A 111,765-nucleotide genomic window follows, 5' to 3' on the forward strand; every position below is an offset into this window, starting at 1 on the left:
TCGGGTGTAAAAGCTCGTACTTCCCGGCTAATATGGCGTTTTTGGCGAAACGCTCATATATTTTCTGTATCATGTTTAAAACGTCTTTGTGTCCTTGGTTCTCCAGGCTCTCATCGTATACACCCAAAATAATAAGGACTGTTACGTTCTGGGCTCCGTCTATGGTTTCGATCTTGCCGTCCTGGATGCGTACAATCGCATAGGGGTAAGGATCTTCAACCTTTACCGGATCCGTATCGGCCAGGCCCTCCTCTATAATCTCCGGATCCGTGTCCTCTGGCGGGGCTACGGGTGCCGGTATCGGCAGGGCCTGGGGAAATACATTTATTTCACTCCACTCCCCCTGGGGGTTCTTAAGGCAGAAGCCGTCGAAAATCTCTTTAAGCTCCGCCACCAGGTCGTCCTGTAAAAATGTCGCCACCATCTCTTACGCCTCCAAAATCTTTCTTACTTGCTTATCTACGTTTTCCTGCAGGTTCTGCTCAATCGTCGGCCGGACGATGCCGTATACCCGTTTTTCGTTCCCCAACATTTTAGGAATACTGTTAGAAAACAAAACCTTGAGCGGAAGCCTGGCGCTCCCTCGCCGCTGTGCCACCGAAGCATGGCCGCTGGAAAACTTGGCTACGAAGGCTTTTATATTTCCTTTCTGCAAGCCTTTCATGGATCCGGCTTTCAGTACCTTCGCTTTCGTAAGGTCTGGCCGGTTTGCTCCGGTTCTGGCGGTCGCCGGACTAACCTTATAATCTTTCAGTTCCATCGGTGCACCGGTGGCCTTTATGATAGCCTCCAGTGAGCCCTGGGTCGCATTCTTTATTGTCATGGCCTTATTAAACCGACCGGATTTTACAACATAAGTTTTCTGTGCCTCTGTCGCCAGATCCTTCCTAGCCTGCTTGGCCGTTTGGTTGATGGCGTTCTTAAGCGCCTTCGGGGCCTCGGATTTAAGGCTCCCCAGTTTCTTCTCAACCCTCGCCAGTGTGTTCCGATCGTATTCATAAGTTATCAACTCCGATTCGCCTCCAGATGGATACTGTAAAGCCCGTCCTCGTTGGATGCGTCCGTAACCTTAAATATTTTCCCGTCAAGGTTTAAGGCACCGCCCACCTGCGGAAGGGCTCCAAAGTCCTTAGCTTTTACATAGATAAGCGTTGTTTTAACGTATATCCCGTCCATGTTACTTTTAATGCTCTTTGCCCGCTCTATCAATTCGTTATTGTCGATAATAATCGGCATCTTTTTCCCGTTGACCGTATGGCCGGCCGCGAACTCGTCCGGATTTATAAATACGTTATCAATGTCGGCGCGAATAATTTCCTTAAAGGTCAAGCCGGTAATTTCGGGAGCCTCTTGGATTTCTCCTTTACGGCTCCGCGAGCCCTCCTGCCTGGTACTTTCCCGGCCAGATTCTCCTCCGCTCCGGTGGCGGGCTGAGCAAGACCGGTTGCTCCGGCCGGGGCTGTCAGAAGCTGCGCTTTAGCAGAACTCTTTGCTTCTGTGCTCTTCTTGATACCGTCGCTCTCATTCTCCCAAACAGCCGCCCCCGCTTCAAACCACGCGGAAACGTAGGCCGGGTCGGTGGTCGGCAGTGCCTCTCCCGGCTGGTATTGCTCATTACTGTAAAGAATGGGAACAGTGGCAATTAAGCGTTTTTTCATCAACCTAAAAGCTTGACCTTAATCGTGAGATCAGATGCAGCGGCTGCCTCCGTCGCATATCCAGCGCAAATATATGTTTCCTTTGCATCGCCGGTTCCTCCATCGTCTGCTGCTTCGGTGATGCCAGTTCCGTCAAAATATACGGTCACGCCTTCGCTGATGGCGTTAGCGCTGGTCTTGGGCATCTCAAAAACTCCGAAAACGTGAAGGGTACCGGTTTCCCCGACCTCGATGGGGGTTCCTGCTACTCCGATTCGCGCTCCAAATGTTACGATCTCATTGGCGTCAATCTTGGCGGTGGTATTGTTTACGAAGTCAATAGCTTCCCCGCGCTGCCAGTATTCTGCTTTACTCATAGTCCTCTAACCTCCTCTTTTCTTTATTCCTCACTCGGAAGGACAACGCCCGGATTCATGGCAATTCCTCTAAAGTCTCTTACGGAAATACCCCAGTCAAGGTAAATATCCCATACGAAGCCGAGCGTACCCGGAACCTCCATACGTCTTACGGTCGGGGTTTCCTGTCCGTTCAAATAATCCACCTGGATGCCTCTCGCACTGGCCGCGTCTGCGAACATAAACCAGGGGCAAGCTCCCGTTCCTGCCAGGCCGTTAAGCACCGGGCTCTGTACAATCTGCAGCGGGTAGTTGTAAAGCGGGTTAATGTCGTTATTGGCGCTTCCGGTGATCTGCGTGGAATGAAGAATAACGGCCAGATCGAACTCGTAGCCAATCGGTACGACAATCGTACGCGGCGTTACATAGATAGCTTCTCCGAACTGGTCTGTCTGCTTCTGAATCTTGGTGATGATCGCCTGGATAGACGCCTGGGAAGGCCTGGAACCGGTTTTCATAAGGTTTTTGTGCTTTTCCGCAAAAAGCGCTACGCCGTCGAAAATTTTCGCATTGTTGAACAAAATCTTATAGACCTGCTTATCAATGGTTTTCTTCGCAGCGGTGGCGTATAAGCCCGGCACCTCGGTCAAAAAGCCTATATCATCGTTGATAAAAGCCTGGCGCGTCATGCTGAACTGCTTCCCGTAGGTATCAAGCTTACGGGTCGGCAGCATTTCAGTGCGCGGCTTATCCGGCTTGATTTCTCCGTTCTCCGGCACCAAAAGGAAGTCACCAACGCCTCCGATCACGTACTCATGATCTGCGGTTTCCTTAAAGTCCTTCAGCGTTCCTTTGCTGGTGAAAGCCTGGAAGGTGGTCGGAACCGTATTATACAGATGGACGATGCTCTTTCGGATCGTACTGTCTAAAATAGCCGGGAAAGATGCACTAGGGTTGTAAAACTGGCGGCTTAATTCTCCGTAAATCTGATCGGGACTCATTCTCAAAAGGGCACCGGTATTCTGCCCTTCTCTGCTTAGGCACTCAATAGCCAGATCTCTAAGACTCATCGCTCTGAACTCATTGCAGCCCTCGGCCGGGTGCTCCAGCCGGATGCCGGAACGAAGCACCAGCGCGTCCGTCGCTCTCTGGCGGAAAGTGTCGCCTTCGTCTCTGGTGACCTGTACACTGGCCGGTACTCCAGTCTGCCTCATGCCTTCCAGGATAGCAGCTCTTACCTGGTCTACAGTGTGCCCGTCGCGGATATGGTCCGCAGGGTCAACGTTAAAATCACGGCACATGACGGTGATGTCCTGTACCCTCTGGCGCTCTGCTGCCACCGCTCTGTTCGCCGCATCCTGGTCTTCCAGATTTCTCTGGTTCCGGGGTGCCGCTGCAGGCTGTCCGTCTCCGGTTCCGTTGCTTTCTCCTGCTATCCGGGATGATGCCATTCCCTGGTCCTGCTGCCTCTCCTCTGCCTCAATCTCAAGGGTCAAGGCATTGATTTCTTTCTGCAGGTTTTCAAACTGCGCGCTTTCCTCGGCGGTCATCTCTCTGCCTGCAGCGCCATTCACAAGCGCCTGCTGTGCGGCGATCTTCATGGCTCTCTGCTGTCTCTTGTTCATGGTGTGTCTACCTCCTATAAAGTTTTATTGATATTTATTTGAAGCTGCCGCTCATAAAGGGACGGCGCGCGCTTCTCTTTTGGTTCGTCTGTTTCAAATTCCCGATCAACACCGACCGTAGGGTCTGCCGGAACGGAAACAATAGAAATTTCATACGGGATCCATTTTCTTGCGACGTCGCAAGGGCCAGAAAAACGTCCGTCTGCGCTGGTGCCTCCCGGTCGTACTTCCTCGATACTCTCAATAAGGTAGCCAACAGAAACACCCTTAAGTGTTCCGGACTTAACTTTCTGGTAAATGACTTCGGCAGCATCGTCGGTATCAAATTCTATTTCTGCATAGCCTCTGCTGCCTTCAATCCATGCCCGGTTAATCTTTCCCAGAACGTTGTCCCGCTTATGATTGAAAAGAAGGACGCCAATTTCATTTAAACGGGTAAGGTTTACGGCTCCGGGGCTGTGGTCTAATATTTCAATACACCAGCCTCTGTTGTATGGCTCCTCGCTTGAAAAGCTTAAAATGAATTTGCGCTCATTTCCTTCGCCCTCCATAGCCCGGATCGCGCATCCGGAAAGCTCCCGCGTAAAAGACTTACTTCCCTTTTTCGTCACCGGCTTCTCCTGCTGATTTTCCGATTTCTTGCCCTCCTGCGGCTTTTCCTTGGGCGTTTTGGGCTGCTCCTGGGGTGGTTTCTCCGCTTTCTCCGGTTTGTGGGGTTCCTGGGGCTCCTGCACCGCCCTGCGGCGGTATTGGCTCCGGGTCACTGTTCGGATCCAGTTCCTTCGCTGCTCTGTCATAAATTACACCTCCTAACTCAATGCCTTTTTTGCGGCCATACTCTAAAACCTCGACCATATCGTCTACCATGTCTTTCCAGTCCTTTCCGTTTTCGGCTGCTGCCTGCTGGAAGGTCTTTTGACCGGTCTGTACGGCGGTTTTCATGGCCTGTACTTCTTTAAGCGGATCAATCCAACGTTTAGGCGCTGCGATCCATTCATGGTCCAGGTACTTCTTCTTTTTCTCCGGATCCCAGAAGTCTGGTATATCGAACAAACCGGAAAGAACGCCGGATATGATAAAAGTTTCATATACCTCGTCCCGGAACTCATCGAAAAGCTCCCGGTCTTCTATATAGGTCTGTTCGTCCTCAATGATGCCCTGGCGGGCGCTGCTATAATTGCTCTGGCTCATGTCACGGCTGGTCGCCTCGTAACTTAAGCCCTGCCCTGCTCCTATAAGCCGCTGCTGCAGCTTAACATAGCTTGCCGCGTCCGTTGCCTGGCCGGTGGGGTTTACTACCTGGATTTCGTCGCCAGCGTTCAATTCCTTAATCATGCCAGGGCTTATGGTTTTCCCCTCGTAAGTCAACTGCGGACCGCGCTGCTGTGGTACGTTTCCGCGTCCGAGGCCCGTCGTCGGTATGGTTTTCTTAATGAATACCGATAGGCAGGCCGCGATTCGTTCCTTTACGCTTACGGCCGTCATAAACTCGTTCGTGTCCCGGACTCTGGAAATGGTCGGGCTTAAGTCGCTCATCTCCCGGATCTGGGATGGCCTGCGCTTGGAAAAAACGAAAATCATATCTTTTGCCGGAACGTAAACCGGCTCAATATTAGAAAATCCGTCTATGCTGTACTGCTTGATCCAGTAGCCCATCGGCTTGTTGTAACTGTTATACTCAATGCCGCCGATCACCCGGTTTCCTTTGGTATGCGGTACGGTGGCCGTAGCGTCCAACTCGTCAACCTCCAGGGCCTGTAATCGGAACGGAACAACGCCGCCCCCGCGAAGATAGCACTTCTTAAAAAGGATTCCTCCGTCTACCTTCTTGCGCTCGACGGCCATCCTGGTCATCTGGGAGAAACTCTGCGTTTCTGTAACGTCACAATTTTGCTTTTTGCACCATTCCTTCCAGGCGTCCTCTATGGCATCGTTCAATCTCTCGCTTGGCGTGTTCGCCTGCAGGGTAACGCCCAGGCCTACGATATTACGCTTATAGGCTCCGATCACGCTGTTCGCCATATCGCTGTTGCGCTCAAGGTCCCGCGCTCTGGCCCTTACGGTGTCCCTGTTATGGCGGTCTGTCTGTTCTGCCGATTGATTGTAGGCAATCCACCCGGCGTTAAGCCGGTCATGATTTCCGGCATCGTAGTGCCGCATTTCCTCCAAATTACGCCGCCATGCCTCCCGCCTGGCTCCGGCTTCCGGAGATATAAAACCAATTACTTTGTCTAAAAAATTGCCCATCAGCTTCTACCTTCCTTCAAATATCGCGACGTAGCAATCATCCAGAAGCCCAGGAACCCCACTGGCCACCTGGGCCTGTAAATCCCGCTGCATCTCATAAAGTTTGGCAAGATCCGCCCGGTTAAGCTGCCGGGAGCCAATCTTGTAAGACTGTCCGCCTGCCAGTACGTTTGTTATGGCCGCGTTTACCTGGTTTAACATTTCCTGTGGTGTTGGTGTATCCGCCATCCTGTTTCCTCCTTATACCCATTCTTCGTTGCTTCGGATCCAGTTTTCTTCCGCCGATGGCGGCTCCGGCTTCTTTGGCGGCTCTTGATTCTGCTCTTGTATCGTGGTCAGATGAAGCATCCGGACGCCCAGGGTGTCGGCCGCCGCCAGCGCGTAAACTTCCGCGTCTAAATAATGATTGTCTGAATGGCTGCTTTTCGGCACCCATTCCTGCCGGATCTTGGTGCCGTTCTTTACGTTGATTTTGTGCTCCGCCGTTACCTGCTGCGCGTATTCCTCGTCACAGCCCTGGTAAACCATCCAGCTCCCTCGGCCGTTTGGTTTCCGAAGCCGTCCGGCGATCATGTCCTTGTACTTTCCGCCGTCGACGATTACAAGGTTCATACCGTAAGCCTTGGAACTATCTTTATTGACTGTGCTCAATTTAAAATGGTTCTGCATGGGGTTGCTGGAACCTTTGCAAGGCAGCGCCCAGTCGGCGTTAAGCGCACAAAAATCGTATACGTTGTCGGTGTCGTTGCCGGAGTCAACCAGGCAAAGGTTTACTACCATCGGAACGCCGGAAGGCGTCTTATATTCCATGTTCATTACGGCCTCAACCTCCGCGAAGCCGTAGGCCTGGCCATGCGCTATGTTCTGGCTTGTGATATAGTCGCCCCAGGCTCTTATGGTCCAGTAAACGCTGTTTTCCTGTACGTCTACGCCTCCCGTAAGAAGTTTCGCCCATTCCGGTACAACGTAGGCGGCCAGCTCCGTCTGGCGCTCAAGCACAAGCTCTGCGCTGGTCTTAAGTTTGGTATCTTCCCAGGGCTCTGCAAGCCAGGAATTTACGAAGTTTTGTAGCTGCTCCGGATCGTCCTTCGCATCCATAAATTTCTTCGCGATCTCTGCGAAACGAACAAAAGGGCTGTAAAGCGTATTAATCCAAAAACAAACCTTTTTCACAAACTGGGTGCGGGATTTTACGGTTTCCCAGTGACCGCGCTTTACGGCCTGCTGCTTCTGCTGGTCGGTAATAATGCAGCCGCATTCCTGGCAAACATAAAAGGCAAATTCCGCCCGGTCTGCGTCGCTCAATCCCTCGCTGTCCTGATCCGCCTCCAACGCTTCCAACTGCTCCCGGATGTTCTCCGCCCCGTAGGCCTCTACCAGATCCTTATCCTTGCCCGGCCACTTAAGGTTTGAAAAGGAAAGCTCTATAAATTCGCCGCAATGCGGGCAGGGGATGAAATAATGCTTTTCCGCGTCGGCGTTCTCTTTGGCTCTCCAGATGTGGCCGGTCCTTATGGTCGGCGTGGAAGTCTTAAAAATCTTCCGGCCTCTGAATGTCTTTGTACGTTCTTCGGCCAGGCTTATTGGATCCGCCTCTTTTTTGCTGGCCCCTGGGAACTTGTCGATCTCGTCAATGAAAAGATATTTCATGGCGAAGGAAGCAACGCCCACCGGGCTGTTGGAACCGACCAGCTTTACGAACATATCCGAAAAGTTAAGCTCAAGCATGGGGCTGTTCTGGTCGTATTTCTTCCGCAGCGGTTCGCTGGCCAGCATCATAGGCTGCAAACGCTTGCTTGAAACGGATTCCGCCAGCGTTTCGGTCGGGTATACGATCTCGGTGGGGCTTGGGTCCTGCTGGATAACATATCCCAACATATTAAGCAGGGCCTCCGTCCCGCCTACCTGCGTCGGCTTTACAAATATGATTTCTTCCGTCTCATAATTTGTAAATTCGTCCATAATGCCCTTAAGGTACGGGGTGCGCTCGTTGCTCCAGGGGCCGGGCTCTGCCGACGTCTTGCTGTCAAGGATTCTGTACTTTTCGGCCCACTCTGATACTGTCATACTTTCCGGGGGCTTTAAGTATTCAAGCGCGCCCTTTATGTACTCCTTGCAGGTGTATTTCCGCATCCGTAAGCGTTTAGGCTTAACCACCGGCGTTTCCCTTTTCCGCCTCCGGTTTCTCTATGGCTCCGGCCACAACGAAGGAATTAAGCATCCGCTTGACCTCCTCGGTCATTTCCTTCTCAATCCTTCGGGCCTCTACGGGCGATACCTGGTCGCTTACCATGCTTACAAGCCGCGCCGGTATACTCAAAGCAAAGCGTTTAAATACTACAAAAAACTTTTGATAATCCAGCGCGACCTCCTCAATGTCAATATATTTCCCGGCCGCAATCTCCCGGCGCATCCGGTGCAGCTCGCCCTGGGATTCTTTTAAGGCGATCTCCGCCTGCAGCTTCTGCTCTTTAAGCTCCGCCTCTTTTTCGGATCGGCCCTTGCCGTAGGCTTTGTCGCTCAAATACTGGATATATGTCTTTATCGTCGGCACAAGCTCATAGCGCCGCCCCTGGCCCGGCAGCTCGGTAGTCCTTATGATGCCCTCCTGTGTAAGCTGCTGAACTCTGCGGACGGATACTCCGAAAAGCTGCGCGATCACTTCTACCTTTACAAACTGGCCGCCGTTCGCCGTAACCTCTCTCTTTTCCTCATCCGCCATAAGCGTCGCCTCCTCTCACCCGGATCGCCTTCCGGCCGGTGTACTCCTCCCAACGCTTTATAATGACGTCGCAATACTTCGGGCTTATCTCCATAAGGTAGGCAACGCGCCCTAACTGCTCCGCCGCGATCAGCGTCGTTCCGGATCCTCCGAAGAAGTCCGCTACAATCTCGCCGCGCCTGCTGCTGTTGGCCATAAGGCGGCCAACCAGGGCCACCGGCTTCATCGTCGGGTGCATATCGCTGCGGGCCGGTTTCTTCTCAAACTGGACGGAAGTGCGGGCCATGAACGCTTCCCGGATCCGTTCAATGTACGCCACCAGGTCGTCCTTTTTCATGGCCTTAAAGTCGATGTCATCTTCAATGAAAATATTATCCTGTGACCGGTCGTCAATGAAGTAATGCGCGGTGCCCTCCTTCCAGCCGTATAAAATGGGCTCATGGCGCCAGTGGTAGTCCTGGCGGCCTATGACGAACTGGTTCTTTTCCCAAATAAGGACCTCTGCTAACTTGAATCCGGCAGCAGCGAAGGCCTGGCGGAACGCCAGACCTTCGCTGTCTGCGTGGAACACGTAGACAGCGGCTCCAGCTTTTGCGACGTCGCAATAATTTGAAAAAATGCGGTAAAGGAAATTGTAAAAATCGTCCTCGGCCATCTTGTCATTTAAGATTTCGTTTGTGGTTCTGGTAGTGTTCCGCTTATAGCTGCGCTCCAGGGACTTGTCCTTGGCCTCGTAGTCTACGTTATAGGGTGGGTCTGTCAGAATAAGGTCCGCCTCGGAACCGGCCATAAGGATGCCAATGTCCGAGAAGTCCGTAGCGTCTCCGCACATCAGCCGGTGCTCTCCTAGCTGCCATATATCACCGTACTTTGTGATCGGCTCTGTTTCCTCTGCCTCCTCCAGGGCCTTATCGACGTCGTAGTGGTCGTCGTTGGCCTCCTGGGTAAAATCAACCTCCGCGAAAAGCTCCGCCAGGTCGTTGGTGTCAAAGCCCGCCGCCAGGGTGTCGTAACCGGCGCTTTCAAGCTGTATAAGAAGGCCCATAAGGGCGTCCTTCTCAAACTCGCCGCTTATCTGATTCAGCGCAATGTTCGCTGCGATTTCGTCGTTCTTATCGGGGAGGCTTACTATAATGACTTCGGCCTCCTCGTATCCTAAGTCCATCATAACAGTGCGGCGCTGGTGGCCGCCTATGATTGTTCCGTCCTCGTTGATAACAATCGGATCTATGTAACCATGCCGCTCAATGCTGGCGGCCAGCTTCTCATATTCCGCGTCGCCGGGCTTGAGCGCCTTGCGCGGATTATATGCTGCGGGCTTCAGCTCTGAAAGTTTCCGTTTCTCAAGCCGCATCAAATCACCTCCTAACGTATCAAAAACCGCTAAAACCATATCGCTCCGGGCAGTTTTTTGTATTAAAAAAGCCGCTTCGCGTAACGAAACGGCAAAATTTTTTTTGATTTTATAGAAAAAAATGTCGGCCCTTCCCCGCCCCGCAAGGCAGATTATTGCCAGGAAGTACCTTTTTAAATTTTCTTTGGGTGTGTCCTTATATTTTACGCTCGCACCCTGGCTGCCTTGCTGTCCTGCCTCCCCGTTACAACGTCACATCGCTCAATGGCCGCCGCGCTTCCCTCTTGACAATGTAAGCGTCTTCTCTCTGCGCGTTGTCTCTGTGTATAAGAGTGCGCGGCCGCTTCTCTTTGTGTGCTGCGTTTGCCCCGCTTCCTCTGCCTTCTTCCCCTGCTATGTCTCGTACACTCTCCTGTTCTCTTTGTTCTCTATATAATAAGTGTATAGAAATAGGACCGTTCTATATGCAATGGTACATACAAAGCAATCCTATCTAAGGAGAATTATTATGGCTCAGTGTGTGGGCTGTTTTTTTACCTCTGTTTCAGCACTACTATCTTACCACGTTGAATAGTCCAAAACAGTACAAAAAATAAAAAAGTTTTATTTTTCTTCTGCTTATGCCTGTATACAGCACTCCTGCCTTATATCCTGCCATTATTCCCGCTGCCCTGGTGCATATCCATTGCAGTTAAGCCGCGTAAATACTATCTAAAAAATCTTAAAATACCAGGGGGTATTATAGGGGGTGTCTTTATTTATCAGCTTCCCCTTCCTCAAAATTTTTTACAATCTCCTTTACCCGCTTAAAAGTGAGCAGCTTTTCAAGGCCTGCGCGGCGAAGGTTGTAAGCCTGGCTCCGGCTTATTTCCATTTTTTCGGCTACAAATTCCCATGTATGGCCGTCTATGTAGTAAATCTCCAGGGCCTCGCGCTCGTCGCTGCTCTTGTCCAAATAATCCATAATATCCATGATTTTTAAAAGATCCTTCGTGGCCTGGTCTGCCTGCTCATAAATTTTGAGCTCACAATCCGTCGTCCGAAAAGTAAAACTTGCGCTCCCTGCGCTGATTGTGTTCGTTGGCGCATTAATCGGAGAATACCCGACCGCGCTGATCGGGTGCTTCATATCCTCCCTTATTTCCATAAGCCGTTTTTCCAGGCTGGCTTTTCTTCGCTTCGCCTTCCTGTACTGGCTTAAATAGTTGCTCAAGGCTTCTATTTCCTCGTTGTGCCGGGCCTCATCCGGACTGATCTTCGGTTTACGCTGCTTCACTGTAAATTCCCTCCTTATGTCATTCTTTCTCCGGATTTTCCTCCTCCGGTTCTAAGGCCTCTGTCGCTGCAAGGTAAAAAACCTTTCCCCTGCGCATCTGCAGCCGGTAAAGTGTCCGGTCGCTGTCGTCCCAGTCATAAATCGGGATGCCCCGCTGTTCTAACTGTTTCAAAAGATTGTTTATTCCGGCCACAAGCTGCGGGATCGGTAAATTGTCTATGATGCCCTGGGCGTTCTGAGCCGTGATGCCGGTATGCGCGTTACTGGCCGCCGCGCTGGCAGTGTTATGCTTCGGTTTTCCCTTCGGCATCTGAATAAGTTTTCTTTTTTGTGCCCGATTCATGGCTCTCCTCCTTTTTCCGGCGTTTTTCGCTCCGCCTTACGCTTGCTATGGCCTGGGCAGCAGTGGGGTCCGGATATCCCTCTTTATTCTTCAATGCTGCCCGCCTCCATCTCCACAATTTTTATTTTGCCGTATCTTATGCCGGTAACTACCTTTTCCAACAACTCAATATCTCTAAGTAAGCGCTTGTCTCCGTTCTCAATTTTAAGCTGCAACTCATCAAGTCCGTGTTCCTGGCCGTCGTCCCTTGCCAGGACAAAATCGCATTCAAACGCTTCTAACATCCGGGCGTATTCCTGCGTAACGTCTTTCCTGGAAGCTACGCGCAAAGCATCCCGAATAATTGTTAAGTCTGATTCTGGTAGTGAAAAAGTACAAAAACCTTCAATCTCTTTCAGCCGTTCCTCCAAATTTTCTATAAGCTCCTGCTCTCTACTCATGCTTTGATCTCCTCTCTTAAAAGCTCCGTAACCTCTGCCGGATATGTCACAACGTAGGCCCGACCGCCTGCCGCTCTGATTCTCTTTATGGTCTGTTCCTGGATTTTGCTTAAAACTCCAACGAAAGGGCGCTTTACCTCAAAGCCGTAGTAACGGCCGTTTATTACAGCCGTTACGTCCGGGATGCCCTGGCGGCTGTATGCGCCAGCCGCCTCCTTCCAAACAACGGACAAGGGAAAAATCTTTCTTATGTGCTTTATGATCTTATCCTGGTAATAGCTCTCTTTCGGCAGATTCCTCTGCAGGTACTTCCTGGCATCCGTTGCGTTTATGCCCTTCTCTGCCATAATGTACGCCAGGGCCTCCTCCTCTGTCTTAAACTGCTCCCAGTTTATCATCGGTGCCTCGCCTCCTTGGGTCCGTTCTTCCCCTGGTATTTATCGTAAATCGGCTCCAGCTTCTCCAGCATCTCCATCGTGGCTCCTGCTATGGCCAGCTTGTCCTGTACCTCAAGGGAATTTTTATTTACTCTCTGCACCCAGGCGTTAATTGCTTTCATTTTCTGGTCTGTCATGTCTTATCCTCCTCAATATATAAATTTCCGTCTTTGCTCCAGATGGTTCCGTTCCAATTCCACAAGCCCTGCCTTCCGGATACCGGCAGCGGATTCTTAAAAAGCTCCGGTTCCTCAAATACCCAGGCGTAACGGCCCGGCGTGAAGTCTCCGTAAAGAAATTCCTCCGGACAAAGATCCCTTGTAAACTGAAAATAGGCATCATCAATCAATTTGCAGTCTGTAAGTTTCGCTTTGCCAATGATGGCGCCGGTGGGAAATTTCTGGAAACGATTAAAGGTTTCCTCAAGTCCGAAGGAACGCAGGGCACGTTCCCATGCTCCCTCTGGCATCTGTGAAATTCCGAAAAGCGGATCCTTCTGGGTGGCGTGGATCAATATCTCGCCCCGGTAATTTGTCCGCCAGCTTCTGGTTTCGTTGTGCTTATGCCCTGCGGCCAGAAGCTGTGCCCAGGGCTGCCATACGCTCAATACCTTCATTTCCTTACCTCCGATCCCAGTATAATGTAAAGCCGCCTGTTCCCGGTTCCGGCCGGGGCCGATTTCCTTCAAACATGGCTGTAAACAAAGACGCTGTAAGCTTAAGCGCTTCCTCTGAATTTCCGGTAAGCTGCAGCAGCCGGTTGTAGACTGTGAAGTATTGAAGAGCCAGCGTGTTGGCTGCGTCTATGGTTTCTTTGTCGCTCATTCCTTCTGTGCCCCCTTCTCGGTAAAGGCTGCCTCAATGCTCCGCTTAATCTCTTCCAGCTTCTTTGGCCCGATGCCCTTCGTGGCTCCGATCGCCTCGTAAATAGCTGTAAGGTCGATTCCCGGAACGCTGGCCCGGCCATCCTCGAAGCCGTAGCTGTAAAGGTCCCTGCAGAAACTCTGGAACTGCTGGCGATCAAACTTCTTTACGCTCTTATAGATTTCCCTGGTTATCTCCGGCATAACGCCTTTCCTGTTTCTGTTCATTCTGACCTCCCCGTTCTCCAATCGTTCACAAAATGATTTACTATGGCCCTTTCAAGCTCCGCCCGGTCGCTCCTGGCGATCCTTAATTCTTCCTCAAGGTTATCAATGATCTTGGCCTGTCTGCTTATCATCGCTTTCTGGTTCTCTATGATGTCCTCCGGTTCCAATTTCTCAGTAACCTCACTCATGGTCTGCCTCCTCTCTGACCGGCTTATCGCCTGTTATGAATATCAATAAAGCGTTTCCGGGCGGCTTCTCTGCGGTTATCCACTCACCTTTTTCCTCGTCCCAGAACTTATCCACAAGAGCGTTGTATATTCTGGGAGTAACTGGGTTTTCCGGATCCCAATTTTCGGCCGTGGTATAAAGGCAGGTCTTTTGGTGGAAAATCTTAAGCAGCGCCTCCTGGTATTTACTGTTTACCTCTCCGGCAAGCTGCAAGGCCTCCGTGATGCTGTAATGCTTATAAAGCGCCTGCCCTATTTTCTTTGCATAACAGTCCGCCTCATAAAGCTGGTTAAATGCTCCCGCCATTTCTTCGGCGTATTCCTGCTTTATAAGCTGCCCCTCTAACCAGGGCGGCACCTTCGTTGCCACCGGTCTTATAAGCGTCTGTGCCTCCGTCTTAATTTCCGCTTTCAGCTTTTCGTAGGCGTCTTTATACTTGGTTTTCAATACCTCAAGCGGCACGTTTTCCCTGTTCTTTCGGTATTTCTCAAGTAAAACCGTTAATTTCTCCGCTTGTTCCATTTCCTTGTCCCTCCTTCCGTCTGTTTCGTTCATTACGCCTGCTAAAAATCTTAGGCGTAATGAAAAAATGTAGGTTTTATGCGGCTTTGCGGGCATTTCTTACGCCTTACGCCTATTTTGGGAACATACACCATGTTTCTGAAAGAAAAGGTAAGAATTTTCTCGCCAATTTCCAAAATACATATAGCCTATAAATAGGCGTAAGGACGTAAGAATATATATAAAAGTGCTGGAAAGCCGCGTAAATACTGGATTTTTCGCCTTACGCCTAACCTTACGCCTAGCATTACGCCTATTTTTTAGGCGGAAGAAAAAGCGCACAAAATCAGAACGGTAATTCCTCTTGAACGCCATCGAATGGCGTCGGCGTGTCCTCTGGAAGATGCATAAAACCATCTTCGTCCGTCTGCGGTGGAATCTGCATAGCTTCCGCTGCCTCGTCCTCGTTTAGAGCGTCCACCTTCTTTGCAAAGCGACCTATATCAAATTCAATAAAGCGGCTTGTCCGGTTATCAAACCATTTTCTTATGCAGTATTCCTTCCCGCCGTTTGCCTTCGGTGTGCTCGTTATGATTTCCTGGTCTGCCAGGTACTTAATTGTTTTCCGTGGGCTATACCCTGCTTTCGTTAGTGCCTGGTTTAAAAGCGAAGGGAATATATAGGCTTTCTGCCCGTCCGCGCTGGTCGTTCCCAGACAGGTACCGATTGCCTTCTCTCCGAACTGGCTTTTGTTGCTCAATATCCAATCAACTATAAATTGTGTCGCGTGCTCGTTTACGTCGCCGGATCCGGCCGCTAACTGCTCCCGTATAATGGATTCTGCCATCTTAAGCGCCCGCTCCCAGGCGGCCGGTGCAATCTCAAGCGGAACTTTTGCCCCTGACATCTCGTCGGCATCTGGATCCGGGTGGAAGATCCAGCCCTCCACCATCGCGTCAGCCAACGCTACCGCGCTGATTCCAGCAATGTGGGCGCCGCTGGTCCCGTCTGCGATCTTGTAGACCTCCTCCGTCATCCTGGCGTACTGATCCCGGATGCTTTGCTCGTCCGTTTGAAGGATCCGGCGTATGAACTCCGGTCCGGCCCATCCGCAGTGCTGCGGTGCCTGCTGGTGCATAAGGCTGGCCGATTTCTCATCGTCAAATGGCCCGCCATATATCTCAAGCACACGGGTACTTACGCCCGTCTGCGTCGTGTCCGTAGAAAGCGGCTCCTCGCCGGTGGCGAGGGCTACGGTCCGCCAGGTATTAAGTGCCTGCAGGCCGCCTCCCTTGCTGCCCCTGGCGCGTCCTGTGCCGCTGGCAATCATGTAAACAATCTTTTCCAGGTTCTCCTGCTTCTGTCCTGCAAGCTGCCGCTCGTCAATGCCCATCGGTAAATCGTTATAAAAGCCCGCCATCCTCTCCAGGGCAACCTGGGTGGCGTTGAAATTTACCATTAAACGCTCCGGATCGCCCCAGGCGGAAAGTGCCGCCTTAAGTGCTGCCGTCTTGCCGCCTTTACTGCCGCCCCAGTTATAAACAAAAAATATACGTTGCTGTAATATGCGAAGCAGCGGCGCCGTGAAGCTGGCGGCCAGGATAAAGCGGAACTTGTCGCGCTCCCGGTGCGGCTCCATAAGGGCCTTCCATTCCTCGAAGGTGCCGTTATAATGGTAAGCCGCCGCCCATCCCCGGAGGGATGGTTCAATGTCTAAAATAATGTCGTCGCCATGCCCCGGAAGGAACCGGCCGCGCGTCTGCCAGCCCATTGTTCCGGTGCTGTCTGCTCTCTTTATAATGTCTATGTTCTCGGCCTCCAGGGCCTCCAAAAAGCGCACCACCTGCTTTGCGTTCTCGCTGGTGATCGTGCATCCTAAGTCGGAAAGTACGGTTATACTCCGCGCCGTAAAAATCGTAGAACGGGGGAAAATGGCCTTATGCCACGCTCCGTCGCGCTTAAAGGCGATTTCCATCTTCTCCTCGCCTGTCTCCATGCTCTTTAGGCGCTGCGTTAATATGATCGGCGTCCGGCAAACCATAACCGGCAGGCTGGTCTTTTCGTCGATTCTCCGGATCCCGCCTTCTGAATACATCCAGCCTTCTGGCTGCCTTAAGTTTACCGGTGCGCCCTTTACGACCTCCGGTATGGTATCGCTCAGATCGTCAAGATCCAGGCGCTTGGCTGCCTTCAAGGCGCCGTTTATCAGATTCTTGACCTGCTCCTCGCCGCCTTCTCCGCCGCCCTTATCTATGAATAACTGGGAAGGATCCTTAACTCCGAAACTCTGGCAGCTCCAGGTATATACCTCGCCTATAAATTCGCCTTCCCTTAACGTCTGCGTGACCTTCTGCAGGAATGTCTCGCCGCCCTTATCCGGCTCAACGTGAACATAAAGCCGCAGGTCTTGAAGTTTCGGGACCATCTTTGCCTTAAAGTTGCTCGCGCCCGGTACGCCCAGGGCGGGATACTTCAGCCACCAGAGCGTCTGTGTATCGCTCTCGCCTTCTACCAAAATCACCCACCCGGCCTTGCGTATTTCTGGCAGCCTCCAGTCTCCGTATAAAATCAGCTTCCCGGAACTGCCCCAACTCCATCTAAATTCCTTATGCGCGTAACGTTTCCGAAAAATAGGATCCGTCTTTTCTTCGTTGAAGTAAGGCAGCTTAAGGAAAGATTTCTTGTCTTTATCCTTTCCGGTACTTGCCCCGCATACTTCCTTCAAAAACTCGACCGGAAGCCGCTTATTAAAAGCGTATTCCTCCAGGGAATAAGACTCCGGGCCTGGTGTTTTCTCCTTCTTCTGCGGTGGCTCTGGTGCTCTCAGCGCTCCATATTTGTCCAGTATCTGCTTGTATGCCTCGTCGGTGCTGATCCCGTTAAGCTCCGCGTAAAAGGTCGTGAAGTTTCCCCCACGCCCTTCCGCAAAGCAGTACCACTGGCCGGTCTTTAAGTCGGCCGAAAAGCTGTTGTTTTTATCGTCGTGGAACGGACAAAGACCGGTCAGCCGGTCGCCGGTTATTTTATGCTTTTTTATGTAGCTTGAATATTCCGTTTGATAGTCGACAAGCTGATCTATGTTTACTTCTGGCTGCATCATCCGTCTCACTTCCTTCAATCAGTTTTTCCGCCTCTTTTCGGCTCATGGCTACTAAGTAGCCGCGCCGGTTCTCCGTCCTGGATACGCGCTCAATTTCTCCGCGCATTCCCTCGCTGATTATGCCGTCAATTATGACAAGAAGAAAGCTGTCGCACTCGTCAAGATCTCTTAAGGCAAGCTCAAGCCCTGCTTTCCGTTCCTCCGGGTTGCTGTCATCGCTGAACTGCGGGTAAAACAAATGCGGGGCGACCGGCCGGTTTCCTTCCCTCATAATCTGCCTGCAGAAGTATCTGGCCACTTGCTCATTAAAGCAGCGCTCCTTCTTTGTCGCGGCTGCGTACCGGGAAATAATGTATACTTTTTCCATCTGCCTACCTCCGAAAATTATTACGGGGCGGGAAGAGGCCGGAGCCCCCCCCCGCAGGTTTTTGCGGCTTAATTAAACGGCAGCTCCTCGTTGATCCCGTCCGGTACGCTCATAAAGCCTGCCTCGTCCGTTTTCGGCGCTGCGGCCTCGCCTGCCGATGCCTGGCCGTAATCCTTCGCGTTGATGTCTATTGTCCGGTAAATGCTCTTTACCATGTCCCGCATGGCTTCCGCCTGCTGCGCCTGCTCCGGCGTCAATGCGTCAAGGAAAGTAAAGGCAGCGCGGCTGTATGTGATGCCGTCCTTGCTTTTTTCCTTTTTAAGCGTGATCTTTGTAAGTACCTGCCAGCAGCGGTAGCCCTTAAGAAGTACCCGCTTCGCGATGTAATTCCGCATATATCTAAGGCTTGTCGGCGGCAGGGAAAGAATAAGCGGCACCGGGCTGCCTTCCCTTAACATGAATACCCTGTGAATGTTCTTACAAGCCTTCCCGGCGTTATCGGATCTGAACTTGTTATAAGGGCAGGTTTCACAACTGCGAACTTCTCCGGTTTCTCTTACAACTCCCTGTTTGCCGTCAAAGCTGGAACAGTCCGGCTGCTCGTTCCCTCCCGTGAATTTGTTCGCCCAGTAGGAATTGACCGGGTTATGGTCTAAAATAACGCCGATCAGCTCCGTCGCGCTCTCTGCGTCCTCCTCATCCTCTCCCGGAACCTCAAAAGCCAGGCCGCCCCCGGAAGGGATCTTGACACGGTCGAAGGGAATAGAGCCGAGCCCGTCCATCTCCTCCGCTACTGCCTCAGCTAGGTCGCCGGTAAGTGTGATCAGTTTAAAAGTATCTGCCGTTACTGCTACTTCGTTCTTTGCCATCGTGTTTGTCCTCCTCTAAAGTTTTATTATGCGCCCGGCTGCAGTACGTCCTGCGCCGCGTCCTGGTCTGCTTCCTCGGCTGCCTCCTGCTGCATCTCCCGGTCATCCCAGGTAAATTGTGTAACCTTATAGCAGGCCGCAATCGAATTAAGCCGGTATTTTACCATTACGGGCTCCCCTCTGTTTAAGATCGGCTCCGTTACAAAATAGCCGCCCTTGTCAAGCTCAATAAAGCGGCACAGAATGTCCTCACCTTTAATGCAAAGCACCAGCGCGTCGCCTGCCTTGATTTTCTGCCCGTCCGTGGTCGTGATGTTTACGGTCTTTACTTCCTCTACTCCAATTCCTGCCATTACTCAGCACCCTCCTGTTCTCCTGTTTCGTCGTCAAGCTCTCCGGGCTCCAGAAATTCTTCCATAGGTGTCCTCGGCTCCGTATAATAAAGGTCTGAAAGAATCCGGGAAGCCTGGACCGCTATAAGGATTGCCTCCTGGGACAGCTCCATTGATGCGTTATAAATCGTTCCGGCCACCTGGGTGGCTTCTCCATCCGCGTCCAGAAGCTTTAAAAAATCGTCCATTTCGCTCTTAAGCATCTTCGCCTTGCTTGCGACCTTAACATACTGCTGCGCGGCGATTCCATAGGCCTCCTGCTTGCTCTCTACGGTTTTAAGGGGACGCCCTTCCTCCTCCATGTTCTGGCGCATCTGCTCCCCAGCAAACCGGGCAACGGTGTTCAAATTGTCCTTTAAGTTGCGCTCGTAATCTAAGCGCAGATCAAGCTCCATCTGGTACATTGTTACTCCTCCTTCTGCTTGGCTCTTTTTGCCGTCTTATTAGTTTCCTTGCGCTTGGCGATGTCGTAGAACTGGTAAACGCTTATATAATCCTCATATTCCTCCGGCAGGACTCCGTCGTTTTCCTCCGCTGCTGCCGCCATAGCGCTTGATAATGTGCGGGCGTCTACGGTCCGCTTAATAAGGTCGCCGAGGCCGTTTTCCTCCAGAACGCTGAAAAACTCCTCATCGTCGCAGGCCTTTTTGTTGTACTTGGTCTTGTCCTGCAAGCTATACAAAAAGCCATTCCGGCTAACCTTCGGCATCTCGGCGTCGATCATGGCCTGCGCCAGGGCGTCCCTGGCCTCCTGGATCGCCTTATTGTTTTCCTTAGTCTGGTCGGCCAGCGCGTCCTTCCGATCCAGAAGCTCCTTATACTGGTCTATCATGGTTACAATGTCCATACTGCTATTCCTCCATTTCCTGTTTGTGTTGTGCTATCCGGGCTCTGTACTCCTTAAGCTCGCCCGGTTCAAGATAAGGGCTGAAAGCGTCAACCAGCTTTTCCTCAAGCCGGATAAGGAAGCGCAGCACCTTATCAATAATTCTTAACTTCGTATCTGTTTTCACTGATTCTCCTCCTTAAATGCTGCCGTAATTAAAAAGCCCGTCCGGCCGCCTACGCTTACCAGCTCAACCTCCACCGGCTCGTCCGGTGTGAAGCCTGCGGCCTCCCGGAAGTCGCCCGGAAGAATAAGCCGCCCCTTTCCGTCAAGGTTTCGGATCAGTTTTGCGTTTCCCGGCTCAATCGTCGCTATTCTCGCTTTCATCAGAAATACTGCCTCCAATCATCAACGACCGTTTTGGCCAGGTCCTCTTTCCTTGCCAGGGCCTTTAAGATCGTTTCGTCTATGCTGTGTTCAACTACTAAATGAATGTATGTGCAGCGGTTCTTCTGGCCGATCCTGTGAATACGGGCCAGGCTCTGGCTGTATGCTGCGTAGTTGAAATTCTCGCTATAATAGACGCAGGTGTCGGCTGCCGTTAAGGTAATGCCCAGACCGGCCGTGTCGATCTGGGCCAGAAATACCTTTGTTTCCGGATTCTTCTGGAAGTCCTCTACAATCGGCCCCCGGTCCTCGATCTTGATGTCGCCGTAAATGCTGGCGAACCGGATCTTCTTCTTTTTAAGACTGTCGCTTATTAAGTCAATCTCCGGCCGGAACCGGCAGAAGATAACAAGTTTCTTACCGGCGCTTATAACGTAATCGTCCAGAATATCCTCCAGGGCGTTTATTTTTCCCTTAAATACAAACTCCGGCTTGATGCCCTCGTCCGCCTGGATAAATCCGCCTGTGAACTGCTGCAGCCTTAATAGCTTTGTAAGAACGGTCGGCGCGGTTATCTGTCCGCCGTCCTCCAACTCTGCGAAGCTGTCCCGCTTAATCTGGTTGTAAAGCTGCTTGTCCTTCCCCTCCAGGGTGATGTACTGTGTTAAAAATGTTTGCTCTGGAAGGTCTAAGGCCTCCTCCTTCGTTACCCTGTAAGCGACGCTGTGCTCCTTCTGGATCAGCTTGTCTAAATCCTTATAGCCAACAATCTGGCGCCGGTCGAAGCCGCCCATAATGGCGTAGCGGTTACGGAACGCGAAAAAGTTTGTACCGAAGACCGTAGGGTCTAAAAAACGGTATTGGCTGTAAAGGTCTATCGCGTTATTTTGGATCGGCGTACCAGAAAGAATAAGTTTATACTTTGCGGCGTCTCCTAATTCGTGCATTGCCCGGCTTTGTTTCGCCTTCGGTTCCTTGATCCGCTGGCTCTCGTCGCAGATTATCATGTCCGGATGCCAATCAAGAAGGGCCTCAAAAATACCCTCGCGCCAGGTGCTTTCATAGTTTATGACCGCCACCCGCAAGGCCTCAAAGGGGAAGGCGGCAAGGCTCCGAAGGGCCGCCAGCCGTTTCTGCTTATCTCCCAAAAGGACAGCTACGTTGTATTTGAAGTCTGCGTACTCGTCAAACTCTTTCGGCCATACGCTGCATACCGAAGTAGGCGCTATTATAAGTACGGTCTTAATGGCTCCCATCTCGTAGGCTGCGCCCATCGTAGCTATGGCCGTCAAGGTCTTTCCGCAGCCCATCTCGAAAAGAAAACCGAAGCCCCGCCCTTCGGCGGTCTTTTTCCCTGCTGCCATGTCCTACCTCCGCAACGTTTCAAACAAGCTCTTAAGCGCCTCCTGCAGGCTGTCCTCTACCTCTTCCGGCGTTACCTGCTTTCTCAATTCTTCCGATTTCTTCTCCAAAAGCTCCGCTACGGTATGAAGGTTATAGGATGTCGTAACCTTTCCGCCGCTGTTTGGACTCATTTCCAGGTAATTCCCTACAAGGGCGCCAATCGTCGGCGCAAAAATAGGTTCCGGGATATCCTGGCCCATGCTTACGGCCTTCGCCTCTACAAGCTTCGCCCGGCCGCTCATAAACTCTTTTGCCTGCTCTACTGTAAAACAAATTACCGTGTCGTCGGTAAGCTCCTTCTTTACTCCTCCCGGCATTTCAAGTGTTACTTTTACTTTTTCGCTCATCGTGCTAATACCTCCATTTTGTTTTTTATATATATCAAGGCGCGCCAACGCCTCAATAGCGTATATAGCCCCATCCAGGGCGTCTCTATCCTTTTGAAAAGCCATATATTAAGTACCCCCCCCGCCAGAAAAGACCGGTAATACTTCGGCTGCTGCCGCCTGTATAGCCTTTCTGTCCTTTTGGTAGTGTTGTACGGATATATGTTCTTTTTGCATAATCTCGCAGGGTTTATAGCCCTCAAGTGCTGCTATAATGTGATCTTTCTGGTTCTCGGTAAGCACCGGCATAATCTTGCTTAAAAGCTCCTCCAGGTTCTCCTGCTGCTCCAATTCCCAGAATGCGTCTTTTGCGTTTCGGATAAACTCTCCGTACTCGGTTCCTTCTTCTGTCAATTCGTTTATGCTGAAAGCGATCACGGCGTTTCGGATCTGGTCGGATCTCCGTTTGTTGCCAACGTAACAACGCATAGCATTCCAGGCAATCGTCGAAAAGCTATATTTCTTAAGCTGCGGCTCCCGGTGGTATCTCTGGACGGCCCTCAAATATCCCCATGCCACTACATCGTAAAACTCGCTTTCCTGCAGGTGGTTCTGGTTCAAAAAAGCATAGACGAGGTCATGGTTCTGTTCCGCAAAGGTTCGTTCCTGCTCCGTCAGTCTTTCACTTCTTCTCACGGCCTGCCTCCTCTCCCGGTGGCTCAATCAATCCGAAAACCATAAGCGCCATATTTGCCCCGCGTATCTGGTGCTTGTATAGCGGAAGTTTGACCGGGTACTTATAGACCGGCACCGGCTCCTCCTTCATCCGCTCCCGGTCTACGGCCTCGGCTACTTTGTTCAAATGCTGTCGTCGCTCCTCAATCGGTGCCGGAAGCCGTACAAGCCCGGCCAGTTTATTAAGTAATTCCATGTCGGCCGGTCCGTAAAGCATCTGTTCCGCCTTGCTCCACTTCATCTTGTTCCAACTCTTAATGATTAAAAACTGGTTGTTGTCGGCCTCCTTAATAAGGATCTGCCCGTCTTTTAACGCCATCTTCATTCCCCGCTCACCTCCTTCTCCCTGTAAAAAGTATGGTTTCCGTGTGTGAATAGCTTTTCAAGGTTCCTGCTGTGCCAGGTACTTTCTCCTGGAGCCGGAGTCCGTTCAAAGTAAAGGGCCCCCTGGCTCTCATTCCAGTGGTTCTCAACCAGACGCAGTGCTGCCAGGCAGTCATCATCCGGCTCCACCCAGTCGTAACGTCCGTCGCTGTAAGAAGTAAAGGCGTTCTCCTGGGTAACAACTTCGCGGATCGTGTCCGGGAACTGTTCGGACCATACCCGGTTAAGGATAACCAGAATAACAAGTGCCTTTCCTTCCGTATCTTCTCCCTCTGCTTCCGCCATAGCCATCTTCGTCAATATATAGGCATCTTCTGTATCGTAATCCAGGCTTCCAATAATCGGCGTTTCCGTCACGACTTCCGCTTCTGATTCCGTTTCTGGTTCCGTTACAATCTGAACGGCGGCCGGTACGGTCTTAACGGTTGGCGCCGCTGGCTCTGCCGATCTTCTCGCTGCTGCCAGGGAAACAAAAGTAGACGCTGCGGTTATTGTTACGGTTATAATTCCTACGTATAGGATCCGGCGCTTAATTTGCTGCTGCCGCCTTCTGCGCCGCCGTATGGCGCGTTTTCTCTGCTCTGTTTTCAACTCCTCCACCTCCTTCCAAAATCTCCGCCAGAAGGCGGTAGACCGTCGCTGTAGCCTCTGTGTACGGAATACAGAAGCCCTCTATACTGTCAAGAACGCGGCCGTCTGATAAGATATGTTTAATCATCCTCGTCCGCCTCCTTTACGCTGTTATAAAGAAGCTGCAGGGCGTCTGTCAAAATCCGCTGCTTTTGCATAAGGTTGTCCGGCATCCCGGCGTCCCTGTATGCCTGCAAGTCCTTTTCGTGGTCCTTAAGAAGCATCCAAACGTCGAACGGTTCATAGTGCTCTGGATCCTGCTCTACGATCTCGCCCTCCTGGTTCTCGCTTTTGGTTTCTTCCTCCGGCTCCCCGGTCTCCCCGCGTTCATCCCCGGTCACTGCTGCCTCCTGGGCCGGATCATTCTTCGGCTCGTCCTGTACTTCTACGGCCTCCGGATCTGTTTCGATCTCCGAGTGCTCTTCAAGTATCTGCAGCAGCTTTGTGGTGTATTTTCCCCAGGTAATCTGCAAAGCCGCGCCCAGTCCGCTCAAAGAAAAGCATATTTTATCCGGATAACAATTCCATAAAAGCCCGTTCCCATCGTTTCCGCTGTCATAGGATTCTCCATGCTCCTTTTTAAGCATCTTTGTAATGTCGGCTGGTTTCTTCGTTTTAATGGTTTCTTTCTCTCCCGAATACAAGTTCTTATAGAAAGCCGTTATAAACTCCGGCTCTTTCTCCTTTAAAAGCTCCTTCTTTTCCCGATCCGACTTCGGCTCCTCAACTTCCCGAAAATCGGCGTCTATAATTTCCGGCGCTTTTTCTTCCGGCGTGAACCTTGCGGCTGCTGCTTCCTCTGCCTGCCGCTCCTTTTCCTGGTACTCCGTAAGGCGTTTTACAATCTGCACCCAGGTAAGCTCCTTTTTATGATTGATCCGGATTCCCCTGGCGCTCCCCTGGTAGTCCTTAAGCTCCCGACCGCCGCCTCCACCAGCGTTGCGGTATCTCCGTTTCAAGGCCTCGGCCTTGATCTGGTCGCTGGTTTTAAAACCGGCCCATTTATAAAATGCCACTATGTCCTTTTCGGTCGGCTCCGGCCGCTCTGCCTCGCGTTCGCGTTCTTCCTGGCGCCGCGCTGCCTCCTGCGCCTTGCGCTCCCCATCGTCCTTTTTCTTTGCGACGTCGCAACGGTTAAAACAGGTTTTATGTTCGCAATAAAGGCAACAGGGATCCGGTTCTCCGTCGCCTGCTCTTACCGGCGCCAGCTCCTGATGCAATAACTGGCACTCGTCTTTATACATGCTGAACCGTATTCTTCTTTTCCATTCTTCGCTGTTAAGCTGCGAACAAGGAAACGGGTTTCCCAGGGTGGCCGTCCGGCAGTATCTCTCCTCCTGCCTTATGCCGCATTCCCTGCTACAAGAAAAGCAATCATACTTGCCGCCACCACATCCGGGCGTGGTAAGCAGCGAACCTTCCGGCCGGACTGTCTTTGGAAGTCCGAAGAAGGAAAGCGGCTCCTCCTGCTTCTTTTTCATGGCCCGTATTTCCCGGACCGTCGTTTCTTTCGTTATCTTCTCCAGCTCCTCATCCGGAAGCCCTAACATTTCCTGTAATTTACTTACGCCCATTCCGATGTACTTCTCGGCCATGTGCTCGCCGCCGTCTATGGAAAAGCGGGCGTTGATCGCCATAAACCGGCTCGCACTGGAAGTGCTTAAGCCGTACTCGCCTTTTGCAAATTCCCAGATGCTTTTATATCCGTCCTCAACAAAAAGCGCGTTCTCGCTGATCTGCCGCAAGAAATAGCCAACCATAAAGAAGTCCTCAGCGGCGTTGTTTAAGTGGGTAGTAATTCCGCTTTTCAGCTCCTCATATTCCATTCTGCTCCTCCTTTACTGTGTGACCTTGTCCTTTATGCGCTCCTGCCAGTCCGAATAAATGCAGACGCATCGGTATGTACTGTTACTTGTTCCGGGAACTGCAACGGCTGGGGTATACTCTACTTTTCCGCTGAGTAGCTTCGCGGTCCGGATGGCCTCAATTCCGGCCAGGTACTTCCTGGTGCAGCGGGCGTTTAATTTCTGCCTGCTGCAGAATGTATTGAACTCCTCCACCGGGATCCGGTATTCTCCGTTTACGGTCTCCCGGCCTTTTGTGATCTCCGTCAAAAACTGCGCCGTATCAATCAGAAACGCCTGCTTTGTAAGCGCCTTCCACTCTGCCATCTCGTCAAGACCTCCAATGTCAAGCCCGGCCTTGCTGAAAATGTCCCAGATTATCGGCATCCGGTCCTCCGGAACTGTTGAAACAATCTTAGCGATCTGTATCGCCGTCTTTAAATCAAGGTTTTCTTTCTCCATAATGTTTCCTTCTGCCCGCCTTACGCGGGACTTTGCTCAAAGTGTTTATAGCTGGCTCCAGCCGCCCCGTCCGCCAAAACTGAACTGACCGGTCTTCCTCATATGTCCGCTCCTTCCGTCATCTCGGCAGAAGGTTCCTCGCTGCTTAACCTTTCCTGCGCTTCCATGCCTGCCATATAGGCAATCACAATCTCCTTTTTTTCCTTTGGAAGCTTGGAGTACAGTTCTGCAAATTTGCGGGTATCATTTAACATCGAACTTTTAAAACCCACTTTTTCCGTTGTCCTGCAAGTCATGTTGAAGTCCCCTTTCTTTTTGTTGAATTTACGACTATTATATGTCCTTAAATATATATTGTCAATGTTTTTTTGTTGATTTAAGAACTTTTTGTTGACATGAGGACTTTATTCATGCTATCCTATTGCATAGGAAGGAGGTCATAACGTGAATGTAAACGAACGCATAAAAAAAGTGCGAAAAACCCTCGAACTTACGCAGCAGGAATTTGGCGAGCGTATAGGAATTAAAAGAAATAGTGTTGCTTTAATTGAAAATGGACGCAATACTTCTGATCAAACTATATTTGCCATCTGCCGTGAGTTTAACGTCCGGGAAGAATGGTTAAGGGAAGGTACCGGGGAAATGTTTAAAGCTGCCCCCAACACCGCGTTGGATGCTCTGGCCGAAGAATACGGTTACTCTCGTCGCGACTATGTTGTCGTTGAAAAATTTTCAAACCTCAGCCGCCGCGAGCGTGATGTGATTTTAGACTTCCTTGCGGATGTCGCCGCAGGATGTGCTGATATCGATAGCCCAGAATTTCCTGCAGAGAATCCCGGTAAAATTGATATAGAAGCCGAAGTTGCAGCCTACCGGCGTAGTCTAGAACTTCAAGAAAAAGCAAGTGGAAAATCATCTGCTTTACCTGGTATAAACGCCGCTACCAGCAAAAGCATTGTTTATCACGAAAATGAAAAGGAGGCCTAACATATGTTAAAAAGAAAAAAACTTATTGCCCTTATAATCGTTACAGCACTTATGTGTGAAAATATGGTTCCTGCATATGCTTCTTTGACCGAAGAAGAAAGCGAAACGGAGGCGGCTATTTTTACGTATGCGAAACCGAAAGATGAAGGATTCTATGATCTGAAGCTCAGTTTAACCAAAAGTAGTGAAGTTCCTTCCGAAGAAACGGAATCAGAATTGAAAGATGAGACAATCCAAGTCGATTATAGAGGAGCAATCAGTGATGATGTTACTGGGAACTGGCGCCTTTCCTTTGTTTCCACAGAAAAGGAAATAGGAGATTACGCCCTAAATTTTGCTGAAGAATTTCTCACCTCAAGTGATGAAATCCACGCTATCATTAATACAACTCGTATGGAAACATATCGAATTAAAGAAGTGCTGTCAAATACGATTAGCATATCGGTGTTTGAATATGTGGACGGTGAAGAGCATAGTGCCAAGACACTCTTTGGTGGAAATCTGCTTAAAGATTATTGGCTTTATACTGACACCGGAGAAATCGAAGATATAATGAATGAAGAATAAAAATCCCTGGGTACTTAATACAAAGGAGCCCCTACTAATGTAGCAAAAAACGAAACCCCGCCCGGTCGTTGGCGCGACCATGTGGGCGGGGCGGCTGGCAATGCTGTAAGGCATTTTCAGCCATGCTATAAAGCACTCCGAGCAAGTGTTATTATAGCATGGCCCGGCCGAAAACACAAGAAGGCAAGGGCTATTTTTATGCCCTTTTTTAAAGGTGGTGCTATAATATGAAAACAGAAAAAAACGGGATTCCTCTATCTGTGGCTGTGAAATCCTTTGAAAATGTAGCTGACCTCTATATCCGGGTATCAACAACCGAACAGGCAGAAGAAGGGTACAGCGTGGAAGCCCAGGAAGCGAAACTCCAGGCATATTGTAAAGCCATGAGCTATACAATAAACCGGGTCTGCATAGATCCTGGTTACTCCGGCACGTCAATGGACCGGCCCGGTCTCCAGGAACTTATAACGGACGTCCGTTCCAATCGTTGTAAAAAAATACTTGTCTGGAAGCTGGACCGGCTTTCCCGCTCTCAGAAGGATACACTTATTCTTTTAGAAGATGTGTTCCTGGCTAATAGTTGTGACTTCATTTCTGTTATGGAAAGCTTCGATACATCCACGCCATTCGGTCGGTGTATTGTTGGAATCCTGGCAGCTTTCGCTCAAATGGAACGAGAAAACATCCGCATCCGGACTACTCTTGGTCGCGTTGAGAAAATTCGTAAAGGATACTTTTCCGGATCCCATGCTCCACTCGGCTATAAATTCAAAGATGGATGCAATGAATTGCTCGTAAATCCTTACACTTCTATTATGGTTCGCGAAGTATTCCGCTTATTTCTGAGCGGCACCGGGCTTAGTGCAATCGGTCGCTATATGCTGGACAAATATGGACCTGGCCAGTACGACTGGGCAAAAAATACGGCAATCCGGCGCATACTATCAAATCCCGTTTATATGGGTAAAGTCCGCTTAAACGGGGAACTGTTTGACGGAATCCATGAAGCAATTATAAGCGAAACTGACTGGTATATGGCTGCTGCTCTTCTTGAACATAACAAAGCCATTGATAAACGCTCCTACCGATATGCTCTGGGAACGCCTGGCCGTGGGGATAATCTGTTGACAGGTCTGTTATTTTGCGGTGATTGCGGAGCCCGCATGTATGCCAGAAAGGTGTCAAAAACGAAGAAAAAATATATATGTCATTCTGTGGCCCGCACCTCTGCAGCTATGATAAAATCGAATCATTGTTCCAACCGATTACATCCGTATACCGTGGAAGAACTGGATGCCGTGATTATTAATGAAATTAAAAAGCTTTCCATTGACCGGTCTTATTTTGATTCGATGGTGGAACGCTGCCGTGATGAAAAGCCATTGGATTTTTCTGCTATACAGGAACGCATAGCAGAAATAGATAAGCAGACCGGAAGGCTGCTAAATATTTATCAGACCGGTCTTGTCTGTCTGGAAGAGATAAGCGCGCGCCTGGGTACTCTTAAAGAAGAAAAAGAAAAGCTCCAGCAGAACCTTCTTTCTTCAGATTCTGCCACAGCTTCCTGTTCTCTGGACGCAACCTGGAAAAGCTTGCAGGGTTTCTCTGCCATCATAGCTTCCGGCGATCTGGAAGCTATGCAACGGCTTATTCATTCCCTTATAGACAAAGTTGTTGTGCTAAATAACGATATTACTATTTACTGGTCGTTCTGCTGATTCTCTTTCAAGGCCAGCTCGCAGACAGTTTCTACGTGAACGCTGCCGGGGAACATATCAACGCAGCAGACCCGGTCAACCTGGTATCCGTATTTTTGAAGCTCTGCAAGATCACGTGCAAGGCTGGTCGGCTTGCAGGAAATGTATATCATTCTTTTTGCCCTAATATGCGCACCTATTTTTTCCAGCGCCTTTGGGTGGATGCCATCGCGCGGCGGGTCGAGCACGATGATATCCGGCTTTTCCTCCACGGAATCAATAACCTTCAGCACATCGCCTGCCAGAAATTCGCAGTTATCCAGTCCGTTCGCCGCCGCATTTTCTTTTGCCGCCGCTACCGCCTCCTCCACGATTTCTACACCGACTACCTTCCGGGCGACCGGGGCAAGAATCTGCGCGATGGTTCCGGTACCGGAATACAGGTCGAAAATTGTTTTGTCTTTCGTCTCTCCTACATAGGAACGCGCCCTGTCGTAGAGCACCTCCGCTCCCAGGGAATTCGTCTGAAAAAAGGAAAACGGCGATATTTTAAAGCGCAGTCCCAGAAGCTCCTCATAAAAGAAGTCTTTGCCGTACAGAATATCCGTCCTGTCACTTTTTATCACATCGGCAAGACTGTCGTTCACGGTGTGAAGAATTCCGGCAATCGTCCCGTCCAGCTGCAGCGCACGGAGGCGTTCCGCAAGCCCCTGCAGGAGCGCCGCCCCTGTCTGTCCGCCATTCTCCTGCGCATTTTCACTTTCGCCGATTCTCGGAACCGTCTCGTCCTCCTGCGCCGCACACCCCTGCGTATTTTCACTTTCGCCGGTTCGCTGAACCGTCTCGTCCTCCTGCGCCGCACACCCCTGCGCATTTTCACTTTCGCCGATTCTCGGAACCGCCTCTTTCTCCTGCGCCGCGTCATCCTCCGCGCCCGGCAGCTCCAGCCGGGAGGTTGTCACCAGATCAATCAGAATTTCCCCGGTTTTTTTGGCTTTGCGCACCAGCAGGTGGCGCAGGTAGCCGGTGTGTCTCAGCTTATGATAAAACGGCGTTTGTGTTTCCCGGAAATAATCCAGCACGCACGCCAGTATCCTGCGAAAATCCTCATCTACAATCCGGCAGCCGGAAACCGTCACAATATCGTAAAAGCTTCCGCGTTTGTGCATACCGAGCGCCAGCGGTCCGCCAAAATACTCATCCCCAAAAGAAAATTCCATTTTATTGCGGTAGCCGGACTGCTCCGGACTGCCAAGGATGCCCTCAAAAACATATTCCGGGCATACCTCATCCAGCAGCTTTTTTACCTGCTGCTCCTTCAGGGCAAGCTGCGCTTCATATGGAAGGTTCTGATACGTACAGCCGCCGCAGTCTGCAAAATGCGGACACGGGGAGGCGATTTCCAGCGGTGATTTTTCCAGGACCTCCAGGATACGCCCCTCTGCCCGTCCCTTACGGATTTTATTGACAGAAAGCCGCACCCGCTGTCCGGCAATCCCGTTTTTTACGATGACCGGCTTTTCTTCTCCCTCAACAATCGTTACACACTTATTCGGAAATAAAACCTCAGCAATTTTTCCTTCCAGAACCTGTCCCTTTTTCATATGCTCTCCTCCAAAAACTCTCCATTAAGATAAAACAGCCGCCGCAATATATGCGGCGGCTCATTCTTGCCGGCAGTTATGTGTAACAGCGCAGACCTGCTGTCCTGTTACCTGCAAAAACCCATTTAAAATCGCTCTGCGATGGGATTATTTTTCTTCTGCAGCCGGTTTTTCTTCTTCATCTACAAAGATTTCTTCTTCCTCTTCTGCCTCTTTTTCCTTTTCCGGCGCCTCTTCTTTTTCTTCCTCTTCAAGCTCATCCTCGAAGTAGTCGTCGAAATCGTCATCGAAGTCATCATCAAAGTCTTCCAGATAATCCGGGGTGAGATACTTGTAAACCGCAACCGCGATACCCGCAACTGCCGCTACCGCACCGATGATTGCCAGAATCCACAATACCGTATTTTTTGCCTTCTCATCCTCTTTTTTCTGGATTGCTGCTAATAAATCTTCGAATTTGTTCATGTCGTGCACATCCTTTCTTAGATTTCATTTCGTATGTTTTTCATAGTATAACACAAAACCTCTGTCTTTACCATACCAAATTTACAATTTCTGCAGCTTTGCAAACGCCGCAAACAGCTTTTTCACCCCGCAGCGTTCAAAATCGACCGTCACCTCGTAGTCCTTGCCGCCGTCCGCGATTGCCTGCACCACGCCGGTGCCGAATTTTATATGCTTCACCGTGTCGCCCACACCGTAATCCAGATGGTCCGCCTTCGTCACCTTAAACGCATTGGCGTCGAACGCCTTGCTGCGGAACGCCCGTTTTGCCTGCATATAGGGCGAATCTGCCGGCGGCTCCGGCTTTTTCCACGCGCTCTTTGTCCCGTTCGTCCCGCCTGCCGTCTCTTCCGCCGCCGTTTTCTTTTTCGTCTCCAGCAGCTCCTGCGGAATCTCCCGCAGGAAGCGCGACATCGCGCTCATGTGCGTCTCGCCGCGCGTCATGCGCATACGGGCGCAGGTCAGCGTAAGATGCTTCATCGCCCGCGTGATTCCCACATAACAGAGCCGCCGCTCCTCCTCCAGGGCGTCGGGGTCCTCATCAAAGCCCACATGGCTTGGGAAAAGTCCCTCCTCCATCCCGGTCAGATACACATTGGGAAATTCCAGTCCCTTGGCGCTGTGCAGCGTCATCAGAACCACCCGGCTCTCATTTTCGTCAAGGCTGTCGATATCCGCAACCAGCGCGACCTCCTCCAGAAAACCGCTAAGGCTCGGTTCCCCGGTACTTTCCTCGTAAGTAACGACCTTCGATATCAATTCATCAATATTTTCGATTCTTGCGCGCGCCTCGTCCGTATCCTCCGCCTCCAGCTCCTTTACGTAGCCAGTCGACTCGATAATCTGTCCGAGCAGCTCATTGACGCCAAGAAATTCCGCCTGGCTGCGCAGCGTCCGTATAAAGGTGACAAAATCCTGCAGCTTTGAAACGCTGCGTCCCAGTCCCGGTATCTCTGCCGCCTGCTCCAGCGCCTGGTAAAAGCTGATTTCATGGTCCATCGCATAGCTCTGCACCTTCGTCAGCGTTGCCGCCCCGATGCCTCTGCGCGGAACATTGATGATGCGGCGCACAGCAAGGTCATCGCGCGCATTGTCCACCGTTTTCAGATAGCAGAGCAAATCCTTGATTTCCTTTCTGGCATAGAAATTTACACCGCCGACAATCTTATACGGGATATTCGCCATCAGAAATTTTTCCTCAAACAGACGCGACTGCGCGTTTGTGCGGTACAGCACGGCAAAATCCCCGTACTGCGCCTCGCCCCGGCGCACCTGTCCGGCAATATTTTCCGCGACGAATTCCGCCTCATCGAACGCGCTCGGAAACTGCTTCGCCTTAATCAGACTGCCCTCTTCATTTTCCGTCCAGAGCGTTTTTTCCTTTCTGCCGACATTGTTCTTAATGACGTTGTTCGCCGCCTCCAGGATGTGCTTTGTTGAGCGGTAATTCTGCTCCAGCCGGATGACCTTCGCGTCGTCAAAAACCGTCTCAAAATCCAGAATATTGCGGATGTTGGCGCCGCGGAACTTATAGATTGACTGGTCATCGTCGCCGACCACGCACAGATTGCGGTACTTTGCCGCCAGGAGGCTGATAAGCCGGAACTGCGCGGTGTTGGTGTCCTGGTACTCATCCACCATGATATAGCGGAAGCGATCCTGATAGTACGCCAGCACGTCCTCGCAGCTCTGGAACAGCTCCACCGTTTTCATCAGCAAATCATCAAAATCCAGCGCGTTATTGCGCTTTAACTGCTCCTGGTACTCCGTATATGCCGCGGCGATCCTGCGCCTGTTAAAGTCCCCGAAATTCTGCTTTTCAAACGCTTCCACGGAAATCAGCTCATTTTTCGCGGAGGAAATGGCGGCAAGAATCGTGCGTTCCTTCAACATCTTTGTATCGATATTCAGCTTTTTGCAGATATCCTTCATCAGCGATTTCTGATCATCTGTATCGTAAATCGTAAAATTATTTTCATAGCCGAGACGGTCAATAAAACGCCGCAGGATGCGCACACACAGAGAATGGAAGGTGGATACCCACACGCTTCCCGCCTCCGGTCCCGCAAGGTTATCCACGCGCTCACGCATCTCGCCCGCCGCTTTGTTGGTGAAGGTAATCGCCAGAATATTCCACGGCTTTACCCCCTTTTCTTCTATTAAATATGCCACGCGGTGCGTCAGGACCCTCGTTTTTCCGGAACCTGCGCCTGCCAGTATCAAAAGCGGACCTTCGGTGTGAAGGACCGCCTCCCGCTGCATCTCATTTAAATTGTCGTATGTACTCATTTTTCCTCCGAAAATTTATTTTATACTTGTCATGTAGTTTTAAAAACTGTATAATGTAGTCCATAAGGAGGGACACGTGAATTATGACAATTAATCCAGACGATATACTCCAGAGCATTCTGGAGAGCCTTTCCCATATGGACTACATCAAGCCGGATGATATTCCCAACATTGACTTATACATGGACCAGGTGACGACCTTTATGGACGCGCAGCTTTCCACTGCAAAACGCTACCCGGAAGATAAAGTACTCACCAAAACCATGATCAACAATTATGCCAAAAACCGCCTGCTGCCTGCCCCGGACAAGAAGAAATACTCCAAGGAGCATGTTCTGATTCTGATTTTTATTTATTATTTTAAAGGCTTTCTCTCAATCACCGATATCCAGGCGCTGCTCGGTCCGCTGGCGAAAAAATATTTTAAAAACCAGGAGGGCTTAAATATCGAAGCCCTTTACCGCGAAGTGTTCAGCATGGAGAAGGAGCAGATTGAGCTGCTGAAGGATGAGCTGCTGGCAGATTACCAGACAGCGCAGCAAACCTTCGCAGATGCTCCCGAAGAGGAACAGGAGAATCTGCGTCTTTTCTCCTTCCTGTGTCTGCTGAGTTTTGATGTCTATGTAAAAAAACAGATTATCGAAAAAATTATTGATTCTTTTCCATCCGTTTAAATACCATCTGGTATCCGTCACTTCCATAATTCAGAGAGCGGTTGACACGGCTGATCGTAGCCGTGGAAGCCCCTGTCTGTTCCGCAATCTCCAGATAGGTCTTATTCTGCGTCAGCATCCGCGCCACCTCAAAGCGCTGCGAGAGCGACAGCAGTTCATTGACCGTGCACACGTCCTGAAAAAACAGATAGCATTCTTCTTTATTCTTTAACTGTAAAACTGCCTCAAACAGATGGTCTACCGCTTCCGTCCTGATTGTTTTGCTCATCTTTTTTCCTCCATTGAAATTGTGTCGCGTTTTCCGTAATTAATATGCTGCATCAGAGCCTCCACACTGCGGTTTGCCACCAGCTCCTCCGGAAAATCCAGCTCCTCCAGCAGCCTCACCGCCCGCTCGTGCCGTCCGATATCGGAAGCCACATGCGCATCGCTTCCCAGAATCACCGGAACCTGCTGCTCCTTGCACAGCTTCAGCATCAGCCGGTCGTTCGGCGCCGTATTCTGGCGAAGCCCCGCCGGATTCAGAGAGCTGTTGTTGATTTCCAGAAGCACGCCCGTCTCCTTCGCCGCCGCCACCAGACGCTCATAATCGATTTCGTAGCGGCCGTCGTCGGGATGTCCGATAATATTAATGTAGGGATTTTTCATGGCTGCAATATAAGCGCCGGTGTTTTCCTCCCTTGTTCCGGGCGTGATGCACGGCGTATGCAGGCTTGCAATCACCACATCCAGCTCCCGCAGGATCTGCTGCGGCAAATCCACGCTTCCGCTGTAATCCATAATATTCAGCTCCGCCCCCTGCAGCACTGTTATCCCCTCCAGCATGCGCGGCACCGACTTCAGATTGGAGAAATAAAATTCGTGGCTGCTCCCCGGCATTTCGGGCGCATGGTCCGTGATGCCAAGAAGCGCAAGCCCCTTTTCCTTCGCGCTGCGCGCCATTTCCCAGATGGTATTGTAAGCATGTCCGCTCGCAAGCGTATGTGTATGTACGTCTAAAACGTCCCGCATCTTTTCACTTCTTTCTTAAATTCGTTCCCGGTGACGCCGCATGGCGCCGGTATCCAGAGCTGCCAGTTTCACGCTTCACCTTGTCAGTGTGAACATTATACCACGAATCCGCCCCGGTCCGCAACATGCAAAATAAACAGTTTCGCCATGCATATCACAGTGGCTTTTTTTGCAGAAATATGATATGATGAGCCAGGAAGCAGACAGACACAGGAACAAAAAAAGATTAAGAATACTTTATTAGAAAGGATGGAATACTGACAATGGGAAAACTGACAAAAAATAATAACACTTATGTTCACAAAAACAGCGGCGTATGCTCCTCCGCGGTGGAATTTGAGGTGGAGGACAACCATCTGAAAAACGTACATTTTATCGGCGGCTGCAATGGAAATACGACCGGTATCGGCAGGCTTGTGGAGGGCATGGAAATCCATGATGTCATCCGCCGTCTGGAAGGTGTCCGCTGCGGAATGCGTCCTACATCATGTCCCGACCAGCTTGCCACTGCTTTGAAGGCATATCTGGCGGAGTAAAACGGAACAGGCCGCTGCTGTCCCCGCCATTTCCGGATGGCGCTGCCAATAACTGACATATTTCCGTTGCTTTTTTAAATCCGCTATATTATAATTATCACAGCAGTGATATCTGCTGGCACGCAAAATCTACACTACAAAATAAAATGGAGGATTTGTTATGAAAATCACGAACGACATCCGTTATGTTGGCGTAAACGACCACAAAGTCGATTTATTCGAGGGTCAGTACGTCGTACCAAATGGCATGGCATATAATTCCTATGTTATTCTGGATGAAAAGGTTGCCGTTATGGACACCGTAGATATTCATTTTACTCACGAATGGCTGGATAACATTTCCGCTGTTCTGAATGGCAGACAGCCGGATTACCTGGTCGTCCAGCATATGGAGCCGGACCACTCCGCAAATATTGCCAATTTTCTGAAGGTATACCCGGACACGACCGTGGTAGCAAATGTAAAAACCTTTGCCATGATGGACCAGTTCTTTAACCTGGACGAGTCTGTTAAGAGACTGACTGTGGAAAACGGCGGCACACTTTCGCTCGGTAAACATCTGCTTACCTTCGTATTCGCGCCGATGGTTCACTGGCCGGAGGTTATGGTAACCTACGACAGCACGGATAAGGTTCTGTTTTCCGCAGACGGCTTCGGAAAATTCGGTGCAAACGATGTGGAGGAGCCGTGGGATGACGAGGCGCGCCGTTATTATATCGGTATCGTCGGCAAATACGGCGCACAGGTGCAGAACCTGCTGAAGGTTGCAGCAACGCTGGATATCCAGATTATCTGCCCGCTGCACGGACCGGTTCTGACGGAAGACCTCGGACATTACATCGGTCTGTATGACACCTGGTCCTCTTATAAGGTGGAGAGCGAGGGAATCGTCATCGCTTACACCTCCGTTTACGGCAATACGAAGCAGGCGGTGGAGCATCTTGCTGCAAAAATGGCGGACGAGGGCTGCCCGAAGGTTATCGTACACGACCTTGCGCGCACGGATATGGCGAAGGCTGTGGAGGACGCTTTCCGCTACGGCAAGCTGGTACTTGCCACCACTACTTATAATGCGGAAATTTTCCCGTTCATGCGCGAATTTATCAATCATCTGACAGAGCGCAACTTCCAGAACCGCACGGTTGCCTTCATCCAGAACGGAACCTGGGCGCCGCTTGCCACCAAGGTAATGAAGGGTATGCTGGAAAAATGCAAAAAGCTGACATATGCAGAAACCGAGGTTACTATCAAGTCCTCCGTAAAGGCGGAAACAAAGGAAGCGCTGGATGCGCTGGCGGCGGAGCTCTGCAAGGATTACATTGCGCAGTCTCCGGATAAGGCGAACAAAAACGATATGACCGCGCTCTTCAAAATCGGCTACGGTCTCTACGTTGTCACCAGCAACGACGGCAAAAAGGACAACGGTCTGATTGTAAATACGGTAACTCAGCTTACCGATACACCGAACCGCGTGGCTGTCAATATCAATAAGCAGAATTATTCGCATCATGTTATCAAGCAGACCGGCAAGATGAATGTAAACTGCCTGTCTGTGGAAGCGCCGTTTGAAATCTTCCAGCGTTTTGGTTTCCAGAGCGGAAGAACCGCCGACAAATTTGATGGCTTCACCCCGCTCTACTCCGACAACGGACTGGCTTTCCTTCCGCGTTATATCAATGCGTTTATGTCGCTTGAAGTGGAATCCTACGTAGACCTTGACACGCATGGCATGTTCATCTGCCGCGTTACCGAGGCGCGCGTGATGTCCGACAAGGAAACGATGTCCTACACCTACTACCAGAAAAATGTAAAGCCGAAGCCCCAGACAGAGGGTAAGAAGGGCTTTGTGTGCAAGGTGTGCGGCTATATCTATGAGGGCGATACTCTTCCGGATGATTTCATCTGCCCGCTCTGCAAGCACGGCGTTGCCGACTTCGAGCCGATTGAATAATCCTGTTTTTAAGAGAATTTCTGCAGGACTGTTGCTTTTGCGGCAGTCCTGTTTTTTTGCGCAAAGCATCTGCCGGGCAGACTGAAGCTTTGCCGGACAATCCGAACCTGCGGTTATGCCGGGCGCTCCCGTATCGCTTATGCCGGGCAGACCGGACTTCTGCCGGCTTCGCACCGCTTTCCCGCTTCTGCATATATTAAATCTGACGAGTAAATTCACGGAGTTGTTTTATGAAAAGAAAACTGACTGCGCTTCTTTGCGCCACACTTCTGACAGCCGCCCTGCCGGCTGCGGCATTCGCTGCCGAAACAGAGGAATCCCTGCAGAAGGTCACCTTAAACGAGGTGGCACACTCTATCTTTTACGCCCCGCAGTACGCTGCCATCGAGCTTGGCTATTTTGCCGAAGAAGGCATTGACCTGGAGCTGGTATGCGGCTTCGGCGCCGATAAGGTCATGACCGCCGTCCTCTCCGGCGACGCCGAAATCGGCTTCATGGGCAGCGAATCCACCATCTACGCCTACAACCAGGGCGCCTCCGACTACGTCGTAAACTTCGCGCAGCTCACGCAGCGCGCCGGCAACTTTCTGGTCGCGCGCGAAGAAATGCCGGATTTTGAGTGGGCAGACTTAAAAGGCAGGAAAGTGCTCGGCGGAAGAAAAGGCGGGATGCCGGAAATGGTTTTTGAGTATATTTTAAAACAGCACGACATCGACCCTGCCGCCGATTTGGAAATCGACCAGAGCATCGACTTTGGCTCCACCGCCGCCGCTTTCTCCGGCGGGCAGGGAGACTTTACTATTGAGTTTGAGCCGTCGGCGACAGCGCTTGAGAAGGAAGGCGCCGGATATGTAGTTGCCTCCCTCGGCGTAGACTCCGGCTATGTCCCGTATACCTCCTATAGTGCAAAATCCAGCTACATGGAGGAGCATCCGGAAATCATCCAGGGCTTCACCAACGCGCTGCAGAAGGGTATGGACTATGTAAACAGCCACACGCCGGAGGAAATCGCAGAGGTGATTGCCCCGCAGTTCCCGGACAGTGATCTGGAAACTATCACCGCCATTGTCACACGTTATGCCGGTCAGGATACCTGGAAGGAAAATTTAATCTTTGAGGAAGAGAGCTTTACGCTTCTGCAGGATATTCTGGAAAGCGCCGGAGAGCTCTCCCAGCGCGCTCCCTACGACGCCCTTGTCACCACAGAATTTGCCGCAGCAGCCGCAAAATAACTCTCCCGGAGCACGAAGCATAATCCGCACTTCAGAAAACAGGCGCCCTTAGGGGTGCCTGTTTTCCTGCAGCTCACTTTTCATTATCTCTGAATTTAATCTGTCTGGATACGCTTAGCGCAAGCGTCATTTCCGCCATCAAAAATACGATAGACGTGCCTCCGTAGCTGACAAACGGCAGCGTGATACCTGTTGTCGGAATCGCATTTGTGACAACAGCGATATTCAGCACCACCTGCAGGGCAATGTGAATAAAAATTCCCGACACGATCAGCGACCCAAGCAGATCCGGCGCATTCTGCGCAATAAACAGAAGACGGTACAGCATAAAGACAAACAGCATGGACAATACCACCACGCCAAAAATCCCCAGTTCCTCACAGATGATGGTAAGAATCATATCGTTCTGCGCCTCCGGCACAAAATCCAGCTTCTGGAGACTGTTTCCAAGTCCTTTTCCAAAGATGCCGCCGGAGCCGATCGCATACAGTCCCTGCATTATCTGATAGCCGCCAAGGCTGGAATTCGCCTCCGGGTCCAGCCATGCAATAACACGGCGCAGACGGAAATTTTCACTGCCGCTCAACGTCTGCGCATATATGATTACACCGACCACCACAACCGCAACGATCCCCGCTCCGATAACAAACGGCCGTTTTCTCGGATATACAATAAACAGCATCCCGACGGTAATTCCGGCGATAATAATGGCAGTGCTCAGATTATCCGTAAAGAACAGCGTGAGCGCGGAGCTCAGCGCGCCGCAGCCCAGCACCATCCAGAATGCTTTCGGCGTTCTCATTTTTTTCCCCATCCGGACAATCAACACCGATAAAAACAAAATAACCGCCAGCTTCGCAATCTCGGCAGGCTGTATGGAAAGAGAGCCGATGTAGATCCAGCGCTTTGCACCATATATTTCCGTTCCTATAAACTTTGTGGCAAACAGAAGAATATTTGCCACCACGTAAAGCAATCCGGCAAATTTTGCATAAATATGATAATCAATCTGTGAAAAAATCAATACCATCACAAAACAGACCGCACTGATGGCGCCCTGTCTCTTAAAATAATACATGCCGTCCCCAAAATCAATCTGCGCCGAATACGCGCTGGTACTGTATAACATAACCAGACCAAAGCAGGTCAGCAGAATAATGCTGGCAAGCAGGTTATAATCATAATAATGGAATACCTGCCTTGCAGCAGTTCCGGCTGATTTTGCTATGCTCCGTACTTTTTTCTTACTTACTGCCGTCATGGCTCACTCCTTAATCTCTGGAAGCCGTTTTCCTCTTCTTCCGTAAATTTTAGCACAATTAAGCGGCAGATACAACGAAAAATTTTCCGCCGTATACATGCTCCTATCGCTGATGCAGACAGAGCGCCCGGTATTTCATACTTTTTTTCCAGGCTTCCAGCAGCTTTCTCTGAAACGTCGGCGTATCCGTCCCCAGCACCTCCATCAGCGTCTCCGCCCTTGCTATCAGACGCAGAAATTCGTCCCCCTCCAGATTTTCATTTATTGCATGCATCGTCTCATCCAGCATCCAAACCACTTCCGCTCTGACCTTCATCATAAAATACACGCTCCCATTATTGTTTTTTCTTCCTGCTGTTTTCATTGCTGTTATTTTTCGGCTGTTTCTTATCATCATTTTTCATGACGCTTAATGCTGTCATTATATATTGCTTTTTCCGGGATTGCAACGTTTTTCCTTTTATTTTCCTTCTGTCACCTGCAGGTATTCTGACCGGTAGCTGCACAGAAGCGCATCCACCCGGTTGTTCTGCCGCAGCTTAAAACATCCATATTCGAAAACCACCTCATTCAGCGACCATTCCCGCTGGCTCAGCTCATATGCCCTGACAGTATCCTGCGTAAAAATCTCCTTTCCGTCTCTGTCGCGCATTCCGGAACACAACCGCTCTCTCTTCATATTCCCGCCTCCGTCTGCTGCACTGGCAGCGCCGCTTTTCACAGAATCTCCCATGCTATCACGAAATATCCGGATTTTTACTATGTAAGCGGGGGAGCTCCCGCAAAACCGCAGTGTTCCCCCGCTCTCCTGTTTCGTTCTTTATGCACTCATAATTTTTCCGCACGCTATTTTCATTCCGGAATTCCCGGACGGCTGCGTTCTGAAATCATCCGCCATCGCGTGGATAATCACCGTCCGTCCGACTACCTCCTCCGGCGTAAAACGGTCTGTATAAAAGACGGATAACGCATATCCATGATTTTCCAGAAGCGGCGGGAAATCCCCGGCATGAAACGGGTGCTCACAGCCCGCCGGATTAAAATGCCCGTCGGCATCTGCAAACGCATCGTCCGCCGTTCCGCTGCAGGCTTCTCCCCCGTGAATATGAAATCCGAGGAAGCTTCCTCCGCATGCGCCCTCCTTTGCCGGAAGTCCGGCAATCTCCGCCGCCACCAGCGTACCTCCCCAGAGCGGATAAAGCAGCACATTTCCGCAGATACAATCCATCCGCGCTTTTCCATAGACCAGCGCATAAGCCTCCGGCTTTCCGTTCTGTATCATATGCAGGAGCATTTCCATATTTCCGGAAATACCGCTGAAGTTGTCACAGCTCAGTATTCCCGCCATCTTCCCGCTCATGCTCTTATTCCCCACAGTCCGGGCACGACGCCGGCTGGTCAAAGCTCAGATTGTACGCATAGAAATTCCGGCTGTCCAGCTTATCCTGCACAAGACGCAGCGCTTCACCGAAGCGTAGTTATGTAAGCATACTTTGGACAACGATAAACAAACGAATTATATGTGTAGACCGTTACTCTCTGCGCCGAAAGATTCAGCATCCGAAAGGGTGCTTTTTCTTTTGCGCATGAGCGGCGGACTATGGAGGTGAGAAATTGAACAAAAAATTTTTAAAGCATTACATGACTACAGAACCAAAAACAACAGAGCAAAAATACATCTTTCTGGTAGACAATGAAAATATCGCAATGAACATTGTTGCCAGTGGGTATCTGGCGGTCACGCTGATACCAGACAACGACGCATACTACTCCATTGATTCATTTTTAATGTATATGGATGAGATTGCCTTTATGGGGAAATGCCGCAGTGATTACTGTTATGTTCCGGCCTGCGCTTCAAAAAAAGCAAACGATATTTTAGAAGCATATTTTAAACAGGAATATCTACAGTTTCGGGTAGGCTGGACATTATTTAAAAATAAAGAATATCTTGAAAAAATGGAGAATCAAAAAGAATTGAAAGCCATCTTATCCGACTTTATTATGAGGTTTGAACGGAAACCGTCAGAGCAGCCGGATTTAAACCGTTTTCACAAATTTAATGAACAGGGAAAGCGAATCGGTGTATTGGATATGGAGATTGTCGATTATCTGATACAGACGATTCCTTTTTTTATTATCGGCAGTACACCATATATTTACTGTCATGGCTATTATCAGGAGGATTCCAACGGTATTCTGTTGAAATCCCATATACAAAAACTTTTGTTTCGTGATTGCATTAAAAGCAGCACAATACAAAGTATTTACAATTTACTGGTGAGCCAGCCGCAGATTCAGAAAAAATTTTCGGATTTGAACAACCAGCCAACCCATTGGATAAACTTCAAGAACGGTTATTTTGATGTAATAGAATGGAAAATGGTTGAGCATGATACAAAGTATCTGATGATTAACCAGATTCCCTATTCGTTCTATCCAGAACAGCACGAGGAAATTCAGAAACAAGAAAATATTACAAAGCATTATCTGGAATCATCACTGCCGGATGAAGCTGATCAGCAGACTTTCTGGCAGTATCTCGGTTATTGCATGACTACAGATACACGTTTTCAAAAATTTTTGATGATTAAAGGAAAAGGCGGCACAGGAAAATCAGTGGCAATAGCGTTGATTCAGCACATTGTTGGAATAGAAAATTGTTCCAGTATTTCCCTTCAAGATTTAAACAAACGATTTTATGCTACCGGTTTATTTGGAAAACAATTAAATGCCTGCGCAGATATTCCCTGTACAGCTATGCAAAGTGTAGATATTATCAAAAAAGCTGTTGGGGAGGATACCTTACTTTATGAAAAAAAGGGGCAAGACCCGACACAATTTCACAGCTATGCAAAGCTGCTGTTTTCCGCCAACGAAATGCCGCTGAATCTGGATGACAAAACAAATGCGTACTATCGCCGTTTACTTGTACTGGATATGAACCGTTTGGTTTCAACGTCAGAAAAAGATACCATGCTGAAAGAAAAAATATACAAAGAAGCAGACTATGCAATTCACATGGGAATTGCCGCATTGAAACAATTATATGCAGACAATCATTTTTGCGAATCTCTTCACAGCCGGGAATGTATTGAGGAGCTTTATCGTTCTGCTGACAGCGTAAAAGCATTTCTGGATGAAAAAATATGTCGGCAAAAAGGAGCAAAACTAAAGCGGAGCGAGCTGTATCAGCTTTATACAAAGTTTTGTGAGGAAAATGATCGGCAGGCACATGGTAAATCTGTATTTTTCCGCATGATGTCAGACAAAGGATACACTCTTAAACGGGACTGCAACGGTTTCTATTATGATAATCTATCGCTGAAGGATGAGGATTTTGTGAAAGTTGACAGTACGGAGGGGATTCCGTTTGAGCAAATGGAGTTGGTGACAAAATAAAAAAGCAGGTGCAATTTTTATGACAAAATTGATGATAAAAAGAAATGCTTAGAGTATTGAAAACACCGTACAGTGACAAAAATGATAAAATGAATCTCGTTCAGAGAGAAATAAAATGTTCTTATGGAAACTGATAAAATGTGTTGTCATTTTTAACATTCTGGCATAAAAAAATAGTGCGCCGGAACATCAGCAGCACTATTTCAGTTTCAATATGTCGTTTGGTGTGCAATCAAGGTACTCACACAATCTGGCAAGTATCGCCAGATCAATACGGGATACTTTGTTTTTGCAGTAATTATTGAGCTGTGTCCGCTGTAATTTACAAGCGGCACAGACTTTATTTTTACTCACATTTTTTACCTTCAACAGATTTTCTAAATCAATATAAATATCCATAAGTATGTCCATCCTCTTTTGTTTGAATTATAAATATATCTGTATCAGAAAATAAGCTGTATTACTGTACTCTGTATTAAAATACAGGTATTTAAAGATATGAGGTTGTTTAAGAGAATGGTTGATAAAACTATATAATAAATGCTGCCGGAGGATTCCAGCAGCATTATCGCAGTTTTAATATATCGTTGGGGGTACAGTCCAGAAACTCACACAATCTGGCGAGGATAGCAAAATCTATTCTGGAAACCTTATTCTTGCAGTAATTGTTTAACTGTGTTCTTTGTAGATGGCAGGCTTCACAGACTTTATTTTTACTGACCTGTTTTACTTTTATGAGATTCTCTAAATCAATAAAAATTTCCATATCAATCAACCCTTTTCTATGATTATACATACATCTGTATTGCAAAATAAGCTGTATTATAATAGACTGTATTAAAATACAGGTATAAGGAGAGAGTATAATGAGGAAAAAGTGGATTATTGGTATTGTAGTGACTATAATTATTGTGTGCGGAGCGTTATGGTATTATTACTCACAATATAGTGGAGAAATGGATGTGTATAATACTCATTCAACGGTATTTGGAGATTACCACGAAGAAAATATTACGGTTATAGTAAATAAACCACATATAGAGGACATTCAGGCGTGTGCGGAAGAAATCGTGGAAAGATGCAGAAATAATGATTTTGACAGTGTATTATTCAGCTATGACGAGTCGATCCCAAATGAATTACACGCTACCGCATATCTGAATGAAAGGGATTTGAAAAGAGGTAAGGCGATATTCTCACTTAGTTATGAGCAGGAAACTTTAAACAGTGAGTATAATATTGTGGAGCATCCGGAAAAATTTAAGCTGAAAATATCAGAAGAAAATTAAAAAGCACCGTATTTTGAGAAGAACTGTGTGAAAAAGCATGGTTCTTTTTTTATGCAATTTTATTTCGGAATATAACCGGACGTTGCCAAAAGGTATACCCGCAGGGCACGATGTCCCATACCTTTTAAGCGGCAACTGTTTTTTCACTGGAGCGACATATCATATGCGGCTTTTTTAGACAGACCGTTAGAGAAATGCTGACGGAAGTAAAAAGCCCGTTCGCTCTCCGAGGGCACCTCTCGAAATCATCCACCGGATAATTTCTGGCAGTGGGCCTTAAGGCATTCGCTGACGCTCACGCCATCCAGCAGCCGAGCGGTCAATTTGTTGCCCGCTCGGCTGCATGTAATATTTGCCGGATTTGTCCGCCAAATATTATCGCCGTTTGTGCTGTTAAATGTGCAAACGGCATTAAAAACATATCAACCGAAAGAAAGGAGATTTATTATGGGAATTGCAAAGGAAGTATGCAGAATTGAAAAAATCAAATCTGTAGGTGCGCTAGGTAGCGCATACGAGCATAATTTACGATTAAAAGACATTACTAATGCTGATGAAACAAGGACGGCGTATAATATTGAAATGACGAGCCGACCTTCCGGAAAATCATATGTGGATTGTTTCCATGAAAAAATAGATGAATCCACATGGTATCAAAATGATCGCCATAAAATTGCCAAAAACGCTATTTACGCCGTTGAATTTATGCTGACATTTGGTCATGAAGCGAAAGGAAAGGTAGATATTGAAACATGGTGTAAAGATAATATGGATTGGCTGGAAAAGCATTTTGGTGGAGCTGACAATGTTGTTTCTGCCATTTTGCACCTTGATGAACGTACTCCACATATACACACCATCGTGATTCCTCTGGACGAAAAAGGCAAATTAAATTATACAAAGTATTTAGGTGGTTCTAAATATCGTCTGTCTGAATTGCAGGATTGCTACCATGAAGAGGTTGGATCAAAACACAATCTTGACCGGGGTGATAAAGGAAGTAAAGCACGTCATCAAGACGTTGACAATTTTTATTCTATGGTTAATGAAGCAGTTGCCGTACAGGAACTACCGGAGCCAGTACAGAAGGAAGGATTTTTCAAAAAGGGTGAAACAGCGAAAGAATATCAAGAGCGTATTACGCCGCTTGTTCAAAAAGCTCAATCTGTTGCACTGGCAAAGCAGGCAGAAAATAAGCTGCTGAAACAGCGAATTGCAAATATTGAACATTTGCAGGAAGGCGTGGTTCCTGTCGAAGAATATCAAAAGTTGGAAGAGGATTTATCAGAGATTAAGCAAGAATTAAAAAATGAAAAAAGAGATTCTCAATTTCATAGAAGCTGGGCGCTTGAAACGCAGCAAAAGTTGGATGAACAAGAGCGATCATTTCCTCAAAAAATTGCCGAAGCCGTCAAAGCCGCAACGGAATCATTACAGGAATTATATGATAATCTGCTGGATAAATACCGTTGTCTGAAAAGAAAATTTGATAGATTATCGGCTGATTATGACATTCTATCGGATTCCTATGATGAAATTCGGGATAAATACAATCGTCTGAAAGAAAGCTCATCCAATATAGAGCAGATAAAATATGATTGGGAACTGATGTATGTGATGTTGGACAACAGGGGACTTTCAGACAAATTTAAAAAGTGCCGGGATGCACATATCAATGGATATACCAGTATGGAGGAACGGTTGGAGTTTGGAAAACAAAAAAGCGAACAGCATAATCGACAACGACAGATTTCAAGAGCGGAAACTGGAAAGAATATGCGTTATTGTGATACGAGATAGATAAAAATTAATAGTGTGTTTTTTTACAGTATGTTAAAATGATTTGAGAATGAAAAAAGATGAGGAGCTTCTTGTATAATTCAAATATAAGGAATTCCGCGAAAGAAGGTTGAGAAAAAAATACCTCAGTGTAAAATAAGATTACTGACTTTGCACGGTTAGTAAAAAATCTTATTGAACAGAGAGGTATCTGAAATGAATTATAACACACAGAACGCAAAAATTGCATCTATTACGGAAAAAACTTTAATTGTTGGGATCGATGTTGGAAGTGAAACTCATTATGCAAGGGCTTTTGATTGGCGAAATTACGAGTACTCAAAAAAGCCGTTTGCTTTCAACAATGATGAAGCCGGGTTTGCTTCATTTAAGGCATGGATGGAAGATATAGCAGAGAAGCATGGGAAAGAGGCGGTGATTCCAGGGATGGAACCTACCGGTCATTACTGGCTGAACCTTGGAGCGTACCTGCAGGAACAGGGAATGAAGCCGGTGCATGTGAATCCGCATCATGTAAAGAAGTCCAAAGAACTGGATGATAACAACCCGAACAAGAATGACCGTAAGGATCCAAAACAATTGCGGGACTGGTAAATGAAGGAAGATTTTCGTATCCGTATATCCCTACAGGAATATACGCAGAGATTAGAAATCTGTCAAATCTTCGTATTCAGACGCAGGAAGAACTTACAAGGATCAAAAACCGGATTGTCCGATGGTTCTGCATTTATTTTCCGGAAATAAAAGACGTTTATAAAAGTCCGGACGCGGTAAGCGGGATGATGGTGATTAAAAATGGCACCGCTGCCATGTGATATCAAAGAACTAGGCGTAGATGGTGTGAATCGTGTATGGAGGGATGCAAAGCTGAAGGGCGCTGGCTTAAAGAGGGCAAGGACCCTGGTATCAGCTGCGGAGCACAGCATCGGAAGTACGGAAGCACCGGGAAGTGCCAGAATAGAGATCCGAAACCTGTTGAACGATTACGAAGTATATAAAAACAGAATGGATGATCTGATGCAGAGATAGAAGAAAACTTTCAGAGATCCCATACATTGATAAACTGATGGAGATCAAGGGAATCGGTTTAAAAACCGTAAGTTGTTTTATTGCAGAGGTGGGTGACATTTGTCGTTTTGATAACTCCAAAGCAGCTGCAGAAACTGGCAGGTTATGCCATTGTTGCAGACAGTTCCGGCAAACACAACGGAGAAAGCCGCATCAGCCACAGGGGAAGAAAGCGCCTGAGGTATGCATTGTATGAAGCTGCGATATCTGGTGTGATAGCAAAGAACAAAGAGTTTAAAGAAATTTAAGAGACTATTACAGGAGAAGAGCCAGAATCCTTTGAAGAAGATGCAGTCTGTCATAGCGATTGCGTGTAAGCTGATCAAGATCTTCACACGATATTAACAAAAGGTGTAGATTATGATGGTCAGAAGATGCTGAGTGATATCGTAAGACCGGAAACTATAATGGCAGCATAAAAATATCGTGAAACAGTATATCGTGGTTGGCCTGAAAGCATTTGAGTAAAGAATGCCCGAATGCTGAGACTGGCCACGGTAGCTGGAAGTATAAAAATCGGAATGCAACAGGAAAACGTCCACTGAAAAGTGCTGCTGCGGAAGAAGAGTCAGAATAAAACATACAAAGAATGAGCCAGTAGTCGGCAGGAATATTTTCCAGAGGGCATGACCCTGATGAGGAGCTGAGCTGACACCCTGGTTATGGACAGGCGGGACGAGAGAAGTTAGGACTCAGCAATTGTCTGATGATCCTGGTAGACACGGGAGGTTCGCTGCCGTAGATGGATGGGTATACACAAGGCCATGTAAAACAGAAAACCAAGACGTTTTACTTCGTGTACCCAAAACCAGCTATTTTCGTACCAGATACAGAGAAATGTCCATTCCTATGGCTCCTTCTTCTGAGATATTTATTGATGATATATTGAAAAAATCCTTGATTTTTAAGGAAAAAAGACTTGACTTAATAGGGAGGAATATAATGTCCGAAATGTTGAAAAAATGGTACTCCGGAAAAGTTTGTTTACTTAACGATACTGAAGTAGATTTTGATGCAGAAATACAATTTAATGAATATCATCAAGGAATTATTACAATTTATGGAGTAACTAGAGAAATTCTTTTGAATGCGGAGCATGGAGTATACAATTCAGCAATAATGTTATTGAAAAATAAAAAATATATTTCGATTTTTGATCTGTATGTCAAAAAGGGTTCAGCTAATTCTAAAATTATTGATGGAGAAACAGTCTTTGATTGTGGAACGATTACTGCGGTATCTTCCATTATTCTTAAAGGAAATAGACCCTATTCTACAAAAGATACATTTCAAGAATTATTTATGGAGATAACTGATGGATGTGAATTGATTGGATTATGTCCGTATGATTTGAGTAAGAATTATTTGGATATTATGATGTACAAGAACATCGAAATTCCTATTCAGAGATCCATGATTTATGTGAATACAGTGGAAGGGGAATTTCGGTTTTCTGTTTACCCAGAATATAAATGTAGTAAAGATTCGTTTTCTTTAGGATTTGCACATAAGATTCAATTTAAGCCTCAAAAAGCTTTGAGGGTTACGGAAATTCGTGAAACATTAATTAAGCTTACTTCTTTTTTTACAATACTATGTGGAGAAACTGTAACTATTAATAAGTTATCGGGCATGGAGCAAGTTAATCCTAAGCCAGAAATAGCAGATTTTATAGGAATATGCAATTATGAAAAAGATAAATTAAATGCGCTTGATAATTCTGGAATAGATACGACTAGTTTTAAAAGGCTTTCTATTTTTAAAATATCAGATTTTTCAGATTTAGAAAAAGCTATGAACTTTTGGTTTGAGCATTACGAGAACCTTTATAATGCACAAAAAGCGTATAGCAGGATTTTGTTAGATGAAGAGTTAAAAGTCGTGTCAGTCAACAAATTTCTGGCGGCTATGCAACTCATCGAAGGATATTCACAGGCATATGCAGATGAAAAAAAAGAGATAGAAGATTTTGAAAAATGGAAAGCAGATTTTCTATTAAAGTTGGATAGAATGGAAAACATAAAAGAAGAAGACATAGAAATAATCAGAGACGGATTAGGATTTTCTGGAATCTCATTTAGAAAAGCAGTTAAGGAATTTTTTTATGCCGGAAGTAGCTGTATAGAAACTATGAGTAAGACAGCATTTTTCCAAAAACATAATACTTTAATAGATAATATTGTGAATGATAGAAATTTCTATACCCATTCCTCTAATAGAATAACAGTGCGGTTAGATTTTAATGAAATGATAAATGTAGCAACCATATGTAAAGAATTATTTCGAGTATTGGTTTTAAATGATATGGGAATTGCACAGTCTGTATTATTACAGCGATTTGGACATAGCCGTTTGAGCGTAGCAATATTTGAAAGAATATTAGGGATTAAATGGTGTGTGCCAGAAGATATTTGTGGATATGATAAAACAATGTGGAATTTTTTTGATTCTAGTATTTCTGACTAAATATAAATAATCCGTCTTATTTTGTAAAGATTAGTGGAAAAATATAGGGGTAGCGCAAATAGTGTACTGCCCCTATTTGAAGGTATATTTTATTTGTGTGGTAATCGAGGAATTATGTGAATTTTCCCTCCATTCAATCCCCGTACCAACATTTCTTCCCTTTGAATTTCTTGTTCTATCTGTTGGATTTCGGGATGATTTTTCGGGAGATAGCCGTCTATAAGAGCCTGTTTTGCTTTTTTATAATGATTCAAGCTATCTTCCGGCAGCTTCTTTGATTCAATTATGGCGAGAGTGGAATAAAGCTCTGCCAGAAACAGATGCATCCCGTCTGTTTTCTTCACGCAGCGGATCAGTGAGAACAGATGCTTTCGAGCTTCTCTCCATTTTCCGTTTACAGCAAGTAGCTGTGCATAAGAAAGGCCTTGTACAAGCGTGTCATGCGAAGCGACAGTACCATACGACTGCCGGATGAATATCGCTTCTTCAATAGCAGAAAGTGCAATTTGCGTATCGCCTAGTGCAAGGTATGTCTGACCAAGATTATTTTTCAAATTTGAAATCAAATCCGCGTTTATCGGATGAAACGGTTCCAGTAATTCCAAACCATGCAGATAATGCTGCTTTGCCTTTTGATAGCGACCGTTCATGTATTCGACATAGCCCGCATAGCAATCGCAAATAGCCGTATGCCGGTTATTTTGTCCATAATCCGGCATACTCATCATGAGTTTAAGCACTTGTTCCACTGATTCCATACGCCCATATTTCGCCAGATATGCCATTGTAGTATCCATGAACAAAGTTGCCGATACAGTATCATCCAGTTTTATATTCTGGTAAATGCTTTCTATGGTATTCAGTAATTCATTATAGTAGGGTACATCTATGCCGTATAGAATACAATTTTCAAAAATGCCCTTTAGCAGATTACCGCATTTGGTAATAGAAGGAGCTGTTTCTAACAGCAAAACCTCATGCAGATATGGATGAAGCATAATCTGGTTATGCACAGTATCTTCCTGTATCCATCCATATTCGATCAAGTCATTTGTGATATTCCAGTCAGATTTCCCTTGCCACGTATGAAAAAGTATCTTCGAGATACCGTTTTGCGGCATGAGAACCATATTTCTAAGGGTATCCAACGCATCCGGCGATAACCCTTGTATTTGGAATAAGGTCTGTATATGCTGATAAAGTCTCTGTTTTTGTGACAGATTATCCTTAGTGAGAATTACCTTATTGGGATTGGAGATACTTAATCCTTCTGTCCGCAATGCCTGCAGGAAATCTTTCCCACTCATACCGGAAGCCTTTAAGGTTTTTGCCGATAATTCCACAGTCAATGTATGACGATAAATTTCCTCTATAATTTTTTCTGTTATTTCCGGTTCCTGCTGTGCATCCGGCGCATAAGCAAAGAAGAGCTGTTTCAAATCTCCTATATTCTCGATTTCATTCACAGCATAGCAAGGCACTTCTTCAATATGGCTTCTGGTTGTAACCAATACTTGAAAGTGCATAGATAAAAAAGCATGGAAAAGAAAATCTTCCTCTGGCACAGAATTAAAATTATCAAGGATCACAAGGCTTTTGTTGTCCAGATACTTGAAAAAACGATAATGATTGCGGAAACGCTCATCGTCGGACATTTCCATTGAATCATCTATAAAATCCATCTCTAAAATAGTGCGGTACAGATTCTCATGATACCGCAAATACAGCACGTTAGAATAATATTTTCCATAGCGTTTTGCATAACATTTTGCCAGTTCAGATTTCCCGATGCCCCCGATGCCTTCCAGAAAAATGCTGTGTTCCTGCTGCAGTGCTTCGTGAATTTCCTGCAATTCTTTTTCCCGTCCGACAAAAGTACGGGTTACAGAAGGTAAACGGGTATCCAGCAGGTAATCTGATAAAATCAGCTCCGAACCGGCTGTTTTTTTATTTCTCGGAAGAAAATTCCGGGACAGTGCAAATAACAAAACATCTGAAAGAAATGCGGCAGCATGGTTATAGCGAGCCGATAGTTCCTGCTTTTTCGTCTGTGATATGCTGCTGTCATTCCATAAAATACGGTAAATCTGCTCTTTCACATAGTCAGAATCAGATACATCATTCAGTATTTTGCGGATTGCGTTTTCCAATTCTGTTACGCCGATAACTGTCTGGTACAAATAAATAATATCTTTCGATACATTTCTCTGACCGCTGATAATTTTGCTTACCTCGGACTCTTCCGGCACAGTTACCGCTAGATTCGTCTGCTCAAAAGCATACCGAAACAGGCAGAAATAGTATTCCACCTGTGACATTGCGTTGATCTTGCGGTTTTCCAGTATGGTTTTTGATATGGAAGAAAAATCCAATCTGTCTCTCAAATTCAATCCGTCCTTTTTTGCCAACTCTATGCCAAGTCGCTGCCATTCAGAAAAAGGCTCCGCTTTTGTATGATAAAACTGCGGCAGGACTTCCAGAAAATTATAGCTGATATAGTAGATTTTTTCAAGAAACCGCCGCATGAACTTTGACAATCAGAGCGAGCGTGATCGGCGGTAATCATATAATGACACTCACATCTAATGGGTGAAACTCCCTGGGGTGGCCCGGCATTCAACGGCGGGTTAAGCAATTTGTTTAAGAGGAATGTGTAAGAGCATTCACCTAAGAAAACGCAGACTCGGCAGACAAGGAAAACTGTCTTGAAAAAACAGGTATAGGACAAATTTTACCAGAAATAAGATGTTTAGGGGGATTTTATGAACCAGTTAATGGAAAGCAAGCAAATAAAAGAGATCCATGTTGACAAAATGCAATTTCGTGTAATCAGTAAACATCCACAGTATTCCAGTGACACAGCGGCAAAAATGAAACGGGATATGCGCAGGGAGCTTTACCAGATATTTAAAAAGTATCCGTAAAAGCATCCAATATTCTCTTTCCCATGTGCCGTGTTCGTGATATACTGAAAATAAGTGGAGAGTGACTGTCTACACATCGTAGGGAGGTATGTACGATGATGTATCCAATAGATGCGCTATACGCAAGACAGTCACTTGATAAGCAGGATAGTATCTCCATTGAGAACCAGCTTGAGTTTTGTAAGTATGAAACTCGCGGCGGTGATTATGAAACGTACATTGACAAAGGTTTTAGCGGAAAAAATACCAATCGTCCGGCATTTATGCAAATGATGCAGGATATCAGAGCCGGAAAGATAAAACGTGTAATCGTCTATAAGCTGGACAGAATCAGTCGGTCTATTCTTGACTTTTCAAACATGATGGAAATTTTTCAAGAACACCATGTAGAGTTTGTATCCTCTACGGAGAAGTTTGATACTTCCACACCAATTGGTAATGCAATGCTCAATATCAGTATTGTATTTGCGCAGCTTGAAAGGGAAACCATTCAGAAGCGTGTCGCAGATGCGTATTATACCAAGAGCCAGAAAGGATATTACATGGGCGGACGTGTTCCATATGGTTTTCAATTAGAAGATGCCATTATCAATGGAATCCATACTTCACGATTCGTACCGGAACCAATGGAAATGGAGCAGATCAAGCTAATTTACCGGCTTTATTCTGAACAGGATATGACGCTGGGAGCAGTCATGCGCGAGCTTTTAAACAGAGGATTTACGGAAAAACGTGGAGCAGCATGGTGTACGGCAAGAATCAGTGAAATTGTTCGTAATCCGGTGTATGTTAAGGCAGATATAGACGTTTACAACTTCTTTGAAAGTCAGGGTTCCAATTTGGTGAATCCGGTGTCTGACTATATTGGGACGAATGGTATTTTCCTCTACAAAGGCTGTAACGGGGATAAGAAAAAGAAGAAACAGTATGATCTGGTGGACAGAGATGTTGTTTTAGCACCTCATGAGGGCGTGATTGATTCAGCAACATGGTTAAAATGCAGATTGAAAATCATGAACAACCGCCAGTCAGCCAGAACAAATAAAGGCAAGCGCACATGGCTTTCGGGAAAAGTGAAATGTAAAAAATGCGGCTATGCCTATACCGTTACCAAATCAAATACAAAAGCAGGACGTTATTTCCAGTGTTCCGGCGCCCGGTATTCTATCAAATGCAAAGGTTCCGGTCATACCATTTATGCGGATGTATTTGAAGATTATATTTTTGGAGAGATTAGAAAGGAACTGGCAAAGTTTCAGTATCTTTCCGAAGAACTGACGGAAACTGTATCCCAGTCTGATAACCAGAATAAAATCCGTATTGCAGAAATTGACAAAGAAATTTCCTCTCTGTTATTGAAGGTATCTGATGCGAATAAAACGCTTATGAATTACATCAATAAACGCATAGAAGAATTGGATAAGGAAAAACAGTCATTGCAGGAAAAGCTGGTGGAACAGACCACCAATAAGCCGGAAGAAAAGATAGACAAAATTACGGATTATGTATCAAAATGGTCAGAATTAAGCCTTGAGGACAAGCAGAAAATTGCCGACATTCTCATTAAAGTCATTTACATTGATGAGGATGTGATTGAAATTGAATGGAAGATTTAACGCAGACCTTTGTGTACGGAAAATATATGGTGAGCCATCCTTGTATGTTTCTATACACATTTCTTTTTTCTATTTTGCTTGTATAACTACTCTTTGCTTCACCGAAACGCTGGTAATGCACCACCTCGCGCGCACGCAGGAAGCGGATTGGGTCTGCCACCTCCGGAATGTTCCGCACGACGCGCAGAATGTTGTCGTATGTCGACCGCGCTTTCTGTTCCGCAGCCATATTTTCATGCAAATCGGTAATCGGGTCGCCCTTTGCCTGGAATTCGCAGGCATTAAACGGCACTCCGCCCGCCGCCTGCGGCCAGATAGAAATCGTATGGTCAATATAATACGGCCCCAGCCCGGAGTTTTCAATTTCCTCCATCGACAGGTTTCTGGTGAGCTGATGAATAATCGTGGCAACCATTTCAAAATGCGCCAGCTCTTCTGTTCCGATATCCGTCAGCACACCCATTGTCTGACGGTCCGGCATGGCATACCGCTGGGAAAGGTAGCGCATGGAGGCTCCGATTTCTCCATCCGGTCCTCCTTATTGCAGAAACCTATAAAAGAGCACCTTCACTCATCAAATTCCAGCACTGCGATATTAAAGCGGTCGGTTTTCTTTACTTCTACCACCTTCCCGCGGTCCGTTTTCAGGCGTTCCCCGGCGCCGTATGGTCTGGACATCCCAATCGCATGTTCAATCATATAGCTGTACAGCCTCGTGGTCAGATATTCCTTCACTGTTACCACCTGCCCGACTGTCAGCATGTCACCGTTATCCTCTATGGTAAATTCCATCCGTCTCATAAGCCAACCTCCATTCCGGACGATGCCGTCTTTTCCCATATCTTTTCAGTATCTTTTTACAACGTCTTTATCTTACCACAATCCGCACAGATTTTCCACGGACATTTTGCACCCATACTGCAGCCCGCCCTTTCTCCTGCTCTTTTCTCCCGGTTTCCTCCTGCCGCCCTCTCTCTGGAAATATTTTTCCTCTTTACTTTTCGAACATATATTCTATAATAGATATAGAATACACAGGAAGGGGGCAAAAAATGCGCACACAATTAACTGATTCTTCTTACTTTCCGGAATCCATGACCGTTGTTCCGGTGATCGTCTCTTTTGATAAGTGCGGCAATATGCTTCCCCTGTACATTGGCATTCACGGAGAATCCTTCAAAATATTATCCAGCTATCAGAGCAGCAGTCCGCGTTTTCAGAAATATAAGCAGTTCCAGTGCCGTGTCGAAGACCACGGTATCATCCGGCAGGTGGAGCTTACCTATCATCCCGGCGAATGCTTCTGGACCATTCCAAAACTCCGGTGGTATCGTGACTGAGCAATTTACGGACAAACCGTTCCAAAACATTCGGGCAAACCGGCGAACAATTTGGGCGAACAGTGCGAACAGTTTTTCTAAATTTTATGAAAATTTTTATTGCATTTTTCTGATAACGTGCTATAATAAAATAGGTTTGGGGCATTAGCACAGCTGGGAGCGCGCCACGTTCGCAATGTGGAGGTCACGGGTTCGAATCCCGTATGCTCCAGGAATGTATAAAATCCGGAAGCAGGATACAGGCTTCCGGATTTTTTATACCCCATTTTTATATTTTGTCAAACTGCCTTTTCCCGGCAGAAAGCTTTTTCCCGCATCTTTTCCCAAAAGCTTTTCCTGCAATTTTTTCGCCTGTGCTTCAAAGCCTCCTGCTTCGGACCGCTATACAGATTTTACGTCAGCCTTTTTCCTCTCCGCTGCCGGAACAGCTCCTGTTCTTTCCACTCCTTCAGTTTTTTCCGGTAATATACCGGTGTGTCTGTCCCCAATATCTCTATCAGGGTTTCTATCCTTTCCATATGAAACCGGAAATCCTTCTGTGTCGGTCCTTTTTCCATGATTTTCCCGGATTCCTCTAACATACTGATTATTTCTTCGCGTGTCTTCATTGATTGTCCTCCGCTTTTTATTCTTCTGCTTTTTATTCTTCTGCTTTTTGTTCGTCTGCTTTCTTCCAACGTCATTATACAATAAAGGAATCGTTTTTTCCATCATAATCTGTCCGTCCCTCAAATCCGATGGCCGCTGCCGCCTTTTTCAGCACCTGTTCCGCCAGCCCTGCCGCCCTCTCCGGCTCCATTTCCTCCAGACGAATCCATGTTCCGTTCTCCTTCAGGTAACTGATTATCTCCGGCTTCTCCAACCGACCGCCTCCTCCCACCAGCATCCTATTCCGGCAGTCTCCCCGTTATGTTGACAACCGCCATAAAAAGCCATCAAAATTTCCCCTGTGGCTGCGCATTAAAGTTTTCCCTGTTGCTTTCTCTGTTGCTGCACGTCAAAGTTTTTCCTGTGGCTTTCTCTGTGGCTGCGCGTCGGAATTGACTTCCTGGTCATAAATCTGTGCGGCAGACCCATACACTTTAACAAAGCATAACGGGATAACAATTATATATCCAGTGGCTCTGACAGAGTGACAATTAGAAATCCAGGAACTATAAGGGGTGACGATTATGAATCCAGAAGCTACCGGCAACTTTACACCCGCCGCCTGTTACATCCGCGTCTCCACCGACAGGCAGGAGGAGCTTTCTCCGGCTGCACAGCAGCGTCTGCTGCTTGATTATGCCTGTTCAAATCATATGCGGGTATCTCCGGAGCATATTTTTATTGAAAATGGCATTTCCGGCAGAAAAGCAGAAAAACGCCCGCAGTTTCAGCGCATGGTTGGTATGGCAAAGACGGAACAGCCGCCATTTCGCGTAATTCTGGTCTGGAAGTTCAGCCGCTTTGCGCGCAACCAGGAGGAATCCATCGTCTATAAATCCATGCTGAAAAAACAGCACGGCATTGATGTCGTCAGCATCACAGAGCCGCTTGCCGAGGGCCCTTTCGGCAGTCTGATTGAACGTATTATCGAATGGATGGATGAATATTATTCCATCAACCTGTCCGGCGAGGTACTGCGCGGTATGACGGAAAAGGCGCTGCGCGGGGGCTGCCAGAGCGCGCCCTGTCTTGGCTACCGTGCTCCCGGAGGCGGACAGCCGTTTGAAATTGTGCCGGAGGAAGCAGAAATCGTGCAGTATATCTTCTTCCAGTTTGCCATCGTCCGCCTGAGTGCCGCCGCCATTGCGCGTTCGCTCAATGAGCGCGGCATTACTACCCGGCGCGGCAGAAAATTTGAGACGCGCTCGGTCGTCTATATTCTGCGCAATCGTTTTTATATCGGCAAAGTCTCCTGGAACGGCATCGAACGTGACGGCGCGCAGGAACGCTTTCTTTCCGAAGAGCTTTTTTCCCTGGCAAAGGAACGTCTGGATGCCGAATATGCACCCCGGCAGAGCCGCCGCCCGTCTTCCCGCCGTCACTGGCTGTCCGGTATGGTAAAATGCGCCGCCTGCGGGGCGTCCCTTGGCTATAACAAGAGCGCCTACCCCTTTTTCCAGTGCTGGAAATACGCCAAAGGTATGCATCCCGGCAGTTGCAGCATCCAGGAACGGCAACTGACAGAAGCCATTTTTTCTTTCTTCAGAGAACTGCTTGCCGGAGCCGACTTTCTGCTGTCTCCGGCAGATACTCCGCTCCCCGCCTCCCGCGTCTCTGCGGCGTCCTGCCAGCGCAGTCCGGATGGCCTCGCCAGCCCTGATGCGTCTCTCTGCCAAAACGGTCTGGAAAATGCCATCCTCCCCGGTCCTGTGTCCTGCCGGTTCACATCTGAGAGCGCTGCCATCCCCGGCGCTCCGCTCTGCCTGCTTCACCCGGAAGATATCTCCCATGCCGACGTGACTCTCTGCCAGAGCAGTCTAAAGAAGCTGGCACTCCGGGAGCTGCGTATAAAGGAAGCCTATGAGGCAGGCATCGACACGCTCCCGGAATATCAGGAGAATAAGCAGCGCCTGCAATCCGAACGCGCCCGGCTGAATGCTCTGCTGGCATCTGCCCGGAAACAGGAAACCGCCAAAAAACAGAATCCGCAAAATCCTTCCTCCGCTCCTGTTTATACACTGCGCGAATTCTTTGAGAGCGACGCCATCCCTCCGGAACAAAAAGCCGCTTTTCTTTGCCGCGTTCTGGAGGAAATTGTCTGGGATAAGCAGAAAAACCGGCTTTCCTTCTTCCTGCGCACCCCCTGAGCGGCGCGCACCGGACACCGTGCTTCTATAGCACACCAGGCAGTCTGTGACCTGATGACTGAGTAATCCATTTTATCAGTTATGGCAATCAGGTCCCCCATACTGACTCATAATAAACTGCGCAAGCTTCGCATTTGGTGTCGTAATGTTGACCGGGTACTGTAATCTTTTTTCATAATTCCACATTTAACGGCATCCCCCTTTCATTGCCGGCTCCCACGGCCACGGCTGCATTACCCATTCCCAGCGGCAGCTATCCGCATCGTTTGTACTGTCAATCGTCAGCGGTGCAAAACGTCTGGCATAAACCGCCATCGCCTCCCTGCGCGCGGCGATCATTTCCCTGCTGTAGGAAAGTGCCGCGCAGTCATCCGGATGCGTATCCAGATACAGCAGAATATCACTTACTGCAAAACTCACTTCATTAATACAGTCCAGAAGCTGCGTCTGATTCATGGTCTCGAAAGATGTCCGGCGCCGGTTTCCGCCGTCCATACGGCAGTTTTCCGTCCCGGCGCCCGCTGTCATACGGCAGTTCTCCATCGCCGTGCCGGAAGTCTGTCGCCGTTCTTCCATCCGGCGCGGCATCTGGCAGCTATCCGGCGCCGGGGACGCCGTCCGCTGCTGGCAGCCCTGCGTGCAGCTTCTCTGCATCTGCGCCGGATGATTGCGCATCATATAATTACTCATCTGCAGCCACCTCTCCTTCCACAGAATGGTTTGCAAAGCTCCGGGAAAATCGTGCCATTCTGCAGCGCCCTGCAGAGCGGGAACGTATCGTTAAACGCCGGCTGCCACGGCACATACGCCATTGCAAGCGGCATTCCCGCAAGCGCGTCATTGCAGCGCGGCATAGTTGATGATTCGCGTGTCTGACAATTCATAATAACTCCTTTATATCCTGATTCTCTATTAGTTTATGTGATGCGCAAAAAAACGTGTGTCCGCGCTTGCAGCCGCCCGGATTTTATGTTATTCTTTTTTTAAGATGCCAGGGGCACCAGAGCCCGCGTCAGCAGGCACAAAAGTCTAAGGAGAAAGTTTTATGAATACACTGGAAAAACGCGTACAGACCGCTCTGTCTGACATGCAGGATCCGGAATACAAAGCCTTCCAGAGCAAGCTGATTCCGACGGTGAATCCGGACCGGATTATCGGCATCCGCACGCCGCAGCTGCGCAAATTTGCCAGAGAGTTCGCAAAAAGCGGGGATGCCGCCGCATTTATGAAGCTCCTGCCGCACACTTACTACGAGGAAGACAATCTGCACGGCTTTCTGATCGAGAGCATGAAGGATTTCCAGGAAACGATTGATGCGCTGGATACATTTCTTCCCTATGTGGACAACTGGGCCACCTGCGATTTGATGGTGCCGAAGGTTTTAAAAAAGCATCCGCAGGAATTGTTTGAAAAAATCCGCCAGTGGCTGGCTTCCGGACAGACCTATACCATCCGTTTCGGCATCGGGATGCTGATGCGTTTTTACCTGGATGAGCTGTTCCAGTCCGAGTACCCCACACTGGTCGCCGCCGTCCGCTCTGAAGAATATTATGTTAATATGATGGTCGCCTGGTACTTTGCAACGGCGCTTGCCAAGCAATACGATGCCATTCTGCCGTATTTCCAGCAGAAGATGCTGGAGCCGTGGACGCACAACAAAGCAATCCAGAAAGCCATCGAAAGCTCGCGCATCACAGATGAGCAAAAGGTGTACCTGCGTACACTGAAAATTAAATAACAACATGAAGGAGGAACACCCATGATTTTTTCATCTATCTACACAGCATCCGAAAGCCTCTGCTACCCGAAGGGCATCCAGAAAGCGCTGGATTTCCTGAAGGACCACGATTTTACAGCTATGGAGCCGGGACGCTTTGAGCTCCAGGGCGATGATATTTTCGCCACGCTGATGGATGCCACCACAAAGCCAAAGGAGGAGGTACATCCCGAATCCCACCGTGAGTACATCGACGTCCAGTTCGTTGTCTCCGGCACAGAAAAGCTCGGCTTTGTAAATGATACCGGAAAATATGAGCCCATCGAGCACCCGGAGGGGTCTGACGTGTATTTCTATGGAGAGGTGGAAAACGAAAGCTTCGTCGTTTCCACGCCGGGCTGCTTCAGCGTCTTCTTCCCGGAGGACATCCACCGTCCCTGCGTCTGTGCCGGGGAACCGGAAAATATCCGCAAGGTCGTTGTGAAAATCCGTGTTGCCGCGCTGTAGACGGATTAGTCGCGGCTCTTTTCCGGAACCATCAGCCGGTCAACGGGCTTTTTCCCGGAACCGTCGGCTGAACACGGGCTTTTTCCCGAAAATACAGACAGCATCTGCCGCAAACTGACAGATGCTGTTTTTCTTCTCATTTTTTATCTTTTATGCCTGACGGAATCTGCTCAGGAATTCCTTTGTCCGCTCATTCGACGGATTCTCAAAAATATCCTGCGGCGTTCCCTGCTCTTCTATCACGCCGTCCGTCATGAAAATTACATGCTTTGACACATCCCTTGCGAATGCCATTTCGTGCGTGACGATAATCATCGTCAGTCCTTCCTCCACGAGCTGGCGCATAACCTGGAGCACCTCGCCGACCATCTGCGGGTCGAGCGCCGATGTCGGCTCGTCAAACAGCAGCACCTCCGGCTCCATCGCAAGAGCTCTGGCAATCGCCACACGCTGCTTCTGTCCGCCGGAGAGCTGGCGCGGCTTCGCGTTGATATATTCCGCCATTCCCACCTTTTCCAGATAGAAAATCGCCTTTCTGTGCGCCTCTTCCTTACTCTTTTTCAGAACGCGCATCTGACCGACCATACAGTTGCCAAGCACCGTCTTATTGTTAAACAGATTGAAATTCTGAAAAACCATTCCCACCTTTGCGCGGTACGACTCGACATTTACCCGGCGGTCCGTGATATCGGTTCCATGATAGAGAATCGCACCCGTGCTGGGAATCTCCAGCATATTAATGCAGCGCAGAAGCGTTGATTTTCCGGAGCCGGACGGTCCGATAATACTGGTGACATCCTGCGGATGCACGGAAAAATCAATGTCCCGCAGCACCGAATGGCTTCCAAATTCCTTTCCCAGATGCTGTACCTGAATAATTGCTTCACTCATTGCCTGTCCTCCTCTTTTTAAAAGGATACATACCGCTCGTCTGAGTGAGCGTATCCAGATTTGCAAGGTCATAATTGTCCGGTCCGTCCATCTTGTGCTCCGCCCAGCGCAGAATGCGCGAGCAGGTAAAGGTCAGCACAAAATAAATCACCATCGCAATCGTAAACGCCTCAAAATAAGTATAGAAGGTTCCCGCTACGCTCTTTGCCGCGAAAAACAGCTCCACCGTGCCGATAATAGAAAGCACGCAGGTATCCTTAATGTTGATGATCAGATTGTTGCCAATCTGCGGCATAATATTGCGCAGCGCCTGCGGCAGGATGACGCTCGTCATCGTCTGGAAGTGCGTCATACCGATCGCCTTTGCACCCTCGGTCTGTCCGGGGTCGATGGAAAGGATTCCGCCGCGGACCGTCTCCGCCATGTAGGCGCCGGTGTTGATCGAAACGATAAAATACGCGGCGAACCACATCGACATATTAATTTTAAAGAGCGACTGCGAGCCGTAATAGATAAACATCGCCTGCACCATCATCGGCGTTCCGCGGAAAAGCTCCACATACGCGCTCAGAATCACCTTGACAGCCTTCAGAAAAATACGTTTCGGAAGTCCGTCCCGCTTCGACACCGGAATGGTCTGCACCACGCCCACCGCGAAGCCGATAATACAGCCGATAAGCGTGCCCACCAGGGCAATCGCCATCGTCACGCCGGCGCCCCGCAAAAAGGAGGCGCCGTAACGTTCCAGCAAAAACAGAATTCTGCCAAAAAAATCAGCAGGTATCGAACTGGTCATATTTTTCTCCCTCTATACTACTGGGCCAGCGGCTGTACTGCAATCGCTTCGTCCATCATTTCCGAGAAATCGTCCACCGTCATTTCGCTCAGCACGCTGTCGATGGCTTCCTTCAGCTCGGTATTGCCCTTCTGCATGGAAATACCGATGTTAATTTCTTCATCGGATACTTCAAAATCATCGTCTGTACCCGCAAAATCCAGCATGGTGAAATCCGGATATGCCACACATGCCGCCATACCGGTCGGCTGGTCGGTAACTACAATGTCACATGCGCCGCTGTTCAGTGCAACCAGCATCTGCGGAACAGATTCATGCGCCGGCAGAATATTGGCGTCCTCGATCTGCGGCAGACACAGATCATACCAGATGGTGTTAATCTGCGAGGTGCAGGTAGCGCCCTTCAAATCGGCAACGCCCTTCGCCTCCGCATAGGCGTTATCGCTTTTCACCAGAGTAACAATCGTCGCATAGTAATACGGCTCGGAAAAATCGACCGACTGCAGACGCTCAGAGGTAATCGACTGTCCTGCGATTACGCAGTCAACCGTTCCTGCCTGCACCGCCGGTACCAGGGAATCCCAGTCAAGCTTTACGATTTCCAGATCGTAGCCGAGCTCCTCACAGATGTGCTTTGCCATCATAACGTCGTAGCCGTAAGCATAGTCCGGGCTGCCGGAAATCGGCACTGCCCCGTTGGAATCATCCGACTGTGTCCAGTTGTAGGGAGCATAACCGCACTCCATCGCAACTTTGAGTACCTTTTTCTCCTCCGCGTTCGCCGCTGTCATCATTCCGGCTGCAAGTGACAGTGTCATGGTCATACCCAGCAGGGTTCTGCATACATTTTTCATTTTCATAGTTTCACGCCTCTCTCTTTCCTTTTTATCAAAATTATCAAGAAAAGCGCCAACAGGCACAGCCTCGTGCTTTTTCGCGCTTTATATGTACTATTATACAAATATCGCGAAAAAAATCAATGCGAAATCTCACTTTGCTTTAATGAAAAAAATGGAGTTGCTGATGTAAAATTCAAATTACCTAGCGCGCAATCAGGCTCTGCCCCTCCATCTCTGCTCCTCCGATGATGTCTTTCTCTAATAAGAGAAGCGCTCCCTCCTGGTCGCCTTCGCACAGTCTTGCATAAATATCATTGTGCGGTGTTCCGGATACCGAATCGTCCATATTGCTCTTTTTGCGCCATATCTCCTGTGCATAGTCCCGCTTCTGCAGATTCATACAGTCCTTCAGAAATCTCAGAAGAATTTTGTTCTCCGCAAACGACGCCAGCAGCATATGAAATTCCTCGTTGTCCTCCCAGACCTGCCATACATCCACATCCTTTTTTGTGGCTGCCCGCTGGAGCTGTCTGCGGATTTCCTCCAGCTTATCCTTCGTCAGCCCCGGAAATGATGTGCGCAGCGCTTCCTGCTCCAGCATCACACGCATCTTTGCAATATCGCGGTAATCCTTCTCCTGTCTCTGAATGACCATATAGCCGAAGCGCGGGACACTCATCAGAATATCCTCGCTGCACAGCTTGATCAGTGCCTCCCGCACCGGCGCCTTGCTGACGCCGAACAGCTCCGCCAGACGTTTTTCATTTAAAACCTGGTTCTCCGGAGACGGGTTTTTGATAATCAGCTCCAGAATCTGGTCATGAATCTGGTCTGTCAGCGACTTTTTTCCCTTTATCTGGGTAAAAACTTTTGTTGATTCACTCATATTTTCTATTCCATCCTGTTCAGTAATTCCAGAATATCTTTTTTCCCAAACGGGTAAAAAGCACCGCAGGTATGACTTCCGCCATCCGTCATATTATCCGCGATTTCCTCAAAACGTTCTGTTCCGATTCCGACCTCGCCAAGCGACTGCGGCAGACCGGCAGCGCGCAGCAGACTGCGCAGCTTTTTTACGCCCTCTTTTGCTGTTTCAGCCGCATCTTCCGGATTCTCCGGCACGTTCCAGACGCGCACCGCATACTGCGCCAGCTTCGGCACACACTGTTCCTTTTCGCAGAGCATTTCCATCCACGCCGGTGTGGAAATCGCCAGTCCCGCTCCATGTGCGATATCATAAAATCCGCTGATCTGATGCTCCAGCCCGTGATTAAACCAGTCCTGCTCCCTGCCGCAGCCTGTCATATCGTTCTGCGCCCAGGTCCCACAGAGCATGATTTCCGCACGCGCAGCATAATCATCCGGTTTTTCCAGCGCAATGGGAAGATTATGTATCACAGTTGCCAGAATTCCCTCTGTCACCCGATCCGTCATTTCCACATTTTCCGTATGGGAAAAATAGCGTTCCATTGCATGGGACATCATATCCATACAGCCGCAGGCGGTCTGATAAGGCGGCAGTGTATAGGTAAGCTCCGGATTCATTATCGAGAAGACCGGTCGCATCAGCGGAGAACCAAAGCCTGTTTTCACGGAAATTGTCTCATCAGAAATAACACAGCTATCGCTCTCCTCACTGCCCGCCGCAGGCAGTGTCAGTATTGTTGCCACCGGGAGACGCTGCGTTCCCGGTCTGACCTTTCCCGAAATCAGATCCCAGACATCTTCTTTATAATATACCCCAAACGACATTGCTTTGCAAGTGTCAATGACGCTTCCGCCCCCGACAGCCAGCAGAAAATCTATCCCTTTCTCACGGCAGATGGAAATTCCCCGGCGCACGAGAGATACCCGCGGATTCGGCACAACGCCCGCCAGCTCCTCAAAATAAAGCCCGGCATCCGTCAGTGATTTTACCACGCGGTCATATAATCCGCTCTTTTTTATCGAGCTTCCGCCGTATACAAAAAGTACCCTTGATGCGCCAAAGCTTTTCAGCTCTTCTCCCACACGCTGCTCTGTTCCTTTTCCAAAAATCATCTTTGTTCCACACTGAAATTCAAAATTGTTCATAAATGTTTATCCTCCACTCACAAAATAATCAGTTTCTTCGGGCTCTTCGCCAGGTTTTCAAATCCGTTTTCCCGCACCACTATCATGTCCTCGATGCGCACGCCGAACCGCTGCCGGATATAAATGCCCGGCTCTACCGTAATCACAACGCCCGGTACCAGTTTCTCCATGCAGGTTTCATTAAATCTCGGATTTTCATGCACCTCCACTCCGATGCTGTGCCCCAGTCCGTGGGAAAAGCAGCCCCGGTATCCCCGGCTGTAAATATAATCGCGCGCGGCAGCATCCACGTCACGGCAGCAGGCGCCCGGTCGGATTTCTGCGAAAGCCCGCTCCTGCGCCCCTCTCACTATCTCATATACGTTTTTCTGTTCCTCCGTCACACTTCCCACCGCCACCGTTCTGGTCATATCGGCAAGATAGCCGCCGCAGACCGCGCCGAAATCCATTGTGACAAAATCGCCCTTCTGAATGACCTTCCGGGTCGCAAAGCCGTGCGGAAGGGAGCTGTTTGTCCCCGAAGCCACAATAAAATTGAAATTCCGGTCGTCCGAGCCAAGCGCTGTCAGATGCGTTCCGATTTCCTGCGAGATTTCCAGCTCCGTCATCCCCGGCCGGATAATCCCGCAGATATAATCAAACGTGCGGTCTGTTATCTGCTGCGCTCTCCTGTGGCATTCGATTTCTTCATCGTCCTTCTCCATGCGCATCCGCTCCATCCACTGCGCTGCCATCTCCGTATCGTCTATCTCTGCCAAAGCCAATCCTTCCCGCAGCGCTCTGCACTGCACAAGCGTCATCCGGTCAGCCAGCACGGAAACCTTTTTTATCTGCTGCTTACGCAGAAGCGTGGCAAGCTGCGCATAAAGCTCCTTCTGTTCCAGTACGGTGCAGTTTTTTACCTTTTTTTCCGCCTCTTCCAGATACCGGAAATCAATCAGCAGCCATGCCCTCTGACGCGTAACGAGAACCGTACCGGCAGAGGATTTCATTCCTGTCAAGTAAAAACGGTTTGCCGGGTCGCAGACAATCAGTGCTTCCACAGAGGACGGCATTGTTTTCTGCAATTTCTGAATCTTATCCATATACCCTCCTTTATAAATGCTCCTTCAGCAGCGTATAGTAACAGCGTGCAGCGTCCGCAACCGCGGAAATATACGCAGATTCATTTTCACCGTGAACGCCCCTTCCCTGGTGCGGCGCCGCATACATGGGCGAGAAGCGCAGCACTTCGTCTGTCAGCTCCAGGAAATGGCGTGAATCCGTACCGCCAGCCAGGACAAAAGGAATAACCTTCAGACCGGGATAGACAGCTTCCACGCTTGCCTTCATTGCCTGGTAGCCGTTTCCGTCCACGCCGCCCTCCGGCGCAGCATCCCTTCCGCCCGTCAGCTCACAGACGATATCATGACGGGCCGCCAGCGCCTTCAGCTTCTCTGTAACCTCTTTTTCTCCCTCAACAGAGGACACCCGCACATTCGCTGTCAATACCGCTTTTTTCGGCATCACGTTAAAGGCGCTGCCTCCTTCTATCATAGTGAACGCAATCGTTGTCCCCAGAAGCTGGTCCGCCTCCGGACATATCTCATGCAGCAGGGGATACCCCGCCTCCTGCTCTTCTGCCGCCAGCGCGATACGGCAGCTCTCTTCTGTTTCTGCCGATCTCGCGATTTCCCGCAGCATCATCCGGTTTCCCTCGCTGAGCCTGCGGACAAAAATATCAGTTTCTTCCAGCTCTGTGACCAGCTCTGCCAGACGTACAATCGCCGAATCCTTCGGTGGATTTGCCGCGTGACCGCCCCTTCCATATGCCGTAAACCGGTATTCGAAGGAGCCTTTTTCCGCGATTCCAAACATCGCCGCCCGCTCCGGAAGCAGTCCCATAAAATTCTCGCAGATAGTACCGCCCTCATCGAACACCGTTTCAAACTGTACACCGCGTTCCTTCAGAAAATCTGCCGCGCGCTCTGTCGTCTGTCCGCCTGTTTCCTCGTCGCAGGAGAGGTAAAACCAGATTTCCCTCTCCGGGCGCCATCCCTCCTTCAGCAATTCGTTCACTGCCGACAGAAGCGCGCACTGTGGGCCCTTCATATCCTGGCTGCCGCGTCCCCAGACGCAGCCATCCTCGATTTTTCCGGAAAACGGTTCCTGTATCCATGTACTCCCATCCGCCGGGACCACATCCATGTGTCCGGTGAACAGCACCGGTCTTCCCGCACGGCCTGCCGCCGTCAGCTTTAAAAGTCTGGCTTCCCCGATGGGATACTCCTTTGCCGCTGCAAAAAGCTCCGGAAAATTTTTCCGCAGGCACTCCCTGTATTCCCCAATCCGGTACTGCTCTTCATTTCCGGCTCCGCTGACCGTCGGTATCCGTATCATTTCCGATAAAACTGTTCCAATCTGTTCAAACATCCCGCTCACTCCTTCATGCCGGATACGGCAATTCCTTCCACGAAAAACTGCTGTGCCAAAAAATATAAAATCAATAAGGGAAGAATAGAAATCAAAGCTCCAGCCAGCGCCGGTCCTGTTTCCCGGACCCCCTCACCCACAAACATGGCAAGTCCGGCAGAAAGCGTCCGCATTTTCGTAGAGTTTGTCATCATCATCGGATAAATCAAATCATTCCAGTTTGACGTCAGACAGAAAATAAAAAACGTAATAAACGCCGGTTTGCAGAGCGGAAACATGATTTTTCTGTAAATGCCAAATTCACTCATGCCATCAATCCGCGCCGCCTCTTCCAGACTTTTGGGCATTCCCAGATAGAACGAGCGCATAAAGAAAATCCCGTAGGCGGACGCTGCTCTCGGAAGAATCAGCCCGATGTACGTATTAAGGATTCCCATAAAATTCAGTTCCAGATACAGCGGAATCATGATAATCTGAAACGGAATCATCATTGTCAGCAGGATAATGTTAAAAATCAGCTCTCTGCCTTTAAATTCCAGTCTCGCAAACGCATAGCCCGCCAGCGAATCCAGCATAGCGGAACAGATAGAAACGCCGCCCGCAAAAATCACTGTATTTTTAATATAATCCGCAAGCGGGATTCTGTCCCAGACCTTCAGATAATTCTGGATGGTCCAGTGCTTCGGCCAGAAGGTGGGCGGCCACTTGATAATATCCTTCTGCAGCTTGAAGGTGCTTACCAGCAGCCATGCAAGAGGGAACAGAATCAGGAAAAGCACCAGCAGGCATACTGCAACCCGCAGAATCTGATATGCATTAATTTTTTTTCTTTTTTCCATTTCTATCCTCCCCTTACGTATTCTGTGCAATTTTACGTTCCATATATCCCTTGAAAAACAGGACAATCACAGCAATTATCAAAAACAGCTCCACACACATCGCTGACGCATAACCCAGCTCATACGGGTTGGAAAAGCCGCGCTGGTAAATGTACTGAACCATTGTTTCTGTCTTAAAGAGCGGTCCGCCTCCCGTGGTAACATAGACCACATCAAACACCTGGAACGCTCCGATGATGGAGGTCAGTAAGGTAAAATTAATGGTCGGCAGCAGATTTGGAAGCGTGATACGGAAAAACTGCTGCGTTTTGCTGGCTCCGTCGATTTCTGACGCTTCAAACAGGTTGGACGGAATATCATTGATTCCGGATACCAGGATAATGAGGGTCTTGCCGAACGATTTCCACACAGAAATAAAAATGATAATCGGCATTGCAAATCTGGTGTCGCTTAAGAGCGCAATCGGCTCCCCTGTAACAAGGCTGATAAGATACGGAATATATCCCACTGTCGAATTCAGCAGCAGACTGAATAAAATACCGATTGCCGTAAACGAGCAAAGAACCGGGATGTAAAAAACCGTGCGGCAAAGCTTGTTAAATCTGGTCGGTTTGTAGAGCCAGTACGCCAGAACCAGCGCAATCACAAGCTGGACCGGAACTGAAATTACCGTATAATAAAAGGTATTCTTCAGGGCATTCCAGACACGTTCGTCCTCAAAGGTCCGTTTAAAGTTTTCCAGTCCGACAAAATCCGGGGTTGCCAGAAAAATATCCAGATCTGTCAGGCTGATAAAAAAAGAGCAGATTAACGGGATAATGGTAAATACAAATAAAATAAAGACCGCCGGAAAAATAAAAAGATATCCCACTCTGTCTTTTTTCGTCCATCTCTGTATCCAGCGGCGGGCTGCTGGCTGACTTTTCTCCATAGCGCTTCTCCTTTCCTGACACCGTTCGGCTGCGCTCTCCGGTATCATCCATAAGCCTGAGAAGGATGCGGCTGCGCGCAGCCGCATCCTGGCTTTTTACTTATTTCGCATCTAAAATTCCCTGAATTACATCATTATACTTGTCGAGCGTTGTCTGAATGTCCGCCCCGGCAAAAATCTCCTCCATCGACGGATATAACGCATCTGTAGAAATCTGGTTCACACCATTTTCTTTGCATTCAATATGTCCGTAGGAAAGCGGGATGGACAGGGAAGAAGTCAATGGGTCATCCGCAAAATTCTCCTGCGCCGATATCAGATATGCCGGTGTTCCGCATTCCTCTGTCCATTTTGTGCAGATTTCCTCGGAATTCCAGTAGTTGACAAACTTGTATACAAGCTCCTTATGCTCCTCGGAGGTTGTTTTCGGGATTGAGAAACCAACCGGAATAACAGCCGCATCCTTTTCAATTCCAGTACATGCTGGCACTTCTTTCACTCCGAAATTAATCTCATTTTCGCGCAGACCGTTGATAATCCACGGACCGTTGATAAACTGTGCAACCTGTCCGCTGATATATGTGTTATCATCCGTGTCCTTCGGGGAGCAGTCATACAGCGTTTTCATAGTCTCAAAAGCCGCTGCATTCTCCGCTGAATTAAAGACTGCCTGTGTTTCGTCTTCGTTCACGTAACCGCCGCCGTAAGCATACAGTGTATACTGTGCAGGTACATTGTTATCTGTCGGAAGAACAAAGCCATACTGGTTCTTGCTCTTGTCCGTGAGAAGCTGTGCGTTCTCTACAATTTCCTCAAAAGTTTCCGGCGGATTCTCCGGATCCAGCCCTGCCGCCTCATAAAGGTCCTTGTCCCAGTAGAAATAATGCGACACCATCTGCATCGGAATGCCTACACACAGGTCATCATAATAAAGCAGGTCCACCACGTTCTGGTCAAAGTCCTCCTTATTTACCTCCGGCAGGTCATAAAAATCACTGACATCTGTGAAGCTTCCCGCCTCCACATACGGCGGATAGTAACCGGAAGAGCATAATACAAAATCCGGTGCGTCTCCCGCTGCGATTGCCGCCGGAAGTTTTTCATTAAAGGTATCCCACGGCATTACGTCCATTTCAATCGTAATATTCCACTCGTTTGTTTCGTTGAACTGGTCCACGATATCCTGCAGCACCTCTCCGTCTGTACTCGTAAACCCGTTCCAGAAGGTCAGTGTCGTCGGCTCATATGTTTTTTCTTCCGCCGATACCCCGGCTGCCGCTGATGCCGTCATTACCGCCGTCATTCCCAGTACCATCATTTTACCCCATTTTTTCATAGTCTTTTGTCCTTTCTTTTTCTTTTATTTTTGAAAGATTGCCGCTGCTGACATTTTTGTCCGTGTCAGCAGAGCGCCCTCCTTCGTACGTAAATTTATCACATGCGGAAGCTGCCACTGGCAGCTTCCTCCGGATGCCTGGCAACCTGCAGAAGCTGTCGCCAGGTGCCTTTTCCGGATGCCTGGCAACCTGCAAAACCTGTCGCCAGGTGCCTTTTCCGGATGCCTGACAACCTGCAAAACCTGCCACCGGCTACCTCTCCCGTTGCCTGACAGCTCAGACGCTGCGTGCCGCCTCAATGATCCAGCGGATGCGCTCCCAGTCCAGCTTTGCGTCAATCGTGCAGTCGCCTCCCAGTATCAGCCCTCTTTTTCCATAATTGAGAATCAGATTTCTGGTGTATTCCTGCAGCTCATCTTTCGTACCAGTGTAGATGATTCCCTGCTGCGTATGCTCATCCCAGTGTGTCTCAAAACCGCCAAGCGCCGTCCTTCCATCTATAAAGAAACGTCCTTCTTCCAGGCTTAATCCCTCCACATATACCGCCCAGTTTACCGCTTTTGCCGGGTAGTCCTTCCAGATGGCAAGCTGGTTGCGGTTTCCCGCCCATCCGCACATATGGAGAATATTGTTTTCCGAGAACCGGTTTGCATGCTCCAGCACATATTTGTCGCTCGGCGTAATTATGCTGCGGTATTCTTCCGGCGTAAAACGGGTATATTCGCCGCCCTGCACACAGTAATAAACGCCATCACAGCCCGCTTCTGTAATAAGCAGCTCCGCCAGCAGCGCATTGCTCTGTGCAATGACATCAAGCGCCGCCATGACCGCCAGATGATCCTCCTTAATATACCCCATCACCCGGGCATCGCTGATGCCGATTTCCTCCGCCCCGAACCTCAGCGAAGAAAACGGAGCAAACACATTATAAAATACACAGCGCTCCTGCCCGATTTCCTGCACGATCGCCTTTGCGCGCTCCACCTGCTCCCGGATAAACGGATGCTCTGCAGTCAGCGGCTTCAAGCTCTTCCAGTCGGATACTTTTTTAATTTCCGGAAGCGGATACGGAAAATAACCGTCACACATAATTTTGACAAAATCCAGGTCTGTCTCCCGGTAATATTTTAAATGTGCCTGCACATTGGCATCGCCCAGCGCTTCTTCTCCTCCGAAATGAAACCAGAATCCGCAGGGAACACAGTCCACCTCCTTTCCGTTTAACGCATTTAATACTCTTGTCCTTTTGTCCATGTCTTTTTCCTCCTGCTTTTTTATATAGGGAGAGCTGTTACTGCTCACGCCGGTCCTTAACATCTGCTGTTACCTGTAAATCAGCTTATCTGCTTTCATTACCTGCTGCTATTTACAAATCATCATGTCGAGAATCACCTGGTCGGTATCTGCCATTCCCCTGCTTCCCAGCACTCCGAGGTTGCGGATGGTACTTTCCACATCGGAAGAGACGATTCCGTCCATGCTCCCCGCCGAATGGTCTTTTAATGCAAGCGCCGCGCACTGGCAGGCGCTGGAAATCACAGAGGCAACCTTCAGCGCACATCCGGATTTTGCGCCGTCGCAGATAATTCCGGAGACGGAAGCTGTCATGTTGTTTACCGCATACCGTATCTGCTCCAGAGCACCGCCCTGCAAATACACAAAGGCGCAGCAGGCTCCGATAGAGGAACCCATTCCGCAGCCGCAAAGCGGCGAGAGCTTTCCGATAAACTGTTTCACATGTATCGTCACAAGACAGCTTAATGCAAGCGCGCGATACATCCTTTCGTGGTCAGTCCCCAGCACCAGTGCCGCCCCGATGACCGGAAGTGTTGCCGTAATTCCCTGATTTCCGCTGCCGCATACTGTCATCACCGGGAGGGTACTTCCGGACATCCGCGCGTCTGCCGCCGCCGCGGCAAGTGCCGCCGTATAGCCTGCCAGGTCCGCGGCTGTAAGCTCTGTCTTCTCCGGCGGATAAATGCTTTTTCCGACTCCCAGCCCGTATTCCCCGAAAAGTCCTTCCTGTGCGATCGTCCAGTTCATCCGTACACATTCATCCAGGAAATCAAGCTTCTGAATATCAACATTGCTGATAAATTCATAAATGTTTTCTATCGTCAGTCCGTCTTTGTCCGGGGCAGACCTCTGAATTTCCCTGCAGCCCTTCTGTTCGTACAGGATATGGGAGCCGTGCTGTATTTTTGTAATATTGGTATGACCGCCTTCAATCACAACCACTGCCGAATCGTCCGCTTTTTCCAGACGTACCTCTATGTACAGCTTCTGCGGCGTGTCCTTCAGGGAGACAGACACACAGGACCTGGCATATGCTTTTGCTTCCTCCACCTCGTCCGGAGTGATCCCCTCCAGCACTTCCAGAACCTTATCGCTGTTTCCTCCGATGACGCCCATTGCAGCCGCCATTTCCAGCCCGACCTCATCTGTTCCCGGTATTCCTACACCCATTGCATTTTTCAGAATATTGCGGCTTACGATAACAGATGTCCTGTCCGGCCTGTCCTCCAGCAGAGTCCGTGCTTTCGCCGCCGCGTAGGCGATTGCCACCGGTTCCGTACATCCGACCGCCGGTGCAATCTCGCTCTTCAGTATGCTCAGAAACTGTTCTTCTTTCATAATCTCATTCCTCATATCATTAACATTTTTAAATTCTTATCATTAATCATATCAGTGTTAAGATTATTATACATGTCTGTATGAGAAATGCAACTGTTTTTTCTGGGTTTTTATCATGTTTTCTGTTTTTCACAAAATACCAATGCCGTTTTTAGCTATATTTCACAATAGGTGAGCATATAGACTTAAATCGGGAACCATAAAAGAAGTCGGATGCGAGCCGCACTGGGGCAGCGCTAAACGTATACCGCCAGCGATAAGAAAAAGCAGTCTTTTTGTGACTGCTTTTTTTGCAAAATGAAATGTTTATAGATGTTTATTTAACGTTATTCAAAATTAAATAATTCTTCAAACGTAATTTTCAAATCGGGGAAATGAACGATTTTCAGTTCTTCCTTATCCCCTTCTGTTTTTGAATCCGCAATTTATCGACGCATCCGGTATCACCGTCTTCTCTTCATCACCCACATACCATTTATATTGTACATTATCACCAAAAACACGGCACAGACCGTCCCGTATCTGATTTCCGATTCTTATCACAAAATTACTGATAACCATCGAATGCTCGATATAGGCTCCTGCCATATCATAGACCTTAATTGCCGGTGGCATATCATCACTTCCTTTCTTGAAGATAGCCTGTTTTTCAGCTTCCAGGCTTTTCTTTTATAATAGCACGCCGCAAACTTCCCGTCAATTCTTCCACTGTGCTGAGTTTTATATCTGATATGTATCCGGAACCCTGCCGGCGGGAAAACTGATGATGTTTGAAAAATCTCCGGAGCTCGTCATAAGCTTGCCGATAGTTTGCTCCCGGATACAACAAATCTTCCTCATTGAAATCATCCGGGCTATCAGAATCATCACTGTCGCATAAAAGCCAAACATTCACATTATCCATAAACCACGCCTGTTTTTCAAGGTATTCACAATCTTTCCAAACTGCCTGTAATCTTTGGTATGCCCATTGTCCCGATACACTAAAGAGCCCGACATTTCTACCATTATGAAAATCCTCAACAACGATAACATTTCGAGGACTACAGAAAACGGAAACTTCATCTGTCATTTCCTGCAAATTTATGCAGATAAATCAAATTTATATATAATACATGCAATAATAAATATAGAAACAATAGGCGCCACCAACCATATTATAGCTATTTCTGTATTTTTTAAAATAATTCCCCCTAAAAAGGAGGTAACCAATCCGCCTGCCTTTATTGCGAGTGATATACATGACAAAATAGATGCGCGGTGGCTGTTCTGAATGGATGCATGTAAAACAGTATTTTCTACCAAATTTCCTACTCCTAAAATTAAATACATCACGAAATAATTCACAGCAAACCATATCCCATTTTTGCAGATATATATTCCCATTAGGCTAACCGGAAGCAATACTCTTGTAAAATAATAGCTTATTTTGGCATATTTTCTATGTTTTTTTAATAAATTAAAACAATATTTTCCAACAGAACTTCCCAATCCAACACCAATATAAGCGGAACAGCTTATAATGCCTAACAACCAGTTTTTTTGTGGAGAAATATACCGGATAAAAGTGGACTGCCAATAGGTTTCTATCGTAGACAGCGAAATTCCTAAAACAAGCGACATTAGCACAATATTTAAAACAATTCGTGTATTTTTTATTTCAGCTATCACTAATAACAGATTAGCTTTTAGCCTTTTCCACAAAGAAGTCTCCAAACGATAAACCACGGAAGTATTCGTTTCATGAATGACCGCCATAGAAAAAAAGATAATGATAATTTCCGATATAATTAATAATATAAGGAGTATAGTATATGTATTATCCAAATATCCTAAAAATCCTCCCAGTGCCGCGCCAAGAAAAGTGCCTACCGAATCAATTATAGATAGGATATTGTTTATTGTATCAAGTTTTTCTACACCATTTTTTTTGATAAATAATTCTACCTCAAGCGCTTCAACAGATCCAGATGCAAACGCTCGACTGGCTCCTAAAAATATAACAGCGATTATTAACAGCCATAAACTGTTACTGTTAATAATTAGAAAAAAACTTATCAACGATAATATATGTGACAAAACAAATACTTTTTTTCTCCCAATAAAATCAGCAATCATACCACTGGGAATTTCAAGTATCACTACAGAGACAGAATATGCCCCCATAATTGCCCACAAAGTTTCTGACGAACCCCCGTGCTGAAAAAAGATTAATGTTAAAACAGGAACAATAATTCCCACTGAAATAGCATTAAATATTAATAATATTTTATGCGATAACGGCAAGAGCCTCCCTCCTTTTCCCATTGCCCGAATATCTAATATATGTTTTATTTTTACAGTTTTTCCGGATAAATAATAAAGGAAAGTTCCCAAGGCTTTGCATCAGAATTCGGTGTGCTGTGTTCCTCGTAAAATTTTAGCATCATATTTTTTAATTGCTCCGCTTCCCCCTCCGTTAAATAAAGTGTTCCTGTTATGAAGTCTCCCTTTACTTCAGAATCCATCTTGTTCTCCCTCGATATTTCTGAAATATATTTTTTAAAGCCCACCCAGGCATTATTTAAGGAGTAATCTGCAAGTAACAATTTTTCTTCGTATAAATCATCTCTTAAATCACCTTTCAGATTTACGGTTGCTGGAATCTTTTTATAAAATTTGGCTTCAATTCCATGTATTATTTCCGTGTGATCTAATTCTACCAATCCAATGGATTGTAATTTTTTTAAATGATAGGTCACAGAGGACGGTGAAAGCTCCAATTTTAAAGAAAGCTGTTTCGGCGTCATGGGAACAGCGGAAATTTCCATTACCTTTAAGAGACGTTGTCTCTGCACGTTCATATAAATATTCAGTTCTTCTCTGGTTGTTATATTGATTTCCAAACTCATAAAATAATACTGTTCTGCCTTAAAGCAAAATATTCTCCTTCCTACTATTTTTTCATTGCAATAATATAATAATAATTCTATCTAGATTAATTTTCAAACAAATTGTCCTTTTATCGGTTTCATACTATAAATTATAACATTACATATATTGTAACATAAAATTTTATATAATACAAGGATTGTTTTTTATATTTTTTTGATTTATAACTTTTTTTAGAAAGGAGGCTGAAATCTATGGAAACCCGTGGCGTAAATTTTATTTGTTAATTGAAGAAGTATAACAATGTATTAGGGAAGCTGTACAAACCTGCTTCCCTAATATATCGTAAAAAGCTAGCTGGAGGCATATATAAGTTGAAAAAATATAAATACTCAAAATATAATTACAAATATACATCAAACAATCACACTTACATATATAATACATTGTCCGGTATGAATGCAGAAGTTAACAGTATTAGTAATATCAAATTACCCGAAAAAAATAACATTATTTTTTCGGAAGGTTTGAACGAGCAATTACATAGTGCCGGTATATTACTTGATTCCAACGTTAATGAAGAATTGCTATTAACGCAATTATTTTATAATTATGAGAATAATGGAGAGCTTTTTCTTATTATTCTCCCTACAGAACAATGCAATTTAAGATGCATTTACTGTTATGAGGATTTTAAAAATGGAATCATGTCAACAAGTGTACAAGAAAATTTATTGATTTTTTTGGATTCAATTTTACCACACTATAAACGACTTTATATATCTTGGTTTGGAGGAGAGCCACTATTAGCAGTTAATATTATAGAGAAATTAAGTGCAGAAATTATTAAATTATCCGTAAAACATCAGATTGATTTCCATGCAGGTATAACAACTAATGGAACCTTATTATCATCAGAAATTTTTGAAAGGTTATTAAATTGTAGGATATATGATTATCAAATAACTTTAGATGGGGCTAAAGAAACTCATGACAAACAAAGAATTAATGTCAACCACAAAGGAACATTTGATGTAATTTATCGAAATTTATTAGATATGAAAAAATCTGATAAACAGTTTGGTGTAATATTACGGACTAATATAAGTAAAGAAACAACTACCTCTTTATATAATTACATAGATAATATAAAAAATGATTTTGGCGATGACAAACGATTTATGCTACATTTCGTAGCCATCGCGGATTTGACAGGAACTCTCCACACTACAATTGATTTGTGCGATACATACTGTCTTTTTCAATATTACAAATATGCTAAATCTATAGGTATCAGCTTTGATTTTTACAAATCTATGTTTAAGCCAACCGGCATGATATGCTATGCCGCAAATCCAAATGCTATGGTTATTGGTTCAGATGGTAAGATATATAAATGTACTGTTGCCTTTAATAATCCAGTTAATACAATAGGCGAGTTAAAAAATGGAAAAGCTTTAATTGATTACGAAAAAAAACTTCTGTGGGAACAAAATGGATTTGAAACTTCTATCAAATGTACTACTTGCAAATTTTCTCCTATATGCTTTGGAAAATTTTGTCCTTTAGAAAAAATAATAAATAAAAAGGAACCTTGTCCGCCTTTTTATAAATATATAAATACGTACCTTCAATTAATGCATAAATAATTCAAGACCTAAATTTTTTGTCTCATTAAATATTTTATATATGAGGAGAATTGCTATGGATTCAAAAAAGAAAATGCTTATAGGTGTTTGTGGCTCTGTGGGAGCTGTTTCACTGGTAAATTACATAAGTTCACTGTTTCAATATTATGATATTGACTTGATTTTAACTCCAAACTCTACAAATTTTGTGCAGTATAAGGGTTTTTCCACAATAATAAATAATTGCTATACGGAAGAATTTGATAATATAAAACCACTTCATATTAGTCTGGCAGCAAACGCAGATGTATTTTTACTGTTACCAGCAAGTGCAAACACTATTTCTAAAATGGCTCACGGAATAGCCGATAATCTGTTGACCAGCACTTTATTGGCATATGAAAAACCAGTATACATTGCTGCTAACATGAATCCCAAAATGTGGAATAATTCTATTTTTCAAGATAATGTAACTTACCTAAAAAAGAAAGGACACATATTTATTAATGAACGAGGTGTCGCAATCGAAGTAAGTACAGGAAAAGAAGTTTATTGTGATGCATGTATGCCTACAATTCAAAATTTAAAAAATGTATTAGGACTAAAATAACATGTTTTAAACAAAAAATACCCAGACATAAAAAACATATTTTTCTATGGTGTCGCAAACATGAGTGAATTTTGACGTTTAACACATTAAAAATCGATGGATACTCATTTATTATGTAATACATCTTTAAGTCCTAGATTCTAAAATAACTATTAATTATTTGTTATTGACATCTTCTCTATATGTGCAGGAATACCATACAGACACCAATAAAAAATTTCATCATAAAATATGAACATAAAACCCGGAGGAGTATATGCTTTTCATACGCTCTTCCGGGTTTATCCGTCCGCTATAAATAGTTTGATTTATCGCAGTCCGGCAGTTTTATTTGTTATAGTTTACAATCTTTCCGAAGTCCGGTTTGAGAGCGGCGCCGCCTACCAGACCGCCGTCGATATCCGGCTGTGCAAACAGTTCCGGAGCGGTTGCTGCATTTACAGAGCCGCCGTACTGGATGCGGATTGCGTCTGCGGTCGCTTCGTCGTAGATTTCAGCGATGCAGTCACGGATACCCTTGCAGACTTCCTGTGCCTGCTCGGTAGTTGCTGTCTTGCCGGTTCCGATTGCCCAGATCGGCTCGTAAGCGATTACAGCTGTCTTTGCCTGCTCTGCAGTTACATTGAGGAAGCCAACCTTTACCTGCTGACGGATCCAGTCCATCGTGATGCCCTGCTCTCTCTGCTCCAGAGATTCGCCGCAGCACATAATCGGTGTAAGACCGTGTTCGAATGCCTTCAGCATCTTTTTGTTTACTGTTTCAGAGGTTTCTGCAAAGTATTCGCGTCTCTCAGAATGTCCGAGAATTACGTACTTTACGCCGGCGTCTGTCAGCATGTTCGGGGAAATCTCGCCTGTGTAAGCGCCCTTTTCCTCAAAGTACATATTCTCCGCGCCAACCTGGATGTTGGAACCCTTTGCGGCTTCCACTACCGGGATGATGTCGATTGCCGGAACGCAGAAAACAACGTCTGCTTCATCGTTCGCTACCAGCGGTTTTAAGGTGTTTACAAGTTCTACTGCTTCGCTCGGAGTCATGTTCATTTTCCAGTTTCCGGCGATGATTTTCTTTCTTGCCATGATTGTGGTCTCTCCTTAGATAAAATATTCTGTATGCAAAGACGGGTATGTTCCCTGCGGAAGTTCTGTTCGCTAAATTCGTCTTTCGCCTACGGCTCAGACTCATTAATCTCACAGAACCGCCTCGCACTAAGTTCAAACTTCGCTTACAGCTCGTTTTCACTAAGTTGCTTTCGGCGTCGTTAAGGTTCGGGAACGGCCTCGCGCTAAGCTCATACTTCGCCTGCGGCTCGCATTCGCTAAGCTGCTTTCGGCCTACTTATCGTCTGCTGCTGCTACGCCCGGAAGCTCTTTTCCTTCGAGGAATTCGAGGGATGCGCCGCCGCCTGTGGAAATGTGGCTCATCTTATCGCCAAATCCAAGCTGGTTGACTGCCGCTGCGGAGTCGCCACCGCCGATGATGGTGGTTGCGTCTGTCTCTGCCAGGGATTTTGCCACTGCGATGGTTCCTTTTGCAAGGGTCGGGTTTTCGAATACGCCCATCGGTCCGTTCCATACAACGGTCTTTGCGGATTTCACAGCGTCAGCGTAGAGCTCTGCCGTCTTCGGTCCGATGTCCAGTCCCATCATATCAGCCGGGATTGCATTGGAGTCTACTACGGAAACTTCGATCTCCGCATCGATCGGGTTCGGGAATTCTTTTGCGATGGTGGTGTCAACCGGAAGCAGCAGCTTCTTGCCAAGCTTCTCTGCCTTTTCCATCATTTCCTTGCAGTAATCAATCTTCTCATCATCTACCAGAGAGGTACCTACCTCGTATCCTTTTGCTTTCAGGAAGGTGTAAGCCATACCGCCGCCGATGATAAGCGTATCGCATTTTTCAAGAAGATTGGAGATAACGTTCAGCTTGTCCGCAACCTTTGCGCCGCCGAGGATTGCAACGAACGGTCTTACCGGATTCTCTACCGCATTGCCGAGGAAGTTGATTTCCTTCTGCATCAGATAGCCGACAACATTCTCGCCGCCCTTCGCTGTGATGAATTTTGTCACACCTGCAACAGAAGCATGTGCTCTGTGGGAGGAACCGAATGCATCGCATACATACAGATCAGCCAGGTCTGCCAGCTCTTTGCTGAATTCTTCACCGTTCTTTGTCTCTTCCTTGCCGCGGAAACGGGTGTTCTGCAGAAGCACCACGTCGCCGTCCTTCATCGCTTCCACTGCCTTTGTTGCCGCTTCACCGGTTACGTTGTAATCGGAAACGAATACAACTTCTTTGCCAAGCTTCTCAGACAGTCTCTTTGCAACCGGTGCAAGGGATTCGCCCTCGTTCGGGCCGTTTTTCACTTTTCCAAGATGAGAGCAGAGAATTACTTTTCCGCCGTCATTGATTAATTTCTGGATGGTCGGCAGCGCTGCCACGATACGTGTTTCATCCGTAATCTCGCCGTTTTTCAGCGGAACGTTGAAATCACATCTTACCAGGACGCGTTTGCCCTTTGCGTTGATATCATCAACTGATTTTTTATTTAATCCCATGATTTAAAACCTCCGTTTTCATTTCTTACGAGTTTTCATAGTAAATGAGGTCCGGTCCTGGGACCGGACCTCTGACAGGTCTTGATAATGCTCTTATGCCAGCTCGCTGAAATATTTGATTGTGCGAACCATCTGGCTTACGTAAGAGTTCTCGTTGTCATACCAGGAAACAACCTGTACCTGGGATGTGCCGTCTTCCAGATTTACTACCATTGTCTGAGTAGCATCGAACAGAGAACCAAATCTCATACCAACGATATCGCTGGATACGATTTCGTCTGTGTTGTATCCGAAGGACTCTGTAGCTGCAGCCTTCATAGCCTCGTTGATTCCTTCAACGGTAGCTTTGCCCTTAACAACAGCGTTCAGAATCGTGGTAGAACCTGTCGGGGTCGGAACACGCTGAGCAGCGCCGATAAGCTTGCCGTTCAGTTCCGGAATAACCAGACCGATAGCTTTTGCAGCACCTGTGCTGTTCGGAACGATGTTTACAGCGCCTGCACGGCTTCTTCTGAGGTCGCCTTTTCTCTGCGGACCATCCAGAATCATCTGGTCGCCTGTGTAAGCGTGGATCGTGCACATGATACCGGACTGAATCGGCATATAGTCGTTCAGAGCCTTTGCCATCGGAGCGAGGCAGTTTGTTGTACAGGAAGCTGCGGAAATAACGGTATCTTCAGCTTTCAGTGTCTTATGGTTTACATTGTAAACGATAGTCGGAAGGTCGTTTCCAGCCGGAGCAGAAATAACAACCTTGCGGGCGCCTGCTTTGATATGAGCTTCAGCTTTTGCCTTGGAGGTATAGAAGCCTGTGCACTCAAGAACAACGTCTACACCAAGCTCGCCCCACGGAAGCTGGGATGCATCAGCCATAGCGTAGATTTTGATTTCTGTTCCATCAACTGTGATAGAATCTTCGCCTGCGCTTACCTTGTCAGCCAGTTCATATTTACCCTGAGAAGAGTCATACTTCAACAGATGAGCCAACATTTTCGGGCTTGTCAAATCGTTGATAGCCACTACTTCATAACCCTCAGCACCAAACATCTGTCTGAATGCCAGACGACCGATACGGCCAAAACCATTGATTGCTACTTTTACTGCCATAATCGCAATTCCTCCTAAAAATATAAATAATATTTTTGTCTGCACATATGCGCAGAATGTTACCGTTTCCCAGTTTGTTAAAGAAACGTCAACCTTAATGACATTTTACCCAATTTGTCCCAAAAATTCAAGACATATTTTTCATAATCGCAAAAAATGTGGTTTCCTTTCGCGAAAGACGGCGTAATAACGGAAACCGCACTCCAGAAGCAGCCCGCGGACGCTCTCAAACTGCCCGGCGATCCACTCCGGCGCGTGCGCATCCGAGCCGACGGTGACGATCTCGCCACCCATCCGGCGGTATGCCTTTATAATATCCATGCACGGATTCGCTGTTCCAAGCCCCTGCTTATAGCCCGCGGAATTAATCTCCAGCCCGACGCCGTGCTCAATGAGCGCCTGCAGCGCCGCATCCAGTACATCCTTATATTTTTCATAGGAATACTGTCTGTTTTTATTCGGGCCGTAGCGCACCACGTAATCCAGATGCCCGTAGGTATCCACATTGGAGAACGCAGAAAGATTCTTCGGAATCGTCTCAAAATACGCCCGGTACGCCTCTTCCTCCGTGCGTCCTTCGTAAAAGTCCGCAAAATACGGGTCTTTGCCCGCCACTGTGTGAGAGGAACCGATGATAAAATCAAAGTCCCATGCCCTGGAATATGCGTTTAAAAAATCAGCATACTGCGCCTCCAGCCCCAGCTCAACGCCAAAAAGCAGCTCAATTTTTCCACGGTATTTTTCCTTCAGGTCCAGAAAGCCCCTCCGGTACGCCTCCGTATCCACCTCAAAAGAAACGCCGTTGTCCAGCATCCCGTGGTCCATATGCTCCGTAAAGCACATTTCTGTCAGACCAAGCTGCAGCCCTCTTTCTATCATGCTCTCCATCGGCGCGTCAGAATCCGCGGAGAAACTGCTGTGCAGATGACAGTCCGCCAGAATACTCATAAAATGGTTCCTCCTCCCAGCACGTTTTCGCCATCGTAAAAGACCACCGCCTGTCCCGGCGTCATCGCCCGCTGCGGCTCGTCAAAAATACATTCCACCATGTCCGGTCCCGCCATGCGGATGGTTGCCGGCGCCCCTCTGTGATTGTAGCGGATTTTCGCCGTCACGCGCGTATCGCCGTCAATTTCCGGCACCGACATGAAGTTTAATTTATTCGCAAGAAGACGCCGCTTAAAAAGCTCCTCGTTCTCTCCGATCACCACCTCGTTTGTCTCCGGACGGATGTCCGTCACAAACACGCGGTGCCCCATCGGAAGCTGCAGTCCTCTCCGCTGTCCGATGGTATAATGTGTGATGCCGCGGTGCTGTCCGAGCACCGTGCCGTCCGCCGTCACAAAATTGCCGGCGGGCATCTCTCTGCCAGTATATTCTTCAATAAAGGAAGCGTAGTCGTCGTCCGGCACAAAGCAGATTTCCTGGCTGTCCGGCTTGTTCGCCACACGCAGCCCGATTTTTTCCGCAATGCCGCGGATTTCTTCTTTTGTGTACTCTCCCACCGGCATCAGCGTATGCGCGAGCTGCTCCTGCGTCAGATTGTAAAGCGCATAGGTCTGATCCTTCGCGGCGGTCGCCGAACGGCAGATGGTATACCGCCCGCCCGGAAGCTGCCGGATGCGCGCGTAATGTCCTGTTGCGATGTAATCCGCGCCGATGGCAAGGCTTCTCTGCAGGAGCGCCTCCCACTTCACATAGCGGTTGCAGGCGATGCAGGGATTCGGCGTCCGCCCGCACAGATATTCCTGTGCAAAATAATCCATTACCTTTTCTTTAAATTCCGCCTTGAAATTCATCACATAATACGGAATTTCCAGTGTCTGCGCCACGCGCCTTGCATCCTCCACGGCGCTCAGGCCGCAGCAGCCGCCGTTTTCCTCCTGCGTCTGCTCTTCCTCATCCTGCCATATCTGCATCGTCACGCCGACCACGTCATAGCCCTGTTCCTTTAAGAGCCACGCCGCCACTGAGGAATCGACACCGCCCGACATTCCCACAACCACTTTTTTCTTCATCGCACTGACCTGCCATTAGTATTCTTCTTCCTCGTCCTCTTCGCCCTCGTGGATATCGGACTTCGGCTTCTTTAAACCTTCAATTTTGATGCCGTGCTTCTCCGCATAATCCCAGAGCGCCGCGTGGATAGCCTCCTCCGCAAGCAGGGAACAGTGTACCTTCACCGGCGGAAGCCCGTCCAGTGCCTCCATGACCGCCTTGTTCGTCACCTGCAGCGCCTCCTGGATATTTTTGCCCTTTACAAGCTCGGTTGCCATGCTGCTGGTCGCCACAGCAGCGCCGCATCCGAACGTTTTAAACTTTACATCCTGGATAATGCCGTCGTCGTCAATATCCAGATACATGCGCATGATATCGCCGCATTTTGCATTGCCCACGGTTCCCACGCCGCTGGCGTCCTCTATTTCACCCATATTTCTGGGATGCTGGAAATGATCCATTACTTTCTCACTGTACATAGTTCTTCCTCCTTCATCCGGCTTTCGTTTATTTTGCCGCCTGTTTTTTTACAAAATCCTCGTAGAGCGGAGACATATCGCGCAGCCGCCCGACGATTCCTTTAATCGTATCTACTACAAAATCAATATCCTCCAGCGTCGTCTCCTCGCTTAAGGTCAGACGCAGGGAGCCGTGCGCAATCTCGTGCGGCAGCCCGATGGCAAGCAGCACATGCGACGGATCCAGACTTCCTGAGGTGCACGCGGAACCGCTGGAGCCGCAGATGCCCTCCATGTCCAGCATGATCAGCATCGATTCTCCCTCGATAAACTGAAAGCTGAAATTCGCGTTATTCGGAAGGCGGTCAGTGCGGTCCCCGTTCAGACGCGTGTACGGAACCTCCTTCAGCACGCGGTCAATCAAGTGGTCGCGCAGCGCGATTTCCTTTGCGGTCCGCTCCTGCATCGTCTCCGCCGCGCGCTTTGCCGCAACGCCAAATCCCACGATGCCCGGAATATTTTCCGTGCCCGCACGGCGCTTGCGCTCCTGTGCCCCGCCGTGGATAAAGGAACGGATTTTCACACCCTTGCGGATGTAAAGGAAACCGATGCCCTTGGGACCGTTCAGCTTGTGTCCGCTTGCGCTTAACATATCAATATGATACTCGTCAACATTAATCGGAAGCTGTCCGAACGCCTGCACCGCGTCGGTGTGGAACAGGATGCCGTGCTTATGGGCAATCTCACCGATTTCCCTGATTGGCTGTATGGTTCCGATTTCGTTATTTGCAAACATCACGGAAATCAGAATCGTGGTCGGACGGATGGCTTTTTCCAGCTCGCCCAGCTTGATTTTTCCGTTTTCATCCACATCCACATAAGTAACCTCGAATCCGTTTTTCTCCAGATATTCGCAGGTGTGCAGCACCGCGTGATGCTCAATCTTCGATGTGATGATGTGGTTTCCTTTCGCGCGGTACGCTTCTGCCGTCGCCTTCAGCGCCCAGTTATCCGATTCCGAGCCGCCCGCTGTGAAATAGATTTCGTTTTCCTGCGCGCCCAGAATGCCGGCAATGGTCTCCCGCGCCTCGTTCATGGCTTTTTTGCTGCTCCCGCCCAGTTCGTATATGGTAGATGCATTTCCATAATATTCCGTGAAGTACGGAAGCATGGCGTCTACCACCTCCGGCGCCGTTCTCGTGGTCGCCGCATTATCCAGATAAATGACTTTTTTCATATTCTACACCTCAATTCTCACATTTTACGGCAGTATAGCCGCTTTTGTCCTGTGCCTCTCTGCTCTCTCTGACCAGCTGGTCCAGTCTTATTTCATCTACCGCTTCTGTTATGCTTTCGTTTATCCTCTGCCACACATATTTTGTTACGCAGAAGTCTGCGTTCTCGCATCCGGCTTCCTCTTTTAGTCCCGGACACTCCACGGCATCCAGATTACCCTCCAGCGCCCGCAGGATATCTCCCACAGAAATTTCCTCTGCCGGCTTTGCAAGCCGGTAACCGCCCTGCGCCCCGCGCTCGCTGATAATCAGCCCGGCTTTCCTGAGCTTTGCAAAAAGCTGCTCCAGGTAACTCTCCGAAATGCCCTGCCGCGCCGCCACGCTGCTGATGGGAACCGCTTCCTCCCCGCAGTATACCGCCAGGTCAATCAGTGCGCGCAGCCCGTATCTGCCCTTTGTGGAAAGCTTCACGCTGTCACCTTCTATCCTGTTATTTTAAATCCTACTAAATTACTCGGATTTCTTCAAGAATGAATATAGCACCCATTTGCGGTTCTGTCAAGGTACATCTTTGCATATATTTCTAAAAAAATGGTGAGTTACTATCTATGCTGCAGAAACACACTGTTCTGAAGGGCGCCGCCCTGCTGACCGCCGCCGGCATCGCCGGGCGGATCATCGGTTTTTTTTATAGAATATTCCTCTCCCGCACGATCGGTGCAGAGGGGCTTGGAATTTACCAGCTTATTTTTCCGCTCTATGCGCTCTCTTTTTCCCTCACCGTATCCGGTATCCAGACCGCTATCTCGCGGTTTGTCTCCGCCAAAACCGCCTCCGGGGACCACGGCGGCGCCCGCAGGATTTTTCACACCGGTATGGCGCTCTCCATCGCCCTGTCCCTGTGCGTGTCCTTCCTGCTGCTGCGTTTTCACGCCCTGCTGGCGGAAGAGTTTGTGAAGGAGCCGCGCACCTCCAATCTGCTGCGTCTGCTTGCCTACGCCGTTCCCTTCGGCTCCATACACGCCTGCATCAACGGCTATTATTATGGTCTGAAGCAGGCAAAAATCCCCGCTATATCGGAAATTCTGGAGCATCTGGTGCGCCTTGGCAGCGTCGTGCTGCTCTGCAGTATCTTCACGGAGAAGGGCATCGCCATCACTCCTGCCGTCGCCGTCTACAGTATGATTCTGGAGGAATTTTTCGCCGCGCTTTTTTCTGCGACGGCGCTGACCATCCATTTTGCCGCACAGCCGCCGCTGCCGCCCCCGGTGCACTCCACCGCGCATTACGCGGGCGAACTTCTGCTGGTCTCCGTGCCGCTTACGCTGAACCGCGTGCTTGTCAATGTCCTGCAGAGCATCGAGGCGCTGCTTATCCCGCTGCAGCTCCGCCTGTCCGGTCTGGAGGCGTCCGTTTCTCTGAGTGTTTACGGCGTGCTCACCGGCATGGCGCTGCCGCTGGTTCTGTTTCCGTCCGCGCTGACCTCCTCCCTCTGCACGATGCTGCTCCCGGTTATCTCGGAGGCGCAGGCGGCCGGAAAACTCTCCGCCATCACCGCCGCCATCCGCAAGCTCTGCCTCTCCTGCCTCGCGCTCGGCATCTGCTGCTTTCTGGGGTTCTTTTTTCTGGGTGATTTTGCCGGGAACCTGCTCTTCCACAACGAGCTCGCCGGCTCCTTCATCCGGGCGTTCGCCTGGATTTGTCCGCTGATGTACCTGAATCCCGCGCTTTTCGCTATTCTGAACGGGCTCGGAAAAACCTCGCAGGTGCTCGTGCACAACCTCACCGGCGTCGCCATCCGCATCGACTTCATTGTCTTTGCGATTCCCGCCTTCGGAATCAGCGGCTACTTCGCCGGAATGCTGGTCAACCAGCTCGTCACCTTTCTGCTGGCGGTGCACAGCATCCGCAAAGCACTTGCGCAGGCGGCATAGCATCCGCAAAGCACCTGCGCAGGCGGCACAGCAGCGGGCAGACGGGAAATACGGTTATCATATCTCACACCGCTGCATTATAAAGGGCAGGAAGCCGTAAAAAGCGTTCCTGCCCTGCTGTCCTGTTTTATTAAATTTTTTTCAGGCTGTCCAGTCTGCCGTTTTTGTCCACATGCCTGGAACCAACCCACGTGTTTTTGGCCATGTAGCCGCTGCTGTAGAAATAGTACCAGTTGTATTTCCCCAGGCTGTCTTTGATGCACACCCATTTTTTCTGAGCGTAGGTGCCGTCCGCCTGCCGGTATTTTACGCCCTTTTTCGTCTTCCGGAAGCCGTTTTTCACATCCTGGCGGTAGCCGCTCACCGCGCTGCCGTCTTCTCCGTAATAGATACCGTTATGCCAGTCGTTTGTGAGCATCCTGCCGTTGCTCTGCAGGTAATGCCCGTTTTTCGTCCGGCTCTTCAGCATCCGTCCGCTGTTATCAAAATAATACCAGTACCAGGCGCCTTTGCACGCTTTTGTGGTCAGTCTCTTCCAGCCGACCTGCATATAGCCGTTTTCATCAAAGCAGTATGTATACGTCTTTCCATTCTTTTTGATGTTCTTAAATACCCAGCGCTTATATGCCGCGGCATTGTCCGTCGTCCTGCTTCCCTTCAGATATCTGGTTTTCGACGTGTAATACCGGTAATAATAGCGGTACGCCCCGTTTTCCTTCACCTTTACTCTGCGGAAGCCCGCGTTCACCGTGACCGCCGGAACCAGCGCCAGCAGAAACAGCAATACCAGAAACACCCCTGTTTTTTTTCGCACTTTCATACAATCACCCTTTCCCATACCTTCCCCCATATACGCCGCCGGGCAGACTGTCCTGCGGCTGCCCGCCGGATTGCCGCCGCCCCGGTCTCTTCTTATACACAGTATGGCACAGTTTTCCATAATAAGCAAGGAAAACCTGTGCCATACTATCAGTTACCGTAAACAGAGTGAACAGTGACTTCAGCCCATCGTCAGAATGGATTTTACATGCGCGATTTCTTCCGCGGTCGCTTTCGCCGCCGGAACATAATACTGCTTGCTTCTCGCAATCTGGTAGATTTCCTCCTGGGACATTTCACACTGATTGCGAATCTGTTTCAGCGTCTGCTTCAGCTCCTTATTTTCCGTCTGCGGGATCATTTCTCCGTAGCGTACCAGCTCGCCGTTGATACCTGCAAGGGTATCTGATACCATTGTTTTCTCATCCATGACTGCTTCCCTCCTACTGTAAAAATCCCATAAGCTGCTGTTTGGTTTCCATCGCGCTCTGCGCGGATTTCTGGAAAAACTGCTTTACCGCCGGGTCCGTTGCCTGTGAAGCGTATGCCGTCATCTTACAGTGCGTGGTGGAAAAGCCGCCAATCAGATGGCGCAGGTTCTGCAAATCAAGTTCTGATAATTCTGCCATAAAAAAAGCCCTCCTTGTCAACATATCGTTACGCTATCAGTATGTCTTCCGGGAGAGCTTTTTATTCATGTTCTTATAACTTTACAGCCAGTTGTACAGCTCCGCGTACTGGTCCGCCGATTTCTTCCAGGAGAAGTCCGCAGCCATCGCGCGGTCAATCAGCCGGTTCCACTCGCGTCTCTTATCCACATACACGGAATGCGCGTAGCGGATGGTATTATACATTTCGTGCGCATTGTAATTGCGGAAGCTGAAGCCGGTGCCGGTGCCTTCGTACTCATTGTAAGGCTCCACCGTATCCTTCAGACCACCCGTCTCGCGCACGATCGGAAGCGTGCCGTAGCGCAGGCTCATAAGCTGGCTCAGACCGCACGGCTCGAAAAGCGACGGCATAAGGAAAGCATCGCAGGAGGCGTACACTTTGTGTGACATAGCCTCGCAGTAGTAAATATTTGCCGATACCTTGTCCGGATATTTCCATGCGTAATGACGGAACATATTTTCATACCGCTCTTCGCCAGTGCCGAGCACGACGATCTGCCAGTCCTGCTGGCACATTTCCTCCATCATGTAATTGATGAGGTCAAAGCCCTTCTGATCCGTCAGCCGGGAAACGATGCCAATCATAAACGTCTTTTCATTCTCAGCCAGTCCCAGCTCCTTCTGCAGCGCAATCTTATTTTTGATTTTTTCCTTGCGGAAATTACGCACATTATAGTTTGCCGTAATCATGGTATCTGTTTCCGGATTATACTCCTCATAATCGATGCCGTTCACAATACCGCGCAAATCATGGGCGCGCGCCTTCATCAGCCCGTCCAGATTTTCCCCGTAAAACGGTGTTTTGATTTCCTCCGCGTATGTCGGGCTTACCGTCGTGAGCGCGTCCGCGTACACCAGACCGCCCTTCAGATAATTGGCGTCCCCGTATGCTTCCAGCTTGTCCGGCGTAAAATAATAATCCGGCAGCCCCGTGATGTTTTTCACGGTGTTCATATCCCACACGCCCTGGAATTTCAGATTGTGAATCGTCATAATCGACTTCATATTTTTAAAGAATTCACCCTCATGGAATTTGTCCTTTAAAAATACCGGAATCAGACCGGTCTGCCAGTCATGGCAGTGCACGATATCCGGCTGGAAGCCGATGACCGGAAGCGCGGAAAGCGCCGCCTTCGAGAAAAACGCAAATTTCTCAATGTCCTCATAAATATTGCCGTACGGCTTCATCCCGGCAAAATAATATTCGTTGTCGATGAAATAAAACTGGATGCCGTCGTACACCGTTTCCAGAATGCCCACATACTGGCTTCTCCAGCCGAGGTCCATATAAAAATGCGATACGTAATTCAGACGCTCCTTTAAGTCCTCGCGCATACAAAGATATTTCGGAAGAATCACCCGCACATCAAATTCTTCCTTATTGAGATATTTGGGCAGCGAACCCACTACGTCCGCCAGTCCGCCGGTTTTGATAAACGGCACACCCTCCGATGCCACAAAAAGTACCTTCTTCATGAAAACCTCCCGTAAAAATTTATGTGTTATTCTAAGTATAACCCGATTCTTCCAAAAGAGCAACAAAAAAACGGCGCTATTTACACGCCGTTAAGAAAAGTTTACCTCTATCATGCAGATTTCTGATTTTGTGCCCACGCGCATAAACGGACCGAACACGCCGATGCCGGAGGTGACAATATTGTGCATATTTCCTTTTTTCAGATAGCCGCAGGAATTTTCCCACTTCAGATCCGTGATAATATTCGCCGGGAACATCTGCCCATCGTGCGTGTGTCCGCAAAGGTCCAGATCCACCCCGGCGTCGGCAAGCTCCTGCAGCTCGCGCGGCTCGTGGTCGATCACCAGCACCGGTTTTTCCATATCCATGCCCTGCGTGATTTCCGCCGGCGTTTTCCGCACCTCAATGCCGCGGCCCGGTCGCTCGTAGTCCGCTCTGCCGTACACATAAAACATATCGTCTACCAGCACACCCTCGTCCCGCAGAAGCCGGATATCCGCCTTTTTAAGCAGCTCGTCCATGCGCGGGTCGCTCTGCTTTTTCTTATCGGAGGAAAAGGTAAAGCCCGCCAGAATCGGCTCCTCGATGTCATGATTGCCATAGCAGGCATACACGCCGTACCGGCTCTTAAGTCTTGAAAGAATCTGCGCCAGCTCTTCCGGGTCCTCCAGCGCCTCATACTGATTGTCGAAAATATCTCCGGCGATCACCACCAGGTCCGGCTCTTCGGCATTTATCTTTTCCACCATCTTTTTCATGCTTCCGTTGCTGATGTTATAGCCCAGATGCAGATCCGCCACCAGCGCAATGCGAAGCGGTCCATCGAGTCCCGCGCAGGGCTTGTCGACCGTTACCGCGTAGCGCGTCATACGTATCGTGCGCGCATTTATTATCCCATACAGGCTCACAGAAATCACAAGCACCGCACAGATTGTCCCGGCAATCACCGACCCCCGCGTGGAAAACAGCGCCTCCTTATGCACAAAGGAAACCCGGTACAGAATAAAATGCAGGATTAATGCCGCGCCGATGACCAGCGTCATGTAGAGCAGCACGCCGAGCCAGTAATTGCTGATGAGCTTCATCAGCCGCTGCAGCGGAGACGCCGGCAGGAAAAACGCAATCAGCAGACTGCCCGCAAAAAACATATACACCAGCACCACGATTGTCCGCGCCGTCACCGTCCGGAATATCCCGTGGCACGCCTGCATCCAGCGCATGATCCATACAAGCTGGATAATATTCCAGAGCACATACAGCGGCGATAAATATACCGCTACCATTTTTTCATCTCCATTTTCTTTTGTAACCTCCCGTCACTAACGGTTTTTATATTCCAGACGCACCTTGTCGGCAATCAGGGCAATAAATTCCGAATTGGTCGGCTTGCCCTTTCCGCCGTTCACCGTATAGCCGAACAGCTCATCAATCGTGTCCATCTTTCCGCGGCTCCACGCCACCTCGATGGCATGGCGGATGGCTCTCTCCACCCGGCTGGGCGTCGTCTGGTGCTTCTTTGCAATCATCGGATACAGAATCTTGGTGATGGAATTGAGCATTTCCATATCGTTTACCGACATGATAATGGCGTCCCTCAGATACTGGTATCCTTTAATGTGCGCCGGAACGCCGATTTCGTGGATGATATTTGTCACATCTGTCTCCAGGTTGCGCTCCATGTATTCGCTCTTGCTCTCGTAGGCGTTCACCTTGCGCACCTCCGCAAAGTTGCGCTCCCGCTCCTTGCGCACATGATGTATCCGGTTGAGCACCATATCGTTGTCGAACGGCTTTAATATGTAATAATCCGCGCCGAGCTCAAAGGCATCCTCTGTAATCTTCTCCTGCCCGATAGCCGTAATCACAATGAACGCCGGCCGCTTCTTTATCGCGGCATCCTGGTTGACTTTCTGCATAACGCTCAGACCATCCACCTTCGGCATGATAATATCCAGAAGCACCACGTCCGGCTCCTTCTGTCTGATAATATTTACAAGGTCCTCGCCGTTTCCGGCTTTCCCCACTACTTCCAGATCCTTATCGCTGCTGACAATGCTGTCGAGCAGCTGTACCATCCTCTCATTGTCGTCCGCGATTGCAACATGTAATTTTTCCAACAGTCTGTCCTCCAATTATTTCCAATCATTACAGCTATTATAGCTTTAGATAATTATCATAATCAAGAAGATTTCATCGTAAACATTCGACATTATTCGTCAGGTGCCGGCTCCGCCCGCACCTGACTTCGCAAATCCATTCTGAATTCGCTTCGCGAATGGGATTTGCCCACACTTGCTTATTCCACCACCGGGTAGAGCTCGCCGGTCTCGGTATCCATGATATAACCGGTAATGGTTACGTCCTTCGGGATGAGCGGATGCTCCCGCAGCGTCCGCACGGTATCCTCCACCGATTCGCGGATGGTATTAAAGCCGCACAGCCATTTTTCGAAATCCACGCCGGCATATTTGAGCATTTCAATCTGCTCCATCGAAATGCCGCGCTGCTGCAGATGACCTAAGATCAGGTCGGCGTCAATGTGCTGCACGCCGCAGTCGGTGTGTCCGATTACCATGACCTCCTCCACGCCGAGCTCGACAATCGCAACCAGCAGGCTGCGCACCACGCTGCCGAAGGGATGCGTGACAACCGCGCCCGCATTTTTGATGATTTTGGCATCACCGTTTTTTATGCCGAGCGCCGCCGGCAAAAGCTCCGTCAGCCGCGTGTCCATGCAGGACAGAATCGCCAGCTTTTTCTCCGGATATTTGCCCGCCCGGTATTTTTCGTATTCTTTATTTGCCACAAATTGTTTGTTATATGCCAGAATTTCCTCTCTCATAGCCTGTCTTCCTTTCTCATGTTATTTTGAATGTCTTTTCTTCTGTATAGTTCTCCTTTACCAGACAGCCCGTTTCTTCCAGTTGTACATCATGTTTATGAATTTTTCTTTTCTTCTGGTTGCTCTGCGAAACTCCTTCTTCCCAGACGAATGTCCTCCATCAGCGCCGCCAGATCCTCCGGAAGCTTGTCAAAAAGCTTTTCTCCGGTGCGCTTCTGCCCCGTCAGATAATCTCTGCGGATTTCGCTGCACGACGCTTCAATTTCCTCCAGAAGTCCCGCCGCCGACAGCCGGGATGCCCCCGCGCCCCAGATAATCATCTGCTCCAGCGCGTCCGAGGTCGCCACCGTTACATGATGCTGCGGACTGATTTTATGTACCGTTTTCTCGATATACTGGTCCGCGGTTTCCGCCTCCCTGGTGTATACCACATAAATATTGTGATACTTCTGCACGGAACCGGTTCCTCCCTCCACCCTGTAGGCATCAAATACCAGAATGACCGTATTTTTCCGGAATCCCTGGTAATTGCAGAGGATGTCCGCCAGCCTGCCGCGGGCGCTTTCAATATTTATCCGCGCCAGCTCGCGCAGCTCCTCCCAGGCAAAAATGATATTGTAGCCGTCCACCAGCAGATATTCCTCCTTCGGCGTCTCCCTGCGCGGCCCTCCGGTATTTCCCGTTTCCGCCGTGCGCGCCGGGGAAAAACGGCTGCGTCCCCAGCCGCTGCGCGCTTCCTTTCCGGCGCCGTAGGTTCTGGTGAAAATTTCCTCCAGCTCTTTGTCGGACGCCCATCCGCCCAAAGAGGCGCCCTTTTCCCGCACCGGCGCCATCTGCTTCTCCTGCGGCTCCTCCCGGCTTCCGTCAGAAAAATGACTTTCCACATGCATATAATCCCGCACGCTGTCCCAGGGCACATAAAACCCGGCGCCATGCGCGCAGAACACCGAGCCGGAGGGGTTGTCCGTATCCGCATCCGGGTCGTATGCCGCAGCGGCGATAATCTCCTCCTGGTTGTGACACGGCTCATATCCCTTCAGAGAGCAGAACAGCCGCCCGCGCCCTTTTGTGTACGCCGTCACTTCCTTCTGATAATCGCCCACCGACGATGCCGGAACCGTCCCGCGCAGCACGGAATAATCCCCCTCCTGCTCCGGCTGTGAAAAAACGCCGTGCATTCTGGTAAAATCCGCCATTGCCCGCCCGATATTTTCCTGCGGCACCTCCAGGCGGAACTCGTATACCGGCTCCAGCAGGATGCTCTCTGTGCTGCGAAGCCCCTGCCGCACGGCACGCCAGGCGGCTTCCCGGAAATCGCCGCCCTCCGTATGCTTCAGATGCGCTCTTCCGGCGATTACCGTAATTTTCATATCGGTAATCTGCGCGCCCGTCAGCACGCCCACATGCTTTTTCTCCGCCAGATTTGTCAGAATCAGCCGCTGCCAGTTTCTGTCCAGCTCATCCTCGCTCACTGCGGTGTCAAATACCAGACCGCTTCCGCGCTCGCCAGGCTCCAGCAAAAGATGCACCTCCGCATAGTGGCGCAGCGGTTCAAAGTGCCCGACGCCCTCCACCGGCTTTGTGATAGTCTCCTTATATACAATGCTTCCCTTTCCAAAGGAGACCTCCGTCCCGAAACGCTCACGGATAATGCTCTGCAGAATTTCCATCTGCACCTCGCCCATTACCTGCGCATGGATTTCCCCGGTGTCCTCCTCCCAGGAAATGCGCAGCAGCGGGTCTTCCTCCTCAAGCTGTCTGAGCTTTCCCAGCATCCCGTGCACATCGCAGCCCTCCGGAAGCATCACCCGGTAGCGCAGCACCGGCTCCAGCGCGGGCTGCACGCCCTCCGTCTGCGCGCCAAGCCCCTCTCCCGGCAGGATATCCGCCAGCCCGGTAACAGCACAGACGCTGCCCGCCTCCGCCTCCTGCACCACCTGGTAATTTGCACCGGAATATATACGGATCTGGTCCACCTTCCCGGCGGGCAGCGCCGTTTTCACCTTCAGACTACCGCCGGTGATTTTAAGGTGTGTCAGCCGGTTGCCCTGCGCATCGCGCGAGATCTTATATACCCGTGCTGAAAAATCTTCCGGATAAACCGGCGCGCTGGTATATCCGGAGAGCACCGCCAGAAATTCCTCTACGCCCTGGTTTTTCAGCGCCGACCCGAAGCAGCAGGGAAACACCCTGCGCTCCCGGATCAGACGGCGGATTTCTTCGTCCGTCACGGTTTCCGTCTCCAGATACCGTTCCAGCGTCTCCTCGTCGCACATCGCCAGATTTTCCTTAAGCTCTCCCTGCGGCGCGCCAAAATCCAGGCAATGTCCGTCCAGCCGCTCCTGCAGGGCAGCGAGTACCGCTTCCCGCCCGGCACTCTCCTGGTCCATTTTATTGACAAACACAAACACCGGAATCTGATAACGCTGCAGCAGCTTCCAGAGCGTCAGCACATGCCCCTGCACGCCGTCCGCCTGGCTGATGACCAGAATGGCATAATCCAGCACCTGCAGCGTGCGCTCCATTTCTGCTGAAAAATCCACATGTCCGGGCGTATCCAGCAGCGTCACCTCCTTATCCCCCAGCGAAAGAATCGCCTGCTTGGAAAAAATCGTGATGCCGCGCGCCCGTTCCAGTTCATAATTGTCCAGGAACGCATTGCCGTGGTCTACCCTGCCCATTGTGCGGATACTGCCCTGCCGGTACAACATACTCTCCGCCAGTGTCGTCTTCCCCGCGTCCACATGCGCGAGAATACCGACGCAGATGTGTTTTTTTATTTTTTCTGATTTATTTTCTGAGGAATTTCCCATAGAAAATGCCCCTTTCTGCACTATCCTTTTTCTATATTTTCGTCCTTTATTTTTCCCTGTTGCTTCTGCTTTTCCAGCTTTAACAGGCTCCCCTGCCAACAGGATTGAATATCTTCATCAAAGCTTTGTTTCCAGGTTTCTGATATTCCTCCTGGTATAATCATTGTTTTTTTACTTCCCAGTGTCCACTTCTATGAGAACCTGTATTCTCAATCACGCCTTTGTCTACCAGTTTTTTCATTGTTCTTTGTACTTTGCTTCTGGAAAGATTCAACTGTTTTTGTATCTCTTTCTGTGTTATTTTTGAATTTTCCTTCAATAATTCGCACAATCTTCTTTCGAGTTCCGTTAAAATACTATTTTCAGCTTCATTTTTAGCTTCATTTTCAGCCTCGTTCAGGAGCTTTTTATAATTCAAATTTTTTAACGTTACCATAAACAGGACTCGGTCCGAGTAAAATTCCGGTTCCATACCCGGCTGATAATTCACCGCATTTTCATATGCCTCACGAATTTTATTCAATCCGCTCCCCTGACGTTCCATGTATCCCAGCCGTCCAAATATATCCGCCAATATCGGATTTCTCCTTGTAGATGGAATTGTATCAATATTTCTATCCTGTATTTTCGTTCCATCCGGCATTCCTCCCGGAGAATAAATCACAAGACGATCATCGAAAATATCTATATGCACTTCACTTCCATTAACCAGATAATCCCTGTGTATCAGTCCATTCACAAGACTTTCAAAAACACTCCGTTCACAAAAATCCGGCATTTCAATTCTGGAATCAGCTGTTTTTTCCAGAGCGTTTTCATGTTCCTTTTTACAAAGCGGACACCCTCTTCCAGCAGAATAATCAGACTTCCGCTGTACTCTGCACTGTCCAGGGCGTCAATCTGACCGCCACTCTTATCCAGCCCATTCCAGTGTGTGCAAAACAGCCGGGAATATCGAATCGGGCAATTATCTGCGAGTAAAGCTCCCGCATTGGTCAGCTTTCCTTTATCATTAACAATTCCAAATGATTCAAAACTTTTCTCCGGCATACTCGCCCTGTTCCATTCCATGAAACGCTCCCGCAGTTTTGAAAAAGAGAAGTCCTTGAAATCATACTCTGTCATCAAGGAATCAAAAGAAGTATTTTTTCCGCGCAGCACAAGCCGTTTCAATTCTGCCGCGTTTGCCGCAACCGACTCATTCCCAAGCCGGATGAAAGCCTCCGTACTTCCATCTCCATGATAGTAATAGGGAGTTTCCTGCCCTTTCATCACCTCAACAATAAGCAGATTTTTTCCATCCTCTGTACTTTGAATCTGCATTGTAACCTCTGGAAATGGGTCAATACGCTCTTTTATTTTCTGGCTGACGAATTCAGATGCATTTTTTATATCCTCAATTCCGATTACAGTATCATCGTCTGCAATACCAAAAATCAATACGCCACCATTTCCGTTCGCAAATGCACTGACACTTTTTAGCCAGCTTTTCGGTTTCCGCATTTCTACTTCCTGTTTTTTATCGTATTCAGTAGTTTCTCCCAAAAACTCTGATAATTTCAAATCCGCACCTCTTTTCCGAATTTTTATCCGCGCTCCAAAAATCCTATAATTGAAAAGCCCAGACCTACAATCCCAATTCCAATCGTCAGCAGTTCTATTCCCGATGAACAAAGAGAAACTACGATAGCAAAGAGCAGTATTGCAATACCTAATCCGATTTTTTTCATAGAAAATGCCCCTTTCTGCTGTTCATAATAATCTATTGATTATCATAACACAGAAAGGGGCATTCGTCGATAAGCGAAAGCTCCCTTTTATTTTAGAATTTTATAGGACACCATAGATACATATTCCCGTTCTATTTCTGCGTGTAACTTAAACATTTCCACCTGCGTTCGACATTTTTCCAGTTTTTGAAAAAACACATCACTCACTGTGTATGCCTGTTGTGGAGATACCCCGCCTTCAATCGCTGCCCTCGACGCAAGCGTCAGTCCTGCTGCCACCATATATTCCAACTGTTTCATGCTTCCTTCCGCCAGCTTCCCAATTTCATCCGTCAGATGCAGTTTATCAAATACCGGTGCCTCAAAATACGCTATATCTCCTTTTCTGATTGCATCCAGATATTCCTGCTCATATTCGTACTCTACATGTTTCCTTTCTTTTTCAGAAGAATCAAATCGATAATTTGTTAATTCGCTCTCTGTTTTTGTTTTTTCTATTGATGTAATCTGATTAAATCCCAGAATCTCTGTTTCTTCTATTTTCTGACCACATATTACATACGCAGACATTGATAAAATATTAGCCAGTTCCAGAACTGTCATCCGGGGAATATTCAGATACCGCTGTGTCAAATGATGCTTTTTCCGATAATAATATATACCGTTTCTTTGTTCCGTATCTGTTGTTATATTAACAGGACCTCCGATATATAAATTCTTATCCCTGTCTTCCAATGCAATATACGCCACCCACTCATCTTCTGTCATTAAAAGCGGCTCATTCTGCAATTTTTTTCTTTCCCTTATACGTTCGTACAAAAGCGGATCTAAAAGAAACGGATCGTCATCCCGCTCTTTCATGCCAATACTTTCTAATAAATTACCTTCGTTATCATATATATGGATTGAAAGCCGTTTATTTACAAAAAGCCTTTCAAACCAGAAAGAATACTGAGACATAGGGCATTACCTCCCTGCTTCTATTTCCATCCTTTTTCAATTTCCCTTACTCCTGCTGCAGGTATTCTCTGACAATTTTCTTTTCATTTTATTTGCCGAATGAACACTGTAACTTCCTATGCCTGATACCAGCAGACATACCACAGAACCGGTAACCCCATTCATAAGTTTTACCAAAAGTCCCTGCCCATCGCCAAAGGAAGCGAACATCGCTGTCTGCAATGACAGAATGGAAACACAGGCATCAATGTAACCAATATCGCGAATCGCCATTAAAAGCGGTGACTTAAATTTCCGGACTTTTACTACGTTAACAATCGAAATGGTAATTTTGTAAAATGTATAAGTAGCTACCGCATAAATTAAAAGTCCCGGATACCTTTTTCCATCCTCCCCGCATACCAGGAGAATAACCATCCCACCCAACGCAACTGTCATAATCAAAAATAATATTCCACATTTATGGTAAACAGAAATCTCTTCCGCCATCAGTTCATCACTCTGCTCTCTCTTTGCCATTTTCCTGTCATATCTTACTGTCAGAAAACGCATCACACTTAACAAGATATAATAAGCGGATAAAGTACCATACCATGCAGACCGGCTGTAGATTCCGATTACTCCATTAAAAAGCGCAAATATCACATTTAAAATCAATCCGGGAACTGCAAACATCACAGTGCGGTATCTATAATCTCCCGCCATACGGCGTGTAAATGCATTTTCCTCAATTCCCGTTCTGACTTTTTCTTTTACTCCATACCGCATATCCATAGCCAGATAATAGCCCGCCGAAAACAACGTAACTGCTGCTATCCCGTAAATTATAATCCCGACAATACTGCCAAATACTTCTGTAACAACCTGTACAAGTGACAGTGTTACAAAAAAAATCGTTATTAAATATAAAAGTATCCGGTAACGCAACCTTAAAACAGGCATTTTTATTTTTGATACTCTCTTTCCCAACGCTTTCCAGTCAGGTATCTTTTTCCTGTCTGACATAGAATCCTCCCACAATGCTCTGGTGTCCCAAAAAAGTGCAGCAGATATTCCGCCGCACTTTCCCCTGTTTTAATCCTTTAATAAAAGGCATCAGACAAAGAAGAATAACAATTCATTCTTTATTATTTATAATATATCATCAGATTGTTTTTGTAATGTTTAACTTTTGTTTCAGTTTTATTAATCTTTTCCGGACTAAATGTAATACTCCACTGTTCTCTCGGTTTTCATGTTGAAGACTGCAAATATTTTGTCCCTCATCATAATAAATTCGTCGGAGGTACGGTCTCTGACATGACCGAGCTGCACGTCGACAATGCTCCTGATCCTGCCGGGGTTCGGCGTCATAACGACGATCCGGTCCGCCAGAAACACCGCTTCTTCGATGTCATGGGTGACAAAAACGATTGTCTTTTTCTCCTCATCCGACAGTCTGCGCACATCATCCTGGAGCTTCATCCGCGTGATGGCGTCCAGCGCGCCGAACGGTTCATCCATAAACAAAATCTCCGGGTCTGCCGCCAGCGCCCTGGCTATCGCCACCCGCTGCTGCATTCCTCCCGACAGTTGTCCGGGATGATGGTGCCGGAAATCGCCAAGCCCCACCATTTCAAGATATCTGTCAGCAATTTTACTGCGCTGCGCCCTGGGAAGCTTTTTCGTCTCCAGCCCCAGCTCCACGTTTTTGCGGACCGTCCTCCAGGGAAGCAGACCGTAATTCTGGAATATCGTCACATAGCGCGGATCCGGCCTTTTCACCGCCTCCCCGTCTATGGCGACGCTTCCCTTGGCAGCTTTCTCAAATCCCGCCATCACGTTCAGAAGGGTCGTCTTGCCGCAGCCGGACGGCCCCAGAAGACAGATAAATTCCCCTTTCCCGACAAAGAGCGATACATCATCCAGCGCCCGGAACTCCCCTTTCTTCTGCGCATATGTCACGGTTACATTTCTGACATCGATATAGGCACTGTTATCTGTGTGCGCTCTGTTTTCTGTCTGCGCTCTGTTTTCTGTCTGCGCTCTGTTTTCTGTCTGCATCTTTCCTCACCTGCCCTTTCCGTATTCCGGCGCACGAAAGCCCCAGATCTGCGCCACCTTTTTCTCAAACAATCCTATCAGAAAATCCAGCGCAAGCCCCACCAGTCCGATCGTCAGCATGACCGCCAGCAGCGCATCCGCGCGGATACAGTTTTTCGCGTCCATGACCAGAAAGCCCAGCCCGGTCTGGGAACCCACCATTTCTCCCGATACCAGGAAGATCCAGCAGGTGCCAAGCGCCATGTGAAGGCTGGAGGCAATCTGTGGAAACACCGCCGGAAATACAATTTTCAGCAGCGTCTCCGGCTGTGACAGTCTGAAGTTTTCCGCCACCTTCAGGTAGACCCGGTCCACATTCTTCACTGCCGCAGCTGTGGAGAGCAGCACCGGAAAAAATCCGGCAATAAAGATAATGGCAATCGCCGGGACATCCCCGATTCCCACCCAGAGCACAATGAACGGCAGCCACGCCACCGGAGCAATGGGACGCAAAAGCTGGATGACCGGATTGACGTAAGCGAACACAGCCGGGAACCAGCCCAGCAGAAGCCCGGACAATACCCCCAGCCCCACCGACGCAAGATAGCCGGCAAGAAATCTTATCATGCTGGCCCTAAGGTGCCCGATAAGCGTAATCTGTGAGGAGCTCCCCGCCAGCCCGGTCGTGCAGAGCTCCACAAACGCCTCCAGTACCTTCCGGGGTCCCGGAAAAAGCACGGGGTTAAAATTTCCAAAAGTAACGGCAAGCTGCCAGATAAGCAGCAGCCCCGCAAAGGACAGCACTGTCCGTCTGATAACTCGAATCATGATAGGTATCTCCTTCCGGCTTTTTTATTCCCGCATACCGCAGACCCGGCACAATCGCCCGCGCACATCCGGTGTCTGCCGCGCAGCTTTTTATGCCCACGCGCATCCAGTGTATGACCCGCCGTCTGCCGCGCGATATCGGACTACTCCTGTGTCTGGTAGACAAAATCCTCATAGGCAGGCGGATTTTCATTAATTCCGTAAGCTACGACCTTATCCTCCAGCGTCTGATAAGCTTCCTTCGTAATCGCAAGGTCGTCAAAACGAATCCACTCCAGCGACTGCTCCAGCACGTCCGCATTCTGTCCCAGATACTGTTCTGCAATCTGCTGTGCCTTTTCCTTATCCAGCGATTTCCCCGCCTCGTTATATTTTTCCAGGAGAAAATCCGTTGTCTCCGGATTGTTTTCGATAAAGCTTCCGTTCAGGACCAGAGCACAGCACAGCGAATCGTCCCAGAGCTCCTCCGAATGATACAGTACATGACCAAACCCCTGGGCGACTGCCTGCGCGCCGAACGGTTCCGCCACGCAATATCCGTCGATGGAGCCGCCCGCCAGCGCCGACGGCATTTCAGAGGGCGCAAGCTGCACGACCTTCACATCGCTGATGGAAAGCCCGTTCTCCGTCAGCATATCGTTCAGCAGGATATTGTGCGACGACTGCGTGTGCGGTATCGCAAAGGTTTTTCCCTGCAGGCCGGCGGCGGATGTAATCCCGTCGGAGACGACAATCACATTCCCGTCCTTGTGTCCCAGAGCCGCCGCCTTCAAATCGATTCCCTGTCCGGCGGCGCTCATGGCAAGCTCAATCAGGACAGAGGCGCCATCGATGCGTCCCGCGTTCAGTGCGTCCGTAAGGTCTGACCAGGAGCTGAATTTTTCCAGCTCTATCACAACAGCTCCGTCCTCCGCATCCAGCAGCTCCTTCTCCGCAAGCAGAGCGAGCGCGTGGGTAATCGGCAGATATCCAAGGCGTACCACCTGCTGCCCGGACGCGGCGTCATCCCCCGCCGCTTCGCTGTCCACCGCTGCCGCATTATTTCCCGCCGCCTCGCTGTCCGCCGCTGCACTATTTCCTGCCGTCTCACTGTCCGCCGCCGTCTGCCCGGCATTTCCCCCGTTTCCGCACGCCGTCAGCGCCGCTGCCGCGAGCAGCGCAGCCAGAATCATTCCTGTCACACGCTTCCATTTTTTCATAATCGTTTTCCTCCTGTCCATTTCCATTCTGATACCATTTCTGCTCTGTCCGATGCTGTTCTGATGCCATTCCTGCTCTGTCTGATGCTGTTCTGATACCATTCCTGCTCTGTCTGATGCTGTTTTTCCAGATAGCCGGAAATGCCTGCCGCAGAAACCCCGTTATTGTATCACTCCCAGCCGAGAGCTCTTCTTTTTGCCTTTATATCCTCCACAATCTTTCTGCCCAGTGCTTTGGGGTCTGTATCCACATGCATGACCGACCCCAGCGTCTCCCTGGTCCCTTCCTTCAGAAAATGAATCACATTGGCGGAGCCGTGAATCTGCGCTTCCACACAATGATAGGAATTAACGCCCATCAGACGGAAGCCCAGCGCCGCATCGATGCCCTTCTCATTTCCCCACTCCGGAGAGGTAAACGCATACGGCATTTCGTAAATATGCTTTCCCAGCGCCTGCGCCACCCCGGCAAAAATGCCGGAGGAGCGGGTATTATCAATACATTCTCCCACATGCCAGACGGGCGGAAGGTCCGGCTGCAGAAATTCCCGCAGGCTTTCCCCTGTCCTGTCCCAGGCGGATACCGTGCAGTACCCCAGCTTCATCAGCGGAAACGCGGCGCATCCGTTTGTCAGTATCAGCACATTGTTCTCCAGCAGGACATCCGCTACATCAATGATAGCGCGCTCATACAGCACCTTGGGATTATTGCAGCCGACCATATTGACGATCCCCAGAATCTGACCGCTCTTTACCGCCTCCGCCAGCGGCCGCATACTGCCAAACCGTTTATGTACATATTCCACGGAAAATCCCACCTCCGCCTCCACCTCATACGGCGGAATAAAAACGGGAATCCCCCTTCTCGCCTCAAAGCTTTCGATTGCCCGCTCCACAATCCGCTCCGCAATCTTCTGCGTCTCGCCGATATTGGAGTGATGATGGTCATAGGCGATATGCTCCGCTCCCGGAAGCCGGGCGGAATCGCTGGTGGTAACTACTGTGGTTCTGTAGCACTTCGCCACCTCCATGATAGAGGGAAACACATCCTGCACATCCGCCACCCACAAATCCAGCGCGCCGGTGCCCATGACCAGCTCCGCCGTGACCGCATTGGAGAGCGGAATCACTCCCGCATAGCGGTACATCGCGGAAAGACCGGAGCAGCAGATTCCGTAAAAGCGGATCCCCTTCGCTCCCCTTTCCTGCGCAAGCTTCTGGTATTTCTCACTCATTCCTGTTTTTACGATCTGACTGACCAGCAAAGGTAGATGTCCGTGCACTGCAATGTTTACATAGCCCTCCTTCAGCGCGCCGATATTGACCTTCGAGGTCACCCGGTCCCCGACGCCAAACAGACTGTCCGTAGCAATATTAGATGCCACCACCCCGGTAAATGTAAACGCCAGCCCGCAGCGCAGAAACTGCTGCATAATACTCCTCCAGTCCCCGTCCGTGCCGCAGCCCGACTTGTGATACGCCTCAAAAACCTCGTGATAGGCGCTGACCGGCAGAATATCCAGCTTTTCCCAGACCTTTTGTCTTTCCTGTGGAGCACACGCTTCGATGGTTCTGTATGTATCCGGCTCCGTGCGGGAGAGATCCTCAAGCAGCGCATCCGCCAGATCGACGGCAATCTTTTTCACGCTCCGGTTTTTCGTCTTTATCCCGAACGCCTGCGCCATCGCCTTTACCTTATATTCCCCTATGATCGGAAGGTCCAGCTTCCCCTGCCCCGCCCATTTCAGAGCAAGAATCACCTCTCTGGCGTGCATACCGTGCTGTGCCGCCCCGGCAGCCGCCGAGCGCAGCAGATTTCTTGCGACGATCAGATCCGCATCCGCCCCACAGACGCCCCGCGGGCTTTTCGGCGTAATCCGGCAGGGACCCATATTACAGATTTTGCAGCAGGTTCCGGATAAGCCGTAGCTGCACAGCGGTTTCTGGCTGTCAAACCGGTCGAACGCTGTATCCGCGCCAATCTGCTCCATGTTCCGCATCATCTGGCGCACCGCCGGGTCCGGCGTCTTATCCAGCACATCCTGTCTGGAGGGAAAAGTCTTTTTATATTCCGCCACCGCTTTCATATAGTCGTCCGTAAATCCGGCTTCGTGAAAATGCTCATACAAATTGCCGTTTTCATCAATGTGCGTGTGCGTCTGCCCGCCTCCGTCCGCCGGAACCAGCACTTTCGGTATCCCGTGGTCATCAAACCCAATCAGTGCCCTGTGCTGATGCGTGCTCTCCCCGCCGCTCTTCTCCGGGTGAATACCTTCCTTTTTCTGGTAACTGCCGCCCTTTGCCATAACAAGCCCTCCTTTTTATGAAGCCGGATTCCCAGCGATTGTTTACCGGTTTTCTTCCTTCCGTAACCGTTCCTTTCACTGTCCTTATTCATATTTTTCCTATATATTTAGTAGGAATTATAGCACTGGAAAATCTTTCTGTCAACGAAAGGATATCAGATTTTATGTATTTATTTTCGTACAAAACACCTGCCGATAAAATCCCCTTCCTGCTATTTGTCGCCAGATTCGCCGCGACATCCGCCAGATATCCGTGCGGACACGGGCATCCGGCTGATTGCTTCGCAAAAAATGTCCGTCTTACAACGCAGGAAGGGGCATAACCCGAAAAGCTTCTTTACGCATGTACCTCGTCGCTGCTGCCCACTCTTCCGAAAAAGCTGAGAAGATACAGCCCGCTTAATCCTACCAGCACATAAATCAGTCTGGAAATCCAGGTCATATCCCCGAAGATCCATTTCACCAGGTCCAGACGGAAAATTCCAATCAGTCCCCAGTTGACCGCTCCGATTACCGCAATTACAAGCGCCGTATAATCAAGTCCTCTGTTCGCCATCATAACACCTCCTAGTCTGCAAAAAGATTTGCCACTGCTTCCGTGAACGGAGTGTACAATAACATTATTCCTGATTTTTCCGTAAGTATTCAGCCACGCGGAAAATATCATCCACGACTGTTGTTCCGACAGTTACATTTTTCCTCCGTAAAACAGTGGTATTTCCGGAAAATCTATGATAAACTGTAAGAAATTCCTTTGCCACGCAGACTTACATACATTATTCATACAAGGAGATTTTTTTATGGAATTACAGACACAGATTCCACCGCTTCAGATGCTCTGCTATTTTATTCTGCTCTTTATGATATTTTCCGTTGCCGGCTGGATTATGGAGGTTACGCTGAAATACATACAGTTCCGGCGTTTTATCAACCGCGGCTTTCTTATCGGTCCCTACTGCCCGATTTACGGAGCCGGCGCCGTGCTGGTCACAGCAGTGGTGCATTTTACGGCGGGCGACGACTGCACCTATTTTGAAGCTTTTCTGATCAGCTTCGTTTTCTGCAGCGCCCTCGAATATTTTGTAAGCTGGTATATGGAAAAGGTATTCCATGCCCGCTGGTGGGATTACAGCGACCGCCCCATGAATCTGGAGGGACGCATCTGGATTGGAAACTGCGTCTTATTCGGCATCGGCGGCGTGCTGGTTGTAAAGCTGATTGCGCCGGCGCTGTTTAGGCAGTTCGCGCGCATCCCGGAGAAGACGCTTTACATTATCTGCATCTGTTTTCTGCTGATACTGGCAACGGATTACGTATTCTCCCACATCGTTACCTCTATGGTACGCCGTGTCGGCGAAGCAAGCACCGGTGACAGCACCGAGCAGATAAGCCGGGAAATCCGCCGGATTCTTTCCCAGAAATCCATGCTTCACCGGCGTATCCTGGACGCTTATCCGCATATGCAGGCGCGCACAGACGCCATCCAGGAGCGGCTCGCCGAGGAGCGCCAGAAGCTGCATCAGCGTATAAAGGAAGAAAGCAGACGCTTTTACGACCGGGAAAAATAAATACAAAAGAGGGGAAAACAGGCTATGCGTATATTGGAAGAACGAATCAGAAAGGACGGCATCGTCCGTGCGGGAAATGTACTGAAGGTAGACAGCTTTATCAACCATCAGATGGACATTGCGCTGTTTGAGGAAATGGCAAAGGAATGGAAACGGCTGTTTGCCCGGAAAAATATTAACAAAATCCTCACGATCGAGGCGAGCGGCATCGGTATCGCGGCGATTGCGGCGCGGGAGTTCGGCGTCCCGGTGGTTTTTGCGAAAAAGGCAAAAAGCATCAATCTGGACAGTGATAATTATGTGACGAAAATACAGTCCTTTACGCACGGCAAAATTTACGAAGTGATTGTCTCAAAAAAATACTTATCGCCAGAGGATCATGTGCTGATTATCGATGATTTTCTGGCCAACGGCTGCGCGCTGATGGGGCTTCTGGAGCTTGTGGAGCGCGCCGGAGCCACCGTTGAGGGCATTGGCGTGGCGATTGAAAAGGGCTTCCAGCGCGGCGGCGATATGATTCGCGCAAAAGGCATCCAGCTGGAATCGCTTGCCATTGTAGAATCCATGAACGCAGAGGACGGAAGCATCGAATTCCGAAAATAACCCCTGTAAGCGGCAGCCGCATCACGCTGCCGCTTTTCTATGCCCGCGTTTCCGGAAATTCCCCATGCAATCTCCCCACATCACGCTGCCGCTTTCTATGCCCGTGTTTCCGGAAATTCCCATGCAATCTCCCCGCATCACGCTGACGTTTTCTATGCCCGTGTTTCCGGAAATTCCCATGCAATCTCCCCACATCACGCTGCCGCTTTTCTATGCCCGTATCTCAGGCGGCACCCGGTCAAATCCGCCGGAACTTCTGACATGACGCGGACATCTGGCATATGCTGATAGGGAAATCTGATTTCAGGAGGTAACAGGATGGCAGGCATTGCAGATGTCAGCGAACTGATTCGTTCGCGCGAGGGAAGAAATTCCTATACGCAGAGTTATCTGCGGGAGCACATTTTTGATGGATATTCGGACTGCTCGTCTCTGGTATGGAAATGCTATGAGCGCGGTCTGGGAATTTTTGTCGGCACATGGACCGGCGAGCAGATTGACAGGGGTACCCTTGTTCTGCAAAATACAAATGCAGGCAAAAAAAGTCTTTCGAAAAAAGATCTTGCCCTGATGCAGGAGGGCGATCTGGTTTTCTGGGGACCGTCCCGCTACGACTCCCGCCATGTGGAATATTATATGGGAGACGGCGAGCTGTCCGGGCATGGAGCCGGTATCGGTCCGGTTCGGAAAAAAGCGACAGAATACCGGCACACCTATCAGCTTCTGGAAGTGCGCCGCTATGTAAAATCCGGCAGCGGGCAGACCTCCGGCGGCAGTGACCCGGCGGACCGCAGGGAGCTGTTCCGCGGAAAATGCATCGCGGACGACGTCAACGTGCGCGTCTGGGCAGGCACCGATTATGAAAATATCAAAAGCTACCCCAGACTTTACGCCGGAGATACGGTGGAGGTGATTGATTATACACAGAAAGATAAAAACGGGGAAGACTGGTATTATGTACGCATCGCCGGAAAATACTACGGCTTTGTGAAAGCAGAATTTATCCGGAAGCTATAAAAATGCCGGAAGCTCTGCCGTGACAGGCGGAAATTTTTTTATAACAAAACCCCGGTCATATTCTGACCGGGGTATGCAGCAGATAACGGGAATCGAACCCGCCTCCCCAGCTTGGGAAGCTGGTGTTCTACCAATGAACTATATCTGCAGGAAACTTTTTACCATGACAGTATAACGCATATTCTTTTAAAATGCAAGCAAAAATTCCGCCTTACCGAAAAAACGAAAAGCAGCCCGGTAACAGTTCAAAGCTGAGCTGTTACACAGCCCGTTACTGTTCGCTCCGTTCACAGCAACGAATTGCTATACCGTCTCTGTGAGCAGCCGCCCGATTTTCTCTTTCACCAGCTCCTCCCCGATGACAATAATAACATTCTGTCCTCTGGGAATCTGTGTGATGGAAATCTCCCGGTGCGTCGCGTTCAGCTCTATCCAGCCTCCGTCCTCTGTCTGCATAAAGCCCTTTACACGGACGATATTTCCGCAGTCTGCAGCAGAGAGCAGCTTTTCCACCCTGGTGCGCAGCTCCTGCACGGGCATCTGCATATCCATGAAATAGACGGAGGAATAGCCCTGCCCGTCCTCCGGCGCGTATTTCTCATATGCCTCCTGTCTGTAACCGCAGGCAGAAATCCGCTTCCAGTCCTCTTCTGTCAGCGCATCCCACGGCTTACTGAAAATCTCGTTCTGAAACCTGCGGCGGCAACGCGCCTGCTCCATTGCGCGGTTTAAATGGGCGGTCGTTTTTTCCATAGCCTCTGCGGAAACCTCCTGGCTTCTGCTGAAGATGACCATACCGGCATCCGCCACCTCCGACGCCAGCAGATAGTCTGACTGCCGCGACAGATTGTCCTCCAGCCCGGCGTCCACAATCGCGATTACATTTCCTATCTCATACCAGTTATCCAGCGGCTCCTCACACAGCGCGTCAAAAAACTCGTCGACGTCGAAAATCCCGGAGGGTTCCACCAGCACCCGGTCGTAACCGCACATTCCCATCGCGATAAGCTTCGTTTTAAAGCGCCGCCTGTGACAGTCCTTATCGCAGGCACCGGCTACCATTTCCAGCTCGCACTGGTCGCCCTCCAGCTCCTGCAGCAGCATCATATCCACATTGACCGCCCCGTAATCATTCTCCAGAATACAGATATTCTGTCCGGCTTTCATCAGATGCTTCGCATATTTCTTTATAAATGTCGTCTTTCCGGCTCCCAGAAAGCCGGTAATCAAATCTATCTTTATCATTCCCGGTATCCTCCCGCGGCAGTATCTGTCTTTTTCATTCCCGGCAGCTTCCGGACTTTTATATCCTGCGCCGGGTACTTCCCGCTGCCTGCTCATTATACTGTACCCCGCACCGGGGTACTTCCCGCCGCCTGCTCATTATACTGTATCCCGCACCGGGGTACTTCCCGCCGCCTGCTCATTATACTATATTCCACCGGAAAAAGCCAGCGCCGGACGGGATATTATTTTACCTCCACGCAGGTCTGTCCCTTTTCCTGCGCCGCCGGGAAGGAAAAAGAGAACACGGTTCCTTCCCCGAACCGGCTTCTGACGGAAATTTCCCCGCCGTGCGCCGTCACTATCCACCGCACCATAGAAAGTCCGAGCCCGGAGCTTCCCTCCGCCGTTCTGGCAGTATCCGCCTGATAAAAACGCTCCCAGATATGCGGAAGGTCCTCCCTGCGGATGCCGATCCCATCGTCCCGGATTTCCCCTTTTATCCGTCCGCCTTCCAGCCCGGCCGTCACCAGAATATGTCCCTGCTCTTTTCCATATGTAACGGCATTGTTCAGCAGATTCATCCAGAAACGGATTAAAAGTGTTTCATCCCCCCGCAGAAGCAACCCGCTCTCCGTCCGGCACTTTATGGTGATCTGCCTGCGGTCCGCCATTTCCCTTGCTTCCTCACACGCCATGAGCGTCAGCTCGCCAAAATCCAGCTCCTCCAGCTCCAGCTTCTGCCGCCCCTGGTCAGCGCGCGTCAGAAACAAAAGCTGGGAAATCATCTGGGAAAGATACTGCGTTTTCGCATCTATCGTCAGCAGCCCCTCCCTGACAGGAGCTGTCAGGTCTTCCCGCTCCAGCAGATCCTCGCACTGGAGCATAACAGAAGCCACCGGCGTGCGCAGCTCATGCGAGACGTCGGAGGAAAACTGCCGCTCCCGCTGAAAGCTTTCTTCCACCTGCGTCAGCATCTGATCAAACGTCTCTGCCAGACGGTAAATCTCGTCGTTTCCCTCGCCCAGCGCAACTCTTCTCGACAGGTCGCCGTCGTTTTGTATCTGCCGCACAGTCTCCGTGATCCTGGCAACCGGCCGCAGGGTACGCTGTGTCATCCGGTAGCCTGTCACCGCTGTCAGAATTACCAGCAGCGGCAGCAGAATCATTGCCAGACGGATGGTAAAGCGATAGCTTGCCTCCGCCTCCGTGATGGATGATACCCCGCGGATTACCACAGAGCCATAATCCGGAATCGCATAAAAGAAATCCAGCAGATAATAGCTCACATTGTTTGTCGTAAATTTGCGGATAC

Annotated in this window: 124 protein-coding genes, 2 tRNA genes and 3 pseudogenes (2 of these 129 cut by a window edge); 24 read left to right on the forward strand and 105 right to left on the reverse strand. The window is 48.7% G+C overall.

Going from position 1 to position 111,765, the window contains the following annotated elements; translation table 11 throughout:
* The 39 genes from NQ534_RS02125 to NQ534_RS02315 all read right to left on the reverse strand — a co-directional run.
* Positions 1-424, reverse strand: partial view of a hypothetical protein gene (locus NQ534_RS02125; RefSeq protein ID WP_006862326.1) — the 5' portion only. Its footprint begins 104 nt before the window's first position; only the first 424 of its 528 coding nucleotides appear in the window; its start codon is at positions 422-424; the stop codon falls past the left edge of the window.
* A gap of 3 nt (positions 425-427) precedes the next feature.
* Positions 428-1,009, reverse strand: coding sequence for a phage tail protein (locus tag NQ534_RS02130; protein WP_006862325.1), 582 nt, complete (start codon positions 1,007-1,009; stop codon positions 428-430).
* Entirely contained in the window at positions 1,006-1,329 is a 324-nt protein-coding gene (locus NQ534_RS02135; RefSeq protein ID WP_006862324.1) for a hypothetical protein, read from the reverse strand. Before NQ534_RS02135 ends, NQ534_RS02130 begins: the two co-directional genes overlap by 4 nt.
* A complete protein-coding gene (locus tag NQ534_RS02140; RefSeq protein WP_006862323.1) occupies positions 1,326-1,658 on the reverse strand; it encodes a hypothetical protein in 333 nt (110 codons plus the stop codon). Before NQ534_RS02140 ends, NQ534_RS02135 begins: the two co-directional genes overlap by 4 nt.
* Positions 1,658-2,014 (reverse strand): DUF2190 family protein, encoded by a 357-nt coding sequence (locus tag NQ534_RS02145; protein WP_006862322.1) that lies wholly within the window; start codon positions 2,012-2,014, stop codon positions 1,658-1,660. Before NQ534_RS02145 ends, NQ534_RS02140 begins: the two co-directional genes overlap by 1 nt.
* A gap of 23 nt (positions 2,015-2,037) precedes the next feature.
* Positions 2,038-3,618: a phage major capsid protein gene (locus tag NQ534_RS02150; protein WP_006862321.1), complete on the reverse strand. Its 1,581-nt coding sequence runs from the start codon at positions 3,616-3,618 to the stop codon at positions 2,038-2,040.
* Between the two features lie 14 nt (positions 3,619-3,632).
* A complete protein-coding gene (locus tag NQ534_RS02155) occupies positions 3,633-4,229 on the reverse strand; it encodes an HK97 family phage prohead protease (RefSeq protein WP_040783550.1) in 597 nt (198 codons plus the stop codon).
* Positions 4,210-5,865 carry a phage portal protein gene (locus NQ534_RS02160; RefSeq protein ID WP_006862319.1) on the reverse strand — a complete coding sequence of 552 codons (1,656 nt, stop codon included), beginning with the start codon at positions 5,863-5,865 and terminating at the stop codon, positions 4,210-4,212. Before NQ534_RS02160 ends, NQ534_RS02155 begins: the two co-directional genes overlap by 20 nt.
* A gap of 6 nt (positions 5,866-5,871) precedes the next feature.
* On the reverse strand, positions 5,872-6,093 hold the full coding sequence (locus NQ534_RS02165; protein WP_006862318.1) for a DUF6148 family protein: 222 nt from the start codon (positions 6,091-6,093) through the stop codon (positions 5,872-5,874).
* 12 nt (positions 6,094-6,105) lie between these two features.
* On the reverse strand, positions 6,106-8,022 hold the full coding sequence (locus tag NQ534_RS02170) for a phage terminase large subunit family protein (protein ID WP_242655361.1): 1,917 nt from the start codon (positions 8,020-8,022) through the stop codon (positions 6,106-6,108).
* On the reverse strand, positions 8,015-8,587 hold the full coding sequence (locus tag NQ534_RS02175; RefSeq protein WP_006862316.1) for a hypothetical protein: 573 nt from the start codon (positions 8,585-8,587) through the stop codon (positions 8,015-8,017). The genes NQ534_RS02170 and NQ534_RS02175 overlap by 8 nt, the downstream gene beginning before the upstream one ends.
* Complete coding sequence (locus tag NQ534_RS02180) at positions 8,577-9,941, reverse strand: site-specific DNA-methyltransferase (protein ID WP_040783548.1); 1,365 nt, start codon at positions 9,939-9,941, stop codon at positions 8,577-8,579. Before NQ534_RS02180 ends, NQ534_RS02175 begins: the two co-directional genes overlap by 11 nt.
* Positions 9,942-10,695: 754 nt before the next feature.
* Complete coding sequence (locus NQ534_RS02185) at positions 10,696-11,217, reverse strand: hypothetical protein (protein ID WP_006862314.1); 522 nt, start codon at positions 11,215-11,217, stop codon at positions 10,696-10,698.
* Between the two features lie 19 nt (positions 11,218-11,236).
* Positions 11,237-11,560 (reverse strand): hypothetical protein, encoded by a 324-nt coding sequence (locus tag NQ534_RS02190; protein ID WP_006862313.1) that lies wholly within the window; start codon positions 11,558-11,560, stop codon positions 11,237-11,239.
* An 83-nt stretch (positions 11,561-11,643) separates the two neighbouring features.
* Positions 11,644-12,000: a hypothetical protein gene (locus NQ534_RS02195; protein WP_006862312.1), complete on the reverse strand. Its 357-nt coding sequence runs from the start codon at positions 11,998-12,000 to the stop codon at positions 11,644-11,646.
* The gene (locus NQ534_RS02200; protein WP_006862311.1) at positions 11,997-12,398 is read right to left on the reverse strand and encodes a hypothetical protein; all 402 of its coding nucleotides are present in this window, start codon (positions 12,396-12,398) and stop codon (positions 11,997-11,999) included. Before NQ534_RS02200 ends, NQ534_RS02195 begins: the two co-directional genes overlap by 4 nt.
* Positions 12,395-12,574 (reverse strand): hypothetical protein, encoded by a 180-nt coding sequence (locus NQ534_RS02205; RefSeq protein ID WP_006862310.1) that lies wholly within the window; start codon positions 12,572-12,574, stop codon positions 12,395-12,397. The genes NQ534_RS02200 and NQ534_RS02205 overlap by 4 nt, the downstream gene beginning before the upstream one ends.
* Positions 12,571-13,053, reverse strand: coding sequence for an ASCH domain-containing protein (locus tag NQ534_RS02210; RefSeq protein WP_006862309.1), 483 nt, complete (start codon positions 13,051-13,053; stop codon positions 12,571-12,573). The genes NQ534_RS02205 and NQ534_RS02210 overlap by 4 nt, the downstream gene beginning before the upstream one ends.
* 4 nt (positions 13,054-13,057) lie before the next feature.
* A complete protein-coding gene (locus tag NQ534_RS02215) occupies positions 13,058-13,261 on the reverse strand; it encodes a hypothetical protein (RefSeq protein WP_006862308.1) in 204 nt (67 codons plus the stop codon).
* Positions 13,258-13,527 (reverse strand): hypothetical protein, encoded by a 270-nt coding sequence (locus NQ534_RS02220; protein WP_006862307.1) that lies wholly within the window; start codon positions 13,525-13,527, stop codon positions 13,258-13,260. The genes NQ534_RS02215 and NQ534_RS02220 overlap by 4 nt, the downstream gene beginning before the upstream one ends.
* A complete protein-coding gene (locus NQ534_RS02225; RefSeq protein ID WP_006862306.1) occupies positions 13,524-13,715 on the reverse strand; it encodes a hypothetical protein in 192 nt (63 codons plus the stop codon). Before NQ534_RS02225 ends, NQ534_RS02220 begins: the two co-directional genes overlap by 4 nt.
* Entirely contained in the window at positions 13,708-14,277 is a 570-nt protein-coding gene (locus tag NQ534_RS02230) for a hypothetical protein (RefSeq protein WP_143115877.1), read from the reverse strand. The genes NQ534_RS02225 and NQ534_RS02230 overlap by 8 nt, the downstream gene beginning before the upstream one ends.
* A gap of 325 nt (positions 14,278-14,602) precedes the next feature.
* Complete coding sequence (locus tag NQ534_RS02235; RefSeq protein WP_143115878.1) at positions 14,603-17,356, reverse strand: DUF927 domain-containing protein; 2,754 nt, start codon at positions 17,354-17,356, stop codon at positions 14,603-14,605.
* Entirely contained in the window at positions 17,280-17,723 is a 444-nt protein-coding gene (locus NQ534_RS02240; protein WP_006862303.1) for a DUF7768 domain-containing protein, read from the reverse strand. The genes NQ534_RS02235 and NQ534_RS02240 overlap by 77 nt, the downstream gene beginning before the upstream one ends.
* A gap of 68 nt (positions 17,724-17,791) precedes the next feature.
* Complete coding sequence (locus NQ534_RS02245; RefSeq protein WP_006862302.1) at positions 17,792-18,592, reverse strand: hypothetical protein; 801 nt, start codon at positions 18,590-18,592, stop codon at positions 17,792-17,794.
* A gap of 26 nt (positions 18,593-18,618) precedes the next feature.
* Positions 18,619-18,945, reverse strand: a complete 327-nt coding sequence (locus NQ534_RS02250) for a hypothetical protein (RefSeq protein ID WP_006862301.1) — start codon at positions 18,943-18,945, stop codon at positions 18,619-18,621.
* Positions 18,945-19,388 carry a hypothetical protein gene (locus tag NQ534_RS02255; protein ID WP_006862300.1) on the reverse strand — a complete coding sequence of 148 codons (444 nt, stop codon included), beginning with the start codon at positions 19,386-19,388 and terminating at the stop codon, positions 18,945-18,947. The genes NQ534_RS02250 and NQ534_RS02255 overlap by 1 nt, the downstream gene beginning before the upstream one ends.
* Before the next feature lie 2 nt (positions 19,389-19,390).
* Positions 19,391-19,831, reverse strand: coding sequence for a gp33 family protein (locus tag NQ534_RS02260; protein WP_006862299.1), 441 nt, complete (start codon positions 19,829-19,831; stop codon positions 19,391-19,393).
* 4 nt (positions 19,832-19,835) lie between these two features.
* On the reverse strand, positions 19,836-19,997 hold the full coding sequence (locus NQ534_RS02265) for a hypothetical protein (RefSeq protein ID WP_006862298.1): 162 nt from the start codon (positions 19,995-19,997) through the stop codon (positions 19,836-19,838).
* Entirely contained in the window at positions 19,994-20,197 is a 204-nt protein-coding gene (locus NQ534_RS02270; RefSeq protein ID WP_006862297.1) for a division/cell wall cluster transcriptional repressor MraZ, read from the reverse strand. The genes NQ534_RS02265 and NQ534_RS02270 overlap by 4 nt, the downstream gene beginning before the upstream one ends.
* On the reverse strand, positions 20,197-21,561 hold the full coding sequence (locus tag NQ534_RS02275; RefSeq protein WP_006862296.1) for a DEAD/DEAH box helicase: 1,365 nt from the start codon (positions 21,559-21,561) through the stop codon (positions 20,197-20,199). The genes NQ534_RS02270 and NQ534_RS02275 overlap by 1 nt, the downstream gene beginning before the upstream one ends.
* Before the next feature lie 3 nt (positions 21,562-21,564).
* Positions 21,565-21,948 carry a hypothetical protein gene (locus tag NQ534_RS02280; RefSeq protein WP_040783544.1) on the reverse strand — a complete coding sequence of 128 codons (384 nt, stop codon included), beginning with the start codon at positions 21,946-21,948 and terminating at the stop codon, positions 21,565-21,567.
* 108 nt (positions 21,949-22,056) lie between these two features.
* On the reverse strand, positions 22,057-22,623 hold the full coding sequence (locus NQ534_RS02285; protein WP_006862294.1) for a hypothetical protein: 567 nt from the start codon (positions 22,621-22,623) through the stop codon (positions 22,057-22,059).
* The gene (locus NQ534_RS02290; protein WP_006862293.1) at positions 22,610-22,987 is read right to left on the reverse strand and encodes a hypothetical protein; all 378 of its coding nucleotides are present in this window, start codon (positions 22,985-22,987) and stop codon (positions 22,610-22,612) included. The genes NQ534_RS02285 and NQ534_RS02290 overlap by 14 nt, the downstream gene beginning before the upstream one ends.
* A complete protein-coding gene (locus NQ534_RS02295) occupies positions 22,984-23,637 on the reverse strand; it encodes a cell wall hydrolase (RefSeq protein WP_242655360.1) in 654 nt (217 codons plus the stop codon). Before NQ534_RS02295 ends, NQ534_RS02290 begins: the two co-directional genes overlap by 4 nt.
* Entirely contained in the window at positions 23,576-23,764 is a 189-nt protein-coding gene (locus NQ534_RS02300) for a BOW99_gp33 family protein (RefSeq protein WP_006862291.1), read from the reverse strand. The genes NQ534_RS02295 and NQ534_RS02300 overlap by 62 nt, the downstream gene beginning before the upstream one ends.
* Positions 23,757-25,502, reverse strand: coding sequence for a hypothetical protein (locus tag NQ534_RS02305; RefSeq protein ID WP_006862290.1), 1,746 nt, complete (start codon positions 25,500-25,502; stop codon positions 23,757-23,759). Before NQ534_RS02305 ends, NQ534_RS02300 begins: the two co-directional genes overlap by 8 nt.
* Before the next feature lie 12 nt (positions 25,503-25,514).
* Positions 25,515-25,982 carry a hypothetical protein gene (locus NQ534_RS02310; protein WP_006862289.1) on the reverse strand — a complete coding sequence of 156 codons (468 nt, stop codon included), beginning with the start codon at positions 25,980-25,982 and terminating at the stop codon, positions 25,515-25,517.
* A 98-nt stretch (positions 25,983-26,080) separates the two neighbouring features.
* Complete coding sequence (locus tag NQ534_RS02315; RefSeq protein ID WP_006862288.1) at positions 26,081-26,278, reverse strand: hypothetical protein; 198 nt, start codon at positions 26,276-26,278, stop codon at positions 26,081-26,083.
* Between the two features lie 148 nt (positions 26,279-26,426).
* Between NQ534_RS02315 and NQ534_RS02320 the strand changes: the two genes are divergently transcribed.
* From NQ534_RS02320 to NQ534_RS02330, 3 genes are all read left to right on the forward strand, one after another.
* Complete coding sequence (locus NQ534_RS02320; RefSeq protein WP_006862287.1) at positions 26,427-26,969, forward strand: helix-turn-helix transcriptional regulator; 543 nt, start codon at positions 26,427-26,429, stop codon at positions 26,967-26,969.
* A gap of 3 nt (positions 26,970-26,972) precedes the next feature.
* Positions 26,973-27,536, forward strand: a complete 564-nt coding sequence (locus NQ534_RS02325; protein WP_006862286.1) for a hypothetical protein — start codon at positions 26,973-26,975, stop codon at positions 27,534-27,536.
* Between the two features lie 227 nt (positions 27,537-27,763).
* Positions 27,764-29,254, forward strand: a complete 1,491-nt coding sequence (locus NQ534_RS02330; protein ID WP_006862285.1) for a recombinase family protein — start codon at positions 27,764-27,766, stop codon at positions 29,252-29,254.
* Here the strand turns inward: NQ534_RS02330 and rlmD are convergent.
* The 3 genes from rlmD to pcrA form a co-directional block, all read right to left on the reverse strand.
* Positions 29,236-30,837 (reverse strand): 23S rRNA (uracil(1939)-C(5))-methyltransferase RlmD, encoded by a 1,602-nt coding sequence (rlmD, locus tag NQ534_RS02335; protein WP_006862284.1) that lies wholly within the window; start codon positions 30,835-30,837, stop codon positions 29,236-29,238. The two genes, NQ534_RS02330 and rlmD, sit on opposite strands and share 19 nt — an antisense overlap.
* Before the next feature lie 147 nt (positions 30,838-30,984).
* Positions 30,985-31,302, reverse strand: a complete 318-nt coding sequence (locus tag NQ534_RS02340; protein WP_006862283.1) for a hypothetical protein — start codon at positions 31,300-31,302, stop codon at positions 30,985-30,987.
* Positions 31,303-31,383: 81 nt separating this feature from the next.
* Positions 31,384-33,630 (reverse strand): DNA helicase PcrA, encoded by a 2,247-nt coding sequence (pcrA, locus tag NQ534_RS02345; RefSeq protein WP_074680199.1) that lies wholly within the window; start codon positions 33,628-33,630, stop codon positions 31,384-31,386.
* A gap of 83 nt (positions 33,631-33,713) precedes the next feature.
* On the opposite strand from pcrA, the gene NQ534_RS02350 reads away from it, so the two are divergent.
* Positions 33,714-34,304: a DUF1836 domain-containing protein gene (locus NQ534_RS02350; RefSeq protein ID WP_006863876.1), complete on the forward strand. Its 591-nt coding sequence runs from the start codon at positions 33,714-33,716 to the stop codon at positions 34,302-34,304.
* On the opposite strand, the gene NQ534_RS02355 is transcribed toward NQ534_RS02350, so the two are convergent.
* Both NQ534_RS02355 and NQ534_RS02360 read right to left on the reverse strand, forming a co-directional pair.
* A complete protein-coding gene (locus NQ534_RS02355; protein ID WP_006863875.1) occupies positions 34,279-34,572 on the reverse strand; it encodes a YerC/YecD family TrpR-related protein in 294 nt (97 codons plus the stop codon). The two genes, NQ534_RS02350 and NQ534_RS02355, sit on opposite strands and share 26 nt — an antisense overlap.
* The gene (locus NQ534_RS02360; RefSeq protein WP_006863874.1) at positions 34,569-35,315 is read right to left on the reverse strand and encodes a phosphatase; all 747 of its coding nucleotides are present in this window, start codon (positions 35,313-35,315) and stop codon (positions 34,569-34,571) included. The genes NQ534_RS02355 and NQ534_RS02360 overlap by 4 nt, the downstream gene beginning before the upstream one ends.
* Positions 35,316-35,578: 263 nt before the next feature.
* Between NQ534_RS02360 and NQ534_RS02365 the strand changes: the two genes are divergently transcribed.
* From NQ534_RS02365 to NQ534_RS02375, 3 genes are all read left to right on the forward strand, one after another.
* Positions 35,579-35,851 (forward strand): TIGR03905 family TSCPD domain-containing protein, encoded by a 273-nt coding sequence (locus NQ534_RS02365; RefSeq protein WP_006863872.1) that lies wholly within the window; start codon positions 35,579-35,581, stop codon positions 35,849-35,851.
* 160 nt (positions 35,852-36,011) lie between these two features.
* Positions 36,012-37,802, forward strand: a complete 1,791-nt coding sequence (locus NQ534_RS02370; protein WP_006863871.1) for a flavin reductase — start codon at positions 36,012-36,014, stop codon at positions 37,800-37,802.
* A 230-nt stretch (positions 37,803-38,032) separates the two neighbouring features.
* Positions 38,033-39,034: an ABC transporter substrate-binding protein gene (locus NQ534_RS02375; protein WP_006863870.1), complete on the forward strand. Its 1,002-nt coding sequence runs from the start codon at positions 38,033-38,035 to the stop codon at positions 39,032-39,034.
* 73 nt (positions 39,035-39,107) lie between these two features.
* On the opposite strand, the gene NQ534_RS02380 is transcribed toward NQ534_RS02375, so the two are convergent.
* From NQ534_RS02380 to NQ534_RS02395, 4 genes are all read right to left on the reverse strand, one after another.
* Positions 39,108-40,295, reverse strand: a complete 1,188-nt coding sequence (locus NQ534_RS02380) for an FtsW/RodA/SpoVE family cell cycle protein (RefSeq protein WP_006863869.1) — start codon at positions 40,293-40,295, stop codon at positions 39,108-39,110.
* A 103-nt stretch (positions 40,296-40,398) separates the two neighbouring features.
* The gene (locus tag NQ534_RS02385) at positions 40,399-40,614 is read right to left on the reverse strand and encodes a hypothetical protein (RefSeq protein ID WP_040784920.1); all 216 of its coding nucleotides are present in this window, start codon (positions 40,612-40,614) and stop codon (positions 40,399-40,401) included.
* A 141-nt stretch (positions 40,615-40,755) separates the two neighbouring features.
* Entirely contained in the window at positions 40,756-40,974 is a 219-nt protein-coding gene (locus tag NQ534_RS02390) for a hypothetical protein (RefSeq protein WP_143115879.1), read from the reverse strand.
* 141 nt (positions 40,975-41,115) lie between these two features.
* Positions 41,116-41,655 (reverse strand): superoxide dismutase family protein, encoded by a 540-nt coding sequence (locus tag NQ534_RS02395; RefSeq protein ID WP_006863865.1) that lies wholly within the window; start codon positions 41,653-41,655, stop codon positions 41,116-41,118.
* Between the two features lie 254 nt (positions 41,656-41,909).
* Here NQ534_RS02395 and NQ534_RS02405 point away from each other — a divergent pair, with 254 nt between their 5' ends.
* Positions 41,910-43,697 (forward strand): DNA primase family protein, encoded by a 1,788-nt coding sequence (locus NQ534_RS02405; RefSeq protein WP_242655409.1) that lies wholly within the window; start codon positions 41,910-41,912, stop codon positions 43,695-43,697.
* Between the two features lie 198 nt (positions 43,698-43,895).
* Here the strand turns inward: NQ534_RS02405 and NQ534_RS02410 are convergent, their stop codons facing one another.
* Both NQ534_RS02410 and NQ534_RS02415 read right to left on the reverse strand, forming a co-directional pair.
* Positions 43,896-44,096 (reverse strand): helix-turn-helix domain-containing protein, encoded by a 201-nt coding sequence (locus NQ534_RS02410; protein WP_040784916.1) that lies wholly within the window; start codon positions 44,094-44,096, stop codon positions 43,896-43,898.
* A 166-nt stretch (positions 44,097-44,262) separates the two neighbouring features.
* Positions 44,263-44,463: a helix-turn-helix domain-containing protein gene (locus NQ534_RS02415; protein WP_074680202.1), complete on the reverse strand. Its 201-nt coding sequence runs from the start codon at positions 44,461-44,463 to the stop codon at positions 44,263-44,265.
* 100 nt (positions 44,464-44,563) lie between these two features.
* Between NQ534_RS02415 and NQ534_RS02420 the strand changes: the two genes are divergently transcribed.
* From NQ534_RS02420 to NQ534_RS02435, 4 genes and pseudogenes are all read left to right on the forward strand, one after another.
* Positions 44,564-44,986, forward strand: coding sequence for a hypothetical protein (locus tag NQ534_RS02420; RefSeq protein ID WP_006863860.1), 423 nt, complete (start codon positions 44,564-44,566; stop codon positions 44,984-44,986).
* Between the two features lie 447 nt (positions 44,987-45,433).
* Positions 45,434-46,786, forward strand: coding sequence for a MobV family relaxase (mobV, locus tag NQ534_RS02425; RefSeq protein ID WP_006863857.1), 1,353 nt, complete (start codon positions 45,434-45,436; stop codon positions 46,784-46,786).
* A 195-nt stretch (positions 46,787-46,981) separates the two neighbouring features.
* A pseudogene (locus tag NQ534_RS21670) lies at positions 46,982-48,273 on the forward strand (IS110 family RNA-guided transposase).
* Between the two features lie 523 nt (positions 48,274-48,796).
* The gene (locus NQ534_RS02435; RefSeq protein ID WP_040784710.1) at positions 48,797-50,320 is read left to right on the forward strand and encodes an ApeA N-terminal domain 1-containing protein; all 1,524 of its coding nucleotides are present in this window, start codon (positions 48,797-48,799) and stop codon (positions 50,318-50,320) included.
* Positions 50,321-50,409: 89 nt separating this feature from the next.
* Here the strand turns inward: NQ534_RS02435 and NQ534_RS02440 are convergent, their stop codons facing one another.
* Positions 50,410-52,704, reverse strand: coding sequence for a tetratricopeptide repeat protein (locus NQ534_RS02440; protein ID WP_242655396.1), 2,295 nt, complete (start codon positions 52,702-52,704; stop codon positions 50,410-50,412).
* A gap of 635 nt (positions 52,705-53,339) precedes the next feature.
* Here NQ534_RS02440 and NQ534_RS02445 point away from each other — a divergent pair.
* On the forward strand, positions 53,340-54,860 hold the full coding sequence (locus tag NQ534_RS02445) for a recombinase family protein (protein ID WP_006863588.1): 1,521 nt from the start codon (positions 53,340-53,342) through the stop codon (positions 54,858-54,860).
* Here NQ534_RS02445 and NQ534_RS02450 read toward each other — a convergent pair.
* A pseudogene (locus tag NQ534_RS02450) lies at positions 54,814-55,398 on the reverse strand (manganese catalase family protein); the annotation flags it as partial. The gene NQ534_RS02445 and the pseudogene NQ534_RS02450 overlap by 47 nt on opposite strands.
* A 29-nt stretch (positions 55,399-55,427) precedes the next feature.
* A complete protein-coding gene (locus tag NQ534_RS02455; protein ID WP_040784708.1) occupies positions 55,428-55,661 on the reverse strand; it encodes a hypothetical protein in 234 nt (77 codons plus the stop codon).
* Positions 55,662-55,912: 251 nt separating this feature from the next.
* Between NQ534_RS02455 and NQ534_RS02460 the strand changes: the two genes are divergently transcribed.
* A complete protein-coding gene (locus tag NQ534_RS02460; RefSeq protein WP_006863585.1) occupies positions 55,913-56,200 on the forward strand; it encodes a hypothetical protein in 288 nt (95 codons plus the stop codon).
* Positions 56,201-56,338: 138 nt separating this feature from the next.
* Positions 56,339-56,411, forward strand: a tRNA-Ala gene (locus NQ534_RS02465).
* Between the two features lie 170 nt (positions 56,412-56,581).
* Here NQ534_RS02465 and NQ534_RS02470 read toward each other — a convergent pair.
* Both NQ534_RS02470 and NQ534_RS02475 read right to left on the reverse strand, forming a co-directional pair.
* Positions 56,582-56,914, reverse strand: a complete 333-nt coding sequence (locus tag NQ534_RS02470; RefSeq protein WP_157200758.1) for a hypothetical protein — start codon at positions 56,912-56,914, stop codon at positions 56,582-56,584.
* Positions 56,883-57,062, reverse strand: a complete 180-nt coding sequence (locus NQ534_RS02475; RefSeq protein ID WP_040784703.1) for a hypothetical protein — start codon at positions 57,060-57,062, stop codon at positions 56,883-56,885. Before NQ534_RS02475 ends, NQ534_RS02470 begins: the two co-directional genes overlap by 32 nt.
* Positions 57,063-57,372: 310 nt before the next feature.
* Here NQ534_RS02475 and NQ534_RS02480 point away from each other — a divergent pair, with 310 nt between their 5' ends.
* Positions 57,373-58,995 (forward strand): recombinase family protein, encoded by a 1,623-nt coding sequence (locus tag NQ534_RS02480; RefSeq protein WP_050778359.1) that lies wholly within the window; start codon positions 57,373-57,375, stop codon positions 58,993-58,995.
* 87 nt (positions 58,996-59,082) lie between these two features.
* Here NQ534_RS02480 and NQ534_RS21675 read toward each other — a convergent pair.
* From NQ534_RS21675 to NQ534_RS02495, 3 genes and pseudogenes are all read right to left on the reverse strand, one after another.
* A pseudogene (locus NQ534_RS21675) lies at positions 59,083-59,181 on the reverse strand (manganese catalase family protein); the annotation flags it as partial.
* Positions 59,182-59,685, reverse strand: coding sequence for a spore coat protein CotJB (locus NQ534_RS02490; RefSeq protein WP_242655395.1), 504 nt, complete (start codon positions 59,683-59,685; stop codon positions 59,182-59,184).
* Entirely contained in the window at positions 59,682-59,879 is a 198-nt protein-coding gene (locus tag NQ534_RS02495) for a spore coat associated protein CotJA (protein WP_143115837.1), read from the reverse strand. Before NQ534_RS02495 ends, NQ534_RS02490 begins: the two co-directional genes overlap by 4 nt.
* A gap of 161 nt (positions 59,880-60,040) precedes the next feature.
* Between NQ534_RS02495 and NQ534_RS02500 the strand changes: the two genes are divergently transcribed.
* Both NQ534_RS02500 and NQ534_RS02505 read left to right on the forward strand, forming a co-directional pair.
* Positions 60,041-60,733: a DNA alkylation repair protein gene (locus NQ534_RS02500; RefSeq protein WP_006863576.1), complete on the forward strand. Its 693-nt coding sequence runs from the start codon at positions 60,041-60,043 to the stop codon at positions 60,731-60,733.
* Positions 60,734-60,754: 21 nt separating this feature from the next.
* Positions 60,755-61,219, forward strand: coding sequence for a NanQ anomerase/TabA/YiaL family protein (locus NQ534_RS02505; protein WP_006863575.1), 465 nt, complete (start codon positions 60,755-60,757; stop codon positions 61,217-61,219).
* A gap of 5 nt (positions 61,220-61,224) precedes the next feature.
* Here the strand turns inward: NQ534_RS02505 and NQ534_RS02510 are convergent, their stop codons facing one another.
* The 17 genes from NQ534_RS02510 to NQ534_RS02590 all read right to left on the reverse strand — a co-directional run bounded on the left by NQ534_RS02510 (position 61,225) and on the right by NQ534_RS02590 (position 76,862).
* Positions 61,225-61,359: a hypothetical protein gene (locus NQ534_RS02510; protein WP_006863574.1), complete on the reverse strand. Its 135-nt coding sequence runs from the start codon at positions 61,357-61,359 to the stop codon at positions 61,225-61,227.
* Between the two features lie 10 nt (positions 61,360-61,369).
* The gene (locus tag NQ534_RS02515; RefSeq protein ID WP_006863573.1) at positions 61,370-62,110 is read right to left on the reverse strand and encodes an amino acid ABC transporter ATP-binding protein; all 741 of its coding nucleotides are present in this window, start codon (positions 62,108-62,110) and stop codon (positions 61,370-61,372) included.
* Complete coding sequence (locus tag NQ534_RS02520) at positions 62,103-62,894, reverse strand: amino acid ABC transporter permease (RefSeq protein ID WP_176944206.1); 792 nt, start codon at positions 62,892-62,894, stop codon at positions 62,103-62,105. The genes NQ534_RS02515 and NQ534_RS02520 overlap by 8 nt, the downstream gene beginning before the upstream one ends.
* Positions 62,895-62,923: 29 nt before the next feature.
* Entirely contained in the window at positions 62,924-63,766 is an 843-nt protein-coding gene (locus NQ534_RS02525) for a transporter substrate-binding domain-containing protein (RefSeq protein ID WP_330371643.1), read from the reverse strand.
* Between the two features lie 181 nt (positions 63,767-63,947).
* Complete coding sequence (locus NQ534_RS02530) at positions 63,948-64,631, reverse strand: GntR family transcriptional regulator (protein ID WP_006863570.1); 684 nt, start codon at positions 64,629-64,631, stop codon at positions 63,948-63,950.
* Between the two features lie 5 nt (positions 64,632-64,636).
* Positions 64,637-65,818, reverse strand: coding sequence for an iron-containing alcohol dehydrogenase (locus tag NQ534_RS02535; protein ID WP_006863569.1), 1,182 nt, complete (start codon positions 65,816-65,818; stop codon positions 64,637-64,639).
* Positions 65,819-65,835: 17 nt separating this feature from the next.
* Positions 65,836-66,903 (reverse strand): M24 family metallopeptidase, encoded by a 1,068-nt coding sequence (locus NQ534_RS02540; RefSeq protein ID WP_006863568.1) that lies wholly within the window; start codon positions 66,901-66,903, stop codon positions 65,836-65,838.
* Between the two features lie 10 nt (positions 66,904-66,913).
* The gene (locus tag NQ534_RS02545; RefSeq protein WP_006863567.1) at positions 66,914-68,230 is read right to left on the reverse strand and encodes a M20/M25/M40 family metallo-hydrolase; all 1,317 of its coding nucleotides are present in this window, start codon (positions 68,228-68,230) and stop codon (positions 66,914-66,916) included.
* Positions 68,231-68,235: 5 nt separating this feature from the next.
* Positions 68,236-69,069 carry a carbohydrate ABC transporter permease gene (locus NQ534_RS02550; RefSeq protein WP_006863566.1) on the reverse strand — a complete coding sequence of 278 codons (834 nt, stop codon included), beginning with the start codon at positions 69,067-69,069 and terminating at the stop codon, positions 68,236-68,238.
* Between the two features lie 13 nt (positions 69,070-69,082).
* On the reverse strand, positions 69,083-70,000 hold the full coding sequence (locus NQ534_RS02555; RefSeq protein WP_040784701.1) for a carbohydrate ABC transporter permease: 918 nt from the start codon (positions 69,998-70,000) through the stop codon (positions 69,083-69,085).
* Positions 70,001-70,100: 100 nt separating this feature from the next.
* Complete coding sequence (locus NQ534_RS02560; RefSeq protein WP_006863564.1) at positions 70,101-71,336, reverse strand: ABC transporter substrate-binding protein; 1,236 nt, start codon at positions 71,334-71,336, stop codon at positions 70,101-70,103.
* 277 nt (positions 71,337-71,613) lie between these two features.
* On the reverse strand, positions 71,614-72,591 hold the full coding sequence (locus NQ534_RS02565; RefSeq protein WP_040784733.1) for a uroporphyrinogen decarboxylase family protein: 978 nt from the start codon (positions 72,589-72,591) through the stop codon (positions 71,614-71,616).
* Positions 72,592-72,699: 108 nt separating this feature from the next.
* On the reverse strand, positions 72,700-73,971 hold the full coding sequence (locus NQ534_RS02570) for an L-cysteine desulfidase family protein (protein ID WP_040784698.1): 1,272 nt from the start codon (positions 73,969-73,971) through the stop codon (positions 72,700-72,702).
* 396 nt (positions 73,972-74,367) lie between these two features.
* Complete coding sequence (locus NQ534_RS02575; protein WP_006863560.1) at positions 74,368-74,586, reverse strand: PDDEXK family nuclease; 219 nt, start codon at positions 74,584-74,586, stop codon at positions 74,368-74,370.
* A gap of 34 nt (positions 74,587-74,620) precedes the next feature.
* Positions 74,621-75,043: a hypothetical protein gene (locus NQ534_RS02580; RefSeq protein ID WP_006863559.1), complete on the reverse strand. Its 423-nt coding sequence runs from the start codon at positions 75,041-75,043 to the stop codon at positions 74,621-74,623.
* Between the two features lie 11 nt (positions 75,044-75,054).
* Positions 75,055-76,257, reverse strand: a complete 1,203-nt coding sequence (locus tag NQ534_RS02585) for an MFS transporter (protein WP_040784696.1) — start codon at positions 76,255-76,257, stop codon at positions 75,055-75,057.
* 50 nt (positions 76,258-76,307) lie between these two features.
* Complete coding sequence (locus tag NQ534_RS02590) at positions 76,308-76,862, reverse strand: winged helix-turn-helix domain-containing protein (RefSeq protein ID WP_006863557.1); 555 nt, start codon at positions 76,860-76,862, stop codon at positions 76,308-76,310.
* 354 nt (positions 76,863-77,216) lie between these two features.
* Here NQ534_RS02590 and NQ534_RS02595 point away from each other — a divergent pair, with 354 nt between their 5' ends.
* Positions 77,217-78,491, forward strand: coding sequence for a radical SAM/SPASM domain-containing protein (locus NQ534_RS02595; protein WP_050778358.1), 1,275 nt, complete (start codon positions 77,217-77,219; stop codon positions 78,489-78,491).
* Positions 78,492-78,546: 55 nt separating this feature from the next.
* Entirely contained in the window at positions 78,547-79,080 is a 534-nt protein-coding gene (locus NQ534_RS02600; RefSeq protein ID WP_040784694.1) for a flavoprotein, read from the forward strand.
* A gap of 327 nt (positions 79,081-79,407) precedes the next feature.
* Here the strand turns inward: NQ534_RS02600 and tpiA are convergent, their stop codons facing one another.
* From tpiA to NQ534_RS02640, 8 genes are all read right to left on the reverse strand, one after another.
* Positions 79,408-80,160, reverse strand: coding sequence for a triose-phosphate isomerase (gene tpiA, locus NQ534_RS02605; protein ID WP_006863553.1), 753 nt, complete (start codon positions 80,158-80,160; stop codon positions 79,408-79,410).
* A gap of 255 nt (positions 80,161-80,415) precedes the next feature.
* Entirely contained in the window at positions 80,416-81,639 is a 1,224-nt protein-coding gene (locus NQ534_RS02610; RefSeq protein WP_006863552.1) for a phosphoglycerate kinase, read from the reverse strand.
* A 93-nt stretch (positions 81,640-81,732) separates the two neighbouring features.
* Positions 81,733-82,746: a type I glyceraldehyde-3-phosphate dehydrogenase gene (gene gap, locus NQ534_RS02615; protein WP_040784692.1), complete on the reverse strand. Its 1,014-nt coding sequence runs from the start codon at positions 82,744-82,746 to the stop codon at positions 81,733-81,735.
* 141 nt (positions 82,747-82,887) lie between these two features.
* Positions 82,888-83,694, reverse strand: coding sequence for a histidinol-phosphatase HisJ family protein (locus NQ534_RS02620; protein ID WP_006863550.1), 807 nt, complete (start codon positions 83,692-83,694; stop codon positions 82,888-82,890).
* Complete coding sequence (gene mnmA / locus NQ534_RS02625; RefSeq protein WP_006863549.1) at positions 83,691-84,764, reverse strand: tRNA 2-thiouridine(34) synthase MnmA; 1,074 nt, start codon at positions 84,762-84,764, stop codon at positions 83,691-83,693. The genes NQ534_RS02620 and mnmA overlap by 4 nt, the downstream gene beginning before the upstream one ends.
* Before the next feature lie 15 nt (positions 84,765-84,779).
* Positions 84,780-85,223, reverse strand: a complete 444-nt coding sequence (gene nifU / locus NQ534_RS02630; RefSeq protein WP_006863548.1) for a Fe-S cluster assembly scaffold protein NifU — start codon at positions 85,221-85,223, stop codon at positions 84,780-84,782.
* Between the two features lie 28 nt (positions 85,224-85,251).
* Positions 85,252-86,439 (reverse strand): cysteine desulfurase NifS, encoded by a 1,188-nt coding sequence (nifS, locus tag NQ534_RS02635; protein ID WP_006863547.1) that lies wholly within the window; start codon positions 86,437-86,439, stop codon positions 85,252-85,254.
* Positions 86,440-86,449: 10 nt separating this feature from the next.
* The gene (locus NQ534_RS02640; RefSeq protein ID WP_006863546.1) at positions 86,450-86,908 is read right to left on the reverse strand and encodes an RrF2 family transcriptional regulator; all 459 of its coding nucleotides are present in this window, start codon (positions 86,906-86,908) and stop codon (positions 86,450-86,452) included.
* A 137-nt stretch (positions 86,909-87,045) separates the two neighbouring features.
* Here NQ534_RS02640 and NQ534_RS02645 point away from each other — a divergent pair, with 137 nt between their 5' ends.
* Positions 87,046-88,371: a polysaccharide biosynthesis protein gene (locus NQ534_RS02645; protein WP_006863545.1), complete on the forward strand. Its 1,326-nt coding sequence runs from the start codon at positions 87,046-87,048 to the stop codon at positions 88,369-88,371.
* A 130-nt stretch (positions 88,372-88,501) separates the two neighbouring features.
* On the opposite strand, the gene NQ534_RS02650 is transcribed toward NQ534_RS02645, so the two are convergent.
* From NQ534_RS02650 to NQ534_RS02735, 18 genes are all read right to left on the reverse strand, one after another.
* Positions 88,502-89,191 carry a hypothetical protein gene (locus tag NQ534_RS02650; protein WP_143115838.1) on the reverse strand — a complete coding sequence of 230 codons (690 nt, stop codon included), beginning with the start codon at positions 89,189-89,191 and terminating at the stop codon, positions 88,502-88,504.
* 180 nt (positions 89,192-89,371) lie between these two features.
* Positions 89,372-89,620, reverse strand: a complete 249-nt coding sequence (locus tag NQ534_RS02655) for a spore coat protein (protein WP_006863543.1) — start codon at positions 89,618-89,620, stop codon at positions 89,372-89,374.
* A 13-nt stretch (positions 89,621-89,633) separates the two neighbouring features.
* Positions 89,634-89,819, reverse strand: coding sequence for a hypothetical protein (locus tag NQ534_RS02660; protein ID WP_040784687.1), 186 nt, complete (start codon positions 89,817-89,819; stop codon positions 89,634-89,636).
* 81 nt (positions 89,820-89,900) lie between these two features.
* The gene (glgA, locus tag NQ534_RS02665) at positions 89,901-91,337 is read right to left on the reverse strand and encodes a glycogen synthase GlgA (RefSeq protein WP_006863541.1); all 1,437 of its coding nucleotides are present in this window, start codon (positions 91,335-91,337) and stop codon (positions 89,901-89,903) included.
* Positions 91,338-91,427: 90 nt separating this feature from the next.
* On the reverse strand, positions 91,428-92,621 hold the full coding sequence (locus NQ534_RS02670) for a metallophosphoesterase (protein ID WP_006863540.1): 1,194 nt from the start codon (positions 92,619-92,621) through the stop codon (positions 91,428-91,430).
* Positions 92,622-92,657: 36 nt separating this feature from the next.
* Positions 92,658-93,455, reverse strand: a complete 798-nt coding sequence (gene spo0A, locus NQ534_RS02675; protein WP_040784684.1) for a sporulation transcription factor Spo0A — start codon at positions 93,453-93,455, stop codon at positions 92,658-92,660.
* 179 nt (positions 93,456-93,634) lie between these two features.
* Positions 93,635-94,180, reverse strand: coding sequence for a beta-class carbonic anhydrase (locus NQ534_RS02680; RefSeq protein WP_006863538.1), 546 nt, complete (start codon positions 94,178-94,180; stop codon positions 93,635-93,637).
* A gap of 95 nt (positions 94,181-94,275) precedes the next feature.
* Positions 94,276-96,993: a translation factor GTPase family protein gene (locus NQ534_RS02685; protein ID WP_040784682.1), complete on the reverse strand. Its 2,718-nt coding sequence runs from the start codon at positions 96,991-96,993 to the stop codon at positions 94,276-94,278.
* 160 nt (positions 96,994-97,153) lie between these two features.
* Positions 97,154-97,732, reverse strand: coding sequence for an ATP-binding protein (locus NQ534_RS02690; protein WP_006863535.1), 579 nt, complete (start codon positions 97,730-97,732; stop codon positions 97,154-97,156).
* Positions 97,729-98,496, reverse strand: a complete 768-nt coding sequence (locus tag NQ534_RS02695) for an AlbA family DNA-binding domain-containing protein (RefSeq protein WP_242655394.1) — start codon at positions 98,494-98,496, stop codon at positions 97,729-97,731. Before NQ534_RS02695 ends, NQ534_RS02690 begins: the two co-directional genes overlap by 4 nt.
* An 83-nt stretch (positions 98,497-98,579) precedes the next feature.
* Positions 98,580-98,723 carry a DUF4337 domain-containing protein gene (locus NQ534_RS02700; RefSeq protein ID WP_143115839.1) on the reverse strand — a complete coding sequence of 48 codons (144 nt, stop codon included), beginning with the start codon at positions 98,721-98,723 and terminating at the stop codon, positions 98,580-98,582.
* An 87-nt stretch (positions 98,724-98,810) separates the two neighbouring features.
* A complete protein-coding gene (locus NQ534_RS02705) occupies positions 98,811-99,584 on the reverse strand; it encodes a hypothetical protein (RefSeq protein WP_157200757.1) in 774 nt (257 codons plus the stop codon).
* A 135-nt stretch (positions 99,585-99,719) separates the two neighbouring features.
* Entirely contained in the window at positions 99,720-100,688 is a 969-nt protein-coding gene (locus tag NQ534_RS02710) for a hypothetical protein (protein ID WP_006863532.1), read from the reverse strand.
* Positions 100,689-100,883: 195 nt separating this feature from the next.
* Positions 100,884-101,726, reverse strand: a complete 843-nt coding sequence (locus tag NQ534_RS02715; RefSeq protein WP_006863531.1) for an ABC transporter ATP-binding protein — start codon at positions 101,724-101,726, stop codon at positions 100,884-100,886.
* A gap of 6 nt (positions 101,727-101,732) precedes the next feature.
* A complete protein-coding gene (locus tag NQ534_RS02720) occupies positions 101,733-102,533 on the reverse strand; it encodes an ABC transporter permease (protein WP_006863530.1) in 801 nt (266 codons plus the stop codon).
* Between the two features lie 143 nt (positions 102,534-102,676).
* Positions 102,677-103,834: an ABC transporter substrate-binding protein gene (locus tag NQ534_RS02725; RefSeq protein ID WP_006863529.1), complete on the reverse strand. Its 1,158-nt coding sequence runs from the start codon at positions 103,832-103,834 to the stop codon at positions 102,677-102,679.
* Positions 103,835-103,902: 68 nt separating this feature from the next.
* The gene (gene cooS, locus NQ534_RS02730) at positions 103,903-106,038 is read right to left on the reverse strand and encodes an anaerobic carbon-monoxide dehydrogenase catalytic subunit (protein ID WP_006863528.1); all 2,136 of its coding nucleotides are present in this window, start codon (positions 106,036-106,038) and stop codon (positions 103,903-103,905) included.
* Positions 106,039-106,375: 337 nt separating this feature from the next.
* Positions 106,376-106,594, reverse strand: a complete 219-nt coding sequence (locus NQ534_RS02735) for a DUF378 domain-containing protein (protein WP_040784680.1) — start codon at positions 106,592-106,594, stop codon at positions 106,376-106,378.
* 244 nt (positions 106,595-106,838) lie between these two features.
* Here NQ534_RS02735 and NQ534_RS02740 point away from each other — a divergent pair, with 244 nt between their 5' ends.
* Together NQ534_RS02740 and NQ534_RS02745 are read left to right on the forward strand one after the other, a co-directional pair.
* Positions 106,839-107,606 (forward strand): putative ABC transporter permease, encoded by a 768-nt coding sequence (locus NQ534_RS02740; protein ID WP_157200756.1) that lies wholly within the window; start codon positions 106,839-106,841, stop codon positions 107,604-107,606.
* 24 nt (positions 107,607-107,630) lie between these two features.
* Positions 107,631-108,209: a xanthine phosphoribosyltransferase gene (locus NQ534_RS02745; protein ID WP_006863523.1), complete on the forward strand. Its 579-nt coding sequence runs from the start codon at positions 107,631-107,633 to the stop codon at positions 108,207-108,209.
* A gap of 21 nt (positions 108,210-108,230) precedes the next feature.
* Here the strand turns inward: NQ534_RS02745 and NQ534_RS02750 are convergent, their stop codons facing one another.
* A complete protein-coding gene (locus NQ534_RS02750; protein WP_157200755.1) occupies positions 108,231-108,389 on the reverse strand; it encodes a hypothetical protein in 159 nt (52 codons plus the stop codon).
* Between the two features lie 138 nt (positions 108,390-108,527).
* Here NQ534_RS02750 and NQ534_RS02755 point away from each other — a divergent pair, with 138 nt between their 5' ends.
* Complete coding sequence (locus NQ534_RS02755) at positions 108,528-109,226, forward strand: NlpC/P60 family protein (protein ID WP_006863521.1); 699 nt, start codon at positions 108,528-108,530, stop codon at positions 109,224-109,226.
* A 77-nt stretch (positions 109,227-109,303) separates the two neighbouring features.
* Here NQ534_RS02755 and NQ534_RS02760 read toward each other — a convergent pair.
* The 3 genes from NQ534_RS02760 to NQ534_RS02770 all read right to left on the reverse strand — a co-directional run.
* Positions 109,304-109,374, reverse strand: a tRNA-Gly gene (locus tag NQ534_RS02760).
* A gap of 155 nt (positions 109,375-109,529) precedes the next feature.
* Positions 109,530-110,471, reverse strand: coding sequence for a GTP-binding protein (locus NQ534_RS02765; RefSeq protein WP_040784720.1), 942 nt, complete (start codon positions 110,469-110,471; stop codon positions 109,530-109,532).
* 224 nt (positions 110,472-110,695) lie between these two features.
* On the reverse strand, positions 110,696-111,765 hold the 3' portion of the coding sequence (locus tag NQ534_RS02770) for a sensor histidine kinase (RefSeq protein ID WP_040784678.1). It continues 316 nt past the right edge of the window; 1,070 of the gene's 1,386 nt are visible here — the last part of the coding sequence; the start codon falls outside the window, past its right edge; it ends in the stop codon at positions 110,696-110,698.

It is taken from the genome of Marvinbryantia formatexigens DSM 14469 (assembly GCF_025148285.1).
Lineage (GTDB): Bacteria > Bacillota > Clostridia > Lachnospirales > Lachnospiraceae > Marvinbryantia > Marvinbryantia formatexigens.

Bases quoted from the DNA above. Each gene is read 5' to 3' on its own strand.
- NQ534_RS02140 (WP_006862323.1), bottom strand. From the start codon at position 1,658: ATGAAAAAACGCTTAATTGCCACTGTTCCCATTCTTTACAGTAATGAG.
- NQ534_RS02145 (WP_006862322.1), bottom strand. From the start codon at position 2,014: ATGAGTAAAGCAGAATACTGGCAGCGCGGGGAAGCTATTGACTTCGTA.
- NQ534_RS02150 (WP_006862321.1), bottom strand. From the start codon at position 3,618: ATGAACAAGAGACAGCAGAGAGCCATGAAGATCGCCGCACAGCAGGCG.
- NQ534_RS02160 (WP_006862319.1), bottom strand. From the start codon at position 5,865: ATGGGCAATTTTTTAGACAAAGTAATTGGTTTTATATCTCCGGAAGCC.
- NQ534_RS02165 (WP_006862318.1), bottom strand. From the start codon at position 6,093: ATGGCGGATACACCAACACCACAGGAAATGTTAAACCAGGTAAACGCG.
- NQ534_RS02175 (WP_006862316.1), bottom strand. From the start codon at position 8,587: ATGGCGGATGAGGAAAAGAGAGAGGTTACGGCGAACGGCGGCCAGTTT.
- NQ534_RS02180 (WP_040783548.1), bottom strand. From the start codon at position 9,941: ATGCGGCTTGAGAAACGGAAACTTTCAGAGCTGAAGCCCGCAGCATAT.
- NQ534_RS02190 (WP_006862313.1), bottom strand. From the start codon at position 11,560: ATGAATCGGGCACAAAAAAGAAAACTTATTCAGATGCCGAAGGGAAAA.
- NQ534_RS02195 (WP_006862312.1), bottom strand. From the start codon at position 12,000: ATGAGTAGAGAGCAGGAGCTTATAGAAAATTTGGAGGAACGGCTGAAA.
- NQ534_RS02200 (WP_006862311.1), bottom strand. From the start codon at position 12,398: ATGATAAACTGGGAGCAGTTTAAGACAGAGGAGGAGGCCCTGGCGTAC.
- NQ534_RS02205 (WP_006862310.1), bottom strand. From the start codon at position 12,574: ATGACAGACCAGAAAATGAAAGCAATTAACGCCTGGGTGCAGAGAGTA.
- NQ534_RS02210 (WP_006862309.1), bottom strand. From the start codon at position 13,053: ATGAAGGTATTGAGCGTATGGCAGCCCTGGGCACAGCTTCTGGCCGCA.
- NQ534_RS02215 (WP_006862308.1), bottom strand. From the start codon at position 13,261: ATGAGCGACAAAGAAACCATAGACGCAGCCAACACGCTGGCTCTTCAA.
- NQ534_RS02220 (WP_006862307.1), bottom strand. From the start codon at position 13,527: ATGAACAGAAACAGGAAAGGCGTTATGCCGGAGATAACCAGGGAAATC.
- NQ534_RS02225 (WP_006862306.1), bottom strand. From the start codon at position 13,715: ATGAGTGAGGTTACTGAGAAATTGGAACCGGAGGACATCATAGAGAAC.
- NQ534_RS02230 (WP_143115877.1), bottom strand. From the start codon at position 14,277: ATGGAACAAGCGGAGAAATTAACGGTTTTACTTGAGAAATACCGAAAG.
- NQ534_RS02235 (WP_143115878.1), bottom strand. From the start codon at position 17,356: ATGATGCAGCCAGAAGTAAACATAGATCAGCTTGTCGACTATCAAACG.
- NQ534_RS02240 (WP_006862303.1), bottom strand. From the start codon at position 17,723: ATGGAAAAAGTATACATTATTTCCCGGTACGCAGCCGCGACAAAGAAG.
- NQ534_RS02245 (WP_006862302.1), bottom strand. From the start codon at position 18,592: ATGGCAAAGAACGAAGTAGCAGTAACGGCAGATACTTTTAAACTGATC.
- NQ534_RS02250 (WP_006862301.1), bottom strand. From the start codon at position 18,945: ATGGCAGGAATTGGAGTAGAGGAAGTAAAGACCGTAAACATCACGACC.
- NQ534_RS02255 (WP_006862300.1), bottom strand. From the start codon at position 19,388: ATGTACCAGATGGAGCTTGATCTGCGCTTAGATTACGAGCGCAACTTA.
- NQ534_RS02260 (WP_006862299.1), bottom strand. From the start codon at position 19,831: ATGGACATTGTAACCATGATAGACCAGTATAAGGAGCTTCTGGATCGG.
- NQ534_RS02270 (WP_006862297.1), bottom strand. From the start codon at position 20,197: ATGAAAGCGAGAATAGCGACGATTGAGCCGGGAAACGCAAAACTGATC.
- NQ534_RS02275 (WP_006862296.1), bottom strand. From the start codon at position 21,561: ATGGCAGCAGGGAAAAAGACCGCCGAAGGGCGGGGCTTCGGTTTTCTT.
- NQ534_RS02280 (WP_040783544.1), bottom strand. From the start codon at position 21,948: ATGAGCGAAAAAGTAAAAGTAACACTTGAAATGCCGGGAGGAGTAAAG.
- NQ534_RS02290 (WP_006862293.1), bottom strand. From the start codon at position 22,987: ATGAAGATGGCGTTAAAAGACGGGCAGATCCTTATTAAGGAGGCCGAC.
- NQ534_RS02300 (WP_006862291.1), bottom strand. From the start codon at position 23,764: ATGATTAAACATATCTTATCAGACGGCCGCGTTCTTGACAGTATAGAG.
- NQ534_RS02305 (WP_006862290.1), bottom strand. From the start codon at position 25,502: ATGGAATATGAGGAGCTGAAAAGCGGAATTACTACCCACTTAAACAAC.
- NQ534_RS02310 (WP_006862289.1), bottom strand. From the start codon at position 25,982: ATGGAGAAAGAAAACCTTGATTTAAAGACGGCGATACAGATCGCTAAG.
- NQ534_RS02315 (WP_006862288.1), bottom strand. From the start codon at position 26,278: ATGACTTGCAGGACAACGGAAAAAGTGGGTTTTAAAAGTTCGATGTTA.
- NQ534_RS02325 (WP_006862286.1), top strand. From the start codon at position 26,973: ATGTTAAAAAGAAAAAAACTTATTGCCCTTATAATCGTTACAGCACTT.
- NQ534_RS02330 (WP_006862285.1), top strand. From the start codon at position 27,764: ATGAAAACAGAAAAAAACGGGATTCCTCTATCTGTGGCTGTGAAATCC.
- rlmD (WP_006862284.1), bottom strand. From the start codon at position 30,837: ATGAAAAAGGGACAGGTTCTGGAAGGAAAAATTGCTGAGGTTTTATTT.
- NQ534_RS02340 (WP_006862283.1), bottom strand. From the start codon at position 31,302: ATGAACAAATTCGAAGATTTATTAGCAGCAATCCAGAAAAAAGAGGAT.
- pcrA (WP_074680199.1), bottom strand. From the start codon at position 33,630: ATGAGTACATACGACAATTTAAATGAGATGCAGCGGGAGGCGGTCCTT.
- NQ534_RS02350 (WP_006863876.1), top strand. From the start codon at position 33,714: ATGACAATTAATCCAGACGATATACTCCAGAGCATTCTGGAGAGCCTT.
- NQ534_RS02355 (WP_006863875.1), bottom strand. From the start codon at position 34,572: ATGAGCAAAACAATCAGGACGGAAGCGGTAGACCATCTGTTTGAGGCA.
- NQ534_RS02360 (WP_006863874.1), bottom strand. From the start codon at position 35,315: ATGCGGGACGTTTTAGACGTACATACACATACGCTTGCGAGCGGACAT.
- NQ534_RS02365 (WP_006863872.1), top strand. From the start codon at position 35,579: ATGGGAAAACTGACAAAAAATAATAACACTTATGTTCACAAAAACAGC.
- NQ534_RS02370 (WP_006863871.1), top strand. From the start codon at position 36,012: ATGAAAATCACGAACGACATCCGTTATGTTGGCGTAAACGACCACAAA.
- NQ534_RS02375 (WP_006863870.1), top strand. From the start codon at position 38,033: ATGAAAAGAAAACTGACTGCGCTTCTTTGCGCCACACTTCTGACAGCC.
- NQ534_RS02380 (WP_006863869.1), bottom strand. From the start codon at position 40,295: ATGACGGCAGTAAGTAAGAAAAAAGTACGGAGCATAGCAAAATCAGCC.
- NQ534_RS02385 (WP_040784920.1), bottom strand. From the start codon at position 40,614: ATGATGAAGGTCAGAGCGGAAGTGGTTTGGATGCTGGATGAGACGATG.
- NQ534_RS02390 (WP_143115879.1), bottom strand. From the start codon at position 40,974: ATGAAGAGAGAGCGGTTGTGTTCCGGAATGCGCGACAGAGACGGAAAG.
- NQ534_RS02395 (WP_006863865.1), bottom strand. From the start codon at position 41,655: ATGAGCGGGAAGATGGCGGGAATACTGAGCTGTGACAACTTCAGCGGT.
- NQ534_RS02410 (WP_040784916.1), bottom strand. From the start codon at position 44,096: ATGGATATTTATATTGATTTAGAAAATCTGTTGAAGGTAAAAAATGTG.
- NQ534_RS02415 (WP_074680202.1), bottom strand. From the start codon at position 44,463: ATGGAAATTTTTATTGATTTAGAGAATCTCATAAAAGTAAAACAGGTC.
- NQ534_RS02420 (WP_006863860.1), top strand. From the start codon at position 44,564: ATGAGGAAAAAGTGGATTATTGGTATTGTAGTGACTATAATTATTGTG.
- mobV (WP_006863857.1), top strand. From the start codon at position 45,434: ATGGGAATTGCAAAGGAAGTATGCAGAATTGAAAAAATCAAATCTGTA.
- NQ534_RS02435 (WP_040784710.1), top strand. From the start codon at position 48,797: ATGTCCGAAATGTTGAAAAAATGGTACTCCGGAAAAGTTTGTTTACTT.
- NQ534_RS02445 (WP_006863588.1), top strand. From the start codon at position 53,340: ATGATGTATCCAATAGATGCGCTATACGCAAGACAGTCACTTGATAAG.
- NQ534_RS02455 (WP_040784708.1), bottom strand. From the start codon at position 55,661: ATGAGACGGATGGAATTTACCATAGAGGATAACGGTGACATGCTGACA.
- NQ534_RS02460 (WP_006863585.1), top strand. From the start codon at position 55,913: ATGCGCACACAATTAACTGATTCTTCTTACTTTCCGGAATCCATGACC.
- NQ534_RS02470 (WP_157200758.1), bottom strand. From the start codon at position 56,914: ATGATGGAAAAAACGATTCCTTTATTGTATAATGACGTTGGAAGAAAG.
- NQ534_RS02480 (WP_050778359.1), top strand. From the start codon at position 57,373: ATGAATCCAGAAGCTACCGGCAACTTTACACCCGCCGCCTGTTACATC.
- NQ534_RS02490 (WP_242655395.1), bottom strand. From the start codon at position 59,685: ATGAGTAATTATATGATGCGCAATCATCCGGCGCAGATGCAGAGAAGC.
- NQ534_RS02495 (WP_143115837.1), bottom strand. From the start codon at position 59,879: ATGAATTGTCAGACACGCGAATCATCAACTATGCCGCGCTGCAATGAC.
- NQ534_RS02500 (WP_006863576.1), top strand. From the start codon at position 60,041: ATGAATACACTGGAAAAACGCGTACAGACCGCTCTGTCTGACATGCAG.
- NQ534_RS02505 (WP_006863575.1), top strand. From the start codon at position 60,755: ATGATTTTTTCATCTATCTACACAGCATCCGAAAGCCTCTGCTACCCG.
- NQ534_RS02510 (WP_006863574.1), bottom strand. From the start codon at position 61,359: ATGAGAAGAAAAACAGCATCTGTCAGTTTGCGGCAGATGCTGTCTGTA.
- NQ534_RS02515 (WP_006863573.1), bottom strand. From the start codon at position 62,110: ATGAGTGAAGCAATTATTCAGGTACAGCATCTGGGAAAGGAATTTGGA.
- NQ534_RS02525 (WP_330371643.1), bottom strand. From the start codon at position 63,766: ATGAAAATGAAAAATGTATGCAGAACCCTGCTGGGTATGACCATGACA.
- NQ534_RS02530 (WP_006863570.1), bottom strand. From the start codon at position 64,631: ATGAGTGAATCAACAAAAGTTTTTACCCAGATAAAGGGAAAAAAGTCG.
- NQ534_RS02535 (WP_006863569.1), bottom strand. From the start codon at position 65,818: ATGAACAATTTTGAATTTCAGTGTGGAACAAAGATGATTTTTGGAAAA.
- NQ534_RS02540 (WP_006863568.1), bottom strand. From the start codon at position 66,903: ATGGATAAGATTCAGAAATTGCAGAAAACAATGCCGTCCTCTGTGGAA.
- NQ534_RS02545 (WP_006863567.1), bottom strand. From the start codon at position 68,230: ATGTTTGAACAGATTGGAACAGTTTTATCGGAAATGATACGGATACCG.
- NQ534_RS02550 (WP_006863566.1), bottom strand. From the start codon at position 69,069: ATGGAAAAAAGAAAAAAAATTAATGCATATCAGATTCTGCGGGTTGCA.
- NQ534_RS02555 (WP_040784701.1), bottom strand. From the start codon at position 70,000: ATGGAGAAAAGTCAGCCAGCAGCCCGCCGCTGGATACAGAGATGGACG.
- NQ534_RS02560 (WP_006863564.1), bottom strand. From the start codon at position 71,336: ATGAAAAAATGGGGTAAAATGATGGTACTGGGAATGACGGCGGTAATG.
- NQ534_RS02565 (WP_040784733.1), bottom strand. From the start codon at position 72,591: ATGGACAAAAGGACAAGAGTATTAAATGCGTTAAACGGAAAGGAGGTG.
- NQ534_RS02570 (WP_040784698.1), bottom strand. From the start codon at position 73,971: ATGAAAGAAGAACAGTTTCTGAGCATACTGAAGAGCGAGATTGCACCG.
- NQ534_RS02575 (WP_006863560.1), bottom strand. From the start codon at position 74,586: ATGCCACCGGCAATTAAGGTCTATGATATGGCAGGAGCCTATATCGAG.
- NQ534_RS02580 (WP_006863559.1), bottom strand. From the start codon at position 75,043: ATGACAGATGAAGTTTCCGTTTTCTGTAGTCCTCGAAATGTTATCGTT.
- NQ534_RS02590 (WP_006863557.1), bottom strand. From the start codon at position 76,862: ATGAGTTTGGAAATCAATATAACAACCAGAGAAGAACTGAATATTTAT.
- NQ534_RS02600 (WP_040784694.1), top strand. From the start codon at position 78,547: ATGGATTCAAAAAAGAAAATGCTTATAGGTGTTTGTGGCTCTGTGGGA.
- tpiA (WP_006863553.1), bottom strand. From the start codon at position 80,160: ATGGCAAGAAAGAAAATCATCGCCGGAAACTGGAAAATGAACATGACT.
- NQ534_RS02610 (WP_006863552.1), bottom strand. From the start codon at position 81,639: ATGGGATTAAATAAAAAATCAGTTGATGATATCAACGCAAAGGGCAAA.
- gap (WP_040784692.1), bottom strand. From the start codon at position 82,746: ATGGCAGTAAAAGTAGCAATCAATGGTTTTGGCCGTATCGGTCGTCTG.
- NQ534_RS02620 (WP_006863550.1), bottom strand. From the start codon at position 83,694: ATGAGTATTCTGGCGGACTGTCATCTGCACAGCAGTTTCTCCGCGGAT.
- mnmA (WP_006863549.1), bottom strand. From the start codon at position 84,764: ATGAAGAAAAAAGTGGTTGTGGGAATGTCGGGCGGTGTCGATTCCTCA.
- nifU (WP_006863548.1), bottom strand. From the start codon at position 85,223: ATGTACAGTGAGAAAGTAATGGATCATTTCCAGCATCCCAGAAATATG.
- nifS (WP_006863547.1), bottom strand. From the start codon at position 86,439: ATGAAAAAAGTCATTTATCTGGATAATGCGGCGACCACGAGAACGGCG.
- NQ534_RS02645 (WP_006863545.1), top strand. From the start codon at position 87,046: ATGCTGCAGAAACACACTGTTCTGAAGGGCGCCGCCCTGCTGACCGCC.
- NQ534_RS02650 (WP_143115838.1), bottom strand. From the start codon at position 89,191: ATGAAAGTGCGAAAAAAAACAGGGGTGTTTCTGGTATTGCTGTTTCTG.
- NQ534_RS02655 (WP_006863543.1), bottom strand. From the start codon at position 89,620: ATGGATGAGAAAACAATGGTATCAGATACCCTTGCAGGTATCAACGGC.
- NQ534_RS02660 (WP_040784687.1), bottom strand. From the start codon at position 89,819: ATGGCAGAATTATCAGAACTTGATTTGCAGAACCTGCGCCATCTGATT.
- glgA (WP_006863541.1), bottom strand. From the start codon at position 91,337: ATGAAGAAGGTACTTTTTGTGGCATCGGAGGGTGTGCCGTTTATCAAA.
- NQ534_RS02670 (WP_006863540.1), bottom strand. From the start codon at position 92,621: ATGGTAGCGGTATATTTATCGCCGCTGTATGTGCTCTGGAATATTATC.
- NQ534_RS02680 (WP_006863538.1), bottom strand. From the start codon at position 94,180: ATGAGAGAGGAAATTCTGGCATATAACAAACAATTTGTGGCAAATAAA.
- NQ534_RS02685 (WP_040784682.1), bottom strand. From the start codon at position 96,993: ATGGGAAATTCCTCAGAAAATAAATCAGAAAAAATAAAAAAACACATC.
- NQ534_RS02695 (WP_242655394.1), bottom strand. From the start codon at position 98,496: ATGCGGAAACCGAAAAGCTGGCTAAAAAGTGTCAGTGCATTTGCGAAC.
- NQ534_RS02700 (WP_143115839.1), bottom strand. From the start codon at position 98,723: ATGAAAAAAATCGGATTAGGTATTGCAATACTGCTCTTTGCTATCGTA.
- NQ534_RS02705 (WP_157200757.1), bottom strand. From the start codon at position 99,584: ATGAAAGAGCGGGATGACGATCCGTTTCTTTTAGATCCGCTTTTGTAC.
- NQ534_RS02710 (WP_006863532.1), bottom strand. From the start codon at position 100,688: ATGTCAGACAGGAAAAAGATACCTGACTGGAAAGCGTTGGGAAAGAGA.
- NQ534_RS02715 (WP_006863531.1), bottom strand. From the start codon at position 101,726: ATGCAGACAGAAAACAGAGCGCAGACAGAAAACAGAGCGCAGACAGAA.
- NQ534_RS02720 (WP_006863530.1), bottom strand. From the start codon at position 102,533: ATGATTCGAGTTATCAGACGGACAGTGCTGTCCTTTGCGGGGCTGCTG.
- NQ534_RS02725 (WP_006863529.1), bottom strand. From the start codon at position 103,834: ATGGTATCAGAACAGCATCAGACAGAGCAGGAATGGCATCAGAACAGC.
- cooS (WP_006863528.1), bottom strand. From the start codon at position 106,038: ATGGCAAAGGGCGGCAGTTACCAGAAAAAGGAAGGTATTCACCCGGAG.
- NQ534_RS02735 (WP_040784680.1), bottom strand. From the start codon at position 106,594: ATGGCGAACAGAGGACTTGATTATACGGCGCTTGTAATTGCGGTAATC.
- NQ534_RS02740 (WP_157200756.1), top strand. From the start codon at position 106,839: ATGGAATTACAGACACAGATTCCACCGCTTCAGATGCTCTGCTATTTT.
- NQ534_RS02745 (WP_006863523.1), top strand. From the start codon at position 107,631: ATGCGTATATTGGAAGAACGAATCAGAAAGGACGGCATCGTCCGTGCG.
- NQ534_RS02750 (WP_157200755.1), bottom strand. From the start codon at position 108,389: ATGGGAATTTCCGGAAACACGGGCATAGAAAACGTCAGCGTGATGCGG.
- NQ534_RS02755 (WP_006863521.1), top strand. From the start codon at position 108,528: ATGGCAGGCATTGCAGATGTCAGCGAACTGATTCGTTCGCGCGAGGGA.
- NQ534_RS02765 (WP_040784720.1), bottom strand. From the start codon at position 110,471: ATGATAAAGATAGATTTGATTACCGGCTTTCTGGGAGCCGGAAAGACG.